The following is a 104,099-nucleotide window of genomic DNA, read 5'->3' as shown; positions in this document are numbered from 1 at the left end:
TTCTATGGAATTGAGCCGAGGGCCACAAGGAGACACGGCGAAGCGGAGTGAAACCGCGCACCGTGCAATTCGGGCCCGCAAGAAGCGGGCGGCCCTCGGCTCCATGAACGCCGGCAGAGGGCCGCCGCCCTTCCCGCCCTTTTCCTCCAGCTGACAACTGCCGGCATTGTCAGCCACTGGAATGCGGCCGCGCTGACCGGAGACCTGCATTGGGTGCCGGAAGAAAGGGCCCCTTGAGGTTACGTTCAGGGAAGTGGTGTACGGACTCCCACCTGATCCGGGCGTTTGTCGGGGCTTCAGGGTGAATACGCGGTGCTCGTTTCAGTCGCGGCGAGAGCGGCTGTCAGCGGTGGTTCCTACCTCGGTGGGAAGGGCGGCGAGCCGGGTGCGGCCGAGCCGTTTCTTCAGTACGAGGTTCTCGGCGTAGAGGTTGGCCGTGACGGTGGCGAGGGCATCGAGTTTCCCCTGGAGTTCGGTGGCGTGGGTGCGCACTTCCCTCACCTGCTTGCGTAGCTCGGCGATGGTCTCGTCGCGCCGGACCTCGCCAGGCGTGCGCAGCACGGGGCGGGCGACCTGGGCGTCCCATTCGGCGAGGATGTCCTCGGCGCGGTGCACCGTTGCGTGGCTGACCTGGGCCTCGCGCGCGAGGTTCTCCTTGGTGAGGGCGCCGTCGGTGTGCATGGGTTCACCGGCCAGCAGCCGGGACTTGGCTGCTCTCAGTTTCTCGGCGAACGCCGCGGATACCGGCATCAGGCGGTGCCTTCCTCGTCGAGTGCGCGGGTGATGCGCCGGACGTCGGCGAGGCGGATCAAGACCACCTCCCGGTTCGGCGGCGACAGTCGTTGGTCCTTGGACAGGGCTGTCAGGTCGTCCTCCTCCGCGACCCAGTACGGGGCGTGGGCGCGAGTGATGGTCGAGTTACGGCAGCGGGCGGGTTGGCAAGCACCGAGCAGCGGCGCTAGGCCGCGCTGGTGCCTGGAGGAGGTGACGGGCAAGCTCGGCACCCTCGGCTCGGTGACCACGAGCGTCGTGTACTCGTCACCGCTGCCCCGGCGTCCCATCGGCCACTGATCCCGCTGCCGTGCCATGTCATCGGTCGCGGCCCCCGTCACCGCACCGCCCGACCGATCACCGCCCCCTCTGCCGTACGACCGACCCCGACCGCCCCTTCACCACCTCCAGTTGGGCGTGGATGCGGCGCCGCAGATCCGGCACGTGGCTGACGATGCCGACGCTGCGGTCACGCTCCCTCAGCGAGTCGAGGACGTCGAGTACCTCGTCGAGTGTCTGGTCGTCGAGGCTGCCGAAGCCCTCGTCGATGAAGAGGGTGTCGAGGCGGACGCCGCCCGCCTCGTCGGTGACGACGTCCGCGAGGCCCAACGCCAGGGCGAGGGAGGCGAAGAAGGTCTCGCCGCCGGAGAGTGTCGCCGTGTCGCGTTCGCGGCCGGTCCAGGCGTCGACGACGTGCAGTCCCAGGCCGCTGCGGCCACGTCCGGCGCGGTCGTCGGAGTGAACGAGGGTGTACCGGCCGGAGGACATGCGCTGCAGGCGTGCGGTCGCGGCGGCGGCGACCTGTTCCAGGCGGGCGGCGAGGACGTAGGACTCCAGGCGCATCTTGCGTTCGTTGTCCGCGGAGGTGCCCGCGGCGAGGGTGGCGAGGCGGGCCACGCGGTCGTACTCCTCGCGCAGCGGACCGAGTCGGCGCACGGACGCGGTCGCCCGGTGGGTGAGCCGGTCGAGTTCGGTGCAGCGCCGGGCGGCGGCGTCGCGGGCGGAAGCGGCCTCGCGGGCCCGGCGGGCGGCGTCGGCGGCGGTCTGTTCCGCGGCGGCGAGGTCGGCGGGCGGCCGCTGGGCGGCCTCGGCGGTGTCGGCCTCGGCGAGTACGGCCCGTACGGCTGCCTCCTCCTGTTGCCAGGCGTCGAGCCGCCGTTGGAGATCGCGGTGAGCCGCGTCGTCGAGGAGCGCGGCTGCCGCGGCCTGCGGCGTGTCGAACCCGGCGCGGAAGGCCGCGTCGGCGAGTCGCGCGTCGGCGTCCTTGAGCCGCTGCGCGGTGTCCGCCGCGAGGCGCGCGGCGTCCGCGGCCTCGGTGAACTGCGCCGCCTGCCGCTCCAGTTGCGCGGCCCGCGCGGATACGCTGCCCGCGGCGCCCCTGGCCTGCGCCAACTCCTCCGCCAACCCTGCCCCTTCGCGGTCGAGGGTCTCCCTGCGCGCGGCGCGTGAGGCGGCGCGCAGCGCGGCTTCCTGATGGGCGGCGAGCCGCCGCTCATGCTCGCGCTCGGCCTGTCTCAGCGCCTCACTCGCCGCGTGCAGACCGGAGGCGGCTGCGCGCGCCTCGGCGTGTTGCCGCGCCAACTCCTCGGCCTGCTCGGCGAGTTGCACGGTGGGAGCGTCGCCGGCCTCGGCGGTCGCCGCGGCCAGCGCCTCGCGTACGACGCCGAGCCGCCGCTCGGCCTCGGCGCGCTGCTCGTCGGCCTCCTGATGGGCGACGAGCGCAGCCTCCTCGGCTTGCTGATCGATGTGTCCGGCGATCTTCCGGGCGGGCGCCGGATGTTCGGTGCCACCGCAGACTGCGCAGGGTTCGCCGTCCACGAGAGCGGCGGCGAGTTCCGCGGCGATGCCCTTCAGGCGCTGTTCCTTGAGGTCGAGCCAGTGGGCGCGGGCGTCGGCGGCGTGCTCCCGCGCGGCGAGCACGCGCGCGTGGGCGTCGTCCGTGTCGCCGGCGAGCTGGTCCCGCAGCCGCGCTGCCTCGAGCCGCGCCCGGGCGGGCTCGCGCTGTACGGCGAGTTGCTCGGCGCGAGTGGCTGCCTCCTGCGCCGATTCGATGCGCGCCTGGTGCCCGGCGCGGGTGGTCTCCCAGGAGGCGAGCCAGCTCTCCGCATCCTGGAGCACGTCCTCGTCGGCGCGCTCCTGGCGGTCCAACGCCTCGCGCTCGGTGGCGAGTTCGGCCAGCCGGTGCTCGGCCCGGCGGGCTGATTCCAGGCCGCCCAGCTCCTCGGCGGCCTTGCGTGCGGCAGCCGCGAGGCCACTGGCGCCGGCGTCGGCGAAGGTCTCCGGGATCAGCGCACGCGCGTGTGTCTCGTCGGCCGCGGCCCGCCGGTGCTCGGCCTCCGCGGCGTCGCGCAGGGACAGCGCGGGCGCCACGGCCTCGGCCTTGCGGGCACGCTCCATCCGCGCCCGGGCCTCCCTGTGCGCACCGGAGTGCTCCTCCAGGCGCGCGGCCCGCTCCCGCGCCTCGGTGAACCGCTGCTGCAACCGCGCCACTTCGCGTACGTCATCGAGAACGCGATCCGCCTCCGACTGCGCCGACTCGGCGGCTTTCTGGGCGCAGTGCGAGGCGGTGAACCGTTCGCGTGCGGTACTGCGGGCGATCGCGGCCCAGGACAGTACGGACTCGGCGAGCCCCGGGTCTCCGGGGGCCACGTCGGGCAGCGGCAGCTCCACGATGTCCCCGGCGGCCTGCTGCATACGGTGCGCGTCAGCGAGTAACTCCGCGTCTCCTTCGCGTACTTGGGCCTCCGCGGCGCGCCGCAGCTCGGCCAGGCGCTGCTCGACGGCCGCGAAACGGCGGGTGTCGAAGAGGCGGCCGAGGAGCTTGCCGCGGGCCTCGGCGTCGGCCCGCAGGAAGCGCGCGAAGTCGCCCTGCGGCAGCAGTACGACCTGGCAGAACTGCTCGCGGTTCATGCCGAGCAGCTGCTTGATCTCCTCACCGATCTCCTGGTGGGAGCGGCTGAGGTCCTTCCAGGAGCCCGCCGACGCGTCGTACTCGCGCAGCCAGCTCTGCGCCTTGTCGACGGTTGTGCCCGGCCGGTTCCCCTTCTTGGGACGCTCCCAGGGCGGCTGCCTGGTGATCTCCAACCTCCGCCCGGCGACGGTGAGTTCGAGCCGGATCTCGGTACGGGTGACGGGCGCGGCGTGGTCGCTGCGCAGCGTCATGCCCTGGCCGCTCTGCCGGGCGCCCGGCACCGACCCGTACAGGGCGTAGCAGACCGCGTCCAGCACCGAGGTCTTGCCTGCGCCGGTCGGCCCGTGCAGCAGGAAGAGCCCGGCGGCCGACAGCTCGTCGAAGTCGACCGCCTGGGCCCCGCCGAAGGGGCCGAACGCGGTCATGTGCAGCCGGTGCAGCCTCATCGGGCCACCTCGTGGACGGCCTCGTCCGCGCGTACGGAGTCGAACGCGTCACGGAGCACGGCCTGTTCGCGCGCGTCGGGTCCCGCGCCGCGCACATGGGCCACGAAGTCCTCCGCGATCTCCTGGTCGCTGCGTCCCGCCAGCCGCCGGGCGTACGAGACGTCCGGGTCGTCGGGCGCCCGCTCGGGATCGAAGACAAGGCTCAGCGTGTGCGGGAAGCGCTCGCTGAGCCGTGCCATGGGGTCGCCGGGGCGCACCGGGTCGGTGAGGGTCGCCTCGACCCACGCCTCTTCGTGCCGGGCCAGCTCCGGGTCGGCCAGAAGGTCCTCCAACTGCCCTCGGATACGGGCGAGAGCGCGCGGTACGGGGCAGTCGATCCGCTCGGCGTCGAGCGAACCGTCCGCTCCCAGATCGACCAGCCACATGCTCTTGCGATGGTCGGCCTCCGAGAAGGAGTACGGCAACGGGGAGCCGGAGTAGCGCACGCGCTCGGTGATGGTCTGGCTGCCGTGCAGATGACCGAGCGCCGCGTAGTCGACCCCGTCGAAGACCCCGGCCGGTACGGCGGCGACCCCGCCCACCGTGATGTCCCGCTCGCTGTCACTGGCCTCGCCGCCGGTGACGAAGGCATGCGCGAGGACGACGCAGCGGGTGCCCCCCGCTCGCGTGGCGAGGTCGGCGCGGACCCGCTCCATCGCCGCCGCGAGCACCGCCTCATGACCGGGCTTCTCGACCCCGAACTCGTCCTTCACCAGGGCTGGTTCGAGATACGGCAGCCCGTAGAAGGCCACGTCGCCGTGGGCGTCGGCCAGCACCACGGGCGTGCCGCACGCCGAAGGCTCGGTCCGCAGATGGATGCCCGCGCGGTCGATCAGCCCGGCTCCCACTCCCAGCCTGCGCGCCGAGTCATGGTTCCCGGAGATCATCACCGTCGGCACACCGAGGTCGGCCAGCCGGTGAAGGGCGTCGTCGAAGAGCTCGACCGCGGCCAGGGGCGGCACCGCCCGGTCGTACACGTCCCCCGACACGACCACCGCGTCCACCCCGCGCTCGCGCACGGTCGTGACCAGGTGGCCGATGAACTCGGCCTGGGCACCGAGCATGTTCACCCGGTGGAACGCCCGGCCGAGATGCCAGTCGGAAGTGTGCAGCAGCCTCATGATCCCCGAGACTAACGGCCGGGTCGGACATCACGGGCGGCTACTGCCGTATCGGCCCCGCGCCCAGAGCCGGACCGAAAGTGTCCGCCCCACCGGTAGCGGCGCACGTGCCTGCTGTACTCCTTCCTGAGCAGGCGGGCGGAGACGCCCTTGAGACTGTTGACCAGACGCCAAGTACGGCGGCACGCTGGCGGCGGCGATCGGCGGCGAGGAGGAGCTCACCCCGGAACCGTCACCGTCATGAGCCGGCGTCCCCATACGCCTCTCCCCCCAGCTCGAACCCCGCCGTTCCCGCCGTGGCATCGGCCAGCCACGCCCGGAACGCCTCCACGTCCGCGTCCGGGAGGGCGATCTCGAGGGTGACGGCCTCTCCGTAGCGGACGTCGCGTACCTCGCGCCCGGTAGACCGCAGGTCGTTCTGCACCTTGCCGGCCCGCTGGTGGTCAACGGTGACGGTGGCCAGACGGAAACGTTTACGTGTGATGGTGCCAAGGGCGTCCAAGGCCTCGCCCACCGCTCCCCCGTAAGCGCGGATGAGTCCGCCCGCGCCGAGCTTGACGCCGCCGTAATAGCGGGTGACGACGGCGACGACGTACCGCAGGTCGCGGCGCAGCAGCATCTGGAGCATCGGGACGCCGGCCGTGCCGCCCGGTTCGCCGTCGTCGCTCGCCTTCTGCACGGAGGCGTCGGCACCGATGACGTACGCGAAGCAGTTGTGCGTGGCGTCCGCGTGTTCCTTCCGTACGGCCGCGATGAACTCCTGGGCCTCCTTCTCGGTGGCCGCCGGGGCGAGCGCGCACAGGAAGCGGGAGCGGTTGACTTCGGTCTCGTGCACGCCTGCGCGGGGCACCGTGCGGTACTCGTCCTGCATCGGGCCAGCGTATGTGCCGCACGCGAAACGTTCCGCACGCGCGCGTGCGTCCCGTCGGGCCGCCCGGTGCGGAAGTCAGACGCAGAGGTCAGCCCTGCCTGCCCGGCTTGTCGCCGCGCGGCACGGTCATGTCGGTGAGCAACGCCATGCCGGGGCCGAGGGACCGCCAGGTGTCGCCGTACCAGGTGAGGACAGCGATCGCCGACGTCGGGAACTTCGTGCGGACCTCGTCCAGCGCGTCGTTGAGGCTGTCCCCGGCCAGGGTGAGCACCAGCTCCTCGAGGCCGGGGTTGTGCGCGATCAGCAGCAACGTCCTGACCTCGTCGGGCACCTCGCGCACCGCTGCCAGCAACTCGGGCACGTCGGCCGCGTACAGCCGCGGATCGTGGCGTACGGGAGGAGGTGTGGCCCATTCGGCCGCGGCCAGTTCCCAGGTCTGGCGGGCGCGTACGGCGGTGGAGCAGAGCGCGAGATCGGGCACCCAGTCGGCTGCGGCGAGCGCGCGCCCGGCAGCCGGGGCGTCACGGCGGCCACGCGGTGCGAGCGGTCTTTCGTGGTCGGCGACGCCGTCCGGCCAGGCCGACTTGGCGTGCCGCAGGACGACGAGGCGGCGCCGCGGGGGAGCTCCGACGGGCGCGTTCATGACGGGGTCCCGCGACCGATGTCACGGGTGAGTTCGAGCCCGAGGAGGCGGTCGGCGTAGGCGTACGTCTCGAAGCGGGCGCCGTCCGGAACGGTCTGGGACGTCGCCACCCGGCGCAGTACGTCGAGTACGGCGGGCACGTCCAGGTCGTCCTCCCAGGCGGCGCGCAGCTGCTGGCGTACGGGATCGGGGATGGGACTGGACGGATGCGTGGCCCAGGTGGCCACGGCTCCCCGCCAGTGGCTGAGGACCTTCTCGGCGTCGGCCAGGGCGGCCGGGCCGAGGCTGAGGTGTTCGTGGCGGGGCCGCGCGAGCAGGGCGAGACGCAGGGCGGAGGGGTCGGGCTCCGCGCGCCCCTCCCCCTCACTGGCCTCATGAACCGGACCGCTCTCGTCATCGGCCGGGGCCTCGTCGTGCACGGGGGCGACCTCGACTCGTACGCCGTCCGGCGCCTCGTCGTCCTCGCCGCCGCCCGGTTCCTCCGAAGCCGCGACAACACGGAGCACCTGTGCCTCGCCCAGCGCCGGTTCGCCGGCCCGGTGGTCCTCGAACGGCCGGATGCCGAGGGCCGAGGCGCGTTCCCGGAGTTCCGCGTGCCCTTCCGGGGCGGTCAGCACCGTCCAGACGGGCGTCCCGTTGAGTTCCAGGGCGCGTACGAGTATGTCGGCGACCAGGAGCACCCGCAGGCCGGTGGTGTCGGCGCGCGGCACATGGGCCTCGACGCGGGTCAGGCCCCGGCGGGCGGGGGCGGCGTCGGCGGGTTCGCCGGTTCGGGCGTCGGTGATACGGAGCACGGGGTGAGCGTAGGCCCGTGGGCGGCCTCGCGCAGGGGGACGTGCGTCATTCGGGAGCCGCGCGGTGGTGGACGTGGCCGCACGCGGTCGATCCGTGCCGCATCCGGTCGGCGGTGGCTCAGGAGGGAGTGTCCGGTCTGCGGCACTATGGTCCTGTGGTGGCGGTGCTCGAACAGCCGGCGCCCAGGGGGCATGTCGGCGGACAAAGGAGTTCGGGCGTGCGTGAGTTCATGGTCATCGAGGCGCCCTCCGTGCTCGGACTGCGGCCGTCCGGGGTGCAGGATCTGCCGGGGGCCCTGCGCGACGCCGGGCTGCTCGACCGCCTCGGGGCGGCGGTGGCCATGGGGGTCCCCCCGCTCGAGCGAAGCCGAGAGTGGGGGAGGGTCGAGGCGGCGGCGTACGACCCGAGGCGCGACGCCGATACCGGGGTGCTCAATCCGGTCGGTATCGCGCGGCACTCCGTCGCGCTGGCCGACGCCGTGGGCGGCGTACTGGACCGGGGCGGCTTCCCCGTGGTCCTCGGCGGTGACTGCAGCATCCTGCTCGGCAATCTCCTCGCCCTGCGCCGCCGGGGGCGTTACGGCCTGCTGTTCCTCGACGGCCACACCGATTTCTACCAGCCTTCCGCGGAGCCGACGGGCGAGGTGGCCTCGATGGAACTCGCCCTGGTCACGGGCCGCGGGCCCAGCCTGCTGACCGACCTGGAGGGCCGTGGTCCGCTGCTGAGGGACGAGGACGTCGTAGCCCTCGGCTTCCGCGACACCGAGGAGTCCACCGCGGCCGGGATGCAGCCGCTGCCGCCGGGGCTGCATGCGCTGGACCTCGATGCCGTACGGGCTCTCGGCGCCGACGCCGCCGCGCGTCAGGCCGTCGAACGGCTCAACGGGGGCGGCAGCGGCGGGTACTGGGTCCATCTCGACGTCGACGTACTGGACGACGCGGTGATGCCCGCCGTCGACTACCGCATCCCCGGCGGGCTGACCTGGACGGAACTCGAGAGCGTGCTGCGGACCGCGCTGGCCGGCGAGCGAGCCGCCGGTTTCGACGTCACGATCTTCAATCCCCGCCTCGATCCCGACGGCAGCATCGCCGCCCGCCTCACCGAGTGCCTGTGCCGGGGCCTGGGGGCGCGGCGCAGCGCTCACTGAAGCCGGCCGTCAGCCGACGGGCTTCTCCCAGACCGAGACATGCCGGCGGCTCTCGCTGGTGAACGGCGCCCGTGTCCAGTCCTCCCACCGGTCGCGCAGCCGCATTCCGGCAAGCCGCGCCATCAGATCCAGTTCCGACGGCCACACGTACCGGAACGGGTAGTACTCGTGCTCGGCACGCCCGTCGACGATCGTGACGTAGTTCGAACTCATCGACTGGGTGGCGACGTCGTAGATGTCGAACGCCCACTGTGTCGGGCTGATGTGGAAGGGCACGGCGTTCTGCCCGGGCGGCAGCCGGCGCAACTCCGGCACGCCCACCTCGATGACAAAGCAGCCACCGGGCCGCAGATGGGCGGCGGCGTTCTGGAAGCAGGCCACCTGGGCGTCCTGCGTCGTCAGATTGTTGATCGTGTTGAAGACGAGATAGGCGACCGCGAACGTGCCCTCCACCCGCGTCGTGGCGAAGTCGCCGATCGTCACCCCGACGCTGTCCCCGCCGGGCTTGGCGCGCAGCCGGGCCACCATGGCCCGCGACATGTCGATGCCATGGACCGGGATCCCGCGCCGGGCCAGCGGCAGTGCGATCCGGCCGGTGCCGACGCCGAGTTCGAGCGCCCGGCCGTCGCCGGCGAGCCCGGCCAGCAGGTCGACCGCCGGATCCACCGCCTCCGGGCGGAACATGTCCGCCGACGACTCGTCGTAGCCGGCCGCCACCTTTTCCCCGAAGTAGCCGTCCCCATCACGCATTTGGGGAACGTACCGCCTGCGGCCCGGCGGACGCTCGCGGTTTTCCAGCCCGGGGAAGGGTCGCGCGCCACGATTCGTACGCCGCATCCGTACCGCGATGGCCTGACGGTTCCCTTGGGCGCCGCCGCCGGGCTCACCGTGGCACTAACGTCCGCAACGTTGTGCCGCCGCCATTGGAGCTGCCTTCGTTCATGGACTCCGGCGATGGACAGAGCTTGCCGCGCTCGGCGACGTGCGTCACTTGGTTGCCCCTAGTTGCTGCGCCCAGGGGTAATACCAGTTCACGAAGGAAGCCGGCGGGCCCGTCACACTGTCGTTCAGGTAGAGGACATTGGCCACGTCCACCACGGGAATCCACGGCAGCCGGTCGAACAGTCGCTTGTCGGCTTGGGCGAGGAGTTCGTCACGCTTGCCCACATCCCCTTCCGCGCCCGCCTGCTGGATCAGCTTGCTCGCCCCGCCGTCCGTGAACTGCGAGTAGTTCGAAGGGTCTTCAGGGTTCGCCCACACCGAGAACTGTGCCTGTGGGTCGGCGACGGGAAGGTTCCACTGCGAGCCGAAGGCGTCAGCGCCGGTGCTGCGCCAGCCCTGCGGACCGGAGAAGAGGTCGTAGAACTGCCCGACGGTCACGGGCTTGTAGGTCGCGTCGAGGCCGATCTTCCGCGCCGCCTCAACGATGGCCTGCAGGGTCTGGGTGAGGGAGTCGCTGATGGCGGGAGCTCCCGCGAGGACGATCTTCCCCTTGGGGGATCCGGCTTCCTTCACCAGCTTCTTGGCCTGCGCGATCTCGTCCGCGCTTCCTCCGGTGCCGTCGCTCCTCGTCGCCTTGACCGGCCCGTACGCGTCGGCGGGAAGCATGCTGCGGGAGGCGACCGCGCCGCCGCCGAAGGCGGTGCGGGCGACCGCGGTCCTGTTCAGCGCCAGGAACAGGGCCTGCCGGATACGCGGGTCCCGCAACGGGCCGGCCTTCGCCGTGGGGACGAGGTAGAACGAGAGCAGGGACTTGCCGTAGTACACCTTGCCGTGATCGCCGAGCCTGCCAAGGGCGGAGGCCGGCGGCTGGTACATGCCCTGGATTCCGCCGCCGGTGAGCGCCCGGGTCTGCGAGCTGTCGCCCTGCAGGAAGCTGAACACCACCTGCCGGGTCTTGGCCGTGAGGCCGCGCCAGTAGTTCTCGTTGCGCTCGAGCGTCAGTCTGGACCCCGTCTTCCAGGACTTGAACGTGTACGGCCCGGAGCACATCGGCGGAACGCTCGGCTTCCCGTAGTCGGGATGAGCCTTGGAGTACCGCGCCTCGACCACGGAGCCGGCGAACGTCGCCATCATCTTCTGGAAGAGGAGGTCGGGGTGCTTCAGGTCGACGGTCACCTCACGGGGCCCGGTCGCCTCGATGCCGGTGACGGCGGCGAAGTACTGGCTGTAGACGGGCGCCTGCTGGGACGACGGGTGCCAGGCCCGGGTCAGGCTGAAGGCCGCGTCGGCGCCGGTGACCGGTTGTCCGTCCCAGAAGCGGGCCTTGGCGTCGATGGAGTACACCAGCCGCTTCCCGCCGTTCTCGACCTTCAGCGACGCGAGGCCGTCACTGATCGAGAAGTCGGGGTTCAGCGTCTGCAGGCTCTCGCACATGTTGGACAGGACCTCGTTGACCCCGTAGTTGCCCGCCTGCTGGGGGTCCAGCGTCGTGGGTTCCAGGATGAGGTTCCAGTTCACGGTGTCGAGGTTTCCGGCGGCCCGGGGGGTGGTGGTGGCCCAGCCCCGGCTGCTGGGTGCCTTCTTTGTGGACGCGGTCCCGCCACCGCAGGCGGTGACGAGGGCGAGGGCGGCCGCCACGGCTGCGACCTGAACGGTCCGCCGCCGCTGTGCGTCGGACGGCGTGCGGTGGCGGGCGCGGCGTGATGGACGGAACGGCAGCGACATGAAAGATCCCTTTCGAGGAGATCGGGCCGACGAGGGTGGGGCGCGGCTTCCGGCCCGGACGCGGTCGCCGAGGCGTCATATTCAGCCATCCCGCGTTCATGGTCATGGGTGACAGGGGGGGCGATTCTGCGGTGTGGAAGATGCGTCCGGAAGAACAGGGCGGCAGCGTGTGCTGCGGGGGTGGTCGGCGCGGCGACGGGCATCGCCGGGGACCGGCACGCGAGCGGACAGTGTGAGGAAGGACGTCGGCACGACGGTGAGGACGCGGCGGCGGACGGTCCGGCGGCGTCAGGCCGGGATCGTCGGGCTGTCATCCGCGGGACGGCGGGCCGGTTTCCAGCCCGGCCGGGGAACGGAGTCGCGCAGGAGACGGGTGTAGGGGTGCTCCGGGTGGTCCAGGACCTCCTCGGCACGCCCGTGCTCCACCACGCGCCCGGACCTCATGACCAGCACGTCGTCGGCGATCTGCCGCACGACCGCAAGGTCGTGGGTGACGAACAGGTAGCTGACGTTCGTCTGCTCCTGGACGTCCGCCAGCAGGTTGAGGACCTGCGCCTGGACGAGCACGTCGAGCGCGGCGACGGCCTCGTCCAGGACGATCGCGCGCGGGTTCGTGGCGAGCGCGCGGGCGATGCACACGCGCTGTCGCTGGCCGCCCGACAGTTCACGGGGCAGGGCGTCGAGCAGGGTGGGAGTCAGCCGCACCAGGTCGAACAGCTCGGCCGTCCGGGCTCTGCTGTCCTGGTGGCTGAGGCCGAAGTGGAGCCGCAGGACCTCGTCGACGGCGGCGCCCACGCTCTGACGGGGATCGAGAGAGCGGTACGGGTTCTGGAAGACCATCTGGATCACCCGGGCGTGGGCTCGCCGGTCGCGTGCCCGCATCCGCCGCGGCTGCGCCCTGCCGAAGAACTCGACGGACCCGCTCGTCGGTGCCTCCACCCCCATGATCATCTTGGCCAGGGTGGTCTTGCCGGACCCCGACTCACCGACGACGGCGAGCGTCGAACCGGACAACAGGGCGAAGGAGACCCCGTCCACCGCGACGACCGGCTGTCCGCCGTTCAGGAGACCACGGGGCTGGAAGGTCTTGCGGAGATCCCGGACCCGTACGACCGGAGTGGTCGCGTCCGCCGGGTCGGCGACTGATCCCTGTGATCCCTGTGATTCCTGACTGATCACTGGGCAGCCCAGCCTTCCTCGAACGCGCCGGCCGGGACCGCCGTCAGCCGGTGGTGGCGGCGCGTGATGTCCGGGCGGCAGGCGAGCAACGCTTCGGTGTACGGGTGTGAGATCTTGCCGCCGTGCAGTTGCGCCGGCGTCAGCTCCTCGACGATCCGGCCGTTGTACATCACCAGGATTCGGTCGCAGAGGGCCCCGACGAGCTCGATGTCATGGGTGATGAAGACCAGCGCCGTGTCGCGTTCGCGCCGCAGATCGGTGATCAGGGCGACGACCTCGGCCTGCGTCGTGACGTCGAGTGCTGTCGTGGGCTCGTCCGCGAGCAGCAGGCGCGGACCGCGCAGGAGAGCCGCGGCGATCATCACGCGCTGCAGCATGCCGCCGGAGAGTTCGTGCGGGAAACAGCCGAGGATTCGCGCCGGATCCTTGATGCGCACCTGGTCGAGCAGTTCCAGGGCGTGGGCGGTCGCGTTCCGCCGTTGCTTCCGGCCGTCCTTCCGGTAGGTCTCGGTGAGGAAGTCGCCGATGCGGTGGACCGGGTTGACCGCCGCGTGCGGATCCTGGAACACCATGCCGACGTGGTCGCGGCGCAGTCGCATCAGCTCGCGAGGCGACATCGCGGGGACGGACTGTCCGTCGAACCGTATGTCGCCGTCGATCCTCGCGCCCGGCGGGTGCAGTGCGGCGACCGCCCGGATCGTCAGGGTCTTGCCCGAGCCCGACTCACCGACGATGCCGACTGCTTCCCCGGCGCCCACGGTGAAAGAGACGCCGTGCAGGAGTTCCTGTTCCTGAGGATCCCGGCCGCCGATGGTCAGGCGGAGGTCGTCCACTTCGAGCAGCGGCGTCATCGGCGGCCTCCGTCGCGGCGTTCGGACAGGAGGTCACCGAGGCTGAGGAAGCACACGACGGCCAGGACGAGGACGATACCGGCGTAGAGGGATTCCTGGGGGAAGCCGCGGACGATGCTGCCCTGCCCCGTGTTGATCATCTGGCCCCAGTCGGCGGTGGGGTCCTGCACACCGAGACCGAGGAACGATATGCCCGCCAACTCGACCATCGCGTAGCCGAAGGACATGGTCACCTGCGCGACGATCACCGGCCACAGATTGGGCAGGACGTGACGGACACACAGCCTGACCGATCCGAATCCCTGGGTGTACAGGGCTTGTACGTACGGCTCGTTCACCTCACGCAGCGCGGTGGAGCGGACCAGTCGTCCGATGGCCGGGACGAAGGCGATGGAGACCGCGAGCGCGGCCGAGAACAGACCCGGGGACGTGACCGTGACGAACAGCAGCGCCAGCAGCATCGAAGGGAAGGAGAACACCAGGTCGAAGAGCCGGCCGATCAGGGAGTCGACCCATCCCCGGTTCCAGGCGGCGAGGATACCGAGGGCCGTTCCCAGGGACGTGGCGACCAGGACGACCACGAGCGGGCCGAGCAGTGTGGTCCGTGAGCCGAACACCAGGCGCGAGAACAGGTCACGGCCGGTTGCGTCGGTGCCGAGCCAGTGCTCCGACGACGAGGGCTGCAGGACTGAGAGGACGTCTCCCGTGTTCGGATCCTGGGGGGCGATCAGCGGTGCGCACACGGCGAGAAGAACCAGCAGCACGGCGAACGCGCCGGAGCACCGGATCGCCGTCGTCGCGCCGCGGCCGGAGCCGCGCAGGAGCCGCGGCCGGGCCGGCACGAGCGCGCTCACCGGGTTCCGCCCTTGCGCGTGCGCGGGTCGATGACGCCGTACAGGAGATCGACGACGGCGTTCACCACGAGGAACGCGGTGATGACCAGGATGCTTGTGCTCTGCACGACGGCGTAGTCCTTCCGAGTGATGGCCTGGACCAGTAGGGAGCCCACCCCGTCGAGACCGAAGGCGTTCTCGACGATCACCGTCCCGGCGATGAGGCCGGCGGCGACGATGCCGGCGATGGTCGTGATCGGCAGCAGCGCGTTGCGTATGACGTGCCGGCGCAGCACGGTACGCGGGTCGAGTCCTCGCGCGAGGGCGGTGGTCACGTGGTCCCGGTGTTCCTCGTCCTTGACGGCGGCCCGGGTCACCCGGGCGATCGCGGCGCTGCTCGACAGCGCGAGCGTGACGGCGGGCAGGGTCAGGTGGTGAAGGCGTCCGAGCAGGCCGTCCCCGCTGCCGAAGACGGGGAACCAGTCGAGGTAGAGCGAGAAGACCGTGATGAGGACGATCGCGATCACGTAGGTCGGTGTGGCCAGGGCCACGGACAACAGGACGGAGATTCCGGTGTCGACCGTCCGGCCCGCGCGGGCCGAGACAAGCCCCACCGCGAATCCGAGGACGAGGACCAGGAGGCCTCCATAGGCCACCAGCAGGGCGGTGGTGGGGATCCGTGCGGCGATCAGCGACGAGACGTCCTCCCGGAAGACGAACGAGGTGCCGAGGTCGCCGTGCAGGAGTCCGGTGAGCCAGTGCCCGTACTGGTCGAGGAGCGGCTGGTCGAAGTGGTACTGCGCGTTCAGGCGCCGGACCGCGTCCGCGTCTCCGGCTTTGCCGCCGAGCATGATCTCGACCGGGTTCCCCGGTGCGAGTTGCAGTGCCACGAAGATCAGGAAACTCGCCGCGAGGAGCGTGAGTGCCATCTGGGCGAGGTAGCCCGCCACTGCCACGAGCACCCCGGTCCACTGCCTGCCGGCGGAGCGCGGCAGGCTGTGTTCGACGATCGCCAAGACTCCTCCTCTCCGTTGACCCGTGAACGGTTGCTGCACCATAGGCGTTTTCCAGACATCGGACCGATGCGAAGACTGCGGATTCTGCGGCGTGGAAAGCGGCGTCGCCGCGCACCGGCGGCACCCCCGAGCGTCACTCGCGCCGGTACACACACCGGCCGCCGAGCCAGGTGCTGAGGACCACCGTCTCCGCGATCTCGTGCCGTGGGCCCAGGAACGGGTCACGGTCGAGGAGCACCAGGTCAGCCAGGTACCCCGGCTCGAGCCGGCCGGTCTGCCGCTCGCGGCTGTTGAGGTGGGCCACCCCGTGGGTGTAGGCGTCCCACGCCACGACCAGGGGGAGGCGCTGCCGCGGGATGAACGGCTCGGTGTCGGACGGCTCGTGCTCGGCCGTGCGGTTGACGGCGACATGCATGCCTTCCAGGGGACTGGCGCTGCTGACCGGCCAGTCGCTGCCGCCCGCCAGCATGGCCCCGGCGTGGTGCAGGTCCAGGAACGGGTACTGGCGGTCCACGAGGGACGGGTCCAGGAACGGAATGGTCAGCTCCGTCATCTGCGGGTCGTAACGGGCCCAGAGTGGCTGGATGTTGGCGACCGCCCCGAGCCGGGCGAAACGCGGCACGTCCTCGGGCCGCACGATCTGCAGATGGGCCACGTGGTGGCGGATGCCCGAGCTGCCGTTGACCCGCCGCGCGTGGGCCACCGCGTCCAGGGCGTCCGTCACCGCCTGGTCTCCGATCGCGTGGAAGTGCGCCTGGAAGCCGTGGGCGTCCACGGTCGCGACGACGTCCCCCAGCACGCCACGGTCGATGAAGCTGAGTCCGCGGTTGCCGGTCTCATGCCCGCAGCGATCCCGGTACGGCCGGCTCAGCGAGGCGGTGAAGTTCTCCGCGACCCCGTCAAGCATGATCTTGACCGCGTCGGCCCGGAAGAGGTCGTCATGGCCTCGGCCGTCATCGCCCCGGTCGTCGTGGCCCCGCGCACGTTCCCGGCGGGCGACGAGGTCGGCGATCTGGTCGGCGCCGCGGTCGCGGTCCCACCACAGGGCACCGGTGACCCGCGCCTTCAGCGCGCCGTCGGCCAGCGCGTCCACGTAGACGTCCATCGCGTCGAGGCCGGGGCCCATCACGCGCAGGAGGGCGTCCTGCCATTGTGTGATCCCCTGTGCCAGGCAGTGCTCCTGGCCGCGCAGCAGCCCCTGGCGGAGGTCGTGGCGTGTAGGTGGTGGCGCCACCTTCGTCACCAGGTGTGCCGCGCCTTCGTGCAGCGTTCCCGCGGGGCTGCCGTCCGGGTCCCTCTCGATGCGGCCGTCCCGCGGATCGGCCGTGGCCGCGTCGATGCCGGCGATTTCGAGCGCGCGGGAGTTGGCCCAGGCGCCGTGGTGGTCACGGTTGCGCAGGAACACGGGTCGGTCGGGCACGAGGCGGTCGAGGAGACCTTTGTGCGGGGTGCCCCCGGGGAAGTGCCCCATGGACCACCCGCCGCCGAGGATCCAGGCCTCGTCCGGGTGGTCCGCGGCATAGGCCGCGATGGCCTCCAGGCACTCCTCGGCGGACGTGCAGTGGTCCAGGTGGCACTGCCCGAGCTCCATTCCTCCCACGATCGGGTGCAGATGCGCGTCGCCGAAGGCCGGGCTGATGAGGCCGCCGCCGACGTCGACGATCTCGGCGGCCGGGCCCGCCGCGTCGGCGACGTCGCTGTCGGGCCCGACGGCGACGATTCGCCCGTCCCGTACGGCCACGCCACCGGGCCGGGTGCCGACTCCGGTGACGTAGCGGCGGCCGTTGACGAAGGCGATGCTCATGGGCTCTCCTCGGGCCGGCAGCGGGTGCCTGGTCGTGCGTTCATGCGGGTGACCCGCCGAGCGGCGGCGGGGTGAAGCCGCCGACGCTCTCGGAGGTCAGGCGGGCCGCGGCGATGGCGCTGCGGTCGTGACACGGGGCGGCGACGACCTGCATACCGACCGGTAGCCCGTGCCGGTCGAGCCCGACGGGCGTCGAGACGGCCGGAAGGCCGAGCACTCCCACCGCGCCGCACCAGCGTGTCAGTGCGGGGCGCCACGGATGGCGTTCGCCATTCAGCTCGAAGCGCCTGGCCCAGACCGGCTCGCTGTGGTCGTGCGGGAGAGCGGTCGTCATGACCGTGGGGGTGACGACGACGTCGTAGTCGTCGAACAACTCCCGCCACCCCTGAAGCAGCACCAGGCGCCGTCGGTGCAGGGACAGCCATTCCCGGTGTGTGAGGCCCAGCGCGCGGTGGTGCAGCTCGGCCATGGGCGACTCCGTGCGCAGCTGCCGCATTCCGCGGCGCAGCTCCTCGAAGCCCGCGTCGCCGGCGCCACCACCGACGTCCGCCATGAAGAGCAGCTCGAAAAGCTCCCCGAGTTGATCGAGGCCGCCCGGCGGCAGTACGCCGTACGTGACCTGGGCACCGTCGCCCTCAAGGGCGCGACAGGCCGTGTGCAGCACCTCGAGTGTCGCCGGGTCGACTCCTGTCACGGGGTCGTCGAACCAGGCGAGCACGCGCAGTTCCCGGTGTGCCGTGAACGGCGCCTTCGGCAGGTACGGTCTGAGCCCGCCGCGATCGTCCCGGGGTGTGGTGAGCACGGTCAGGGCGAGGTCCAGATCATCGGCGCCCCGGGCCAGCGGACCGCATACGGCGACGTCCGGCACGGTCAGGTCCGCGCCTTCGGCGTCGTCCGGATGCGGAACAGCACCTTGCATCGGCACGACGCCCCAGGTGGGCTTCAGGCCGTGGACGCCGCACCAGCCGGCCGGGATGCGGACGGAGCCGCCCATGTCGCTGCCGAGGTCGAGCGCCGTCATCCCGGCCGCCACCGCTGCGGCCGAGCCGCCCGACGAGCCGCCGGAGGTGCGCTCGCGGTCCCAGGGGTTACGGGTGGTGCCGTGCAGGGCGTTGTAGGCCTGCCCGTCGGCGGCGAACTCGGGCAGGTTCGAGCGGCCGAAGACGAGGGCGCCCGCGCTCCGCAACCTGGCGACCGTCTCGGCGTCATCCTCGGGTATGAAGTCCCTCAGGCTCTCGGATCCGTAGGTCGACGGGACGCCCCGGACCTTCTGGTCGTGCTTGACGGTGATCGGCAAACCGTGCAGAGGGCCCGTCGGGCCGCCCGCGCGGCGGGTCTCGTCGGCCAGACGGGCCTCGGTCAGTGCCCGGTCCGCGTCGAGGGTCACGATCGCGTTGACCCAGGGATGGGCCGCGATCCGGTCCAGGTACGCCCGGACCAGTTCGACGCTGGAGAACTCACCGCGTCGCAGGCCTGCAAGGGTCTGTGTCGCGGTCGCGAACTCGATCGGTCCCGTGTCCATGGATGGCGTCGCCTGCCTAATGATGGTCTCCGGGGGTGTCCCCGTGTCGGATGTCTCGGAACGGTATGCCTCAGAAACGGACGTGCCTGCGACGGATGTCTCAGAACGGACATATCGGAGTGGATGTCTCAGAACGGATAGGGGGCGATGTCGGCCCGGGCGGTGAGCCACTGCGTCTCCGTGAACGCCTCGATGTTGGCGGCCGCACCACCGAACCGGGCACCGGTCCCCGAGGCCGCGACGCCTCCGAAGGGCACATGGGCCTCGTCCGCGACCGTCTGCTCGTTGATGTGGACGATTCCGCTGGGTACCGCGTCCGCCACCCGCATCGCCGCCCCGATCTCGCCGAGGATCCCCAGCGACAGTCCGTACTCCGTCGCGGCGGCGGCGACGACGGCCTCGTCGACGTCGGAGAAGGAACGCACCGGGGCCACCGGACCGAAGATCTCCTCCGACCAGGCGCGGTGGCCGTCCTGGACGTCCGCCAGCACGGTCGGGCGGTAGAACAGGTCCTCGTACTGGCCGCCGGTGAGCAGTTCGGCCCCGGCGCAGACGCTGTCCTGCACCACTTCGTGCACGCGGGCCCGCTGTTCCGCGTCGATGAGGGGGCCGAGGGCCACCTCGGCCGTGTGGGGATCTCCCACCGGCAGCCGCGACGCCTTGTCGGCGAGCAGCGCGAGGTACTGCTCGTACAACGACTCGTGGACGAGGTGCCGCCCCGTGGTCATGCAGATCTGTCCCTGGTGCAGGAACGAGCCGAACGCTCCCGCCGAGGCCGCACGCTCCACGTCCGCACCCGGGAGCACGATGAGCGCGTTGTTCCCGCCCAGTTCGAGATGGGTCCTCTTGAGGTGCTGGGCGCTCAGCGCACCCACGCGCCGCCCGGCCGCGGTGGATCCGGTGAAGGAGACCACACGTACCGGCGCGGCGGTCACCGCCGCCTCACCGACATCCGCGCCGCCCGGGAGGACCTGGAGCACACCCGCCGGGAGGCCCGCCTCCTCGAAGATCCGCGCCAGGACCACACCGCCGCAGACGGCGGTACGGGGATCGGGCTTGAGCAGCACCGCGTTGCCCAGCGCGAGGGCGGGTGCGACCGAGCGGATCGAGAGGACGAGGGGGAAGTTGAAGGGGGAGATCACGGACACGACGCCCGCGGGCCGACGACGGGCGAGGCTCCACCGGCCGGACGCGGACGCCAGCACCTCGCCTGCGGGATGCGTGGGCAGCGCCGCCGCCTCGTAGCACTCCTGCGCTGCCGTATGCACTTCGAGGTCGGCCTTGAGACGTACCGAGCCGGCTTCGCGGACCAGCCACTCGGCCACCTCGGCGGCGTGTACGGTCCACAGGTCTCCGGCCCGGCGCAGGAGTGCGGCCCGCTCTTCGGGCGGCGTCGCCGCCCAGTCCCGCTGTGCCGCCGCAGCGATGACGGCGCCACGGTGCACGTCCTCCGGTGCGGCGAGACCTACGGTGCCGAGACTCTGTCCCGTGGCGGGCTCGATGACGGCGGCCTTGCCTCCCCGGCCCTCGCACCAGGTGTCCAGTCGAATGCGCGTGGACCACTGGCCGTCGTTGAGTAGTGATGCCATGCATGCTCCTTGTAGGGGATACCGCCCCTGGGGAGCGGTTGGACCGGGCTAGTGCCGCGACAGGCATCCTGTGCCGGTGGCCGGACGGTTGCGGTGGGCGTGCCCGGTAAGTTCTGCCCGGCAGAAATCCGTGCCTCGCCCGGCACCGGGCACCGCCTCACCACCGTTGACTGACGCCGGTCCCATACGTCGATCGCTTCGGAGGCAGCGGTGCGCAGTACGGCAGGTACGACATGGACGGCTCAGGTCGTCAGCGCCGGCCGGAAGTACGAGGCCGAGACCGCCCCGGTCGCCAACCCGGCGCGGACCGGCGAGATCGTCGGGACGTACGCACTGGCCGGCCCGCGGATCGTGAAGGACGTCGTGCACAACGCCCTGGCCGCAGCGGCCACCTGGGGCTCCTTGAGCGGAGCGGAGCGCGGACGGCTCCTGCACGCCGCCGCCGACGCGCTGGAGCAGAACACGGCGTCCCGGGCCGAGTTGCTCACCCGCGAGCAGGGCAAGGTGCTGTGGGAGTCGCAGCTCGACGTCGGCGGGGCACCCAGGTTGCTGCGCTACTACGCCGACATCGCACCGGCCGTGGACGAGGAGACCGTCGTGCGGGACGAACGCGGCACCACGGTGATCCGGCGCCTGCCCATGGGCCCCACGGTGGTGATCGTCCCCTGGAACTACCCCGTCTACCTGTGCATGATGGCGCTGGCCCCGGCGCTGGCGGCCGGCAATCCGGTGATCGTCAAACCGTCCGAGTTCGCCCCGCTCGCGCTGACCGAGACCCTGGCGATGCTCGCCTCGACGCTCCCGGACGGCGTCGTGAACGTGGTGCCCGGCCTGGGCAGCGAGGCCGGAGCCGCCCTGGTCTCCCACCCCGGAGTCCGCAAGGTCCTGTTCACCGGCGGTACCGAGACCGGTCGGGCCGTGCTGCGCGGTGCCGCCGAGAACATCACGAGCGTGAGTCTCGAACTCGGCGGCAACGACCCCGCGATCGTCCTCGGTACCGCCGGACTCGACGACCGGCTGATACGGGAGATCCGCCGCTCGGTGTACACGTGCACGGGCCAGGTCTGCTTCAACATCAAACGGCTGTACGTCCAGCGCGGTGTGTACGACGAGTTCGTCGACAAATTCCGGCAGGCCGTCGACGAGATCGTCGTCGGCGACGGTCTCGACCCGGCCAGCACGATCGGGCCGCTGAACAACGAGCGGCAGTTCGCATCGGTGACGGCTCTCCTGGAGTCCACCCGCAGGGCCGGCGCCCGGGTCGACATACTCGGACGCCCCCTGGATGACGCCGACTGGGACAACGGCTACTTCATGCTCCCGAGCGTCGTCACCGGCATCCCTCACGACTCGGCCCTCGTCTCCCGCGAGCAGTTCGGGCCGACCGTGCCGGTCGTCCCGTTCGACGACGTCGAGGACGCGGTGCGGATGGCCAACGACACCGAGTACGGCCTCGCGGCCTCGGTGTGGAGCGAGGACGCCGAGCACGCCCTGGCCGTGGGCCGCCGTATCGCTGCGGGTTCGGTGTTCGTCAACTCCCACCGCGTCGGCAGCTCGGACATGACGATGCCCTTCGGCGGGATGAAGCGCAGTGGCCTGGGACGCAACCATGGGATGTGGGCGATCGACGAGTGCAGTGAGCTGCAGGCGCTGAGTCACCGGCCCGACACGTCGGCCTTTCCCGGGCCCCTGATCCAGTAAGGCCCCCGTACCGGACCGGAACGCGTCCGGCCGTCACCCATCGGCGAACCTGGCCACCCGGGCGGTCACCTATCGCCGGGATAACCCGGAGAGACCAGCAGAGACCAGCAGAGACCAGCAGAGACCAGCAGAGACCAGGAGAGACACATGTCCCACACCGACCCGCACCAGCAGCCCGGCAGCGCCGCCCTGGAAGCCCTGGCCCGCCGGAACACCCTCCTGGAGAGCCGGATCCAGCGGCTGGAGGACATCGAGGAGATCAAGAACCTGCACCGGCGCTACATCCGCAAGCTCGCGGACCGGGACTGGGAGGGCATGGCCGACTTCTTCACCGAGGACGCAGTCACGGACATCCGGTGGCACGGGCGCACCGAGGGAAAGAAGCAACTGGTCGAGGAGGTCTTCGACGAGCTGCACAGCCTGGTGAAGAGCGCGGACGGCTACGTCCTGTCGTCACCGGTGATCGAGCTCGCCGCGGGCGCGGACCGGGCGTACGGCGAGTGGACCTGGCACCGTCACATCTGCGAGTTCCGCACCACGGGCGGTCTGATGCGCGTGTGGGGCCCCTGGCTGGAGGGCAGGTACAAGTGCCACTACGAGCGGGTGGACGGCCAGTGGAAGTTCAAGGACATGTGGTTCCGTGTCGTGCTGCCGGACGCGGACCCGGACCACGACGAGATGCAGGAACGCATCGCCGCGAGTGGAACGGAGCCGCACCGGACCGGCGCCGGCCTCATCCGGCGTGACCAGGGGTGAAGCCCGAGACCGGAGGCGACGTAGCCTTGGGCAGCGGCGCGAACAGCGCGGAGGTGATCATGACCGCCCACTATGTGAGTGTCGGGGGGCAGCCAGGGCCGGACGGCGGTGAACTGCCTGCCTACCACATAGCGTCGGTGGGGCGCGCGCTCACTCTGCTCACCGCGTTCATCGAGCGCCCCCAGCTGACCGTGTCGGAGGCGGCCGACCTCCTGGGCGTGGCCCCCTCGACCGCCCACCGGTTGCTGCAGATGCTGCTCCACCACCGCTTCGTCGAGCAGGGCGAGCGGCGGGTCTACGTGCGGGGGCCCGCCCTGGTGTCGCTGACCGAGGCCGCCGAGCGAGCGCCCGACGTCGAGTCCGTCGCGCTGCCCCACCTGCAGCGCATCAGGGACGAGCTGCGGGGCACCGCTCATCTGCTGGGGCTGGAAGGCAACGGCGCGCGTTTCGTGACGGGGGTCGAGTGGCGTGACGAGAACCGGATCGCGACTTCACGCGTGGGCTGGCTGTTGCCCGCGCACACCCTCGCCGGCGGCAAGGCCATGCTCGCGAAGCTGAGCCGTGCCCAGATCGAGTCACTCTTCCCGGACGGTCTGCCCGTCACCCGCTACGCACGGGTCCGGACGCTGGCGCAGCTCCAGGCCGAGCTGGCGGACGTCCGATCGCGGGGATACGCCCGCAGCCGGGAAGCCCACGAGAACGTCACCGCCATCGGCGTCGCGCTGCATCTGCCGCCGGGCACAAGACCCATGGCCCTGTCGGTCGCCTGGTCCGACACACGGTTCTCCAACAGGCAGGAGCACCACGTCGTGGATGCCCTGCAGGCAGCCGTCCACAAGATCTCTCTTGAGCTCGCCCAGTGGGGCAGCGGGTACGGGCAGGGAGACCCGTCCGGCCTACGGGGCTGAGCTTCGGCAGCCCTCTTTTCGGCACTGTCAGAAGCGCCCGGCGCAGCGGCAGAAGTCCTCGACCGCGTCGGCGACGTCCTCGGGCAGGTAACAGCCCTGGTCGGCCAGCCGCCACGCCCGCTCGCTCGCCAGCTGCCGCAGCCGTTGCGGGCTGGTATAGCGCCGTGTCAGTTCCGCGGGTTCGAAGGGCTCGCGGTGCCAGGTCCTGATGGTCATCGGCCCGTCGGGCGCGCGCAAGGATCGGGCGACGGGCAGGTCGACCTCGAGATGGCGCATGCCGCCCAGGGCAAGCCCGTCCGCATCGCTCAGTACGTACGTTCCGCCGTAGTCGAGGCCGTCGGCATCGAGCCGACTGCCGGGCCGGGCCATGACGGCGATGGGATCGATCCGGGGCGCCGCCACGCCGTCCGCCCAGCGCAGCAGGTTCTCCACGGCGGCCGGGAGAAGGTATTTGGAGGCCCCGTGACGGAGCGGTGGCGCCGCCTCGATGCCCTCGGGTACCTCGACGCCCCCGGGCGCGTCGGCACCACCGGACGGGTCGGTGCCTCCGTGCCCGTGCGCGCGAGCCTGTGCGTGATCGGAGGAACGGACCGAGTCGTCGAGCAGTCCGGACTCGTGGCCGCGCCCCGGCAGCTGGTAGCAGCGGTAGAGGTCGCCGGGGACGTCACTGTCGGGGCGCTGATGCCACAGGTGATGGAGCGCCTCGTCCTCGCTCATCAGCTCCATGACCGGTACACGAGAACCGCGTACGGTCCTGCGGGCGTCGTCCATCGGCAGCTGTACGAGTTGCCCTCCCACCGGCCGCAGATCGGCGTCGAAGGCCATCTCGCCGTGCCGGTCCACGTTGACGTAGCCCATCGGCCCGAAGCCACCGCTGGACACCCCGATGAGGAAGGCGTCCACGACGGTGCGGCCCGTCTCGCCGCAGTGCTGCTCGTGCAGCCCCTCGGACAGGTAGGTCCGCAGGAAGGATCCGGACTGCGACCAGCCGGTCGCCAGGATCCGGGCCGGCTCGCGCAGGCCGGGCAGCACGCCGCCACCGTGCGGCGACCGCAGCGTCGTCGCAACCGAGCCGAGCAGGTCCCACACGGCCCCGTCGTGCGGGAACGAGAGATCGCCGTACCGCTCCGGTGCCATGCGGCGCAGCGCCTCGGCCGTGACGTTCTTGCACGTCATGCCGACGTATGCGTCGCCGCTTCGGATCAGGTGGCCGGCCAGGTCCGGCCAGTACATCGGGAAGTCGTAGCCGGTCGACGGATTGAGCAGCTCGACGTGCACGCGGCCGCTGAAGGCCTCGTCGGTCACCGGCCGGACCACCAGCACCCGCGTCGTGCAGGAGACCGTGCCGGTCGTCGCCGGGGGCCGGGCCGCTCCGTCGGTGTACAGGCGGGCGACGCCGGAGACCGCGTACTCGAACACGTCGTATCCGTGGTCGCCGAGCCGGTTGTGCGGTTCGGCGGGCCAGCGCGCCGGGGACAGGAAGGCGGCGTCGCGGGCCCCGTCCAGCGCGACCGCCCGCAGCGTGCTCAGCGACATGGGTGTCACTCCTCCCGGCCGGTGTGGTGGCCGGCGATGTCCTCGCTGTGCAGCCAGGTGCCGTGCAGGCCGTTCCGCAGCCGCACGGGCAGCCGGACGGTGGCGAGAGGCTCGCCGTCCACGTTCTCGGCGTCCAGGATCAGCAGGTCCGACCGCATCTCCGCGTACCGGTTGACCAGGGCCATGATGTACCCCTCGCCCTCACCGGCGGCACCCCGGCGCGGGACGAACAGCGGTTCCTGCGTGGCGGACGTGTCGCCCACGTAGTGGGTGGTCGTCGTCCCGGTGGCGAGGTCCACCCTGCCGATCAGGTCGAACCGCATGCCGCTGGCGCTCGACGGCATCGTGGGGTCCGGAACACCGCTCTGCATGCTCATGTAGCCGTACCGGTACGGACGGATCGCGCGTCGCTCGTTGATGCGGGGGAACTCCCCCGGCACGTCCGACAGCCGTGTCTGGGTGAAGTCGTCGGTCGCGCGCCGCAGGTCGAGCGTCCAGCGGGAGATGTACGGTGTCGCGGCCTCGGGGTCGAACGGGGCTCCGTTGATCTCGGGGAAGAACGGGAAGACGACGCTGTCGCCGACCGACATGTCGATGTGGATGCGGCCGTCCTCCTCGAAGGCGTTCATGGTGTGCGAGGCGAAACGCGGATCCCCCACGAACCACCGCACGTCCGCGGCGGGATCCCGGCGCGGCAGCACGCCCAGGCAGACCGGCTTCGACGGGTCCCACGCGAAGTGAGGGAGGCCGTCCTTGAGCCGCTGGAGGTCGCTGACGAGCGGTACGACGGGGAACACCACGTGGTTCTCGGTGACCGCGAAGTCGTGGACCATGCTGCCGTAGGGCGCGGTCAGCCACCGCTCGAAGACGATCGTTCCCTCCGCGTCGGCCTCGTAGTACGCGATGTCCGGGGTCGTCTCCCCCTTGGCCGCGTAGCCGAAGAAGACCAGCGTGCCGGTGTCGGCGTCGACCTTCGGGTGCGCCGTCGCCGTGGCGCTCGTCAACGCGCCGTCGTAGTCCCAGGGACCGATGGTCCGAAGGGTCAGCGGGTCGATCTCGACGGGGTGGCTGTCCTCCTTCAACGCCAGCATGCGGCCCGCGTGCCAGAGGAGGTTGGTGTTCGCCGTACCGCGGCTGAGCCCGCGGACACTCGGATCGTCCGTGAAGGGATTCCGGTACGCCCCGAACAGCGCGCGCCCGGCCTCGCGCTCGGCCAGGAACTTCGGCGTGCGAACCCACCGGCACGTGAAGTCCACCCGGCCGTCCTCGAAGCGGAACATGCTGACCATGCCGTCGCCGTTGAGGAAGATGTCGTCACCGAGCAATGGGGGAAACTGCGGGTCGGGGCCGACGCGGTAGTAGGCGCCGTCGAGGTCGGCAGGAACCTCACCCTGCACCACCTCCAAGTCGCGGATGTCGGCTTCGAACCGCCCGGGGGCCTGGAAGCCACGGAACGTGGGCACGTCGGGGAATTTCATCGTCTCCGTCCTTCGGGTGACTGCGACCGCACCCTAGGCACGCCCCGGAGCGCCCCCGCCGGTCTTCCTCCGCCGTTCCGCAGGCCAGAAAGCCGCGCGCGGGGTGGCTGCGGGAACCCCGGGCCTGTGGCTGGATACGCGGCAGCACCGAAAGGGGCGCGGCGTTCGTTACCGGCGCCCTCACGAGCCGGACACCGCATGGCATGACGGTGCCCGGATCATCACCGACAGGAGAGAAGTGTCCAGTTCCTCGCCCTCGGCACCCTCACAGCCCTCGGACGACGGCCGCTACCTGCGGATCGCGACGGAGGAGGCGTACGCGCCCCAAGCGGTGATCGATGAGTACCGTCGGCTGCTCGACACCCAGGGAGGCGACGCCGGGTTCCGCAGCCTGTGGAGCTACTACCTGCTCAACCGGACGGCGCACACCGATCTCTTCCGCTCGCGCATCACCGACCTTGAGGATCGCCGGCTCTCCGACATGGCGGACCTGAGGATCGATCACCAGGTGCTCTCGCTCACCACCCCGGGCGTGGAACTGTTCGAGCTTCCGTTGGCGCGGGAACTCGCCGCCATGACCAATGAGTACATCGCGCAGGCATGCCGACGGTACCCGGCACACTTCAGTGGTCTCGCCGCCGTCGCCCTGCAGGATGTCGAGTTCTCCGTGAGAGAGCTCCGCCGAGCAGTCCAGGAACTCGGGCTGAGAGGCGTGATCGTCAACTCGCACACGCGGGGCGAGTACCTGGACGCGCCGAAGTTCGAGGAGTTCTGGGCGACGGCCGCGGAACTCGACGTGCCTGTGTATCTGCACCCCAACACGCCGAGCGACGGGCTGATCGGGCCGCTGCTGGACTCCGGACTCGACGGGGCGATCTTCGGCTTCGGAGTCGAGACCGGCATGCACCTGATCCGCATCATCTTCTCCGGGGTGTTCGACCGCCATCCGGGCCTCCGCCTGGTGGTGGGCCATCTCGGCGAGGCGCTGCCGTTCTGGGCGTTCCGGGTCGACCACTTCCACCACGTCCAGGACAAGACCGGACGTTACCCCTGGCGTCCGTCTCTGAAGCAGCCGCCGAGTCACTACCTGAAGACCAACATCTGGCTGACCACGAGCGGCATGGCCTGGGAACCGGCGATCATGTTCGCCCGCCAGGTGGTCGGAGCCGACCGGGTCCTCTACGCCATGGACTACCCGTTCCAGGCCGCATCCTCCGAGGTCGAGGTGCACGAGCGCCTGCCCATCGGGGACCACGAGAAGCAGATCCTTTTCGAGACGGCCGCCCGTAGCGTGTTCGGACTGCGGCCGGATCTGCGTCGTTCGTGATGAGCCCCGACCGGCTCGTCACCTTTGCGCATGGCGTAGGCGGCGCCGGCCGTCTTCGGTGATCGCGGCACGGTGGCGCTTGGCGTCCGCGCGGCGGGTGTGCCTGGCGGGGCGTCCGGTCCACGGTTGGCGTTCACCAGAGCTCGGAAGATCCACTCCACCGCAACAGGCGTGGTGCTGTCGCCGGATCGGGTGAGCTCATGCGGATGTCGTTGCAGCGCGGGTGCATAGGATCGCCGGCATGACACTGCGACCTGTCCTGGTGAACATAAAGGCGCTTGATGACTCGACGGTCGGCCGGTTCTGGGCGGAGGCGCTCGGCTGGCGTGTCACCAGCCAGGAACCCGGCGCGACCGCCGCTCAACCCGACGGCTTCGATTGGCTGGACCCGGTCACCGTCTGCGTCGACGTCATTGCGGTCCCGGAACCCAAGACGACAACAAAGAACCGTGTGCACCTCGATCTCGCCACCACCTCTGCGGCCCATCAGGCGGAGTTGGTCGCGCGCCTCAAGGCTCTCGGTGCGACGCCCGCCCACGTGGGCCAGGGCAAAGTGCCGTGGACGGTCCTCGCCGACCCGGAGGGCAACGAGTTCTGCGTGCTGGAGCCTCGGGAGATCTACCGGGACACCGGGCCGATCGCCGCGGTGGTGGTCGACTGCGCCGATCCGCGGGCCATGGCCCGGTTCTGGGACGAGGCGATGGACTGGACCCTGCACGAGGTGACCGACGATCACGCGGTGTGGCGCTCCGCCAAGGGTGTCGGCCCGTATCTCGAGTTCCTCCGCACGCCCGGCGTGAAGACCGTGCCGGACCGCGTCCATCTTGACCTGGTGCCGGACCCCGGTGACGACAAAGCAGCGGAGGTGGCCCGGCTGCGGGCCCTCGGCGCCACAGATCTGGACGTCGGCCAGGGCGACGTCCCGTGGACGTGCCTGGCCGACCCGGAGGGCCACGAGTTCTGCGTCCTCGCCCGGTCCTGACGCGGAACCTTGACGACACCCCGGCACCTGAGCCCTGTCTGCTCACCCGCCATGACCCCGGATGGGCTGCTCTCGGTCGATTCGGGCGGCGAGAGCTTCGGTTCCTGTCGTCTCAGTGCCTGTCGTCCACGGTGCCGGCCGGGCTCGGCTCACCCCTATACGTACCGAAGGACCACTTGTTGCCCTCGGGGTCGGCGATCGCGAAATCGCGGCTGCCGTACGGCTGGTCCTCGATCTCGCGGATGATCTTGGCTCCGGCTGCGCTCAGCCTCTCGTAGAGGTCGTCGACCCGGTCGGTGACGACGTAGGCGCCGAAGGTGCCCGGTTGCAGGGACCACGGCTTGCTGTCCGGGTTGTACGAGCCGAGCATGATGCCGCCGCCCTCGGGCCAGTCGAGCTGGGCGTGGGCCACGCGGTCGCCGTCCTCGTACACGGCGGTGCGCAGGAAGCCGACGGTGTCGACGAGGAAGTCGATCAGGCCCGGCGCGTCATGGGCTTGGAGCGTCGGCCAGACGCCGGGGGCACGTTGCTGGGTTGCTGTGGTGTTGGTGTTCATGCCTCTCACTGTTCGCCGCCCTGGTGGCCGCCCGCTTGGATATTCCGGCACTCTTCGGCGAGCCAGGCGGTGGGGCTGACGTCGGTGTACTGGCGGAAGTCCCGCACCAGGTGGGAGTGGTCGTAGTAGCCGCAGTCGGCCGCGATCTGCGCGAGGTTCGGCGAGGCTCCCGCGGTGAGCTCACGGACCACGGTGCTCTTGGCGTGCTCGAAGCGCATCAGCCGGGCGGCCTGCTTGGGGCTCAGGCCCGTCTCGGCCCGGAAGAGGGTGGTGAGCCGGCGGGGACTGAGCGCCACGTGCTCGGCGAGCCCGTTCAGGGTGCCGGCCCCGCGATGCCGGGCCAGCCAGGCCCAGGCCTCACCCACCTCGGGCCTCACCCGTCCGGCTCGGTCAGCCTGGGCCGCACGCCCTCGCAGATACGAGGCGAGCAGGGAGAACCGCGCCTCCCATTCCGTCTGCTCCTGCAGCCGCTCATGAATCTCCGCCACGCGACGGCCCAGCACATCCGTCCCCGATGCGACGATCTGGTCCGCGAGCTCACCGGCCGGCAGCCCCAGCAGCCTGCGCGCCGCCAGCGGATGCAGGGCCAGCTGGATGCCTGCCTCGTGCTCCGGCTGGATCACGTACGCCGGGCGCTGGTGCAACCCGCCCATCACGATGTCGGTGCGTACCGCATCGGCGCCGCGCGCCTGCTCGGGAGTGAGTCCGCTGGTCACGGGCCCGTCCAGCGAGAAGATCAAGGTCAGATACGGCGAGGGCAGCCCCCTGTGCAGGGCCGGAGTCACCCCACGGGTGCGGTAACCCACCGCGGACACGACCATGCCCGCAAGCCCGGTCGTTCCCCGCACGAACTCCCGCAACGCCTCACCGTCCCGCACCGACGCATGCGCCATACGGCCAGTATGCGACGTCCCGGCCGGGCCGCTTGCCCGGCTTCTCTCAGAGGTGGTGGCGGACTCCTTCACGAAGACGACGGGCACGAGCCCACACCCCCGTACGTTCGGACGGTGCGCCCACCGCCGTTGCCGGGGATTCTGGACCCATGACCATCGATGTGACGGCACAGCGGGTCCTCGCACTGCCTCCCGATCGCGTGGCCGGATACGCGACGGACTGGCGCCACGACGCCGAGTGGACCCGGGGCATCCGCACGGCGGAGCTGACCCGGGAGGCAGACGGGGGCGGGTTCGGTGTGGGCGCCGAGGTCACCCGTACCGCCCGTTTCCTGGGGCGGCGTATCGACTATGTCCTGCGGGTGGCCGCCCACGAGCCCGGCCGGCTGCTGGACATGGTCTCGGTGGCCGGTCCGTTCCCCATGCACGTCACCTACGCCTTCGAGCCCCACCCACGCGGAACCCTCGCCCGCATCCGCGTCCGGGGCGGCGAAGGCGGCTTCTACCGGCTGGCCGCACCGCTCCTGGCCCGCCAGGTTCGCTCTTCGATCACCAAGGACCTGCGTAGCCTCGAACACCGGCTCACCGAAAGGGAATGAGGGCCTTCCATGGCGTACGACGAAGGACTGGCCGAGCGGATTCATGAGCACCTGGGTGCGGATCCGGGCATCACGGAGAAGCGCATGTTCGGCGGCATCTCCTTCCTGTACCGCGGCAATATGGCCGTGGCCCTCCGCGGCGGCGACCTGATGGTCCGGGTCGGACCGGATGCCACCGAAGCGGCCCTCGCCCGACCGGGAGCGCAGGTCTGCGAGATGGGCGGCCGCCCGATGCGCGGCTGGATCCTGGTCGCCGCCTCCGCGCTCGCGGAGGACGAAGCGCTCAGTGCCTGGATCGACGAGGGGTACGCATTCGCGGCGGGCCTGCCGCCCAAGTGAAGCCGGACCCTGAGGCGGACTCAGACCTGCCGAGCGGGCGGGAATCACCGCTGCCCGCCCGCTGTTGCCTGCCAGAGCAGGCACCGCAGGAAGCCCCAAGGAGGCCGATCGTGCACGGCGACTCAGCAACGGTCCGCAAGATCCTCACCGAGCTCGGCGACACCTGGGCGGTCGTCGGGCTGTCGACGAACGAGCACCGGGCGGCCTACGGAGTCGCCAAGGTCCTCCAGCGCTACGGCAAGCGGGTCGTCCCGGTGCATCCGAAGGCCGAGACGGTGCACGGGGAGAAGGGGTACGCGTCGCTGTCGGACATCCCCTTCGACGTGGACGTCGTCGATGTGTTCGTCAACAGCGACCTGGCCGGTCCCGTCGCCGGCGAAGCCGCCGCCATCGGCGCGAAGGCCGTCTGGTTCCAGCTGGGCGTCATCGACGAGGCGGCGTACGAACGGACGCGTGCGGCGGGACTCGACATGGTCATGGACCGCTGCCCGGCCATCGAGATTCCGAAGCTCGGCTGAGTCCCGCGACCGCCGGCCACCCGTCCTCAGCGGTTCCTGCGCGACGTCACCGTGAACTGCGCCCCGTCGGGATCCCGGAGCACGGCCTCCGTCGGGGGCACCTCCGTGTGCGAGGTGCCGACCCGGACGACGGTGCCGCCGTGGGCGCGCGCGGCGGCGACGCAGGCCTCGACGTCGGGGACCGCGAAGTGGATCTGCCAGTGCGGCCGGATGGTGGGATCGGGCGCCGCCTCCACGGCGCCGGAGTGTATCCGGGCCACGATCTCGCTCTCGCTGCGCAGGACGACTTCGTCCGCCTCATAGTGGACCTCGCAGCAGCCTGGCCGTGCGGAGGCCCACTCGAGGACCTCGCCGTAGAACATGGCGGCGTCGAAGGCGTCGCGGGTGTGCAGTCGTACGAAGGCCGGGGCGGCCCGGCGCCAGGATTCCCAGCCCGAGATGAGCCGGCCCTCCCAGATGCCGAAGACCGCTCCGTCGCGGTCCGCGAGGAGAGCGGCCCGGCCCGGCGGGAACGCGATCGGGCCGACCGCAGTCGTCCCGCCGCGTTCCTGCCCCCGGGCCACGGCGTCGTCGGCGCTGGACACGGCGAAGTAGGGGGTCCAGGCGACCGCCATCTGCCACATGGAGGCCACGGCCGCGATGCCCGCGACCGGCACATCGTTGGCGTACGCGATCCGGAACCGGTCTCCCAGCGGGACCGAGCGGAACTTCCAGCCGAACACCGCGTGGTAGTAGTCCTCCGCGGCGGCTTCGTCGCGTGCCGTCAGGCTGACCCAGCATGGGGCGCCGAACACCGACTGACTGGAGATGACATCGTCTTGAACTGTGGTGTCACGGTTCATGGCAGTACCGTCCTGGCTTCCTGACCGGTGTGCTCAGCCGCCGGTGCCGAATCGCTCCCAGACGCGGTGCTCGCCCAGCAGCCGGGTGACCTGCTCCAGGGCGCTCGTGCCGCTGTTCGCGGTCACGACTCCCGCCGCACCGGCCGGGACGCCCGCGGCATCGAGGGCGGTTTCGGCACCCGCCCAGCCGCCGATGGCCTTCCCGTGCCGGTAGGCCTCCGACAGCATCAGAAGCACCCGCGGATCCGTGGTTGCTTCCCTACCAGCATCCCCCGCCTTGGCGTCCCGCGCTCCGTAGGCGTCGCTCCCGGGTCCCGGAGCGCCCGCCAGCAGGACGGCGTCGTACTCCACCGACCGGGCCGTGGCGAAGGTGCGCTGCACCTGGACAGGCTCGCCCTCCGCGTCGAGTTTGCCGCCGGCCGGGGCGATCACCAGCGGGACCATGCCCGCGTCCAGGACCGCCCGGCGCACGGTGCGTACGCCGTCGAGGTCGCCGCGCTCGTCGGTGACGATGCCGATGACGCGCCCGTCCAGCGGCCAGGTGTGACCCAGCTGTGAGAGGGCGGGGCTGGGGTCGACGGCTGTGAGGGGAACGGTGGCCTCGGGTGCGGGCAGGCCGAGACCGGTGGCGACCTGCTCGCACAGTTCGGGGTCGATGTTGGCGAGCACCTGGAGCCCTCGCTCCTTGACGGCCTGCTCGTAGCACTTGCCCAGCTCGAAGGTGTACGCCGCGATGACGTGCTCGCGCTCCACCGGGGACATGCTGCGCCAGAAGAGCCGGGGCTGGCTGAAGTGGTCCGAGAAGGAGGCCGGGGCCTCGCGCTGCTTCCTGGCCGTGGGCACCTCCACTGGCGTCTCGATGTACGCGCCGGTGTCGGCGCCCGCGAGGAACGGGCAGCCTCCGTCGAGGGAGTTGGGCCGGTAGGGCGCCGCTCCGGTGTGGACGGCCGTCTGGTGCATGCCGTCCCGGTGCATGTCGTTGACGGGGGCGTGGGTGCGGTTGACGGGGAGCTGCGCGAAGTTCGGCCCGCCCAGGCGGGAGATCTGGGTGTCCAGGTAGGAGAAGAGCCGGCCGGCCAGCAGCGGGTCGTCGGTGATGTCGATGCCGGGCACGAGGTGGCCGGGGTGGAAGGCCACCTGCTCGGTCTCGGCGAAGAAGTTCGACGGGTTGGCGTTCAGCGTCAGCAGGCCCACGGGCTGCACGGGCGCCAGTTCCTCCGGGACGATCTTCGTCGGGTCGAGCAGGTCGATGCCCTCGAAGCTCTGCTCGGCGTTGTCCGGGAAGGTCTGGATGCCCAGCTCCCACTGCGGGTAGGCGCCCGCCTCGATGGCGTCGGCGAGGTCGCGCCGGTGGAAGTCCGGGTCGATGCCGTTGATGAGCTGCGCCTCCTCCCACACCAGGGAGTGCACGCCGAGCTTCGGCTTCCAGTGGAACTTCACCAGCGTGGTGGCGCCCTCGGCGTTGACCAGCCGGAAGGTGTGGACGCCGAAGCCCTCCATCGTGCGGAACGAGCGCGGGATGGCCCGGTCGGACATGTTCCACAGCGTGTGGTGGGTGGCCTCGGTGTGCAGCGTGACGAAGTCCCAGAACGTGTCGTGGGCGCTCTGTGCCTGGGGGATCTCCCGGTCGGGGTGCGGCTTTCCGGCGTGGATGATGTCCGGGAACTTGACCGCGTCCTGGATGAAGAAGACCGGGATGTTGTTCCCGACCAGATCGAAGGTGCCCTCGCCGGTGTAGAACTTCGTCGCGAAGCCCCGCGTGTCACGCACCGTGTCCGAGGAGCCGCGCGAGCCGAGCACCGTGGAGAACCGTACGAACACCGGTGTCTCGGCCTCGCCGGTCAGGAAGGCCGCCTTGGTGACCTTCGCGGCGGTGCCATAGCTCCGGAAGACGCCGTGCGCGGCGGCACCGCGCGCGTGCACGACCCGCTCGGGGATGCGCTCGTGGTCGAAGTGGGTGATCTTCTCCCGCAGATGGTGGTCCTGCAGCAGAACCGGCCCACGCTCACCGGCCTTCAGCGAGTGGTCGGTGTCGTAGAGCCTGGCTCCCTGGGCCGTCGTCAGGTACGCGTCACCCTGGGCGTTGGTGGACTGGTCTGCGCCCGTGGGACGGCCCGTGGGGCTGACCGTCTCAGGTGCGGCCTGGTCAGGTTTGGGCGGGAGGGGTGCGTGGGGTTCGGTCGGTTCGGCGACCGACGGCGTCTGCGCCGCAGGCTTGCCGGGGACGCCGTCCGTCGGACCGTCCTCGCGCAGTACGTCGGCGGCCTTCTGCGCTGCGGCCTTCAGGGGGTTCTTCTCGGTCATCGCACTTCCAACTGTCGGGGAGTGGTCTGCGCCGCCTGGGTACCCCCGACCGGGCCCTTGAACCAGCCGGACCTCGGCTGACCCGTCCCGCGCGGAGCGATCAGTCCTCCCCCAGGATGATGTTGCTCTGCAGGTCCACGGGCGCCTGTTCACCCCGATCGTCCCTGCCGCCCCCGCGCGCGGAAGGAACAGCGCGCGCACCCTGTATGGGCCCGCGCTCCGTGGTCTCCGGCTTGACGCCGGACGACTCGATGTCTGTGCTGGTGCCGGTTTCCATGAGGGCACCTCCTACGTCATCCGTTCGTGACTGCGAGTACCCGGCACCGGCATTCGAAACGGGCGGTGCGTTCCGCACCCGGGCAGAGCTGACGCTTCGGCCCGCGGTTCGGGGGGACTCGGGGCCCATGACCGAGAAGGCAGACATCCGGGGTTCGTACTGGATCGACACGGCGCCCGGTGAGACGTATCCGCCGCTCGACGCGGATGTGACCGTCGACGTGGCCGTGGTCGGCGCGGGCATCGCCGGCCTCAGCACGGCCTGGGAGCTCGCCCGCGCCGGGCGCAGTGTCGCGATCCTGGAGGCCGACCGCGTCGCCGCGGGCGTCACCGGCCACACCACCGCGAAGCTGTCCGCCCAGCACACGCTGATCTACGACCGGCTGCGCCGGACCCGTGGCCCGGAGGCGGCGCACCTGTACGCACGCTCGCAGACCGAGGCGATCGAGCACGCCGCGGCCCTCGTCGACGAACTGCGCATCGACTGCGACTGGGAGCGCAGGAGCGCGTTCACATACACCCGGGACGAGCGCCGGGCCGACGAGTTCCGCGCCGAGGCAGAGGCCGCCCGCGAGGCCGGCCTGGACGCGGAGTTCGTGACCGAGACCGGTCTCCCGTACTCCGTGGCCGGCGCGGTCCGTGTCGCCCACCAGGCCCAGTTCCACCCGCGCAAGTACCTACTCGGCCTCGTCGAGGATCTACGGGCCCGGGGCGCCCTCATCCACGAGCGCACCCGAGTCGTCGGCCTCGAAACGGGCGACGCCTGCCGTCTGACGGCCGAAACCGGGGCGCGGGTGACCGCCGGCGCAGTCGTGATCGCCACGCACTATCCGGTCTTCGACCGGGCGCTGCTGTTCACCCGGCTCTCCCCGCGACGCGAACTCGTCGTGGCCGCACCGCTCGCGGCGGACCGGGACCCGGACGGCATGTACATCACGCCCGAGGAGGACACCCGCTCGGTCCGCACCGCCCCGTACGAGGACGGCCGGCGGCTGCTGATCGTCACCGGCGAGCACTTCACCCCCGGAACCGGCGACACCGACAAACGGTTCGCCCGCCTCACCGACTGGGCCGAGGAGCACTTCCCGGACATCACGCCCACCTACCGGTGGGCCACTCAGGACAACGACTCCACCGACACCGTGCCGCTCGTCGGCCCGCTGCCCCCGATGTCCCGCCACGCGTATGTGGCGACCGGGTTCGGCGGCTGGGGACTCAGCGGCGGCATCATGGCCGGCCGGCTGCTGTCCGGGCTCATCGTCGGCGACCGCCCGCCGTGGGCCGAACTGTACGATCCGCGGCGCCTGCGTTCCGTACTCCGTGAGGCCCCGGCCTTCCTCAAGCACCAGGCGAACGTGGCCCGGCACTTCGTGGGCGACCGCATTCCCCCGTCGCACGCCGACTCCCTGGCCGACATCGTGCCCGGTACCGGCGCCGTCGTCCGGCACGGCGGACAGCGCTGCGCGGTCTATCGCGACGAGGACGGGCGCCTGCACTCCGTGTCCGCGAGGTGTACGCACATGGGGTGCCTGGTCGCGTTCAACGCGGCGGAGCGCGCCTGGGAGTGCCCCTGCCACGGCTCACGCTTCGACACGGACGGCCGGGTGGTGCAGGGGCCGGCGACGCATGCCCTGGAGCAGCGCGATGTCCGCGATGAGGAGCCCCTGGAGGACTGACCAGCTGGGTTCAGTCGTGCGCGGGCCGGCCGCTGAGCCTGTGGTCGGCAAGGTTGAGCGCCTCGTCCACGACCCGGCGCAGATGGCCGTCCCGCAGGGAGTAGATCACCCGGCGGCCCTCCTTGCGGGTGTTCACCAGGCCCGCGAGACGCAGCCGCGCCAGATGCTGGCTGACCGCCGGGCGGGCGGCGCCGCACCGCTCCGTGAGCGTCGTGACGTCGGCCTCATCGTCGGCCAGGGCGTGCAGCAGCGCGAGCCGGGTGCGGTCGCCGAGGAGGGCCAGGACTTCGGCGGCGAGGGCGAACTGCTCCTCGCCGGGGGTACGCGGATGCGCATCCTGCGCAGGTGACAGGTGCATGCGTGCGCTCATACGCACATAATGACTCCGTGGGCCTTGCCGAGTCCACTCCCGCGTGGAGTTCCACTCCCGGGCACGGAAAGGGGTCGCTTGTGAGCGCCGAGCACCATGGACACGCCCACCACCAGAATGAGCACGGACACGAGCACGGACACAGCCACGAGCACGGTCACAGCCACGAGCACGGCCACCGTCACGACGGCGGCGGGCATCGCTCGCGCCTCTCCCGTCCGTTCCACCGGCTGAGCCACCTCCTCACACCCCACTCCCACGAGACCGCCGACAAGGTCGACGCCGCCCTGGAGTCCTCCGCCCGCGGCATCCGGGCCCTGTGGGTCTCCCTGTGCGTGCTCGGTGTGACCGCCGTGGCGCAGGCGGGCGTTGTCGTGGTCTCCGGTTCGGTCGCGCTGCTGGGCGACACGGTGCACAACGCCGCCGATGCGCTCACCGCCGTGCCCCTCGGGATCGCCTTCGTGCTGGGCCGGCGCGCGGCCACGCGGCGGTTCACGTACGGCTACGGGCGGGCCGAGGACCTGGCGGGCCTCGTGATCGTGCTGACGATCGCCGGGTCCGCGGTCTTCGCGGGCTGGACGGCGGTCGACCGGCTGCTCGATCCGCGCCCGGTCGAGCACATTCCGGTGGTCGCTGCCGCAGCCGTGATCGGCTTCGCGGGCAACGAGTGGGTGGCCCGCTACCGCATCCGCGTCGGCCGTGCGATCGGCTCGGCCGCGCTCGTCGCAGACGGTCTGCACGCGCGCACGGACGGCTTCACCTCGCTCGCCGTCCTGCTGGGCGCGGGCGGCGCGGCGCTCGGCTGGCAACTGGCCGACCCCATCGTCGGATTGGCCATCACCGCGGCCCTGCTGCTGGTACTGCGCGACGCCGCACGCGAAGTCTTCCGCCGAGTGCTGGACGCGATCGACCCGGCGCTGGTGGACCGGGCCGAGCGGGCCCTGCGTGAGGTGCCGGGCGTGCAGGCCATCGGCGAACTGCGGCTGCGCTGGATCGGCCACCGGCTGCGGGCCGAGGTGGCGGTGGTCGTGGACGGTGACGTGACCGTACGCCAGGCGCACCGCGTGGCCGTCGAGGCGGAGCACGCCCTGCTGCACGCCGTTCCCGGGCTCACCGCTGCCCTGGTCCACGCCGACCCGTCACCCGCGCCCGGCGAGACGGATCCCCACCTGGCCCTGGCCCACCACACGGGGTGACCGACGGGGTCAGGCGACGCCGAGCCCCTCCAGCACGACAGCGTTCGGCAGCTCCGCGAACGCCTTCCCCGGCACCAGCAGCTTCCCGCGCCGGCGGCCGCTGCCGACCAGGACGTACGGCAGATCGACGACCGCCGAGTCCACGAGCACCGGCCAGTCGGCGGGCAGCCCGATCGGCGTGATCCCGCCGTACTCCATCCCGGTCTCGCCGGTGGCCGTGTCCGTCGGGGCGAACGACGCCTTGCGCGCGCCGAGTTGGCGCCGGACCACGCCGTTCACATCGACCCGGGTGCCGGAGAGCACGACGCAGGCGGCGAGCGTGCTCTCCCCGCCTCGCTTGCCCGCGACGACCACGCAGTTGGCCGACTGGTCGAGGAGTTCCGGACCGTAGTGCTCGAGGAATGTGGCGGTGTCGGCCCACTCTGGCTCGGTGTCGACGTACACGATCTGCTCGGCGGGGACGTTGCCGCGCCAGTGGCGTACGGCGTCGGCGACCGGGCGGGTCAGTTCGTCAAGGCAGTCGGGCGCGGGCGTTGCGTTGTCGAAGTGTCCGATGGGTGCACGCATGACCGCACGCTAACAGGCGTACGGACGGCCTTCGACGGCTGTCTCAGTGCACGCCCGGGACCGACACCGTCATGACCATCTCCAGCGGTACGTCGCCCGAATTGGCGTACGTATGGGGGACGTTGGCCTCGAAGGAGGCGCTCGCGCCCGCGGGGACCCGGTGCTCCCTGCCGTCGACGGTGAGCGTCAGCTCGCCCGCCGTGACATGGATGAGTTCGACCGTGCCGGCCGGGTGCGCGTCCGAGGAGCTGCCCTCGCCCGGCATCAGCAGCCAGTCCCACATCTCCAGCGGGCCGGGCGCCTCCGTGCCCGCGAGAAGCCGGTTGTAGCTGCCGGCCTCGGTGTGCCAGAGCCGTACGGCCTGCTCGGCCGGGACGATCCGGACCTTCGGGCCCTGCTCGTAGTCGAGCAGCGTCGTGATGCTGATGCCGAGGGCGTCGCCGATCTTGACGACGGTGCCAAGGCTGGGGTTGGTGCGCGCCTGCTCGATCTGGATGAGCATGCCGCGGCTGACCCCGGCGCGAGCGGCGAGCGTCTCCAGGGTGAAGCCGCGCTCGCTGCGCCAGCGCTTGACGTTGCGCGCCAGGGACTGGGTCAGCAGTTCGAGGTCCGACACATCACGTCCAATACGTCCAATATCCGAGTTCAATATTCTGGATGACAGAGTTCAATGCTTTGCACTACGGTCTGGTGCACCCGTTCGTTCACTGCACTGTACTGCGAGGCACTCCGTGACAGCACTCTTCGCCCTGGCCACCAGCGTCCTGTGGGGGCTGGCCGACTTCGGCGGCGGGCTGCTGACCCGGCGTACGCCAGCGCTGACCGTGGTGGTCGTCTCGCAGTCGATCGCCACCGTCGTGCTCGGCGCGATCGTCGTGGCGACGGGTGCCTGGAGCGAGGCGGGTCCGCTGCTGTGGTTCGCGGTGACGGCGGGGCTCGTCGGGCCGGTCGCGATGTACGCCTTCTACAAGGCACTCGCCCTGGGCCCGATGGGGGTCGTCTCACCGCTCGGCTCCCTCGGCGTCGCCGTCCCGGTGGGGGCGGGCCTTGTCCTCGGCGAGCGCCCTGGGCTGCTGCAGTTCGCGGGGATCGCGGTCGCGGTCGCGGGCGTCGTGCTCGCCGGCGGCCCGCAGTTCAAGGGCGCACCCGTGCAGCGGCAGGCCGTCCTGCTCACCCTGCTGGCGGCGTTCGGCTTCGGAGCGGTGATGGCCCTGATCGCCGAGGCCTCGACCACTCTCACCGGCCTCTTCCTCGCCCTGTTCGTCCAGCGCGTCACGAACGTCGTCGCGGGCGCCACCGCCCTGTACGCCGCCGCCCGCCGCGGCACCGAGGCTCCCCCGAAGGTCTCGCCGGCCGCGCTCCCGGCCCTCGCCTTCGTCGGCCTCGCCGATGTCGCCGCCAACGCCACGTACTCGCTGGCCGCCCAGAACGGCCCGGTCACCGTGGCGGCCGTACTCGCCTCGCTCTACCCGGTGGTCACGGCCCTGGCTGCACGCGGCATCCTCGGCGAACGGCTACGCGGCGTCCAGGCGGCGGGTGCGGGCCTGGCCCTCGTCGGCACCGTACTGCTCGCGACCGGTTAGGAGTCGGCGCGTACGTCGTCGGCGGCACCCTCCGCGCCCAGCGCGGCGAGGCGGGCGGCGCCCTCCGCGTCGAGCTCGGTCAGGGCCAGCAGCTGGTCCGGTGTGACGCCTTCGGGGATCGGCACCGGCGCCGGCGTACGCAGGGGTGGCTGCCACCCGTCGCCCGGCGACCAGCGCCGTACCACACGCGCCGGGGCCCCGGCCACCACCGCGTGGTCGGGCACCACTCCGCGGACCACCGCACCGGCCGCCACCACGACGTTCCGCCCGATCCGCGCGCCGGGCAGGATCACCGCACCCGTCCCGATCCAGCACCCAGAGCCGATCTCCACCGCCTCCATCCGCGGCCACTGCTTGCCGATCGGCTCGTGGGGATCGTCGTACGAGTGGTTTGTAGAGGTCACATACACGTAGGGCCCGAAGTAGCAGTCGCTGCCGATCGTGACCGTCGTGTCGGCGATGACGTGGCTGCCGCGGCCGAGCACGACACCGTCGCCGATACGCAGAATGGGATCGGGGCCGAGGTCGAGATCGGGCATCAACCCGGCGGTCAGCGTGACCTGTTCGGCGACGATGCAGTGGGCACCGAGATGGATCCACGGCTCACCGAAGACCGTGCCGAGCGGGAAGGCGAGCCTGGTACCTGTTCCCATCGCGCCGAAGCGGAACCGTCCCGGGCTCTCGGCGCTCACGGACCCCGTGCGCTGCACCCAGGCCCAGCCCGCATGCACGGCGCGCTGGACTAGGCGGCGCCGCCATGACGAGAACGTGTTCTTGCTCCTGGGCACCCGCTCACCGTACTCAGCGGGCGCCGCGCCCAAGAACCCGTACGCCTGTGATCTTCGCCCCACCCGGCCATCCGGACCGATGGCTTACGGTGCCGGTAGCGACGAGACGAGGAGTTGACGATGACGCACAAGGCGCTGATCGCGAGCGTGGGCGGCAAAGATCCGAAGGTGGATCAGGAGGCGTTTGCCGCCCCCACGGCCGTGGTGCTCGGCGATGTGACGCTGCACGCGGGCGCGAGCGTCTGGTACGGCGCGGTGCTGCGCGCCGAGTTCGAGCCGATCGTCATCGGCACGGGCAGCAACGTCCAGGACAACTGCACGCTCCACGTCGACCCCGGCTTCCCCGTCACCATCGGCGAGCGCGTCTCGATCGGGCACAACGCCGTGGTGCACGGTGCCACGGTGGAGGACGACTGTCTGATCGGGATGGGTGCGACTGTGCTGAACGGCGCGGTGATCGGGACGGGGTCCTTGATCGCGGCGCAGGCCTTGGTGCCGCAGGGGATGCGGGTGCCGCCGGGGTCGCTGGTCGCGGGCGTACCGGCGAAGGTGCGGCGGGAGCTGACGGCGGAGGAGCGGGAGGGGATCTCGCTGAACAGCTCGGTGTACGTGGAGCTGGCCAAGACTCACCGGGAAGCGCACGAGGGCTGAGCGGACTTGCCGAAGTCCGGTGCGGTACCGCGCCCCTTTAAGGGGCGCGGGGCTGTGACATTGTGCGGCTCCGCCGCGATGAGGGTCCCCCCGCTCATGGGGGTCCCCCCGCTCGAGCGAAGTCGAGAGTGGGGGAGGAGCCGAGAGTGGGGGAGCGACCAGCCACAGCGGACCCGCAGGTGATTAGTCGACGGCAGCCACCGGCGCCGGCTCAGCTGCCGCAGGCGCCTCCGCCTCTGCTGACATCTGCTTGGCCTTGCGCTTGACGACCAGCATCGACACGAGGCCGATGAGCACCGCCACCACAAGCCCCAGCCAGGAGAACCGCTTGAGCCACGACTCGGCGACCACTCCGACGTAATAGATGACCGCCGTGGTGCCGCCCGCCCACAGGATGCCGCCGAAGACGTTGGCGATGAGGAACTTCCAGTACGGCATGTGCAGTACGCCCGCGAGGGGGCCCGCGAAGATCCGCAGCAGGGCGACGAAGCGGCCGAAGAAGACGGCCCACATACCCCACTTCTCGAAGGACCGTTCCGCGGTGGCGATATGGCCCTCGCTGAAGTGCTTGGGGAACTTGCCGCCGAGCCAGGCCAGCATCGGGCGTCCGCCCTTGCGGCCGATGGCATAGCCGATGGAGTCACCGATGATGGCGCCCGCAGTCGCACAGGCGCCGAGGATGAGCGGGTCGATCTCGCCGTGCTGGGAGGCGAGCAGCGCCGAGGAGACCAGGATGATCTCGCCGGGCAGCGGAATGCCCAAGCTTTCCAGACCGATGACCACGCCCACCAGGACGTAGATACTGACCGCCGGCACGGTCTCGAGCCATTCCTGGACGTGCAACGCCGCTTCCTCCCCTGGTCACTGAACACGCGTTCCCGGCGTGCGCTCCGGGATGAGCGCGCGCCGGGGCAGCGTACCTGCTGACGGGGACGGCAACGGCGTACCACTGCTCGCACCGCTGCTCACGAGTACCGGAGCAGGGGAGGTCAGCTCGACGGTCGCGGCGAGAGCGTCTCGGTGAAGGGAGTGACAGGGCGCTCGATGCGTTCGCCGTCCACGGTGATGTCCACCGCTTCGTTGTAGAAGGCGAGGAGTCCCTTGATGGCGGCCGCCGTCGGCAGCGGGTCCGGGTAGCTCCAGACGATGTTCCCGGGGACGTCGAGGTCGCCCCGCAATGACCAGTACTGGGCAGTGCCCTTGTACGGGCAGCCCGTGCTGTGGCCGGTGTGGTCGAAGAGGTCGAGGCGGACGTCCTCGCGCGGGATGTAGTACCGCACCGGCAGGCCGGTCTCGAAGAGCAGAACGGGGCGGCGGGTGTCGGCGACGACCGTGCCGTCGATCTCGACCTGGATGTGGCGGCTGCTGGCGAGGGCGTCCACCCGGTGGTGCGGGTCCTTGGGGTGGATGAAGATCTCTTCCTCTTCCTCGTACCAGTGGTCGAGCCCCCGGCCGCTCCGCTCGGACCACTCGAAGGCGATGTGGCCGGCCAGGTCGTCGGCGGGGTAGGTCCAGGCAGCGTTCTCCAGCAGTTCGCCGTCGACTTCGAGGTCGTAGAAGATCTGCGATCCGGAGTGTCTGCCCGTCCGGGGGTTCTTCGCCGGCCGGAGCAGGTCCTCGCGGACCTCGTCGCGGGGGAACGCGTACAGGGGGACGGGGAGGTCCGGCTCCCAGACGAGTACGGAGTGGCGGCTGTCGACGACGGTGACATCGCCCTTGCGGCCACGGACCCAGCGTTCGCTGGGCTCCCACAGGAAGCCCTCCGGGGTGGTCCGTACGGATCGCATGGTGAACAACACGCTCATTGACCCATGCTTACCGACGCCCCCGCCGAGGACAAGAAAACTGGTCATATGGAACCGAAGGGTTCCCCTGGGTCGTTGATCCGTTGGGTTGCGTCAAGTTGAAGATCATGTACCGGTCAGCCTTTATGCTGGCTGGGCGCAGCGCTTTCACGCGTGCAGAGTTGCGTTCACCGCAGGGAGCATGCCCATGGGCACCACAGAGGCCGTACATTCACCGTCCGACAGCGAATTCCTGGACGGCACGTCGGCCGGGTCGGCGGGGCCCATGGTGCCGCGCCTCGTACTGGGCGCACGTCTGCGCCGGCTGCGGGAGGAGCAGCACATCTCCCGTGAGACAGCGGGCCATGTCATCCGCGCCTCACAGTCCAAGATCAGCCGGCTGGAGACCGGCCGCCACGGCTGCAAACTGCGGGACGTGGCCGATCTCCTCACGCTGTACGGAGTCACGGACGAGGCCGAGCGCGCCACCTTGCTGGCTCTGGCCAAGGAGGCCAACACCCCTGGGTGGTGGCAGGCCTACAACGACGTGGTGCCCAGCTGGATGCAGGCCTACCTGGGAGTCGAGCAGGCAGCCACGCTCATCCGCTGCTTCGAGGTGCAGCGTGTTCCCGGCCTGCTCCAGACCCCCGACTACGCCCGCGCCGCCCTCCGCCTCGACCAACCGGACGCCTCCGCGGACGAGCTGGACCGGCGGGTCACCCTGCGGATGACCCGCCGGCGGATCCTGGGTCGACAGCAGCCCCCTCAGCTCTGGGCCGTGATCGACGAGGCGGCGCTGCGGCGTGCCGTGGGCGGCACCAGCACGATGCGCGCCCAGCTCCGGCACCTCATCGAGGTCTCCCAACTCCCGCGGGTCACCCTCCAGATCATGCCGTTCCGCGCCGGCGGGCATGCCGCGTCCGGCGGCCCGGTCACCATCCTGCGGCTGCCCGGCGGCCAGTTGCCCGACGTGGTCTACCTCGAGCAACTCGCCAGTGCCCTCTATCCCGACAAGCCGGCCGAGATCGAGTACTACTGGGGCGTCATGAACCGCCTGGTGGTGCAGGCCCAGTCACCGGAGGCGACTCCCACGATCCTGCACCGGATCCTCCAGGAGACCTGACCTGCGGACGGGCTTCGTCAGGCCGCGCAGCCGGTGGGCCTCAGCGCTTGAGGGCTACGCCGCCGTACTGGTGCACCTCCGCCGGGAGGCCCCAGGCGCTGGTGTCGGGGCGCCAGCGTGAGCATGACGCGACGCCGGGTTCGAGCAGTTCCAGACCGTCGAAGTAGCGCGCGATCTGCTCGGGGCTGCGCAGGATGTACGGGATCGAACCGCCCTCGTTGTACTGCTGGATGGCCGTGACGTACTCCTCACTGGTATTCGTGCTGTCGTACTGGACCAGATAACTGCCCGGGGGCAGTGCATCCACCAGTTGCCGCACGATCGAGCGGGCCTCGTCGTAGTCCTCGATGTGACCCAGGATGCCCATCAGCATGAGAGCGATCGGCTGGTCGAAGTCCAGCGTCTTCCCGGCCTCCCGCACGATGGTGGCCGGCTTGCGCAGGTCGGCGTCCACATAGTTGGTGACGCCCTCGGGGGTGCTGGTGAGCAGCGCGCGGGCGTGTGCGAGCACCAGGGGGTCGTTGTCGACGTAGACGATCTTGCATTCAGGGGCGACCCGTTGGGCGATCTCATGCGTGTTGTCCACGTTGGGCAGCCCGGTACCGATGTCCAGGAACTGCCGGATGCCCTCCTCTGCGGCCAGATGCCTGACGGCGCGGGCCAGGAAGTACCGGGCGGCACGGGCTCCGGTCTCGATCCCGGGGAAGATCTCGCGGAACGCGTCACCGGCTACGCGGTCGACCTCGTAGTTGTCCTTCCCGCCCAGCCAGTAGTTCCAGATCCGGGCCGACTGCGGCACAGTGGTGTCGATCTTGGAGAGCGCCTCCGGGTCGGAGATGTTCGGCTCATCAGTCATGGACGCTCCCGTGTGTAGTCGGTGCGGGGACCGCACCCCGTTGAATAGGCGAATAGGCGAATACCAGCCGTGGCGCCCACGTTATTCCTCACGGCTCGGCGCGGGTAAGTTCACGAGCCACCAACTGCCCATGTTCCGCTGCTCATTGGCTGGTTTCCCGCGCATACGCAGGGCGGGGGAACACGGGCCCGGCGTCCCGCAGGAGGGACCGTGCGGGGCGCCCCGGAGAGACCCCAGGGCGCCCGCCCAGCGCCGCGATGGCCGCTTTCTTACACCGCGGCGATGCCGGCCTCGTCGCCGGAGGGGCGAAAGAGGCAAGCCGGTGGCCCTGGCGACCTTCGCTCGCGAGCCGTCCCTACTGGCTCACGCCCGGTCCCGGGCCTCGCCGTCACCGATGGGCCGGTGACGTGAAGAACCATAGTGGCCTGTGTGACTGGTGAGGCAACAGCGCTGGTTGGGGCGTCAGTTCCTCGTAAGGAGTAGGGGGCGGCCACGGTGAGGGTGGGTCCCAATGATCCGGGAAGGGGGGACTTTTCTACTCATGCAAGTCCAGGCGGCTGATACCGCCGGCGCCGCCGATCCGGTCGAGTGCGCGGGCCCGGCGGCGGGCGTCGCGGATTCCCTGTGTGGCGGCCGACTCGATTCGGTGGGCGTCGGCGGTCGTTTCGGGGCGCCGCCGCTCCCGCCGAATCAGCACGGTCGTCGCCCAGGCGACGAGGCCGAGCAGCGCGGCCCCGACGATCACCACGAGCACCATCGCAACCTCCGCTCGCCACCGGCCTCGCGTTCCCGAGGCCCGGAAGCGCGAACCCTCCACGCTTCCCATTGTGCGGGCTCCTCCGGTACGAATCACCGCTCGCCGTCGGCAGTTTCGTACCCGGGCCTCTGCCAGGACTCGGCAACCAGGCCGCGAACGGGCTCAGTTGTTCGGGCGCAGCGTCCAGACCACCTTCATCTCACCGGTAACGGCGCCGTCCTCCCGCTGGATGGCGACAGCCACCGGGAACTCGGGGCGCTTGCCGTCGTCGAGCTCGGCGATGACGTCGGCGATGGGACGGCCGAGCGTCGCGGTGGCCGTGACGGTCCCGCGCGCAAGCTTCTTGTACGCGATCTCCGCGCTGACGGCGAGCGGTACGGCGCGCGAGAGCTGGTCCCCGAAGGCGGCGAGGACGACCGCCCCGCTCGCCGACTCCCCCAGCGTGAACATCGCTCCGGCGTGCGGCCCGCCGACATGGTTGTGGTACTCGCTCTGATCAGGCAGGGCGAGGACGGCCTTCTCCGGTGTGGTCTCGAGGTACTCGAGTTTCATGGTCCGGACCATCGGCACCGTGGCGGCGAGCATCTCGCCGATCGACATCTGGTCTGCGCTCATGACCGCCACGTTACCCGCGAGTAGCCTTCCCTGCCAGAGGCCGGCGAGGTGATCGCAGTATCGTTACCGCCCATGTGGCCAGGAGAGCAGCCGCCCGGGGGCGGGCAGCCCAACCCGTACCAACAGCCGGGCTATCAGCAGCCGAACCCGTACCAACAACCCGGCCCTCAGCAGCCGAACCCCTATCAGCAGGGCCACTACCAGCAGGGCCAGTGGACCGCCCCCACCGTCCCGCCGGGCGCTCCCGAGCCTCCACAGGGCGGCGGACGGACGAAGCTCATTGCCATCGTCGCCGCCGCGGCCGTCGTGGTCGCCGCGGGCGTGACCGGCTTCGTACTGCTCGGCGGCGACAAGGACAACCAGGCCGAGAAGGCTGAGCCGGAACCCACCGAGTCCAGTGCGCAGCCGACCAGTTCGGGCAACGCGCGCGGCTCGGACGGGGAACAGCCGACCGTCGCGGGCTGGAAGGCCGTGGTGAATCCCAAGACCGGCATCGCCTTCGACGTGCCGGGCGACTGGGCACTCGAGTCGCCCGACTGGGTCTCGTACGTCACCGAGGACGGCGATCCCGAGGAGAAGCCGCTGGCCGCCATGGCGGCTCCGGCATTCCTCAAGTCGAAGTGGTGCGGGACGGACGAGGACAAGGACGGCAGCGAGGACTACACGCCGCTGGCGGGCGTGGGCACCCGGGGCAACAACGGTGCCAAGAGCACCGAGGAGATCGCTCGCGCCGACTCGAACTCCTGGGTCTACGGGGCGTATACGCAACCGGAGAAGGCGAACATCGACTCCGACGCCGTGGAGTCGTACACGACGAAGTCCGGCATCACGGGCAGTCTGGGCACCGCGTGGTCGACGGGCGTGAAGAAGTCGGGGAAGTGTGACAGCGACGGCAAGTCGACCGTGTTCGGCTTCAAGAACGCCGACGGCGACTTCGTCTCCTGGTCGTTTCACGGCGCAAAGGGTGTATCCGGGGAAGTACCGGACGCGACGGTGAAGAAAATCCTCAACACCGTGCGGCTGTACACGGACTCGTCGGGCTCCTGACCGGTACACCGCTGACGAGAGTCAGTGACAAAAACGTGTCCCCACGCCGCTAGGGTGGGCGCCCATGTGGCCAGGACAGCAGCCGCCCGGGGGCGAGCAGAACCCGCAGGACCCGAATCAGAATCCGTATCAGCAGCCGGGGTACCAGCAGCCGGGATACCAGCAGCCGAATCCGTATCAGCAGCCCGGATATCCGCAGCAGCCCAACCCCTATGCACAGCAGCCCGGTCAGCCGGGCTGGGGTACGCCCGTGGATCCGCTGGGCGCTCCCCAGCCGCCGCAGGGCGGCGGTGGCAACAACAAGACGAAGGTCGTCGCGATCGTCGCGGCCGCCGCCGTCGTCGTCGCGGCCGGCGTCACCGGATTTCTGGTCCTGGGCGGCGACAAGGACGACACGGCGAACGGCCCCGACAAGAAGGGCCCGGCCACTACGGCCCCCGCGTCGAAGAAGCCGAGCGCGTCCGCATCGGGCGGTGGGGACAATCCGCGCGGCACCGAGAGCGAGAAGCCGACGATTCCCGGCTGGAAGGTCGTGGTGAACCCGCGGTTCGGCACCGAGTTCGACGTGCCCGCCAACTGGGAGCTCGACAGTGCGGGCACCAGCGTCGGCTTCGAATGGGAGGAGAAGGGCAAGCTGGACCGGACCACCGTCACGGCCCCGGCCTACCTCAAGTCCAAGTGGTGCTCGGACGACTCCGACAAGGACGGCCGCGAGGAGGACACCGCACTCGCCACCGCGGGAACGCGTGGGGAGAACGGCGCCACGAGCACGGCTCAGGCGGCCGAGACGCGAGTTCCCTGGTGGATCTTCGGCGGCTTCACGCAGCCCGACAAGAAGAGCATCAAGTTCACCAAGCCGAAGTCGTTCAGGACGGCTTCGGGCCTTGAGGGCAGCGTCGCCACGGCGTATTCGCAGAACACTCCGCAGAAGGGAAAGTGCACCTCCGACGGCAAGGCCATCACCTTCGCGTTCAAGAACGGCGCGGGCGATTTCGTGACCTGGAATCTGTACGGCGCCAAGGGCGTCGACGAGGAGATTCCGGAGGCGACGATTCAGAAGATCCTCACGACGGTTCGTCTCACGGATGACGCTCCCACGGATTCGTAACGTGCCGGGCTTGCTGGGTTTGCCAGGCTTTGTAGGGGTTCCCGGATTTCGGCGCTAAACGCGATTGGCAACTCGGGGCGGTGAAGCGATAGTTCACCAGTGACCAGTCCCACCGCCGCCCCGAGACGTCTGCGCCGCCGCCCCGACTGGGCCGGCCGGAACTACACGCTGCTGACCGCCGCCTCGGTCGTGACGAGTCTCGGCAGCCAGGGCGCGCTGATCGCGGCGGCGTTCGCGGTGCTCGACGCGGGCGGTGACGGCGGCGACGTGGGCCTGGTGGCAGCGGCCCGTACGCTCCCGCTGGTGTTGTTCCTGCTGATCGGCGGCGCGGTCGCGGACCGGCTGCCGCGGCATCGGGTGATGGTGGCGGCCAACGCCCTCAACTGCCTTTCGCAGGCGGCCTTCGCGGTCCTCGTGCTCGCCGGGGAGCCGCGACTCTGGCAGATGATGCTCCTGACCGCGCTCGGCGGCACGGGCCAGGCGTTCTTCGGTCCCGCGGCCGAGGGCATGCTGATGTCCTCCGTCAGCGGCGAACAGGTCGGCCGCGCCTTCGCGTTGTTCCGGCTGGCGACGCAGGGGTCCGGTCTCGGCGGTGCGGCCGTCGGTGGGGCGATGGTGGCGGCGATCGGCCCCGGCTGGGTGCTCGCGGTGGACGCGGTGGCGTTCGCGGTCGCCGGGTCGCTCCGGGCCTTCCTCGACGTGAGCCACGTACCGCCGCGCGAGCCGGGCGAGGGCCTGCTCGCCGATCTCCGGGACGGCTGGCGCGAGGTCGTCGGCCGGCCCTGGCTGTGGTCGATCGTCGCGCAGTTCTCCGTCGTGGTCGCCGTGGTCGCCGCCGCCGAGTCGGTGTACGGACCACTGGTCGCCCGGGACAGCCTCGGCGGGGCGGCGCCGTGGGGGCTGGCTCTCGGCGCGTTCGGCGCCGGGAATGTCGGCGGCGCGATCCTGATGATGCGCTGGAAACCACGCCGCATGCTCCTCGCGGGCACCCTCTGCGTCTTCCCGCTGGCCGCGCCGTCGGCCGCGCTCGCGGTGCCCCTGTCGGTGGCCGGGCTCTGTGCGGTGATGTTCGTGAGCGGTGTGGCCCTCGAGGTCTTCGGGGTTTCCTGGATGACCGCGCTGCACCAGGAGATCCCCGAGGACCGGCTCTCCCGCGTCTCGGCGTACGACTGGTTCGGCTCCGTCTCGATGGTCCCCCTGGCCACGGCCCTCGCGGGCCCGGCGGAGGAGGCCTTCGGGCGTACGGCGGCCCTGTGGGGGTGCACCGTGCTGGTGGTCGTGGTGACGGCGGCAGTGTTGTGCGTGTCCGACGTGCGGAACATGACGCGCCGTACGAAGGAAGTGGTCGTGGGAGTGCCGACGACGAGTGAGCCGGCGGGCTGGAAGGGCCCGGCCGAGAGCTCATGAAGGGCGCGGTGGAGGCTGCGTCAGCCGATGCTGAACGCGCCGTCCGGTGGTTCGGGCGACGGCACCGCGTTCTCGTCCCGTACGGGCTGGGCGTCCCCCATGAAGTCGCGCAGCGCGGCCCCGTGTTCGATACGGGCCGGGAATGCGTCGGAGGCGGTACGGCGGGCCAGGGTGGCCGTGTCGACGGGGTGTTGGGCGGCGACGAGGATCGCGTTGCCGAACCGGCGACCGCGCAGCACGCCCGGCTCGGCGATCAACGCCAGTTCCTCGAACACCGTGGAGAACGTGGCGAGTTGGGAGCGCAGGAAGGCGAAGGGCGCGGTGTCGGCGAGGTTCGCCAGATAGACCCCGTCGCCGCGCAGGACCCGCTCGGCCTCTCGGGCGTACGCCACCGATGTCAGGTGCGCCGGCACGCGGGAGCCGCCGAAGACGTCGGCGATCAGTACGTCGACGGAGTCGGCGGCGGCGCTTTCGCTTTGCAGCCAGGCGCGGGCGTCTGCGGCGTGCAGTCTGACGCCGGCATCGTCGGGGACGGGGACGTGCTCGTTGATCAGGTCGATCAGCCCTCGGTCGGCCTCGACGACGTCCTGGCGGGAGCCGGGCCGGGTCGCCGCGAGATACCGGGGCATGGTCAGTGCGCCGCCGCCGAGGTGCAGTACGTCGAGCGGGCGCCCGGGCTCCGCGAGGGTGTCGAGGACGTGCCCGAGCCGTCGGGCGTACTCGAACTCCAGGTGCGTTGGTGCGTCGAGGTCGACGTACGACTGCGGGGCGTCGTTCACCGTCAGCAGCCAGGCGCCCTTCCGGTCGATGTCCGGGAGCAGCTTGGCGGTTCCGTGGGCCACGGGGCGGGTCACAGGTATCCGTTCGTCCACGGTTGCCTCCGGCGGTTGGGCGGGTGGGTTCGTTGTCGGGTGCGGGTGCGTTGTGGCTGGTCGCGCCCCGCGGCGGAGCCGCTGATGTCATAGCCCCGCGCCCCTGGGGTGGGTGGTGGGTGCGGGGCCGTGCGCCGGTGCGTCAGCCCGTAGCAGGGTGGGCATACGGCCCTCCGGCTTCCACAGGGCGCGGGTGACCTGAGACAGAACCTACGCGACGGGCATACGACGCACCGACCCACGTCCCCTCCCGCCGGTGGGAGGGTGCGGGTAGTCGGGGGTACTGGCTTGCTCGGGGCGCGGGGAGTCGCAGGCTTTTGCTTTTAGGGGCGCGGGGAACTGCGCGACAAGCCACGACGCACCCGCAGCCGCGACACGACTGTCACCCCCACCCCCTGGCGGGGGGCCTGGGGGCGGCAGCCCCCAGTTTCGGGAAGGGGTGGGCTTGGGGAAAGGAAAACCCTGCCCCAGCCCACCCGCACGGTCAGCCGACCGACGTCACCGTGCCCGCTCCGACCGTCCGGCCACCTTCGCGGATCGCGAAGCCGAGGCCCGGCTCCAGCGGGACGTCGCGGCCCAACGAGACCGTCATGGTGACGGTCTCGCCGGGCCGGGCAACAGCCTGCTCGCCGAGGTCGACGTCACCGACCACATCCGCGGTGCGGATGTAGAACTGCGGCCGGTACCCGGTGGACACCGGCGTCGTACGGCCGCCCTCGCGCGTCGACAGGACGTACACCTGTGCCGAGAAATGGCGACTGGGTACGACGCTGCCGGGCGCAGCGACGACATGGCCGCGGCGCACCGCGTCGCGTCCGACACCGCGCAGCAGCAACGCCACGTTGTCCCCTGCCTGCGCCTCCTCCATCGGCTTGCCGAAGGTCTCCAGGCCGGTGACGACGGTGTCCACGGCAGCACCGAGCACTTCGACACGGTCGCCCACGCGAATCGTGCCGCGCTCGACCGCGCCCGTCACGACCGTGCCGCGTCCGGTGATGGTGAGCACGTTCTCGACGGGCAGCAGGAACGGCGCGTCGAGATACCGCTCGGGCATCGGCACGTATGTGTCCACGGCGTCCAGCAGCGCGTCGATCGCCGCGGTCCAACGCGGGTCCCCCTCAAGGGCCTTGAGCCCGGAGACCCGTACGACCGGTACGGAGTCGCCGCCGTAGCCGTGCGCGGAGAGCAGCTCGCGGACCTCCAGTTCGACGAGGTCGGTGAGCACAGCGTCCTCGCCGTCGGCGACGGCGTCGGCCTTGTTGAGGGCGACGACGATGTGGTTGACGCCCACCTGCCGGGCGAGCAGCACGTGTTCGGCGGTCTGCGGCATGATCCCGTCGAGCGCGGAGACGACGAGGATCGCGCCGTCGAGTTGCGCGGCCCCGGTGACCATGTTCTTGACGTAGTCGGCGTGGCCCGGCATGTCGACGTGCGCGTAGTGCCGGGTGTCGGTCTCGTACTCGACGTGCGCGATGTTGATGGTGATGCCGCGCGCGGCCTCCTCCGGCGCCCGGTCGATCCGGTCGAACGGAATGAAGGTGCCGGAGCCGCGCTCGGCGAGGACTTTGGTGATGGCGGCGGTCAGGGTGGTCTTGCCGTGGTCGACATGGCCCATCGTGCCGATGTTCAGATGCGGTTTCGTGCGGACGTAAGCCGTTTTGGACATGGCGGTACCTCGAAGCCTCTCAGTGGAACCGAGTGATGGTCCCGGCGATGCGGGACGGGGACCCCAAGGAACTTGCCGACCCTCCCCCTGCGGGGTCCGCCGGACGATCCGGAGAGGGTCAGCTTCGGGCGCCGTCGACGGCGGCCACTGTGGTCAGGACGGCAGCCTTCGGGGCATCCGCGAGTGCGGATGCTGCGAGGAGGAAGGCGTGCCGGAACATGGGGAGATCATTGCCGACGTATCAGCCGACGTCGAATGAATTTCGGCGGCCGGGAGGCGGGCGTGAACCTGGGGCTCACCAGTGGTTCTGCTGGTCCGTCAGGGGCCGATGTTCTTGAGCGCCTCACGCGCAGAGAGTGGTGAGAGCCGTTCCCGGGCCACGAACGCGCGTACCGCCTCCGGGTCCGTCTTGGCGTACTCGCGCAGGCACCAGCCGATCGCCTTGCGGATGAAGAAGTCGGGGTGACCGGACTGGCGGACGCAGTACGCGAAGAGGCGTTCGGTGTCGGTGGCGTCCTTGTAGCCGAGCTGGTGGAGGAGGGCCGTGCGGGCGATCCACAGGTCGTCGTCCTCGATCCACGCGTCCATGTCGGCCCGCAGCTTCGGGTCGGCGGCCACCAGGCCTCCCACCACATGGCAGGCGAGCAGGTCGACGGTGTCCCACCAGGAGACCGTGGAGACGAGATGGCGTGCCACCGGCAGGAAGCCGGACGAGAGACGCGTCACATGGCGGCGCAGGTAGTCGACTGCGAAGTAGTGGTACTCGCGTTGCGGCAAACGCCAGCAGCGCAGCGCCACCGCCGTGCAGTCCGCCTCGTCGGGGCGTGGCGTGCCTGCCAGCACGGTGCGTGAGAGCGCGCGGCGATCCGGCGTGGTCAGGCCGAGGAAGGGCGCGATGTCCTTCATGTACGCGCGCATCGACTCGGCCCGGTCGGGATCGGCCGCCGCCGCGTATGTGGATGTGAGCCGCTCCAGCAGAGTGTCCGCGACGGCGCTGCGGGGCGGCTCCGAACGGCCATCTGACGTTCCCGTGGCTGTGACACCCATGAGACGAACCATACGGCGATCACACACATGGGTCAGTTAGTGTCGCCGAATGCTCGATGCCACCACCCGCTCTGGGGGCACCGCCACGGCCGCTCCCCCGGCCGCCGCCACGGAGCTCGGCTCCGCCGAGTTCGCCGCCCCCGAGTTCGCCGCCACGCCGACGGGTCTTGCCGCGCGCTGCACGAGAGCGCTGCTCTCGCCCTGGTCCCGGCTGGCCCTGCTCGTGACGCTCCTCATGGCCGCCGCCGCGACCGTGCTGCTCTTCCAGCCGCAGAAGCTGCTCGCCGACGGCTGGCCCCCACAGCTGAACGGTGCCGCGGCGGCCGTGGTGTTCGCGGTGGCGTACGGGCTGTGCACGGTCGCCTTCGTGCCCCGGCCGCTCCTCAATCTCGCGGCGGGCGCCCTCTTCGGCTCGCAGCTGGGGCTCGGTGCCGCGCTCACCGGCACGGTACTCGGGGCAGGGATCGCATTCGGACTCGGCCGGATCCTCGGACAGGACGCGCTACGGCCCCTGCTGCGCGGACGCTGGCTGAAGCTCGCCGACGGCCAGCTCAGCCGACACGGCTTCCGCTCGATGATGGCCGCGCGGCTGTTCCCCGGAGTGCCGTTCTGGGCGGCGAACTACTGCGCGTCCTTCTCCCGTATGGGCTACCTTCCCTTCCTCCTCGCCACGGCGCTCGGCTCGATCCCGAACACCGCGGCATACGTCGTCGCCGGCGCCCGCGCCTCGACGCCGACGTCCCCCGCCTTCCTGATCGCCATGGCCTGCATCGCCCTCCCGGCCCTGGTGGGAGCGGCCATCGCCTGGCGTAAACGCCACCATTTCACCTCGAAGAGGCCATGACTCAGTGGGTTGGACAAACCAACCCACCCCTACACTGGCCGTATGAAGGACGCCCGCCCCTGCTCGATCGCCGACACCCTCGCTCTCGTCGGCGAGAAGTACTCCCTGCTCGTCCTGCGCGAGGTGTCCCTGGGCGCCACGCGGTTCGACCAGTTGGTGCGCAACATCGGCGCTCCACGCGACGTACTCACGACCCGCCTCAAGCGGCTGGTCGGCGCCGGGATTCTGGAAAAGGTCGAGTACAGCGAGAAGCCGCGGCGCTTCGAGTACCGGCCCACGCAGGCCGGCCTGGAGCTGGAGCCGGTGCTCCTGACGCTCATGGCATGGGGCGACCGCCATCTCAACGACGGCGATCGCCCCATGGTGCTCGAACACGTCGGTGACAACGGATCCGTGGGCGGCCACGAACTGGTGCCGGTCGTCGTCTGCTCGGAGTGTGGCGAGGAGGTCCGGCACGACGACCTGGCGCCCCACCCGCAGGCCCCGGGATGGACGGTGACGGGGCCCGCGGTGGCATAGAGCCGCGCTTACGTTCCTTTACGTTCCCTGATACACGTCGAGCCGCCCGCACATCCCGAACCTGCCGTACGCCGACGGCTGCTCGGCGCGTACGGCGGCGTCGGCGAGGTGGGACACGTCACCCTTCTCCAACCGGTCGAGCTGATCCCCCGTGGCCGCGGCAGCCGCCTGCGCCCCACGTTCCCATCGCTCGCGCCACTCGGTGAGCCGGGGCCGTACGAGCGCGGCGGCGGCCCTGTGGAACGCGGCCAGCGCCTCGGGCCCGTCCGCGTCACGCAGCGCCCGGTAGCCCTCGAGGGCGAGGTCACGCCGGGCGCGGGCGATGCGCTCCCGCTCCTCCTCGGGTGCGTCCGCCGGGATGACGGTGGCGGCGGCGTAGGTCTCCGGGTCGGTCAGGTACTTCGGGGGCAGCGTGAGCACCGCGTCGCCCGCCTCCGGCAGGCCGTTGTTCTGCATGAGGACGGTGATGCGCAGGTCGTCCTCGTTGACGAGCCGGTGGATGGTGCCGGGCGTGAACCAGGCGACCGTGCCGGGTGCGAGGGGCGTCACCTCGTATCCGGACGTCGTCAGGGTCTGCACCGCGCCCCGCCCGCCGGTGACGACGTACGCCTCCGAACAGGTCAGGTGCAGATGGGGAGTGCCGCCGCACACCCCGTCCGCGGCGGGCCAGTCGTAGACGGACAGATGCGAGACGGCGACGGCTCCGGGAAGTCCGGCGAAGCCGGGGGCGGCGCTCACCACGGGTGCTCCTCCAGGTACTTGGCGATCTCCTCGCGCTCCCAGGCGCCGTCGGCGACGACGACGCGGTAGCGGCGGGTGAGGGTGTCGCCGGGCGCGAGCTCCAGTTCGTCGAAGAAGGCGAAGGACGGGGCGACGGCCGCGAACGGCTCGTTGCGGACGAACCAGTGGGCCGGGTGGGCGCCGCCCGCGCCGGTGTGATCGTTCTCCGGGGCGTGCGCGAAGACGAGGGTCGCATGCCCGTCGGTGACGTCGTGCTCGCCGGAGTACGCGAGCCAGGGCGCCTGCTGCCCCATCATCTCGGGCCCTTCGCTGTCGGGCCCGATGATGCGCCCGTCCCGGAAGGCGCGAGGGCCGCGCCAGAAGAGGCCCGTGTAACCGGCCATCTCCCGCCCGGCCGTCGTGGGACTGCCGAACCGCAGGGGCTCGTCCCGCCGGTTGGTGACAGCGGTCGTCCAGGTCAGCGCCCAGGACCCGGACGACGGGTCCACGTCATGCACCTCGATACGGCGCTCTTCGTCCGCCCAGAGCGTGCCGTCGTACGGATGCCAGGTGAGCCGCTCGGCGATGACAAAACGGCCACTGTCCGAGCCGACGGCGTCAAACTTGGCGTGCGCCATCGACCCGACGCGCTCCGGGAGTTCGAGATACCCCTGCCCGTGCACGTACGAGTTGCCGCCCCACAGGTTCGCCCCCGACAGATGCGAGGCGGTCATCTGGAGGCCCTTGTGCCAGCGGTGGTCGTTGGGCCGGTAGTCGGTGACAACGTTGCCCGCCAGGGTCCTGAGCGGATGCACGTACGGCTTCGGGGCCTCCCAGGCCGCCTCGGGGCCGTACACATAGCTGAACAGCTCGACGCCGGTGGTGGGTTCGGTGATCGTTATGCGGTCGCCGTGGGCATGGACGATGCGCAGTCCGTCCTGTGCGGTCATGCCGGTACCTCCTTCTCGTGCGTCGCCGGTGCCCAGCCGGGGGCGCCGCCGTGCAGGGCGGTGTAGTAGGGGTCGCCGGGGCCGATCTCGCCGGCCCGAACGGTCGTGTCCGTGAACGCCGACTTGTAGAGCGCGGTGATCAGCTCCAGGCTGGTGCGACCGTCGGCGCCGCTGCTGCGCGGACGCTCGCCCGCGCGCATGCTCGCGACCAGCTCCCGCAGCTGGGCCAGGTGTGAACTGGGCACGTCCGCGCCGAAGTTCTGCCAGGCGGCCACGTCCTCGGCCGGTGCGTCCGGCACCGGGATGACGCGCCAGTTGTCGTTGCTGTGGCCGTAGAGGTGGGTGAGTTCTACCGTCGCCCGCTCGCAGTCGATGCGGATGCGACTGACCTCGTCCGGGCTGAGCACGCTGTTGACCACAGTCGCGAGAGCACCGCTCTCGAAGCGTACGAGCGCGGTCGAGACATCCTCCGTCTGCACATCGTGCACCAGGCGTCCGGCCATGGCCCGTACCTCGGTCCACGGGCCGAGCAGGTCGAGCAGCAGATCCATCTGGTGGATGCCGTGCCCCATGGCGGGCCCGCCGCCTTCGGTCTGCCACTTTCCGCGCCAGGGCACCGCGTAGTAGGCGGCGTTGCGGTACCAGGTGGTCTGGCAGTGCGCCACGAGGGGCCGCCCCATCGCCTCTTCGGCGATCAGGCGTCGTACGTGTCTCGCGCCGGAGCCGAAGCGGTGCTGGAAGACGATCGAGGCGTACGGGCCGCCGTCGACCCCTTCCTCGGCCTCCACGGCGTCGAAGTCGGCGAGCGACGGCACGGGCGGCTTCTCGCACCACACCCAGGCACCGGCCCGCAGCGCGGCGACGGTCTGCGCACGGTGCAGGGTCGGCGGGGTGCACACGGAGACGAGGTCCGGGCGCTGTTCGGCCAGCATCCGGTCGAGATCGGTGTACGCGTGTGGGACGCCGCCCTCCGTGCAGAAACGCTTGACCGCTTCGGCGTCGATGTCGACCGCCGCGACGATCTCCACCTCGCCCTCGGCGGCGAGGGCGGCGAGGGCGGGCAGGTGACTGCCGGCGATGGCTCCGGTGCCGACGATCGCGGCCTTGATGCGGCGGCCGTCGAACGGGGCCGCGGGGCGCTTCTCGGACGAGGTCTGGTGCGGGATCGTCTTGCTGGGGGTTGCGTCGCGGGGGGTACGCATCTACGTGATCAGCACTCCATCGGACGTGACGTTCGGCTCTGGCGGACGCCCGCCGACCCCGGTTGGCCACCGATTGCAGCAAGCGCTTTCACTCCTCGCGGAAACGTAAGCGCCGAGGTCGGGGCGGGTCAACACCCTGTCCAGCGTTGCAGAGCGTGCACCGCTGTGCACCCGCGCGGGGCGTGCGCCGGTGCGCGCTGGGCAGGGCCCGGCCGCCCGCCCTTCCGCCGCGGGACGCTACGCTGCCCCGGTCGCGTCTGATCACCTCATACGGCAACACGGCGCGTACGTCCGCTTATTCGCTCCGCACCCGCCCTCGGCACTTGGATCACGTAACTTCATGTCTTGGTTTGAATCCCTCATCCTCGGACTCGTCCAGGGGCTGACCGAGTTCCTGCCCATCTCCTCCAGCGCACATCTGCGGCTGACCGCGGCGTTCGCGAGCTGGGACGACCCGGGGGCGGCTTTCACCGCGATCACCCAGATCGGCACGGAGACCGCGGTGCTGATCTACTTCCGCAAGGACATCGCGCGGATCATCTCGGCGTGGTCCCGCTCACTGGTCGACAAGACGATGCGAGGGGATCACGACGCGCGGATGGGCTGGCTGGTGATCATCGGCTCGATTCCGATCGGCGTGCTGGGCGTCACGTTCAAGGACCAGATCGAGGGACCGTTCCGCGATCTGCGGATCACCGCGACAACACTGATCGTGATGGGCATCATCCTCGGCGTCGCGGACCGTCTCGCCGCACGCGAGGAAGCCGGCGGCAAGCACCGGGTGCCGAAGGAGCGCAAGTCGCTCCAGGAGCTGACCGTCAGGGACGGCCTCGTCTACGGCCTCTGCCAGGCGATGGCCCTCATCCCCGGCGTCTCCCGCTCCGGCGCCACCATCAGCGGCGGCCTGCTCATGAGCTACAGCCGCGAGGCCGCGGCCCGCTACTCCTTCCTGCTCGCCATCCCGGCGGTGCTCGCCTCCGGCCTCTTCGAGCTCAAGGACGCCAGCGAGGGCGGGCATGTGTCGTGGGGGCCGACGATTTTCGCGACGATCATTGCTTTCTTCGTGGGTTACGTGGTCATCGCCTGGTTCATGAAGTTCATCTCGACCAAGTCCTTCATGCCCTTCGTCTACTACCGCGTCCTGCTCGGCATCGTGATCATCGTGCTGGTCAGCACGGGCGCCCTGAGCCCGCATGCGGCGGAGTCTGCGGGATGACAGCCGCCGGGCGACTGTCATCGTGACCAACCGCATACGTCTTGGGTAGTCGTTTGGTAGCGGGCTGTCAGCCCATGGGCCTACGCTTGTGCGCATGTCCCCCAATTCCGTGCCCCCTGGTTCCGTGCGGTCCGCTGCCGCGCTGAATGAGCAGATCCGCGCCTTATGGATACGTTCGGGCGGCTCCTTGTCACCTCAGGAGCGGGCGGAGTATGAGCTGCTGGTGGTGCAGTGGGCCGCCGCGGTTCGCGGTGAGGTCATCGAAGCGGCTTAGCTCCGCTGGTTTCGCAGTTCGGAAAGCCCGGGGGTTGCGGAGTTCTACGGCTGCGGGTCCGTTGTGGCTTGTCGCGCCCCGCGGCGGAGCCGCATATGTCACAGCCCCGCGCCCCTGAATGCGGCTGCGCCGCTCAACGGGCGCAGCCCGCGTTCAGCGGCCCCCCGCCACCCGTAGCACCGTCCCTGTCGCGTACGACGCCTCCGGGGACAGGAGCCACGCAATGGCCGCGGCGATCTCCTCGGGGGTGCCGGCTCGGCGGAGGGGAATCGTCGGGATCAGGCGGGACGGGCGGTCCGGATCGCCCATTGCGGCGTGCATGTCGGTGTCCACCAGGCCCGGCGCCACCCCGTTGACTCGGATGCCGTCCGGGCCCAGTTCCTTCGAGAGGCCCATGGTCAGGGTGTCGATCGCCGCCTTGGTCGCCGCGTAGTGGACGTACTCTCCGGGGCTGCCGAGTGTGGCCGCCCCCGACGAGACGTTGACGATGGCGCCGGTGCCACGGGGCACCATGTCCCGGGCAGCCCGGCGTGAACAGAGCAGCGTGCCGAGGAGGTTGACCTCCATGACGCGGCGCAGGTCCGCGGTCTTCGTGTCGATGAGGCGGCCGAGCCTGCCGGTCACCCCTGCGTTGTTCACCAGGCCCGTCACCGGGCCCAGCCGCTCCGCCGCGCTGTCGAAGAGCCCTTCTACGTCTCTCTCGTCGGAGACGTCGACGCGTACGGTGACGCAGCGCGCGCCCGTCTCGCGTACGGCGGTGGCGGTGTACTCGGCAGCAGCGTCGTCGTGCGCGTACCCCACCACCAGGTCGTGTCCGTCCGCCGCCAGCCGCAGGCAGGTTGCGGCGCCGATTCCGCGGCTGCCGCCTGTGACGACCGTGACGGGACGAGACATCCGGGCTCCCTCATGATCCATGTGTGTGTGCTGCCAACCATCGCAGGTCCGCCGGTACGTCAGTCCATGGGGTCCGTGCGTACCGGTTCGACCGTACGGACGGCACACGGCCGGTGAATATCGGGGCACACCCCTTGGCTCGGCCCGCCCCGTGGCCAACACTGAGCCGATGACGCAGCGTGTGGAACTGGCGACGGTGATGGACCGGCTCGCGGTCGACGGACTGATCACCGAGTACGCGGTGGCGGTCGACGACGGGGACTGGGAGGCGTACCGGGGCCTGTTCACCTCGGACGGGCGCGCGGACTATCGGTCCGCGGGCGGAATTGAGGGCGATGCCGGGCAGGTCGCCGAGTGGCTGGCGCAGACGATGGAGCTGTTCCCGATGCGGCAGCATCTGATCGTCAACCGCCAGGTGCGGTTCGGGCCGCTGGAGCATGACATCGGTGACACGGCCCAGGTGCGGGCGGACTATGTGAACCCGATGCGGTTCGCCGGTCACGACGGCGGATCCACGGCGCCGGACTTCGTGTGCGGCGGCCGTTACGACTTCGCGCTGCTGCGTACGGACGGTGGCTGGCGGCTGCGCGCGGTGGTCGTCAACGAGAAGTGGCGCCGGGCCCCGCAGAGCCGTCCTCAGCCCGCAGCGACCTGATCGGATACGCCCTTACGGAGATCGTCACCGTCGCGCACACTGGAGGTAGGCAACAGAGGTACGCACCGGGCGTCGGGGGACCGAGGGAGGCGCTGCATGCAACTGTCCGCCACTGACTGGCGCCGACGCCTGGAGTCCCCTCGGTGGCGCGGCGCCGCTGCCGCATTCGCCGGGGCACTGCCCATGCTGAGCTTCCCGCAGCCGTCCCTGTGGTGGTTCGCGTATGTCGCCCTGGTGCCGTGGATGCTGCTCGCGCGCTCGGCGCCGACGGCGCGGCGGGCGGCGTACGACGGCTGGCTGGGCGGGTTCGGTTTCATGCTGGCCGTGCACCACTGGCTGCTGCCGAGTCTGCATGTCTTCACGTTTGTCATAGCCGCCCTGCTTGGCGCTCTGTGGGCCCCTTGGGGCTGGCTGGTCCGCCGGTTCCTGGGGGGATTGCCCTCCCCCGGCAAGGTCGTTGCCGCGCTGTTCGTGCTGCCCTCGGGCTGGTTGATGGCCGAACTCGTGCGCTCCTGGGAGGGCTTGGGCGGGCCGTGGGGCATGATCGGCTCGAGCCAGTGGGAGGTGGAGCCGGCGCTGCGGCTCGCCTCGGTCGGCGGGGTGTGGCTGCTCAGCTTCCTGATCGTTGCCATGAATGTCGCGGTGGCCGTCCTCATCGCGATACGCCGGTCACGCCTCCCGGCCCTCGCCGCACTGGTGGCGACGGCCGTTGCCACCTCGGCCGCCTGGGTGTGGTCGCCACGCCCCGACGCCGACGGCCAGGTGCGGATCGCCCTGGTGCAGCCCGGACCGATCAACGGCGTTGCCGGCGCCGAGAAGCGGTTCGCGCGTGAGGAGGCGCTCACCCGGCAGCTGGCCGGGCAGGATGTGGATCTCGTCGTCTGGGGCGAGAGCAGCGTCGGCTTCGACCTCTCCGACCGGCCCGACCTCGCGAACCGGATCGCCGCGCTCTCCCGCGAGGTGGGCGCCGACATCATCGTGAACGTGGACGCGCGCCGCGCCGACCGGCCCGGCATCTACAAGAGCTCGGTGGTCGTCGGTCCCGAGGGTCCGACCGGCGACCGCTACGACAAGATGCGGCTGGTCCCCTTCGGTGAGTACGTTCCGTTCCGTTCCGTTCTCGGCTGGGCCACCTCCGTCGGCAAGGCCGCGGGCGAGGACCGCAGGCGTGGCACGGAGCAGGTGGTGATGAGCGTCGGCGACGGGATACGGGTGGGCCCGATGGTGTGCTTCGAGTCGGCGTTCCCCGACATGAGCCGCAATCTCACGCGGAACGGCGCCGACGTGCTGCTGGCGCAGTCGTCGACCTCGACGTTCCAGAACAGCTGGGCGCCGGAGCAGCACGCCTCGCTGGCGGCGCTGCGGGCCGCCGAGACGGGCCGGCCGATGGTGCACTCGACCCTCACCGGCGCCTCCGCCGTCTACGGCCCGAGCGGTGAGCGGGTCGGCGACTGGCTCGGCACGAGCGCGAGTGCCTGGGAGGTGTACGACGTACCGCTGGCCGGCGGTGTCACGCCGTACGCACGCTTCGGCGAGTGGCCGGTGTACGCGGCGTTGCTGATCCTCGCGGCCCTCGGCGCCACGCAGGGCATACGGTCGCTGCGGATCAGGCGGGCCGCTCCTGAACCGCACGTACCACCCGCTCGCACAGCTCATGGGTCGCCAGCGCATCCCGGGCGCTGAGCAGCTTCCCCGCCCGTACGGCGTCCAGGAAGGCGAGCACGGCCTGCTCGATACCGCGCTGCCGGGCCACCGGCACCCAGTCACCACGCCGCCGCACGGTCGGCTGGCCCTTGTGGTCGATGACCTCGGCGAGGTTGACGACCTGCCGCTTGGTGTCCTGACCCGACACCTCGAGTATCTCCTCGTTCGAACCGCTCAGCCGGTTCATCACACCGAGCGCTGTGAACCCCTCCCCCGCGAGCACCAGCACCACGTGGTGCAGCAGCCCGGCCTCGACCCGGGCCCGCACGGTCACGTCGTCGACCGGGCCTGGCACCAGGAACCGCAACGTGTCCACGACATGGATGAAGTCGTCGAGGATCATCGTGCGGGGATGCTCCGGCAGGCCGACGCGGTTCTTCTGCATCAGGATCAGCTCGCGCGGGTGGTCGGCGCACTGGGCGTACCCGGGTGCGTAGCGCCGGTTGAAGCCGACGGCCAGGCTGGTGTTCCGCTCCTCCGCGAGCCGCACCAGGCGCTCGCTGTCGGCAAGTTCGTACGCGATCGGCTTGTCGACATACGTCGCGACGCCGGCCTGAAGCAGTCGTCCCACGATCTCGGGATGCGCGAGGGTGGGCGCGTGTACGAACGCCGCGTCGAGGTCCTGGGCCAGCAGGTCCGAGAGGTCGGTGTGGCGACGCTCGGCCGGGATGTGGAGGCTGTCGGCGACCCTGGTGAGGGTTGCGGGCGTCTGTGTGTGCAGATGCAGTTCGAGGCCCGGCTGAGTGGTGAGTACCGGCAGATACGCCTTCAGCGCGATGTCACCGAGTCCGATGCAGCCGACCTTCACAGGGGTCTCCTCAGGGTCCGCAGGGGCGCCTTTGCGGGTCTCACGGGTGTGTGCCCGGTCCGAAGCATACGGCGGCTGTGGTGGCCGCCAGTCGGCGATGGAGTCGAAACTCCGCAGGAAGAGGCCCGGACCGGCCTTGGAGACCACCGCGACCGTGGCATTGCGCAGGACGATGCCCGGACGGCTGCGCATCGTGTTGAGGCGGGCGACGCCGACGGCCTTGCGGCCGATGGCCGTGGTACGCGGCTTGCGGTCCGCCGTGCAAGCGGCCAGGTCGGGCCCTTCGGAGTCGCTGCGGTCGGCCAGTACGACGGCGTCCTCGATCGCCTGGTTCCCGCCCTGTCCCAGCGTCGGCGGCATGGCGTGGGCGGCGTCGACGAGCAGGGCGACCCGGCCGCGGTGGAAGGCGGGCAGCGGCTCGACGAGGTGCGGGAGGGGCTGCGGGAGCGGATGGCCGGGATGCTGGGTGGCTGATCCGGGCGGGGCCCGGCGAAATCCCCTGGCGCTGCGTCAACGGGCGGGCGAGGATGCGCACATGACGACTGAACGCCGTGAGCCCGCCACCACCGCCGACGAGCGCACGATGCTGGAGGGCTGGCTGGACTACCACCGGCAGACCCTCGCATGGAAGTGCGAAGGCCTCACCGATGCCCAGCTCAGGACCGCCTCCGCGGAACCGTCCGAGCTGACCCTGATGGGGCTGGTGCGGCACATGGCGGAGGTGGAGCGAAGCTGGTTCCGCAGGGTACTGGCAGCTGAGGACGCCGGCCCGATCTACTTCACCGAGGAGGACCGCGACGGCGACTTCCACCTCTCCGAGACGGACACCTGGGAGGAGGCCTACGCCACCTGGCAGGCCGAGATCGAGAGCGCCCGGCGCAACGCGGCCCGTTTCGGCCTCGACGACATCTCCGAGGGCAAGCACCTGCGGACCGGCCAGCGGTTCAACCTGCGCTGGATCTACACCCACATGATCGAGGAGTACGCCCGCCACAACGGCCACGCCGATCTGATCCGTGAGCGCATCGACGGGGCCATCGGCGACTGAGGCACCCGTGCGGGCCGAGGCACCCCCGCGAGCCGTTCACCCGTGCGGGGCATCCTCCGCTTCGCGGCTCCCCAAGACCGGCCGGACACACCAGAGTTGCGCGGGTGCACCGATCCACGACCACCGCAACGCTCCTGGTCACCGTGGCCGTCTCGGCCGTCTCCGGCTGCGTGACCGTCCAGCACCCGCCCTCCCCCGGCGTACCGGCGCCTGCGAGCCGCCCGCCGGCACAACGGCCCGAGGTCAGGTCCGACCCGCACCTCGTGCAGGCCCCGGCCCACGAGGCCCTGGAACGCGTCGGCCCGCCCAGCCGCCCTTCCCCGTCGGCGGCGACACCTCGGACGACAGGACCACCGCCTCCCACGGCCGCCTCGCGCCGGACCCCTAGGCAACCGCCGAGGACCGCTGAGCCCGAGAGCCGCGAACGGCCTGCCGCGCGGCGCAGCGACCCACACGTCCCGCCCCGGCCGCGCCCGGCGAATCCGGGCGTGTGCGACCTGGGCCGAACGTACGGCGGCTGGCAGCCGGACAGCCCACAGGCGACCATCTGCGAGGAAACGTACGGGAGTTGAGCCCCGGCCCCCGGGGTCAGCCGGTCAGCCGGTCAGCCCAGCTTCGGGATCCGCCAGTCGACCGGGGTGTGGCCCTGCCGGGCGACCGCCTCATTGATCTGGTTGAACGGGCGCGAGCCGAAGAACTTCTTGGCGGACAGGGGCGAGGGGTGCGCGCCCTTCACCACGGCGTGCCGTTCCTCATCGATCAGGGGCAGCTTCTTCTGGGCGTAGTTACCCCACAGCACGAAGACCGCCGGGTCGGGCCGCGCGGCCACCGCCCGGATCACCGCGTCCGTGAACTTCTCCCAGCCCTTGCCCTTGTGCGAGTTGGCCTCGCCGCCACGCACCGTAAGCACCGCGTTGAGCAGCAGAACGCCCTGCTCGGCCCACGGCATCAGAAAGCCGTTGTCCGGGATCGGGGTGCCCAGCTCCTCGTGCATCTCCTTGTAGATGTTGCGCAGCGACGGCGGGACCTTGACACCCGGCCGGACGGAGAAGCACAGACCATGCCCCTGGCCCTCGCCGTGGTACGGATCCTGGCCGAGGATCAGTACCTTCACCCGCTCGTACGGCGTCGCGTCGAGCGCGGCGAAGACCTGCTCGCGCGGAGGATGGACGGGACCCTTTCCGCGCTCCTCCTCGACGAACTCGGTGAGCTCCTTGAAGTAGGGCTTCTGCAGCTCTTCGCCCAGGACGCCGCGCCAGGACTCGGGCAGCATGGCGATGTCGGTCACGTGAACTTCCTCCGTTGTGCGCTGACTCACGGCCGCAGTGTGCGTACGGCCAGGACGGCCGCGCTGGGCGCGGCCCGTCCTCAGAGCACAGAACCTACAGGCGCCCACTGACAATCGGGCCCGAGGGCGGAGCGGGCGGAGCTACCAGCTGGTCTTCCAGTACAGCTCCCACATCGCCATCATCGTCGCCGGGTCGATGGAGTTCTCGGCACCGGCGATTTCTTCGTTCGCGGCCACATACGACTTGCCCTGCCACAGCGGAATCAGCCGCGCGTCGTCGACGAGGATCGCCTGAGCCCTCTCGAACTGGGCGCCCACGGCGCCCCGGTCGCTCTCGCGGCGGGACGCGGGAATCAGTTCGTTCGTGATCTCGGGTGTCTCGTACGGGGTACCGAGCGCGTTCTGCTTGCCCACGAAGGGCGCGATGAAGTTGTCGGCGTCGGGGAAGTCCGGGTTCCAGCCGCGCCCGAACACCGGGTACTCGCCGTTCTGGTAGCCCGGCGCGTAGGTCTTCCAGGGGCGGCCCTTCAGCTTGACGGTGAACAGCTTGGAGGCCTCCAGCTGCCGCTTCAGCTCCTCGAAGGCCGGCTTGGTCTGCGAACCGTAGCGGTCGGTCGTGTACCAGAGGGTGATCGGGACGCGCTCGGTGATGCCGTCATCCGCGAGGATCTGCTTCGCCTTGGCGGAGCTGGGTTCGCCGAAGTTGTCGAAGAAGCCCGTGGTGTGGCCGACCAGGCCCTTGGGGATCATGGAGTACAGGGGCTCGACGGTGTCCTTGTAGATGTTGTGGACGAGCGCCGGACGATCGATGACCTGGGCGATCGCCTTGCGGACGGCGGGCTTCTTGGCCCACGGGTCCTTGGGGTTGAACACCAGGTAGCTGATCTCGGTGGTGGGGTTCTCGACGAGCTGGAGCCCCGTGTCGTCGCCGTTCTCCTGGATGTCCACGACGTCGGTGGCACCGAGACCTCGGTAGATGACATCGATCTGCTTCTTCTTGAGAGCGTCGACCACCTGGGACGACCCCGAGAAGTAGCGGATGGTGACAGCGTTGTTCTTGAGTTTCGCGATGCCCTTGTAGCTGTCGTTCTTGACGAGCTGGGCCTCCTTGCCGTCCTCGTAGGACTCCACGCGATACGGCCCCGCGCCGGTGACGTCGCCGTCCTCGCGGAGCTTGTCGGCGGGGTAGTGCTCGGGATCCACGATCGCCATGGCGGGCGTGGAGAGCACGAAGGGGAACGTCGCGTCGGGCTGGTTCAGATGGAAGACGACCTCGAGGTCGCCCTTGACCTCAACTCGCTCGAGGGTGGTCAGCAGACCGGCGGGGCCACCGTTGACGTTGATCTTCTTGATCCGGTCGATCGAGTGCTTGACGGCCTTCGAGTCCAACTTGTGTCCGTCGGAGAACGTCAGACCCTCGCGCAACTTGCAGCTGTACACCGAGCTGGAGCTGTCGGTGAACTTGCAGCTCTCGGCGGCGTCGGGCTCGGGCTTGGACGCACCGGCGGGGAAATTCAGCAGGGTCTGGTGGACATTGCGGAACAGCTCCCAGGAGCTGTCCCAGGCGGCCGCCGGATCAAGGGTGCTGGGCTGACTGGTCGTCCCCACGACGATCGGCTTCCCGTCGTCGGAAGAACCCGAGGAGAAGACACCGCATCCGGCGACCAGGGCTATGGACGTGATCGCCCCCAGCTGACGCAGGTACCTGTCCCGCTTGAACACGCGCACGCTCCTCGATCGGCCATACCACAAGGGTGGCCAGACGATACCGCAGCGCCGGGCCAGTTGGCGCGCCGCCCTGGCAGCGCGCTTGATCAGCGGGTATGCCCGCACGGTGTGAGAATGGTGTCACTCCTGTGCGCGACCCTAACCGGTGGGCGCCCGGGCGGCTTCGGCCGGGCCACCCGGGCGCCCTTCGCCTTCGTCAGCCGACCCCCGCGTTGAGGAAGATCCCGCCGTCGACGACGAGCGTCTGTCCGGTGATCCAGTCCGACTGCTCCGAGGTGAGGAACGCGGCGGTGCCCCCGATGTCCGACGGCATGCCGAGCCGGCCGAGCGGGTAGGCCGCGGCAGCTTCCTCCTCGCGGCCCTCGTACAAAGCCTTGGCGAACTGCGTCTTGACCACGGCCGGGGCGATCGCGTTGACGCGCACCTTGGGCGCGAACTCGTGCGCCAGCTGGACAGTCAGGTTGATCATGGCCGCTTTGCTGATGCCGTACGCGGCGATGAAAGGCGAGGGCGAGACGCCGGCCACGGAGGAGATGTTGACGATCGCACCGCCGTTCTCCCTCTGCCAGGCCTTCCACGTCTGCTGGGCGAACCCGAGGGCCGAGATGACGTTGGTCTCGAACACCTTGCGCGCGACATTGAGGTCCAGCTCGGCGATCGGCCCGAAAACCGGGTTCGTGCCCGCGTTGTTGACCAGGAAGTCGACGCGGCCGAACGCCTCCATGGTGCGCGCGACGGCAGCTGCCTGGTGGTCCTCATCGTGGGCCTTGCCCGCGACGCCGATGACGCGGTCGGCGCCGAGCTTCTCCACGGCCTCCTTGAGCGCATCCTCGTTGCGCCCGGTGATGCACACCCGATCACCGCGGGCGACCAGCGCCTCGGCGACGCCGTAGCCGATACCGCGGCTCGCGCCGGTGATGAGCGCGACCTTTCCCGAGAGTTCCACAGCGGTCATGTCTCTTTTCTCCGGCCCTAGTTGAGCGGTCCGCCGGCAACGTACAGCACCTGTCCGGAGACGAATCCGGTGTCGTCGCCCGTGAAGAAGGCGATCGCGCCCGCGACGTCGTCCGGCCTGCCGACACGCTGTACGGGGATCTGAGTGGCGGCCGCGGCCTGGAACTCCTCGAAGCCCATGCCGACGCGCTCGGCGGTGGCGGCGGTCATGTCGGTCACGATGAAGCCGGGCGCGACGGCGTTCGCGGTGACCCCGAACTTGCCGAGCTCGTGCGCGAGCGTCTTGGTGAAGCCCTGCAGACCGGCTTTGGCGGCGGAGTAGTTGGCCTGGCCGCGGTTGCCGAGCGCCGAGGAGGAGGAGAGGTTGACGACGCGGCCGAACTTGGCGTCCACCATGTACTTCTGGACGGCCCGCGTCATCAGGAAGGCGCCGCGCAGGTGCACGCTCATGACCGTGTCCCAGTCGGACGCGCTCATCTTGAAGAGGAGGTTGTCGCGGAGCACGCCCGCGTTGTTCACGAGGATGGTCGGCGCACCGAGCTCCTCGGCGATCCGCGTCACGGCGGCCTCGACCTGGGCCTCGTCGGAGACGTCGCAGCCGACGGCGATCGCCTTGCCGCCGGCGGAGGTGATCTTCTCCACGGTGTCCTTGCACGCGGCCTCGTCGAGATCGATCACCGCGACGGCACGCCCCTCGGCGGCCAGGCGTACGGCGGTCGCGGCGCCGATACCGCGCGCGGCACCGGTGACTACGGCGACCCGCTGCTCAGTGGTGGACATTGCTGTTTCTCCTCGCCTTTGAAAAGCCTGCTGCTCACACGGTTCGCCCCTCTGGTGAGCGACCGCTTAGTACCCCTCAGCGCAAGTGACGCTAGAAGCCCTGGCACTCGGTGTCAACGGAACACCACGCACATGTGATCCATCACCTCACCAGCAGGTCGAGAAGCCGCTCGACCTCGGCCTCTGGATCCACGGTGAGACCGGTGTGCACGGGACCCGGCTGGACGACGGTCGAGCGGGGCGCGATCAGCCAGCGGAAGCGCCGGCCCGCGTCGTCGCGCGCGGCCTGCCCCGCCGCCGCACCTCCGGCGCAGACACCCTCGACGGCGCGCAGCGCGGCGCGCACTCCCGACACGTCCGCCGCCGGGTCGAGCGCCCGCAGCTTGCCCTCGTCGAGATGCGTGCGCGCCGCCACGTACGACTTCGCGCGGCAGTAGACCAGCACGCCCGCGTTGAAGTACTCTCCCCGCTCGACGCGCGGCACCACGCGCAGCAGCGCGTACTCGTAGACGTCACGGCCGTCGCGCCCGCTCACTTCTCCCCCACCTCGCCGATCTCGATGCGTTCGTGAATCGTGGCGGCGCGCGCCAGCAGCGGCTCCGCGTACGCGCGCCTGAGCGCGTCAGCCGAGTCGAACCCCGGCTCGTCCGTCAGCCAGACCTCGGGGATCTCGGCGGTCACCTCGGCGAGCAGCTCCTCGGTGACGAGCGGCGCCAACTGAGCGGCCGCTGAAGCGATTTCGGGGCCGAAGGGCGCGAGCGCGTGGTCGGAGGCGTCGTACGGCCGGGCCGCGGAGGTGGGTGCGCCGGGCCAGTTGTGCTGCCAGATCATCGTGGCACCGTGGTCGATGAGCCACAGTTCGCCTTGCCACACAAGCAAATTGGGGTTACGCCATGATCGGTCCACGTTGTTGACCAGCGCGTCGAACCAGATGATCTTCCCGGCTTCCTCGGGGCTCACCCGGTGCGCGAGGGCGTCGAAGCCGATCGCGCGGGAGAGAAAGTCCATTCCGAGGTTCTGTCCACCGCTCGACTTGAGCAGCTCCTGTACCTCCTCGTCCGGTTCACCGAGTCCGATGACCGGATCGAGCCCGATCGTGACCAGTCCCGGCACGCGCAGACCCAGACGACGGGCGAGTTCACCGCAGACGACCTCCGCGACGAGGGTCTTCCGCCCCTGCCCGGCACCGGTGAACTTCATGACGTACGTTCCGAGATCATCGGCCTCGACGAGCCCCGGCAGCGAGCCGCCCTCACGCAGAGGCGTGATGTAGCGGGTCGCGCTGACTTCCTTGAGCATCGTCCCAGGTTACTGGGGTGCTGACGCTCCGCGGTCGATGAGGGACGCTCAGCGCCAGTGGTGGTGCATCACGTGCTTGGTCCGCGCGTAGTCGTCGAGGGTGTACGGGGACAGGTCCCGCCCGCAGCCGGGTGCGCTTGCAGCCATCCAGAAGTGGATCGACCGGGGACACTGATCCGGAACGGCCGTCGTCTGCCGGAAGGATCACTGTGACCACCCCGCACGAAGACCTGCCCCTCCAACTTGCCCGCACGAAACGCTTCTCGCTCGGCGTGCCCCGCGCTTTCACCGTCTCCCCCGACGGCGACCGCGTGCTCTTCCTGCGCACCGCGAGCGGTCGCTCCACGACCGGCTGCCTGTGGCTGTACGAGGACGGCGAGGAACGTCTGCTCGCGGACCCGCGCGGGCTCGGCGACGGCGGCGAGGTCCCGGAGGCCGAGCGGATCCGCCGGGAGCGGGCACGCGAGACAACGGGCGGGATCGTCTCGTACGCCACCGACGAGGCCGTACACCTGATCGTGTTCGCCCTCTCCGGCGACCTCTGGACAGTGCGCACGGACGGAAGCACGCCGCGCCGGATCCCCACGCCGGGCCCGGTCGTCGCCCCGCGCCCCAGCCCCGACGGCACCCGCATCGCGTACGTGAGTGACGGCGCCCTCCGCGTCGTACGCACCGACGGCACGGCCGACCGCGCGCTCGCCAGGCCGGAGCACCCGGAAGTGACGTACGGGCTTTCCGACCATGTCTCCGCCGAGTCGCTGGGCCGGACGCGGAGCTTCTGGTGGTCGCCGGACGGGGAGGCACTGCTGGTCGTACGCGTCGACAACTCCCCGGTCCAGCGCTGGTACATCAGCGACCCGGCGCACCCCACGCGCCCGCCGCGCGCCGTCCCGTATCCGGCCGCGGGCACCGCCAACGCGGAGCTGTCGCTGCAGGTGGTCGGGCTCGACGGAGACCGGGTCGAGGCGCGGCTTCCCAAGGAGGCCGAGGAGCATCCGGCGGGCGAGTGGACGGACGCGGCCTTCGAGTACGTCGTGGAAGCAGGCTGGGGCGACGGCGGCCCCTTCGCCGTCGTGCAGACCAGGGACCAGCGCTCGGCGTACCTGCTCCGCATCAACGCCTCGACCGGTGCGACCAGGACGCTGCACCATCAACGCGACGCTGCCTGGCTGGAGTTCGTCCCCGGAACTCCGGTCCACACCGCCGCCGGTCCCGTCCTCACCACGCAGGACGGGATCCGCGGACTGTGGATGCCGGCGACCGGAGTGCGTACGCCCGAGGACATGTACGTCCATGATCTGCTCGGCGTGGTCGGCGAACGGATCTTCTTCGTCGCCGGCCAGGAGCCGACCGAGTTCCACGTCTGGTCGTACGACCCGGCCGGCGGCTTCGTCCGGCTGACCGACGAGCCGGGCGTGCACAGCGCCGCCGTCGGGGGCGGCACGGTCGTCCTGGACAGCAGGACGCTCGACGGGCAGACGGTGACGGTGCTGCGGGACGGCAAACAGACCGGGCGGATCCGAGTGCTGTCCGAGCGGCCCGTGACCGAGCCGCGGCCCCGTTTCCTGACGCTCGGCGAGCGGGAACTGCGAGCGGCGCTCTACCTGCCGGAATCGTACGAACCGGAGTCGTACGAACCGGGGGCGCGTCGTCTGCCCGTGATCGTGCACTCGTACTCGGGGCCAGGCCTGCAGACCGTCGTGAAGGCAACGGCCTGGTGGCACGCGGTGAACCAGTGGTTCGCCGAGCAGGGCTTCGCCGTGCTGTCCGTCGACGGGCGGGGTACGCCAGGGCGTGACCGGGCATGGGAAACGGCCATCCACGGCGACCAGTTGACGCCCGTGATCGAGGACCAGGCGGACGCCGTGCGCGCGGCTGCGGACCTCTTCCCGGAGCTGGACACGAGCCGCGTGGCGATCCGCGGCTGGTCCTTCGGCGGCTACCTCGCGGCGGGTGCCGTACTGCACCGGCCCGATGTCTTCCACGCGGCCGTCGCGGGCGCGGCGCCGACCGATCTGCGCCTGTACGACACACACTGGAAGGAGCGCTTCCTCGGCCACCCGGACGTCCAGCCGGAGAACTACGAGCGCTGCTCCCTGGTGGCGCACGCGCACAAGCTCACGCGCCCCCTGATGCTCGTCCACGGAATGGCCGACGACAACGTGGCACCCGCGCACCTGCTGCGCTTCTCGGCGGCGCTGCTTGCGGCGGGCCGTCCGCACACGGTGCTGCCGCTGCCCGGTTCGACCCATTTGGTCACACAGGAAGGCGTGATAGATACGCTGCTCCGGCTTGATCTCGATTTCATCAAGACCGCGAGCACTCTGTGAACGACCCTCGTGACGTGCGCGTACACCTTGATGTGGATCAGCGCGCTCCGCGTTGGTCCGAAGCACATCTGTACATCTGTGGAAGGGACCGCCACATGTCCAGCGAATCGCTTCAGCCTGCGCCGGCAATCTGTCGCCGCACCATCCTTGCGGCACTCGGCGCGGCCGGTGCCGCCGCCGCGTTGACCGCGTGCGGAGGCTCCGACGACAGCCCGTCCGGCTCATCCGGCTCGTCCGAATCATCCAGCTCCGCCGGCCACGGCGGCGGCGAGGCGCTGGCCAAGACCAGCGAGATCCCCGAAGGCGGCGGCAAGGTTTTCGCCGACCAGGGTGTGGTCGTCACGCAGCCGACGGCCGGCGAGTTCAAGGCCTACTCGACGGTGTGCCCGCACCAGAAGCAGCGCGTGAACAGCGTTGACAACGGCGTCATCACATGTCCCGCCCACGGCAGCCAGTTCAGCGTCACGGACGGCGGCGTCAAGAAGGGGCCCGCGACCAGTGGGCTGACCGAGGAGAAAGTCATGGTCGACGGCGACTCGATCATGCTCATGTGATCCTGCGCGGACGCTTGAAACAGGCCAGCACCTCATCCGTGGTGGTGATCGTGGCCACCAGGGCGAGCGTGTTGCGGACCATCGCGGGGGTGTAGTCGGAGGGCACCCCCGCGATGGCGTCCCTGGGCACGACGGTGGTGTAACCGCGGTTGACGGCGTCGAACACGGCGTTGGGTATGGCCACATTGGCCGATACGCCGGTCACGATCAGTGCGCGGCAGCCCAGGTTGCGCAGCAGCGGGTCGACGTCGGTGCCCGCGATCGGCGACAGCCCGTGCAGCCGGCGCACGACGAGATCCTCGTCCGCGACCTCGATGGTCGCCGCGACGCGCACCGCCGTAGTCCCCGACAACTGCTGCACCGGCAACCGCTCCGCGGCGCGGAACAACCGGGCATTGTGATTGGCACCACGCCCGTCCGGCCGACGCTCGGCAATCGCATGGACCACCTGCACCCCACTCTCGTGCGCCCCCGCGACCAGCTGCGCGATCCGGGCCAGAACACCCGACGCACGCGCCTCCTCGGCCAGTTCGGGCAGCGCGCTTTCCGGCCCGACGACACCGTTCTGGCACTCGACGGTCAGCAGGACAGTGGTCGCTGGGTCGAGGAGTTCGCTGAGCTCTTCGTACGACGGCATGGCTCCCCCTGTCGCGGAAGACGGCTGGCGCTACGGTGGCGGGCGAGCGTAGCGGCCATTGCGTGAGGGCGGAAGACACCGCATGATTTCCTGACGCCCAGTCAGAAAGAGGGACCCACATGACCACCACGCAACGCCGGGGCCGAAAGATCATGATGACCCCCGAAGAACTGGACGAGTTCCTGACCACCCAACGCACCTGCCGGGTGGCAACCGTCTCGGCAGACGGCGCCCCTCACCTCAGCGCCCTCTGGTTCGCCTGGGACGGCACCTCCCTCTGGCTGTACTCGATCACCCGCAGCAAACGCTGGTCCGACCTGCGTAGGGACCCCCGCATCGCGGTGGTCGTAGACGCGGGCGACGAGTACGGGGAGCTGCGGGGCGTGGAGCTGTCGGGCACCGTCGAGTTCGTGGGCGAGGCACCGCGCACGGGCGAGCCGTATCCCGAACTCGACGCCGTGGAGCGCTTGTTCGCACGAAAGAACTTCACCCTGGACGAGATGCCCCACGACGGCAGACACGCATGGCTCCGCCTGACCCCGGAAGCAATCAAGTCATGGGACTTCCGCAAAATGGCTTCACTTTGAACACGGGCGTCCCGGTAGCGCCCTTTAAGGGGCGCGGGGCTGTATCAATCTGCGGCTCCGCCGCGGGGGCGCGACACGCCACAACGAACCCGCACTCGGCATAAATCCCTGCTTGTGGGGGGCCTGGGGGCGCAGCCCCCAGTTCCGGGAAGGGGCGGCTTGGGGAAAGAAGAAACCCCTACGAATCCCCCGCCACCCGCAACGCCTCCACCGCTGCCCGGACAGACGGCCGCCGATCCCCATCAGCACGCCAGACCGCGTACACGTGCCGGGTGACGCGCTGACGAACCGGCACCGTACGCACACCATCCGGCACCGCCCCCCGCCCAAGGCGAGGTGCAACGCACACGCCAAGCCCCGCAGCAACCAGCGCAAGCTGCGTTTGGTGCTCCTCCGCACGATGCGCGACAACAGGCTCTATCCCCTTGGCGCGAAGCGTGAAGAACAGCCACTCGTGGCAGAACTCCCCCTCGGGCCAGGCGATCCACTCGTCGTCGGCGAACTCCTCCAGGTCCACCTCGTCCCGCCCGGCAAGCGGATGCCCGGCAGGCATCGCCACATCGGCGGCGTCGTCAAGAAGCGAGGCCTTGACCAGCCCCTCCGGCACAGGCAACGGCTTGTTGTACCAGTCGAGCACGACCGCCATGTCGACATCGCCCCGGACCACGGCGAAAACGCCTTCTTCAGGCTCCAACTCCCGCGTCCGAACCCGCAGCCCAGGATGCTCGGCCCGCAGCGAGGCAAGCGCCGCAGGAAACAGCCCACGCGCGGCCGTCGGGAACGCGCAAAGCCGCAACTCCCCCACCACCTGCCCCCGCTGCGCCTCCAGATCGGACTGGGCGAGCTCGACCTGGGACAGAATCCGCGCGGCGTGATCGGCGAGCAACCGCCCCGCGTCAGTGAGTCGCACCCCCCGCCCGTTCTTGGCGACGAGCCGCTGCCCCACCTCCCGCTCCAGCTTGGCCATCTGCTGGGAAACGGCTGAGGTAGTGACATGCAGCCCTTCGGCCGCACGGCTGACCGAGCCATGCCGCGCAAGGGCGTCAAGAGTACGCAAGCGCTCCAGGTTCAACACGTAAGTGATGCTACGAGGTACCGCGAAAAAAGTCTCGCTTGTACTACGAGATAGCCCAGACCATCGTGGTCGACATGAGCGCCTCCACCCCTAGTCGCCCGCACTCCGGGACCCTTTCTCCCACCCGAGCCCGAACCCCCGCCCACAGCCCCACTTCTCCACCCAACACCACCGCACCGAAGCCCCGCCGAGCCCTCGACTGGCGCGTCCGCTTCGGCATCCTCTCCCTCATCTGGGGCTTCAGCTTCCTGCTGATCAAGGTCGGCACGGAAGGGTACGCACCCTTCCAAGTGACCCTCGGACGGCTGGTGTTCGGCACCCTGGTGCTCGCGACCGCGCTGGCCTGGAAGCGAGAGCGGCTACCGCGCGGGACGCGCACCTGGGCGCATCTGGCAGTCGTGGCGTTCTTCCTCAACGCACTCCCCTTCTCCCTGTTCGCGTACGCCGAGCTGACGATCCCGTCCACGCTCGCGGGGATATGCAACGCGACGTCGCCCCTGTGGGGCATGACCCTGTCGCTGGTCGCCCTCTCCGAGGACCGGCCCACCCGCCACCGGGTCGCCGGTCTCGGCATCGGCTTCCTCGGCGTACTCACGGTGCTCGGTGCCTGGCAGGGCTTCCACGGTCTCGACGCCACGGGCACGGCGCTGGCCCTGCTGGCCTCGCTCAGCTACCCGATCGGCTGGATCTACCTCCGGCGCACGCTGGCCGGCTCCAGCAACTCCAACCTCTCACTGACCGGCGCCCAATTACTGCTGGCGACAGCCCAGTTGGCCGTGGTCACGCCGCTGTTCACCACCTTGCCGAACCGGTTCGCGGTCCTGCCCCTGCTCGCGATCGTCGCACTGGGCGCGCTGGGCACGGGCGTCGCCATGCTGGTCCAGTACGGCCTGGTCGCCGAGGTCGGCCCGACGACGGCCCAGATGGTCACGTACTTCATCCCGGTCATTGCCACGGCCGCGGGCGTCGCGATCCTCGGCGAGTCGCTGACCTGGTCGACACCGGTGGGCGCGGCCATCGTGCTCGCGGGCGCGGCACTCACGCAGTCCCGGCCCAAGTCACAAGCGTAGGGGGCGAGTTCAGACGTAACGACGCGCAGGCGCCGGGTCGATGGCGGAGGCGACCGCGTCCGCCAACGGCCCGATGTCGTGCGCGGCGAGCGTCGAGACGGTGATCCGCAGGCCGGGCGGCGAGCTCACCCGGAAGCCGGCGCCCGGCGCGACGGCCCAGCCGGAGTGCAGCAGCCGTGCGACGGGCCCGGTCTCGTCCGGCACGGGTACCCACACGTTCATCCCGCTGCGTCCGTACGCCTCGATGCCGCGCTCCGCGAGCGCGGCGATCAGCGCGTCCCGCCGCCGCCCGTACGCCGCCGCCACCTCCCGTACGTCCACCGCACCGCTCACCCACAGCCGCACGACGGCCCGTTGCAGCAGATGACTCACCCACCCCGGCCCCAGCCTCTGCCGCCCCTGGACGCGGTCGGCGGTGACGGGATCACCGGTGAACACGGCGAGCCGCAGGTCAGGACCGTATGCCTTGGCGGCCGAGCGCACGAAGGCCCAGTGGTGGGTGACTCCGGCCAGCGGGTGCAGGGGCAGGTCGACGATGCGATGGCCGTGGTCGTCCTCGATGAGCAGGGTCTGAGGGTGCTCCTCGATCACGGAACGCAGGGCACGCGCGCGCGTGGCGCTCACGGCGGCGCCGGTCGGGTTCTGCGCGCGGTCGGTCACGATCAGCGCACGGGCACCCGAGCGCAGCGCGCGCCGTACGTCGTCGGGCAGCGGCCCTTCGTCGTCGACACCGACCGGGAGCGTACGCAGCCCGAGCGCCGGGGCCAGGTCGAGGACGCTGCGCCAGCCGGGATCCTCGACGGCGACCGCGTCCCCGGGCCTGAGGTGGGCGGCCAGCACGCGCTCGATGGCGTCGAGCGCTCCGGAGGTGACGGTGACGGGCCCGTCCGGCACCCCGTCCGCGTCCAGGTCCGCGCGCGCGAGCCGCGCCAACTCCGGTTCCACGGCGGCCTCTCCGTAGAGCTCCGGCTCACGGTCCGCGTGCGCCGCTGCCGCCGCGAACGCCTCGGTGAGTGCGGGCAGCAGGGCGGGATCCGGGTTTCCGTCGGACAGGTTCCGTACCCCGGGCGGCACCTCCAGGCGGGAGAGCTCACGGGCCGTCGTGACCGGCTTGGGGCGTACGCGGCTGCCGCGCCGGCCCGCGGTCTCGATGACCCCACGCTCCCGCAGCGTGCGATACGCGGCCGCGACGGTATTGGGATTCACGCCAAGATCGGCCGCCAACTCCCGCATGGGCGGAAGCAGTTGACCGGGCTCAAGGCCTCCCGTGCCCACCGCGCGCTCGACGCTGGCCGCAATCTCGGCTGCGCGCCTTCCCTCGATCCGATACTCTCCTAGCACAAAGCACATTATGCACTAGTGCAATACATTCAAGCAAGCGTGCACGACGAGCACACGAACGACCGAGCACACGCAACAACACGGAGAGCTGGAGACCCCGATGACGCAGACGACCCCGCGGCCCGCCGCCTACACCCCGACCGACCGCACCGTCCCCACCCGCTCCCGCAAGCGTGCCGCGTACGACCACGAGACGGTGCACTCGATACTCGACGAGGGGTACGTCTGCCATCTGGGCTTCGTCCGAGACGGAGCGCCGGTCGTGCTGCCCACGTTGTACGGCCGGATCGGTGAGCGGCTCTATGTGCACGGCTCGACAGGTTCGCGTCCGCTGCGGATGGCGGGCCAGGCCGAGCCGGGGCTCCCGGTCTGCCTCACCGTCACGCACGTCGACGGTCTGGTGCTGGCCCGCTCGGCCTTCCACCATTCGCTCAACTACCGCTCCGCGGTGGTGCACGGCATCGCCCACCAGGTGACGGATGCCGACGAGAAGCGCGAAGCCCTCGACGCCCTGGTGGACCAGGTGGTCCCGGGCCGCTCGCAGGACTCCCGGCCCGCCAACGACAAGGAGCTGGCCGCCACCGCCGTACTGCGACTCGACCTGGGCGAGGTCTCAGCCAAGCTCCGTACGGGCGGCCCCAACGACGAGCCCGAGGACCTGGGCCTGCCGCACTGGACCGGAGTGGTGCCGCTCCACAAGGGATACGGCACCCCCGTCCCGGCCGACGACCTGGCCCCCGGCGTCGAACTGCCCGACTACCTGACGACGCTCTGAGGCTCCTCCTCGAGTGCCTCCCGCATACGCTCCGCGCCGTCTCGCGCCTCCGCGACCGCGAGTCCCGCGACCGACCCGAGCATCAGCAACGTACCCCCGAGCGTCGCCGCGGTGAGCCGCTCGCCGAGCAGCCCCACGGCCAGTACCGCCGCACTCACCGGCTCCAGGAGCATGATCACGGAGACGGTGGCCGAGCGGACGACGGCGGCCCCCGCGAAGTACAGGGCGTACGCGAGGGCGGTCGGGATGGCGGCGACATACGCCAACAGGGCCAGAACAAGGGCGAGTTCGGTGGTGTGCGGCACCAGGCCCGCGGTCAGGCCGAAGGGCAGCAGGCACAGCGTCGTGACGGCGAACGCGCCCACGGTGGTGGAGGACGCGTCGGCCCCGCCGTCACGCCCCCACCACCGGGTCAGCAGCGTCATCACGGAGTACCCGGCGGCGGACGCGAGCGCGAGCGCGACACCCCAGGGCCGTACCGTCGCACCTTCGCCGCCCAGCACCAGCACCGCGAGCCCGGCGAGCGCACCGATGACGGCGGCGGTGCCGCCCCGCCCGAGCCGCTCGCCCATGGTCAGCCGCGCCCCGAGCGCGATGAGCACGGGACCGGCGCCGAGGGTGACGACGGTGGCCACGGCGAGTCCGGTCGCCTCGACGGCGGCGAAGTAAGCGGTCTGGAAGACGGCAAGACCGAGCCCGGTGATCCCGATCCGCAGCAGGGTCGTACGAGGACGAAGGCGCGGCCGTGCGGTGCGACGCGGCCGGGGCCGCAGCAGCCGGGCGGCGAGGAGCAGGAGGAGTCCGCCCGCGCAGCGCCAGAACGACAGGGCGATGGGGCCCATGTCGCTCGCCCGGTAGATGAGCGAGGCGGCCGCGCCCGCGGTGCCCCAGGCGGCACCGGCGACGGTCAGATAGAGGAGGCCTCGCCCGATGGGCAGGCCGGAAGCAGCATTCGACACGTGTTCTCTCCGCAGATACGCAGTTCGGAAAGGACCACGTCACGCGCAGAGCAGAGCGGCGCGTGGAAGGTCCTCGGACTTCGTCTGCGGGCAGCACCGTTCCGCCCGACCGCCGGTCGGGCGTGGATTCCGGAGGGCCCGCCTCAGGCGGCGGGGGGAGGAAGAACGAGTGCGTCCGAATGCATGATCAGCACCCTAGGCGGCGCTGCCGCGCGCCGACAACTCCTTATCGGCGTCGCCCCCGGCACTGGCCACCGGCCCCTCCGAGCCCTTGGCGGGCGTTGACGACTGCGCGATGAACGCGCCGAGCAGCACCACCGCGCCGCCCACGAGCTGCGGCGCGGAGAGGTGTTCGCCTAGCAGGATCCAGGCGAGGACGGTCGCGATGACCGCTTCGAGGCAGGCCACGACGCCCGCGACCTGCGGGGAGAGCCGGCGCACGGCCAGCACGCCGGTGACGTACGCGAGGACGGTGGCGATGAGCACGATCCAGACCAGCAGGTACCCGGCGGCGACCGTCGTGCCGTTCATGTTCGCGCCGCCGCCGAGGACCGACCAGTCCATGCCCCACGGGCGCGCGACGAGCGTCAGCACGATCGCGCCGACGAGCAGGCCGTACGCGATGACGCCCAGCGGGTCCGGGGCCTGGTCGCCCGCGTCGCCGCCCTGGTCGGACAGGACGAAGTAGCCGACCTGGCAGCAGGCCGCGCCGAGCGCGAGCAGCAGTCCGAGGAGGTCGAAGCTCAGCCCCGACCACACCTCGACGACACAGGCGAGCCCGCCGACGGCGAGTACGACTCCGAGGGCGGCGGCACGGGTCACCGGCCGCCGCTGCACGAACCGCACCCAACCGAGAACCAGCGCCGGCGCGAGGTACTCGACGAGCAGCGCGACACCGACGGGGATCCGGGAGATCGCCGCGAAGTAGCAGGCCTGGACGCCGGCCACGGCGAGCAGCCCGAACCCGGCGAGCAGCGCGGGGCGCTCGCGCAGCAACCCCCGGTGACGTACGGCGAGCGGCAGCATCACCACGGCGGCGCCCGCGACGCGCAGCCACACCACATGGAGCGGGTCGAGGCCCGCGTCGATCAAGGGCTTGGCCGCGACACCGGATCCCCCGAAGGCGACCGCAGACACCAGCGCAAGGCTCAGCCCCACGCCTCTTTGCCGGTTGCCGTGACTGCTCTCAGATGTACGCATCGGCACATGATGACAGGCGATGACAGGAGCGTCATCCCCAATGACACCTGTCTCGACGGCTGGACGGCTGGAAGGCTGGCGGTACGCACGACTGCGGACGTCCCCCCGGAAACCGCCCGCAGCACAACTGGGGAGCGTCAGCCGTGACAGCTCAGGCTCGTGACAGCTCAGGCTCGTGGCCGCTCAGGCTTCGACGCCGGGCTCCACCGCGGCGTCAAGACGGGCCCGTAGCGTCGCCACGTCGACTCCCGCCCGCTCCAGCACCTCCACGGCCCGGGACTCGGGATCCGCGACGATCGCCGCGAGCAGGTCGATCCCGTCCGCCGGTTCGCCACCTCGCCGCGCGGCGAGCGCGCACGCGTACTCCATGGCGCCGGCCGCCACCGGGGACCAGCCGTCCTCGCGCACGGTCGGCACGGCACCGGAATCCTCCACGCCGCTCTGCCAGCGCAGGCCGTAGCCGATGCTGCGCTGCACGAGATAGCCGAGCAGCCGCGGGATCCGAGGCCCGTCGTCGACGACCGCACGCACCTCCGGGTCGGACTCGAGGAGCGTATGCAGCAGATGAGCCGTGTCGATCTGCCGGTCCCCGTCCCGCAGCGCCCTTCTGCGCGCACCGGCGACCACCGCCGCAAGCTCCTTACTGAGCCCGGCCTCGATGTCCATACGGTTCAGGCCACGATCGGCGGCCTGCTGCCGGGGGATACGCGGTTGCACACCCCTTACCCCATCAGCCCCTTCGAGCCGAGTCATCCCCGGCGGGAAGCATTTTCGCGTCCGACACAAGTTGGGCAGGCGTAGGCGGATTCTCCTCCTTACGGATGACATCACGCCCTTGTCCCTGACGGAGCGCGCGCCGCCTTGCCTCGCGCCGCAAGCGCAACCACCCTGCCCCGGCACACGCTCACAGGGACCCCAATTTTCTGACGGTTCATCAGTATTGAATGTTGCGGGCCCTCCGGCTACGTTCCGCGACACCGGAGCTGCGCCCGGCGCAGCGCCTGACACGAAGGGGTGGTCGCATGGCCGAAGTCAGCGCGGAAGCACGGATCGAGGCGCCGGCCGAGAAGGTCTGGGCGCAGCTCACGGACTTCTCCTCCTACGGGGAGTGGAACTCCACGCACACCAGCTTCCCCAAGGGCGGCCCTCAGACCCTCGAAGTCGGCGGCACCTTCGAGGAGCACATGAAGCTGATGGGTTTCCCCGCTGAAATCGACTGGACCATCGAGCAGTTGGAGCCCGCCCGCACGCTGGCCATCCGCGGCAAGGGACCGATGTCCGTGACCGTCGCGACGCGCTACACACTCACACCGGAGGGCGAGGCCGCCACTCAGGTCCGTATCGACGGGGAGTTCACGGGCGCCGCCGTCTCACTGATGGCGGGCAAGCTCAAGGACTCGGCGACTGCGGCCCTCAACGAATCGCTGCGCAAACTGGGCGGGTTGGTCACCTAGAACACCCAGAACCCCGTCACCACAGAGCCGGCCACCCCATGCCGAAGGGGGTACTTCGCTGCCGAAGTACCCCCTGTGCGGGCCATCGGACCGTGAATACCGGCCCTCATCCCGTCAGTCCTCGTCGGCGAGGATCAGGTACAGCTTCTTCCGGGCTTCGTTGATGACGGACAGCGCCTTCTCGCGCTGCTCCTTGCTGCCGGTCTTCCAGACCTGGCCGAACGCCTCCATCAGACCGAAACCGGCCTGCCGGATGTCGCTCAGCGCCTCCCAGTCGACCCCGCGCCCGGCCTCTTCCCAGGGCGCCTCGGGGCCCTCGTCGGCCGCGGTGCGGCCCGCCTCGGTGAGCGAGAACAGCTTCTTGCCACCCTCGGTCGCGCTGGTGATCAGGCCTTCGTCCTCCAGCAGTTGGAGGGTGGGGTACACCGAGCCGGGGCTGGGCTTCCATGCCCCGCCGCTGCGCTCGGCGATCTCCTGGATCATCTCGTAACCGTGCATGGGCCGGTCCTTCAGCAGAGCCAGGATCGACGCGCGTACGTCGCCGCGCCGCGCCCTGCCGCGCGGCCCGCCCCGTCCGCCACGGCCACCCCAGGGTCCCGGACCGAAGCCCGGCCCAAAGGGACCGAAGGCGGCGCGGCGCCCTTCGAAGCCTCCCCGGCCATGCGGGCCGGGTCCGCCGTGTCCCCGTCCAGGACCGGGGCCAAAGCCCGGTCCGAATTCCTCTCCATGGGAACGCATCGCAATCACTCCATTCCATCGTTGATCGGTCGCGATGCGTCAACGATATATCGTGATGGCTCGCCTGGCAAGCCCCCTCCTGACAGCGCACACGTCCGCACCCAACCCCCGAAACAGCCCACCTCCGGTCCACGCACCCCGAATTGGCCTTGGCCTGCGACTGCGGCCCCGGCTTAGCGTCAGCTCATGCGGATTCGAATCGTCGACGCCTTCACCGACCGCCCCTTCGCCGGCAACCCGGCCGGGGTCCTCCTCCTCGACGCCTTCCCCGACGACGCCTGGCTCCAGAGCGTGGCCCTGGAGGTCAACCACGCGGAGACGGCGTTCGCCCACCCCCTCCCCGAGGGCGGCGAAGCCGACTGGGCACTGCGCTGGTTCACGCCCGTCACCGAGGTCGCCTTGTGCGGCCACGCGACACTCGCCACCGCACACGTGCTGGCCACCACGGACGCCGAACGGGGCCCCGTACGGTTCGCGACCAGAAGCGGCGTACTCATCGCCACCACGAACGACGACGGGTCCATCACGCTGGACTTCCCGACCGCACCACTCACTCAGGTCGAAGTCCCGGCGGGCCTGGCCGAGGCCCTGGGCGCCGAGCCGCTCACCGCGCACGACACGGGCCCGAACGTCGGCGACCTCCTGGTCGAACTGGCCGACGAGAAGACCGTTCTGGGCCTCACCCCCGACCACAGGGCCCTCGTCCGGCACTCCGAGCGCGGCATCATCGCCACCGCCGTCGCCGAAGACCCTTCACAGGGCCATGACTTCGTCTCGCGCTGCTTCTTCCCGAGGATGGGCATCGACGAGGACCCGGTCACCGGCAGCGCCCACACGGCGCTCGCCCCCTACTGGTCCGAGCGCCTCGGCCGCCCCGACCTCACCGGCCTCCAGGCATCCCCCCGCTCAGGCCTGGTCCACACCCGCCTCCACGGCGACCGCACCCTGCTCACGGGCCGCGCGGTCACCGTCATCGAGGGCGAACTCCACACCTGAACAGCACAGAAGGGGCGTACGACGTGCTCGTACGCCCCTTCCAGATCCGTAACGTTCACGCAGTGGGCAGCCACCCCACCTTGCCCGCCAGCAGCGCGTACCCCACGAACGCCCCGATGTCGAGCAGTGAGTGGGCGACCACCAACGGTCCGACGCGGCCCCAGCGGCGGTACAGGTAGACGAAGACGACGCCCATGACCATGTTCCCGATGAACCCACCGATGCCCTGATACAGGTGATACGAGCCGCGCAGCACGGAGCTGGCCATCAGCGCGGTACCCGGCGTCCACCCCAACTGCCCGAGCCGGCGCAGCAGATACCCGACGACGATCACCTCCTCCAGGACAGCGTTCTGCACCGCGGAGAGGATCAGCACCGGGTACTTCCACCACACGTCGGGCAGCGATTCCGGAACCACCGTGAGGTTGAACCCGAGGCCACGGGACGCCAGATAGAAGGCGATCCCCGTACTGCCGATCACCGCTGCGATCGCCGCACCCCGGCCCAGATCCGGCCACGGACGAGTGCGGTCGAAGCCGATGGTGCGCAACCCCGCCCCCTCGCGGAGCAGCAGGTGCGCGACGAGCAAAACCGGGACCAACGCCGACGTGATCCCGAACAACTGCCAGGCCAGATCAAGCCATGGACGCCCCGGTGCCGCCGAGGCGTTCAGATTGGCCGCCTGATCCTTCAGGCCGCCCGGCTTCGTCACCGACCCGACAAAACTGATCAGCGCGGAAACCCCGCTCGCACCGAGCGACACCCCCAGCACGAGCAGCAACTCATCGCGAAAAATTCGTCGCGCCGGCTGCTCCGCTGGAAAAGCATCGGCCACCGACCCCGCCTCCGCCTGCACACGTGCCTCCAATTGTGTAATCCCGTCTCATCCCCATCCTGGCCCCCGCCAAGGTGTCGAAAGGAGCTACGAAGATCGTGCGCGACAGGCCATCGGGGGACGGACGCCGTACGGGGCGTACCTCCCTTTCACGCCTCGTCATGCGGCCGCCGTACGGCTCACGGCTCAAGCAGGGGAGGGGCACCACCGCATGGGACGTCACAGCTTGCCTGACCGGGGCGGGAGGAGCACAGCCGACCCCCGTCCACGCGCGCGACGCCGCAGGGTGGCGATCGCGACCGCGCTCGTTCTCTCCGTCGCCGGGGGCAGCGTGGCGGCAATCGAGGGCGGGCTGCTGCCCCTCCGGCCGACCTGCCAGGACAGCGCCGTACGCCTGACCGACTGGGTCGACGAGGACCCGGGCAGCATCTCGCGCTCCGAGCTCATCGCCGAGCTCCAGAGGCTCACCGATCCGGAGCGCCCGGTGCCACTGATCGCGATCGCGGGGCCCGGACGCCGACCAGGACGAGGTCGACCAGATCGCGAAGACGACGGGCGGCTCGGGCCATCTGGTCACCGACCCGTCCGAGATCCACTCGGTGATCCTCAAAACCATCGTGCGGGCGGGCAGCCGGAGTTGATCGCCGCAGCGGGATCCCGGGCTCGCCGAGCCGGATCGCGGGGTCACGCCAGCGGGATCGCCGGCTCCGGCAGCCCCACCGGCCAGGTGTGTACCGGCTCACCGAGGTGCATCAGCTCGCAATAACGTTTCGTCATGGCGGCCAGCGCCGCCCCCCGGTCCATGCCGGTGTCCAGCGCCCGGTGGAATGTACTGGCTTGCCAGGACGCCCCGTTCACCCGGCTTCTGCACCGCTCCTCGATCACCCCGAGGTAGAGCTCCCGATCGGCCGGCTCGACACCCCACGCGTCCAGACCCGCCTCCGCGAGCGGCAGCAGCTCGTCCAGCACCAGCTGCACCGCGGGCACCCGCGTCGTCCCGCCGTACCGGCCGCGCCGCGGCCACTGTAGGTGTGCCTCGATGCCATACCGGCACGCGTGGTCGAAGTTGGCGGCGGCGGCCTCGAAGGGCAGCCGCGTCCACACGGGCCGGGCGTCCTCGGCGAGGGCGCGTATGAGCCCGTAGTAGAAGGCCGTGTTGGCGATGACGTCGGTGACGGTCGGACCGGCGGGCAGTACGCGGTTCTCGACGCGCAGATGCGGAACGCCGTCGTCGATGCCGTACACCGGGCGGTTCCAGCGGTAGATGGTGCCATTGTGCAGCACGAGTTCGCCGAGCCGGGGGATGCCGCCGCCGTCCAGGACGCGCTGTGGATCCTCGTCGTCGCAGATCGGCAGCAGGGCCGGGAAGTAGCGCAGATTCTCCTCGAAGAGGTCGTACGCCGACGAGATCCACCGCTCTCCGAACCAGGTGCGCGGACGCACCCCCTGGGCCTGCAACTCGGGCGGACGCGTGTCGGTGGACTGCAGGAACAGCGGCGGCCTGGACTCGCGCCACAGCTCACGGCCGAACAGGAACGGGGAGTTGGCGCCGACCGCGACCTGCACGGCGGCGATCGCCTGCGCCGCGTTCCACACGTCGGCGAAGCGGCCCGGCGTGACCTGAAGGTGCAGCTGCACGGAGGTGCAGGCGGCTTCGGGCGCTATGGAAGCGGATGTGCAGCTGAGCCGCTCGACGCCGTCGATGTCGAGTGTGAAGTCCTCGCCGCGGGCCGCCACGATCTGGTCGTTGAGCAGGGTGTAGCGGTCCACGTCGGAGAGGTTCGCGGAGACCAGGTCGTCGCGTGCGAGCGTGGGCAGAATGCCGACCATCACGACGCCCGCGTCGACCTCGTTCGCTTTGCGATCGGCATATGCGAGCGAGGTGCGCAACTCCTCGGCGAGGCGGTCGAATACCCGGCCGCCCAGTCGATGTGGGGCAATGTTGACTTCCAGATTGAACATGGCGAGTTCTGTTTGGAAATCACGGCTGGCGATACGTTCAAGTACTTGAGCGTTCATCATGCGCGGCATACCGTCCGACCCCGCGAGATTGAGCTCGATCTCCAGGCCCATGAGGTTCTTCGGGCGGTCGAACCGCTCCTCCGCCAACAGCCGCTCAAGCCCCGCCAGGCACTGCCGGAGCTTGCCTCGGTAGCGCTGCCGATCGGACAGGCCGAACGACGCTGCCTCGACCTTCTCCCCCATCGAAGCGTCCCTCCTCGACTGGGCAGCCCGACAAACCGGCCGCTGACGTCCCGGGTCACGGGGGATGATGCCCAGGCAATGCGATCAATAACGTCCTGGACAGTCCTGTCGGCCGCTACTCTGGACGCAGGATCTCCAGGCACATTCACGCGGCATGAGGCAGGGCGCGGTTTTCGGCCGGGCGATGACCTCTTCTCCGACGAGTTGCGGTCTCGTGAAAAACGCCGACGACATTTGGCCGACCGTTTCGGTGAGGTATCCCGAGGTCATCGCGGGACGCTCATCGAGAATCGGGATCAAAGGCACTTATCGACGACCGAATTGTGCCTAGCCCTTAATCTGCGCAACGGCTAGACGAAACACCGCCTGAACACGGGTCGTATAAACTTCTCGAACGAGGCAGAGAGTCGGCGCTCGTGGTCGCCGGACCTGTCGTCACAGTGACGTCATTCACCGAGAGGTGAGCCGCGCAGCGTCTGATGCGTGCGATCGCAAAGCGACAGAAGAACATTTGATGCGAGCGTACGCGCCAGACGCCGCGCGACAGGCAGCACGGTGGCCCCACAGGCCGGGAACCCCCGCCCCTCTGCCCCAAAGTGCTGACAGCGTCGTCCGCCACCGCCCTCGCGCCACCTGTGCCTGTCGAAGAGAGGCGACTCACCATGCCGCTGCATGTCCCTCCGGCTCCCGCGCCCGCTGTACGTACCGTCCTCACGGCCCTCGGTTCTCCCACCGCCGTCCGCGAGGCACCCACCCCGTCCCTGCGCAACGCCCAGGGCCCCGCGACCCCCGACCTCCCACTGCCCGTCCACGTGCTCGACCGGATCACCCCGGCCGGCGCCTCGGCCACCCGTCTCGCAGGGTGGCGCTTCCTCATCCGCTGCGGTGGGTCTGCCGTGGCGGCTGCCGAGACCAGGCTGACCCCCGACGGATGGGCTTTCTCCCACTTCTTCGAGGGGCCGTACGTCGCCGCCACGGAGCACGCGCTGCGCCAGGCGGAGACCATGACGCAGTCCTACCAGGCCCGCCTGCTCTCCGTACCCGAGCTCTACATGCTCACGCTCTGGCTGCACGGCGACTGCACCGCCGACGGCGCCGAAGGCCACCCCGCCGCCACCGACCTCCTGGTGCCCCTCGCTCCCGCGCCGCCCGGCATCGCCGCGCACCGCCCGCACCGCGTGGCCGAACTGCTGCCCGTCCTGACCAACCGGCTCACCCCCGCCTCCACTCCCCCGCTGCTCGGCTCACCGGCCTGAGCACACCTCGGCTTCCGTGCCCCGCGGCCCCACTCCGGTCGCGGGGCACGCTGCTGCGCGCAGTGACGATGGGGGTCCCCCCGCTCGAGCGAAGCCGAGAGTGGCAGAGGGGACGCAGCGCACGCCCGGCCCATTCTGACTAGACGTATCCGACCATTCCGAACCACCCGAACAGGCGGCCCAGTTGGAATGAACCATCCGCACGAGTGGTGCGTCATCAACCTGTGAGAAGCGCCACTGTGAAATCCCTGCGGATTGACGTTTATAGGGCAACACTGGGTTCCGTACCGACTGACAAACGGGGGGCGGCCATGAACACCTCATCGAGCCGCAGCACAGACCACAAGACGATCACCGACCTCACTACACAGGGAAAGATCCCGCCAATGTGCCAGCACCAGCCACCGTGTCCGACAGCCGACTCCGCCGACCGGGAAGCAGCGCACCTCGTGGCGCACCACCCGGAGCAGGGATGGAGCCTGCTGTGCAACGGCGTCCTGCTCTTCGAGGACACCGGTGAGCTCCTGCCGGACGGCCGGATCATCGCCCCGCACCGACCGCCGGCCGGCGCGCAGGTGATGACCGCCGCCTGAGCCGCACGGGCGCACCACAGGCGACGCCAGGCACGTTGCTCAGACATATGAGGGGCCGGCCCCGGGACATCCCGGAACCGGCCCCGACGTATGCCCGGATGCGATTACGCGGCTACTCGTCGTAAGCGTCCAGCGGCGGGCAGGAGCAGACCAGGTTCCGGTCGCCGTACGCCTGGTCGATCCGCCGCACCGGCGGCCAGTACTTGTCCGCGGCCGACACCCCTGCCGGGAAGACGGCCTCCTCACGGCTGTACGCGTGCTCCCATGCGCCGCCGAGCACGGCCGCCGTGTGCGGAGCGTTCCGCAGCGGGTTGTCGTCCGCCGGCCACTCCCCGGAGCCGACCCGCTCGATCTCCGTACGAATGGCGATCATCGCCTCGCAGAACCGGTCGAGTTCGGCCAGATCCTCGCTCTCGGTCGGCTCGATCATCAGCGTCCCGGCCACCGGGAAGGACATCGTCGGCGCGTGGAACCCATAGTCGATCAGTCGCTTGGCGATGTCGTCGACGCTCACGCCGGTCGCCTTGTTCAGCGGCCGCAGATCGATGATGCACTCGTGTGCCACAAGCCCGCCGGGACCGGTGTACAGCACGGGATAGTGCGGTTCCAGCCGCTTGGCCACGTAGTTCGCGCTCAGCACGGCGACCTGCGTGGCCCGCTTGAGCCCCTCGCCGCCCATGAGGCGTACGTACGCCCAGGAGATCGGCAGGATCCCGGCCGAACCCCAGGGAGCGGCAGAGATCGGACCGACGCCCGTCTCCGGGCCCGCGGCGGGCTGCAGGGGGTGGTTCGGCAGGTACGGCGCAAGATGCGCGCGTACACCGACCGGGCCGACGCCCGGACCGCCACCGCCGTGCGGGATGCAGAACGTCTTGTGCAGGTTGAGGTGCGAGACGTCACCGCCGAAGCGGCCCGGCTTGGCGAGGCCCACCAGCGCGTTCAGGTTGGCGCCGTCCACATACACCTGACCGCCCGCGTCGTGCACCTGCGCGCAGATGTCGGCGACGTGCTCCTCGAAGACGCCGTGCGTCGAGGGGTACGTGATCATCAGCACCGCCAGCTCGTCACGGTGTTGCTCGATCTTGGCGCGCAGGTCCTCGACGTCGATCTCGCCGTCCTCGGCGGTGTTCACGACGACGACCTTCATGCCGGCCATGACGGCGCTCGCCGCGTTCGTGCCGTGCGCGGAGGACGGGATGAGGCAGACGGTGCGCTGCTTGTCGCCGTTCGCGCGGTGATATCCGCGTACGGCGAGCAGGCCGGCCAGCTCTCCCTGCGAACCGGCGTTGGGCTGGAGTGACACCTTGTCGTAGCCCGTGACCTCGGCAAGCTGCTCCTCCAGCTCACGGATGAGCGTGAGGTAGCCCTGCGCCTGCTCGGCGGGCGCGAAGGGGTGCAGCTGCCCGAACTCCGGCCAGGTGACCGGCTCCATCTCGGTGGTGCCGTTGAGCTTCATGGTGCAGGAGCCGAGCGGGATCATGCCGCGGTCGAGCGCGTAGTCACGGTCGGCGAGGCGGCGCAGATAACGCAGCATCGCGGTCTCGGAGCGGTGCTGGTGGAACACCGGGTGCGTGAGGTACTCGTCGGCGCGCAGCAGCGCGGTGGGCAGCGTGTCCTCGGCGGAGGCGTCCAGCGCCTCGATCTCACCCTCGACGCCGAACGCGGTCCACACGGCGCCCAGTTGGGTCCGCGTGGTGGTCTCGTCGCAGGCGATGGACAGCTGGTCGGCGTCGACGAGACGCAGGTTGACCCCACCCTCACGGGCGGCCGCGACGATCTCGGCGGCCCTGCCCGGCACCCGAACGGTGAGCGTGTCGAAGTACGCCGCGTGGACGACCTCGACTCCGCCCGCCTTCAGCCCCGCGGCGAGGATCGTGGCGTACCGGTGGGTGCGCTGCGCGATCGACCTGAGGCCCTCCGGACCGTGATAGACGGCGTACATACCGGCCATCACGGCGAGCAGCACCTGAGCCGTACAGATGTTGCTGGTCGCCTTCTGCCGGCGGATGTGCTGCTCCCGCGTCTGAAGGGCGAGCCGGTACGCCTGGTCGCCGTCCGCGTCCAGCGAGACACCGACGAGACGGCCCGGCAGGTTGCGGGCGAACTTCTCGTGCACCGCCATGTACCCGGCGTGCGGCCCGCCGAAGCCCATCGGGACCCCGAAGCGCTGCGTCGTGCCGACCGCGATGTCGGCGCCGAGCTCGCCCGGCGAGGCAAGCAGCGTCAGCGCCAGCAGATCGGCGGCGACGGTGACGATCGCGCCCAGCTCATGCGCCTGCTCGATGACGGGCTTGATGTCCCGTACGGCACCGGAGGCGCCCGGGTACTGGATGAGCACGCCGGTCACGCCGCGCTCGGCGACATCGGCCGGAATGCCCTCGCTGAGATCCGCGACGACCACCTCGACGCCGATCGGCTCGGCGCGCGTCTCGATGACGGCGATGGTCTGCGGCAGCGCGTCGGCGTCGACGAGGAAGACGCCGTTCTTGACCTTGCCCACGCGTCGCGACAGCGCCATGGCCTCGGCCGCGGCGGTGCCCTCGTCGAGCAGCGAGGCTCCCGACGTCGGCAGGCCCGTGAGGTCGGCGACCATGGTCTGGAAGTTCAGCAGCGCCTCGAGGCGGCCCTGCGAGATCTCCGGCTGATACGGGGTGTACGCGGTGTACCAGGCCGGGTTCTCCATGACGTTGCGCAGGATCACCGGCGGCGTGAACGTGCCGTAGTAGCCGAGCCCGATCATCGAGTCGAGGACCTCGTTACGGTCCGCGAGGGAGCGCAGCTCGGCGAGGACCTCGGCCTCGGAACGCGCGGCCGGCAGCGCGAGCGCCTCGGCGTCCTTGATCACATCCGGCACCGCGGCGGACGTCAGCTCCTCGAGCGAGCCGTACCCCACCTGCGCGAGCATCTTGGCCCGGGCCTCGGTGTCGGGTCCGATGTGGCGCTGCTCGAAGGGGATTCCCCGTTCGAGCTCGGAGAGCGGAATGCGATGGGCGGTCATTTGCGGAGGCCTCCTGGTCTGACACGACCTTCGAGGGCACCACGGCGCGGGTGCCCGGACGGCCTCCCCCTCTGTCATCTCAACCTGAGAGCTTCACCGGTCCGCCGACTGTACGGCGTCCCGGCTTTCACCGTCGGTGAGAGCGGAAGCCGTCAAACACCCGCTCTGCTTTCCAGAGTGGCCTCGTCCGCGCGGTACGTGGGCCTGAGAGATTCCGGGGAGGATTTGCTCCTTCGGCGCCTCCGATGAAGCCTTGGAGGACTCTCCCGCACGGGATCAGCGGCCGTTGACAGCGTACCAGCGGGCATCCCCCGAGTGGCCGCCCACCGCAAAGTGCCCTTTCGTAGTGCTTATGGATGCGTAGTGCTGACGGATGAGTTGTGACCAGATGGAGGGCCCGTGCAGACCGACATCGATCCGCGCAACCTGATCGGCCGCAAGGCGTTCGACCGCGACGGCCACAAGATCGGCACTGTCGACGAGGTATATCTCGACGACGCGACCGGTACTCCGGAGTGGGCGGCCATACGCACCGGCCTGTTCGGCAGAGACGCCTTCGTGCCCCTGGAGCCCAGCGAACTCGTCGAGGGCACCTTGCGGATCCCCTTCGACCGCGCCCTCATCAAGGACGCCCCCGACTTCGGCGTCGGCCGGCACCTCTCCCCGGAACAAGAACTCCAGCTCTACCACCACTACGGCCTCGACGTAACACCCCCGCCTCCGCCCCCGGACCGCGACTTCGGCCACCTCGCAGGCTCGGACGAGCCCTAGGCGGGCTTGCCGAAGTCCGGTGCGGTATTCCCAGCGGAGCGCTGTCGCCGAGGCCTACGGTCTTCGCGACACCAGCGGCAGCGGGTCCGCCGGCTCCAGCTCCGGATCGTCGATCCGAAAGGTGCGTACGCGCCCGGGTTCGGAGTCGGGCGTCTCGAACCGCACCGTGACCCGCCCGATGCCACTGCCCTGCACCCACCCGTGCCCGAACTCGGCATGCCGTACGTCATGCCCCGCGGCCCACCGCCGCACGGCAGGCGCCTCCTGCTCATCGGCCGGCTCCTGCGCCTTGTCCTGCGCCGAAAGCTCCGGCTCACCCGCGTGAGCCCGTGCCTCGGCCTGCGCCCGAACCTGCGCGAAGAGATCCTCCTGTGTGTAGTCGGCGAGCCCAGAGACCCCGACTCCCAGCAGCCGTACGCCTCCGGTGGTGTCCACGGACTCCAGCAGCCGTGCGGCCGCCTCCCGCACCACCGCGGCGTCGTCCGTGGGACCCCGCAGAGTCTCGGAACGGGTCAGCGTCGAGAAGTCGTACCGCCGCACCTTGAGGACGATGGTCCGCCCCGACAGATGCGCGCCGCGCAGCCGCCGCACACACCGGTCGGCGAGCCGCTGCACCTCCATCCGCACCCGCACCCGGTCATGGATGTCCACGTCGTACGTGTCCTCGACGGACACCGACTTTGTGTCCCGCTCGGCCACCACGGGCCGCTCGTCGTGCGCGAGCGCCATGGCGTACAGCGCGATTCCGTGGGCCTTTCCGAGGAGCCGTACGACCTCGTCCTCACCCGCCTCGGCGATCTCCCCGACCGTCGTGATCCCGGCCCGCCGCAGATGGTCCCCGGTGGCCGGCCCCACCCCGGGCAATGTGCGCACCGACATGGGAGCGAGCAGTTCGCGCTCCGTCCCCGGATCTATCACCACCAGCCCGTCGGGCTTGGCCTGCTCTGAGGCGATCTTCGCGAGCATCTTGGAGGCCGCCAGCCCCACCGACCCGGTCAGCCCGGTGACGGCCCGGATGTCCGCGCGCAGCTTCGCCCCCGCCAGCCGGGCCGAAGCCTCGTCCCAGGCCGCTTCCCCGGCCTCCAGATCGACAAAAGCCTCGTCCAGGCTCAGCGGCTCCACCAGCGGCGACAGCTCGCGCAGCAGCCCCATCACCTGCTCACTGATCTCCCGGTAGAACCCGAACCGGGGCACCAGATACGCGGCGTTCGGCGCCAGCCGTCTCGCCTGCGCCATGGGCATCGCGGAATGGACTCCGAAGACCCGGGCCTCGTACGAGCACGTCGCGACCACACCCCGTGGCCCGAGCCCACCCACGATGACCGCTTTCCCGCGCAGGCTCGGCTTGGCCGCCTGCTCCGCCGAAGCGAAGAAGGCATCCATGTCGAGATGCAGGATCGTGGGCGCGGTTCTCACATCTCCGATGCTGCCCTACGCCACTGACAATGCGCCCGTACGCAGCAGCCTTCGCCCCTCGGTGCGCAAGCCCTGCCCCCTCGATGTGCGGGGCCCTCCGGTAACCGCTCGCTCAGACCGCGCGGTTGCGACGCCGCGCCAGCTCGTCCGCGGGATGGTGCCCGACGAGCGTCTCGCCCGTGTCGACGCGCTCCCCGTGCAATTGCGAGAGCGCGCTCTCCACGTCCCGCCAGACCACCCCCACGGCGATCCCGAAGATGCCCTGCCCACCCTGGAGCAGCGCGTGGACCTCGTCGGGCGAGGAGCACTCGTAGACCGTCGCCCCGTCGCTCATCAGCGTCATGCGCTCGAGGTCACGGAATCCGCGCTCCCGCAGGTGCTGGACCGCGGTACGGATGTTCTGCAACGACACACCCGTGTCGAGAAACCGCTTGACGATCTTCAGGACGACAACGTCCCGGAAGCTGTACAGCCGCTGTGTCCCCGACCCGTAGGCAGGTCGCACACTCGGCTCGACGAGGCCTGTGCGGGCCCAGTAGTCCAGTTGCCGGTAGGTGATGCCCGCGGCAGCGCAGGCCGTGGGACCGCGATAGCCGATCTCCTCGGACGCCACCCCGCCACCGTCCGGCGCCGGCGTCGGCCGCTGCTGTGGAGCGTGGTCGGCCGCGCCGCCATGCTGGGGATACCCCATGCCCGAGCGGAGCCGAGAGCTTGGGGGAGGGTACGGGCCGCTCTCCACCGGACTGCGTCCGGGGGCGCCCCCAGCCGTACCGTCGCCGCTGTTTCTCACGCCGACCTCCGTCCCCTTGACCTGCCTTCTCGACGGTAGGCAGTCACGGGGGGTGCGTCAACGACCACCGCACTCGGCACGCCGAGTGATAATCACCCTAAGAGTGGTTTCCCGTGCCCCACCGCGGGGAAAGGCTAGCCGAATGCTCCCCGCCCGACCCTCGCACGCCCTGTCGTCCGGTGGTCCCGGAGGGTCACTGGATATTCGTCCCGCAGCCCCAGCTCGGTTGTGGGCGTCAGGCCGGGTCACTGGCTGTTGGTGCCGAAGTCCTCGGGCGAGATCTGGTCGAGGAACTCGCGGAACTTCTCCACCTCGTCCTCCTGCTCGTCCGGAATCGCGATCCCCGCGTCGTCCAGCACCCCGTCGCTGCCGTAGATCGGCGTCCCGGTGCGCAGCGCCAGCGCTATGGCGTCGGACGGCCGGGCGCTGACCTCGACCCCGCTGGCGAACACGAGCTCCGCGTAGAACACACCGTCCCGCAGGTCCGTGATGCGCACCTCTGTGAGTTCCTGGCCGACGGCCTCCAACACGTCCTTGAACAGGTCGTGCGTCAGCGGTCGCGCGGGAGCCATGCCCTGCTGTGCGAAGGCGATCGCCGTCGCCTCCCCCGGCCCGATCCAGATGGGGAGGTAACGGTCGCCTCCCACTTCACGCAGGAGCACGATCGGTTGGTTGGAGGGCATTTCGACCCGGACACCTACGACGTCGAGCTCGTTCACACAGCAACCCTAGGCCGTGCTCGGCATCTTTGGGTAGTCGAGCACGGAACGGGCGGCGGATCCGGGCTCGGTCACATGCCTCGGGTTCAATGCAGCCGTACTCCGAGCGCGGACTGCACCAGCGCGGCATGCAGCTTCACCGCGAGTCCCGCCAGCTCCCTGGTCCGCGCCTCTGCGTGTGCCCTGGTCTGCGGATTGCGGTGCAGACGGAGCGGGGCGACGACCTGGTCGACGAGTCCGGCGTCACGGTCGGCGGCGGCCTTCACGGCGCGCAGATGCCGCGGCTCGATCCCGAAGCGCCCGAGTTCCACGACAAGGCCGGCCACGGTCACCGCCTCGGCGTCGTAACCCCCGTCCGGCAGCGGCGTGATGAGGCCGTACGACTCCCACTCGTCGAGCTCCTGCTCACCGATCTCGGCGGTGGCCAACAGCTCGGCCCGCCCGATTCGCGCCGCGGTGGGTCCCTCCGGCTCGTCGGTGGCCTCGCCGTCACGCTGCCGTCCCAGCGACGGCAGCTGCACCGCCTCACCGCGCTCCATGGCGTCCAGGTGTTCGCGGATCACCTTCAGGGGCAGATAGTGGTCCCGCTGCATCCTCAGTACGTGGCCCAGGCGCTCGACGTCTTCCGGGCTGAACTTCCGGTACCCCGACGGGGTCCGCTGCGGCTCGATGAGCCCTTCCGACTCCAGGAAGCGGATCTTGGAAATGGTGACTTCGGGGAACTCCTCGCGCAGCACGTTCAGCACCGTGCCGATACTCATCAGCCCACGGGCGGCGGCGCCGTTCCCGGCACCGCCGCTCGGTGTTCGAAGCATGGCCCTTCCCTGGGGTCCCCTGACGGATTCTGGGGAGGGTCAGATTCCCCGCTGGCTCGCGTAGAAGACCAGCCGGTACTTGCCGATCTGCACCTCGTCGCCGTTCGACAGCGGGACGGAGTCGATCCGCTCCCGGTTGACGTACGTGCCGTTCAGGCTGCCGACGTCCGCCACGGTGAACGTGCCGTCCGGCTGCCGACGGAATTCCACATGGCGACGCGACACCGTCACGTCGTCCAGGAAGATGTCGCTCTGCGGATGACGGCCCGCCGTGGTCAGGTCGCTGTCCAGCAGGAAGCGGCTGCCCGAGTTGGGGCCGCGGCGCACCACCAGGAGCGCTGAGCCGAGCGGCAGCGCGTCCACAGCCGCCTGCGCCTCGGGCGACAGCATCGGCATCTGTGTCTGGCCGGTGGCTTCGGCGTCATAAGCCTCGAGGCCCGAGATGGAGATCGTCGAGGTGGTCTCCGACGGACGCTCGGCAGCCGCTCCGGCGCGCAGCGGCGCGCCGCAGTTGGAGCAGAAGCGGCTGTTCTGCGCGTTGCGATTCCCGCACCTCGTGCACACCAGGGCCGACATGGACGGATCCTCCTGCCGCGGCTGTCCTGCCTGGGCATTGGACGCGTACGGATCGGGGGAGAACCCTCCACCCGCACTTGAGGTTGACGGATCCCCGAAACCTATGCGCCCTGACTGGGCAGGGTCAACAGACGACGCGCCCTGACCACCGGAAATGTCACCACCCGGGCCACCGAGTTGATCTCGGAACAGCGGGCGCTCCCCCTGCCCTTCGGCATCTTCATGGCGCGACGCGCGATGGCGGGCAGTGGCACTGTCGCTGCCCTCTTTCGCGCTCTTGCCAAACCACTTCGCAAACAACTTCACGGGCGATTCCCCTTGACCGAAACAGACCCGCCCGTGGGGCAGGACGAACCCTGATTACACACACCGGTCGAGCCGGACATCCTCACAACGTCGGCATCCACCGAACAGTTTCCACCACGCACCACCCATTCGGTGCGTCGACCCCCCGCAACGTCATGCCCGCGACGAGCGGCACGCATGCGCCCCCGCCTCACTGGGAGGACGACCGAGCGTAGTCAGGCTGCTTCGCTGGTCGCAAGGCATCAACGATGATCTTGTCGGAGCGCTCCACCGTGACAGTGGCCTGCTCCTTCTCCAGAGTCTGCACCACTCCACCGGGGATGTTGAGCGCCGGTTCGAGGTCCTGCGGCTTGCCGATGACCTTGAAACGATAAGGCGCGCTGATCTTGTTCCCGTCGACACTCACTCCACCCCCGCTCGGGTCCGTCAGGTACGTGCTGGCGACCACCCGTACGCCATTGACCTGGATCGCCTCCGATCCGGCTGCGCGCAGCTCCTGGATCGCGTCGAGCAGCATGTCGGCCTCGACCGCCCCCTTCGTGTCGCCGATGGTCAGCGTGATGCCGGGCCCCTGCGCCGCCACCGTGCCCGCAAGTATCCCGAGCTGCTTCTCCTTCTCGACCGTCTGCTTGCGGGCCTCCTCGGCCTGGTCCGAGCTGTTCTCCAGCTCGGTGCGCTGATCTTCGAGACCTTGTTTCTCTTCTTCCAGACGCTGAGTACGGTCATCCAGTTCATCGAGGATGCGTACGAGATCTTCCTGACGCGCTCCACGCAGCGCGCCGTCGCCGTCGCTGTTGGACGCCACCTGAACGGCCAGGCCGAAGCCGAGACCGAACAGCAGAAGGGCGACGATGAACTGCGCACGCGACAGGCGTGGCGGCCACAGACCGTTCACCAGCCGCTGACGACCGGACAGGGTCGGCTCGGCCTGCTCCGGATCGGTCTCCGGTGGCTCCGATGCTTCGGTTTTCGGCGTCTGAGAAGCCTCGGTTTTCGGCGTCTTCGGCCCCTCAGCCTGCACCTCTTCGGGCAGCTTCTTGCTCAGCCGGTTCTCAGGGGCGGCCTTGGGGGCCTGCTCAGGGGTCTCTTCCTGGTTGCTCATCGGCCTCACGCCCGGAACACGTGCCGGCGGATCGCCGCGGCATTGGAGAAGATGCGGATGCCGAGGACGACGACGACGCCCGTGGACAGCTGAGCGCCGACGCCGAGCTTGTCGCCCAGGAAGACGATCAACGCGGCCACCACGACATTGGAGAGGAAGGACACCACGAAGACCTTGTCGTCGAAGATGCCGTCCAGCATCGCGCGCAGCCCGCCGAACACGGCGTCGAGCGCCGCGACCACGGCGATCGGGAGGTATGGCTCGACCACCGCCGGAACTTCGGGCCGAACCAGCAATCCAGCCACGACTCCCACGACGAGGCCCAGTACGGCGATCACGATGTGCCCTTCTCTGTGCTCGGTTCTGCTGTTCGTACGATCACACTCGGCGCGGCGGGCAGCCGGACGTCGTCCTCGACGGAAAGGCCGGTCTGGATTCCGTAGTTCTCGTGCAGCGCCTGCAGATACAGCCCGTCGGCACTGCTCTCGAATTCGCTGCTCAGCCCCTTGCCGTCCCCCACCGCGAGCACGGTGTACGGCGGCACCAGCGGCTTGTTGTCGACCAGTATCGCGTCGCCCGCCGCCCTGATCGCGGACAGCGACGTCAGCCGCTGCCCGTTGATCGAGACGGCTTCGGCGCCCGATGCCCACAGCCCGTTGACGACCCGCTGCAGATCGCGATCCCGTACTCGCCCGGTGTCGGAGAAGCCCGACGTCTCGCGCGCGTCTCCGTCACCGCTCTGATCGGCTTCCTTCGCGTCGTCGACGACCAGCTTCACGCCGGGACCGTGCACTTCGACCGCTCCCGACAGGATTCCGACCAGTTCGCCCCGGTCACCGCCGTGCTTCTTCAGCGCCTCGCGCTGCCGAGCGCTCACGTCGTCACGCAACTCGTCGACACTGTCCTCGAGCTTGTCGGCCACCGCGTTCTCACTGTCGATGCGGTCGATGAGTTCCTCGCGCTCCTTCGCGACGACCGGAGCCTCGATCCGTGCCTGTGCCGCGCCCACGGTGACCACGAGGGCCGCCAGTACCAGTCCGACCGCGAGACCAACCTTTGCCCGCACCGTCTTCGGCATGCCGCCGGCGTTCTCGGCCTTCTTACGGGCGGCCGCCTCCGCATACCCCTCGTCCAGACTGTGGTCCATGACGTTGGTGAGCAGCGACATGGAGGCGTCCAGCCGCGGAGGGCGCGTGGGGGTGCTCCGAACGAGGGGGTGCTGCGGCATGCCGCACATCGTCGCACGTCGCGACCGCCACCTCCGAATGGCCCCACCGACGTGCCGAACGGGCCCCGGCGGGGGCACCGTTCGGCACGCGCGCTTGCTCAGCGCCCGGCGCTGTCCACCACAGACGACCACTCGTCGAGCAACGCCTGGGCGGACGCGTCGTCGGGCCCCTCGGCCCACAGATGCGTGACGGCCTCCGCAGGATCGGGCAGCACCATCACCCAACGCCCGTCGGTCTCCACGACCCGTACGCCGTCGGTTGTGTCGACAAAGCGATCCCCAGCGGCCTCCACAACCCGCCGCATCACCAGGCCCTTCACTGCCCAGGGAGTCGCAAGATCGCGCTTGAGGACATGCGCCCGCGGAATCCGCGCATCGATCTGGCTGAGCGTGAGCTGAGTGCGCGCCACCAGACCGATGAGCCTTACGAAGGCCGCCGTACCATCGAAGACGCTGCTGAACTCCGGCACGATGAACCCGCCGCGCCCATCGCCTCCGAAGATCGTCGAGTCGTCGCGCCCGACCCGTGTCAGATCGTCCGGCGAGGTGGTCGTCCAGTCGACCTGAGTGCCGTGGTACGCCGCTACCTGCTCGGCGATCCTCGTAGTGGTCACCGGCAGTGCCACCCGCCCGCTGCGCCGCTCGGCGGCCACCAGGTCGAGCATCACCAACAGCGCCCGGTCGTCCTCGACGATCCGCCCCTTCTCATCGACGAGCGAGAGCCGCTCACCGACCGGGTCGAACCGCACTCCGAACGCGGCCCGCGCCGAGGCCACGATCTCCCCGAGCCGCACCAACCCCGACCTGCGCGCATCCGCCGTCTCGGTAGGCCTCCGCTCGTCCAGACCGGGATTGATGGTCAACGAGTCGACACCGAGCTTGCCCAACAGGCTGGGTAGAACCAGTCCGGCGCTTCCGTTGGAGGCATCCACGACCACCTTCAGCCCGGATTCAGCAACCCCGGTGGTGTCGACATTCCTGAGCAGAGAGCCGGTGTACGAGTCGAAGACACTGGCCGGAAAGTGCAAGTCCCCGATCTCGCCCGGGAACGCACGCCGGTACTCCTGCCGCGCGAAAACGCGGTCGAGCTTGCGCTGACTCGCCTGCGACAGATCCGCCCCACGCCCGTCGAAGAACATGATGTCGACCGAGTCCGGGACCCCTGGAGTCGTCCGGATCATGATCCCGCCGGCACTGCCCCGAGCGGTCTGCTGCCGCGCCACCGGCAGCGGTACGTTCTCCAGGTCCCGTACGTCGATGGCGCTTGCCTGCAGCGCGGAAATGACCGCACGCTTCAGCGCACGAGCACCCCTGGAGTGATCGCGAGCCGTCGTGACCGTGGAGCCCTTCTTGAGCGTCGTCGCATATGCCCCCGCGAGGCGCACGGCGAGCTCCGGAGTGATCTCCACATTGAGAATCCCGGACACCCCGCGGGCACCGAAGAGATGTGCCTGTCCGCGGGACTCCCAGATGACCGAGGTGTTGACGAAGGCGCCGGCCTCGATGGTCTTGAACGGGTAGACGCGTACGTTCCCCTGCACGATCGATTCTTCGCCGACAAGACACTCATCGCCGATGACCGCGCCGTCCTCGATACGCGCGGCCCGCATGATGTCCGTGTTCTTTCCGACGACACAGCCGCGCAGATTGCTGTGCTGGCCGATGTACACGTTGTCGTGAAGAACGGCCTTGTGGAGAAAGGCCCCGCTCTTCACCACAACGTTCGAGCCGACAACGGTGTGCTCACGGATTTCGACATGCGCCTCGACCTTGGCGTAGTCCCCGATGTACAGCGGCCCTCGAAGCACTGCATCGGGATGCACCTCGGCGCCCTCTGCCACCCAGACGCCCGGCGAGATCTCGAAGCCGTCGAGCTCGACATCGACCTTGCCCTCCAGGACGTCGGCCTGCGCCTTCACATAACTCTCGTGTGTACCGACGTCCTCCCAGTAGCCCTCAGCGATATAGCCGTAAACCGGCTTGCCCTCCTTCATCAGCTGCGGGAAGACATCACCGGACCAGTCGACGGAAACATCAGCCTCAACATAGTCGAAGACTTCGGGTTCCATGACATAGATGCCCGTATTCACGGTGTCCGAGAAAACCTGGCCCCAGGTCGGCTTCTCCAGGAAGCGCTCGACCTTGCCCTCATCATCGACAATGGTGATGCCGAATTCCAGCGGATTGGGAACCCTCGTAAGGCAGACAGTGACGAGTGCACCCTTTTCCTTGTGGAAATTGATCAAATCGGTGAGATCGAAATCAGTCAGAGCATCACCGGAGATCACAAGGAAAGCGTCGTCCTTCAACGCCTCCTCGGCGTTCTTGACGCTGCCGGCAGTACCGAGTGGCTTCTCCTCATTGGCATAGGTGAGCTCCATTCCGAGCTCTTCACCGTCGCCGAAGTAGTTCTTGACGAGCGAAGCCAGGAACTGGACAGTTACGACGGTCTCATTGAGCCCATGCCGCTTCAGCAGCCGCAGCACATGCTCCATGATTGGGCGATTGGCCACGGGCAGGAGCGGCTTGGGCATGCTTGAGGTCATAGGGCGAAGGCGTGTGCCTTCGCCTCCGGCCATCACAACGGCCTTCATGTCGGAAGCGTCCTCCTTGAAGAGATGACGGTCTAGCCGACTTCACCCGTCCAGATTGTCCCGCACATTCGGTCTGCGGGCCATCAGAGGCCACTACGACTGCCCATTCGGCGAGCTCAATCGGCCATGGCGTCCGCGCGGACAAGGCGGCGGACCTGAACCACGTAGAGGATCCCTGCCCACCAGTAGAGCGTTGTACCCCATCCTGCGAACGCCCATCCGAAAATAGCAGCGAGTGACGCGATCCATCCACTTCCGTCGCTGAGCAACAGCAACGGGAAGGCATACATCAAGTTGAACGTAGCTGCCTTCCCAAGGAAGTTCACCTGCGGCGGCGGATAGCCATGGCGCCTGAGGATGCCCACCATCACCAGCAGAACCAGCTCTCGCGCCAACAGGGCGGCCGTCAACCAGAGTGGCAGAATCTCGCGCCAGGTGAGACCGACCAATGTCGACAGAATGTAGAGCCGGTCGGCCGCGGGGTCCAGGAGCCGGCCGAGACTGCTGATCTGGTTCCAGCGCCGGGCAAGCTTGCCGTCCAAATAGTCACTGATGCCGCTCAGCATGAGCACCAGAAGCGCCCAGCCGTCGCTCTTGGGCCCGCCGAACTCAGGCCACAGGATCAGCCACAGGAAGACAGGTACGCCGACAAGACGCGCCATGCTGAGGATGTTCGGGATGGTGAGGACCCGGTCTGTCTGGACGCGGGTCTCTTGGACCTCCACCCGGGGGCCTCCTGTGGGAGCGTGCCAACGTTGCCACCTGACCTTACCTGCAGGCATCTCCCTGCGGCGCGGAGGGGTTCGGGTAGCACAGTGGAAACAAGAAAGCTCCGGCCCTCGGACTTATCGTCCAAGGACCGGAGCTCTACATTTAGTTCGGCGGTGTCCTACTCTCCCACAGGGTCCCCCCTGCAGTACCATCGGCGCTGTAAGGCTTAGCTTCCGGGTTCGGAATGTAACC

100 protein-coding genes, 1 rRNA gene, 2 pseudogenes and 1 riboswitch are annotated in these 104,099 nt (G+C 70.0%); of the genes and pseudogenes, 36 read left to right on the top strand and 67 right to left on the bottom strand.

Translation table 11 applies throughout. The annotated features are described in order from the left end of the window. Positions 1 to 321: 321 nt before the first annotated feature. Positions 322 to 750 (bottom strand): hypothetical protein, encoded by a 429-nt coding sequence (locus ACGFNK_RS42350; protein WP_393425667.1) that lies wholly within the window; start codon positions 748 to 750, stop codon positions 322 to 324. Between the two features lie 207 nt (positions 751 to 957). On the opposite strand from ACGFNK_RS42350, the pseudogene ACGFNK_RS42345 reads away from it, so the two are divergent. Beyond that, positions 958 to 1,071, top strand: a pseudogene (locus tag ACGFNK_RS42345) (Lrp/AsnC family transcriptional regulator); the annotation flags it as partial. A gap of 57 nt (positions 1,072 to 1,128) precedes the next feature. Here the strand turns inward: ACGFNK_RS42345 and ACGFNK_RS42340 are convergent. From ACGFNK_RS42340 to ACGFNK_RS42320, 5 genes are all read right to left on the bottom strand, one after another. Then, positions 1,129 to 4,128, bottom strand: a complete 3,000-nt coding sequence (locus ACGFNK_RS42340; RefSeq protein WP_393425664.1) for an AAA family ATPase — start codon at positions 4,126 to 4,128, stop codon at positions 1,129 to 1,131. After that, positions 4,125 to 5,288, bottom strand: coding sequence for an exonuclease SbcCD subunit D (locus ACGFNK_RS42335; RefSeq protein WP_393425661.1), 1,164 nt, complete (start codon positions 5,286 to 5,288; stop codon positions 4,125 to 4,127). Before ACGFNK_RS42335 ends, ACGFNK_RS42340 begins: the two co-directional genes overlap by 4 nt. 238 nt (positions 5,289 to 5,526) lie before the next feature. After that, positions 5,527 to 6,159: a YigZ family protein gene (locus ACGFNK_RS42330; protein WP_386343433.1), complete on the bottom strand. Its 633-nt coding sequence runs from the start codon at positions 6,157 to 6,159 to the stop codon at positions 5,527 to 5,529. 88 nt (positions 6,160 to 6,247) lie between these two features. Next, positions 6,248 to 6,802 (bottom strand): SixA phosphatase family protein, encoded by a 555-nt coding sequence (locus ACGFNK_RS42325; RefSeq protein ID WP_393425658.1) that lies wholly within the window; start codon positions 6,800 to 6,802, stop codon positions 6,248 to 6,250. Then, on the bottom strand, positions 6,799 to 7,596 hold the full coding sequence (locus ACGFNK_RS42320; protein WP_393425655.1) for a hypothetical protein: 798 nt from the start codon (positions 7,594 to 7,596) through the stop codon (positions 6,799 to 6,801). Before ACGFNK_RS42320 ends, ACGFNK_RS42325 begins: the two co-directional genes overlap by 4 nt. Before the next feature lie 218 nt (positions 7,597 to 7,814). Between ACGFNK_RS42320 and ACGFNK_RS42315 the strand changes: the two genes are divergently transcribed. Beyond that, complete coding sequence (locus tag ACGFNK_RS42315) at positions 7,815 to 8,744, top strand: arginase family protein (RefSeq protein WP_393425652.1); 930 nt, start codon at positions 7,815 to 7,817, stop codon at positions 8,742 to 8,744. A gap of 9 nt (positions 8,745 to 8,753) precedes the next feature. Here the strand turns inward: ACGFNK_RS42315 and ACGFNK_RS42310 are convergent, their stop codons facing one another. From ACGFNK_RS42310 to ACGFNK_RS42270, 9 genes are all read right to left on the bottom strand, one after another. Next, positions 8,754 to 9,494 carry a class I SAM-dependent DNA methyltransferase gene (locus ACGFNK_RS42310; protein ID WP_393425649.1) on the bottom strand — a complete coding sequence of 247 codons (741 nt, stop codon included), beginning with the start codon at positions 9,492 to 9,494 and terminating at the stop codon, positions 8,754 to 8,756. 237 nt (positions 9,495 to 9,731) lie between these two features. Further along, positions 9,732 to 11,411, bottom strand: a complete 1,680-nt coding sequence (locus ACGFNK_RS42305; RefSeq protein WP_393425646.1) for an ABC transporter substrate-binding protein — start codon at positions 11,409 to 11,411, stop codon at positions 9,732 to 9,734. A 288-nt stretch (positions 11,412 to 11,699) separates the two neighbouring features. Further along, positions 11,700 to 12,590, bottom strand: coding sequence for an ABC transporter ATP-binding protein (locus ACGFNK_RS42300; RefSeq protein WP_393425643.1), 891 nt, complete (start codon positions 12,588 to 12,590; stop codon positions 11,700 to 11,702). Then, positions 12,587 to 13,441 (bottom strand): ABC transporter ATP-binding protein, encoded by an 855-nt coding sequence (locus ACGFNK_RS42295; protein ID WP_393425640.1) that lies wholly within the window; start codon positions 13,439 to 13,441, stop codon positions 12,587 to 12,589. Before ACGFNK_RS42295 ends, ACGFNK_RS42300 begins: the two co-directional genes overlap by 4 nt. After that, complete coding sequence (locus ACGFNK_RS42290) at positions 13,438 to 14,295, bottom strand: ABC transporter permease (RefSeq protein WP_393425637.1); 858 nt, start codon at positions 14,293 to 14,295, stop codon at positions 13,438 to 13,440. Before ACGFNK_RS42290 ends, ACGFNK_RS42295 begins: the two co-directional genes overlap by 4 nt. Then, the gene (locus ACGFNK_RS42285) at positions 14,292 to 15,290 is read right to left on the bottom strand and encodes an ABC transporter permease (RefSeq protein ID WP_393425634.1); all 999 of its coding nucleotides are present in this window, start codon (positions 15,288 to 15,290) and stop codon (positions 14,292 to 14,294) included. Before ACGFNK_RS42285 ends, ACGFNK_RS42290 begins: the two co-directional genes overlap by 4 nt. Before the next feature lie 133 nt (positions 15,291 to 15,423). Next, positions 15,424 to 17,094, bottom strand: coding sequence for an amidohydrolase (locus ACGFNK_RS42280; protein WP_393425631.1), 1,671 nt, complete (start codon positions 17,092 to 17,094; stop codon positions 15,424 to 15,426). A gap of 40 nt (positions 17,095 to 17,134) precedes the next feature. Next, positions 17,135 to 18,616 (bottom strand): amidase family protein, encoded by a 1,482-nt coding sequence (locus ACGFNK_RS42275; RefSeq protein WP_393425628.1) that lies wholly within the window; start codon positions 18,614 to 18,616, stop codon positions 17,135 to 17,137. A 128-nt stretch (positions 18,617 to 18,744) separates the two neighbouring features. Continuing rightward, positions 18,745 to 20,205, bottom strand: coding sequence for a benzaldehyde dehydrogenase (locus ACGFNK_RS42270; RefSeq protein ID WP_393425625.1), 1,461 nt, complete (start codon positions 20,203 to 20,205; stop codon positions 18,745 to 18,747). A gap of 210 nt (positions 20,206 to 20,415) precedes the next feature. Here ACGFNK_RS42270 and ACGFNK_RS42265 point away from each other — a divergent pair, with 210 nt between their 5' ends. The 3 genes from ACGFNK_RS42265 (at position 20,416) to ACGFNK_RS42255 (ending at position 23,570) form a co-directional block, all read left to right on the top strand. Continuing rightward, positions 20,416 to 21,906, top strand: coding sequence for an aldehyde dehydrogenase family protein (locus ACGFNK_RS42265; RefSeq protein WP_393425622.1), 1,491 nt, complete (start codon positions 20,416 to 20,418; stop codon positions 21,904 to 21,906). Positions 21,907 to 22,053: 147 nt separating this feature from the next. Then, the gene (locus ACGFNK_RS42260) at positions 22,054 to 22,662 is read left to right on the top strand and encodes a nuclear transport factor 2 family protein (RefSeq protein WP_393425619.1); all 609 of its coding nucleotides are present in this window, start codon (positions 22,054 to 22,056) and stop codon (positions 22,660 to 22,662) included. 59 nt (positions 22,663 to 22,721) lie between these two features. Beyond that, a complete protein-coding gene (locus tag ACGFNK_RS42255; RefSeq protein WP_393425616.1) occupies positions 22,722 to 23,570 on the top strand; it encodes an IclR family transcriptional regulator in 849 nt (282 codons plus the stop codon). A 27-nt stretch (positions 23,571 to 23,597) separates the two neighbouring features. Here the strand turns inward: ACGFNK_RS42255 and ACGFNK_RS42250 are convergent, their stop codons facing one another. Together ACGFNK_RS42250 and ACGFNK_RS42245 are read right to left on the bottom strand one after the other, a co-directional pair. Next, positions 23,598 to 25,106, bottom strand: coding sequence for an alpha/beta hydrolase domain-containing protein (locus ACGFNK_RS42250; RefSeq protein ID WP_393425613.1), 1,509 nt, complete (start codon positions 25,104 to 25,106; stop codon positions 23,598 to 23,600). Between the two features lie 5 nt (positions 25,107 to 25,111). Beyond that, on the bottom strand, positions 25,112 to 26,584 hold the full coding sequence (locus tag ACGFNK_RS42245) for a carotenoid oxygenase family protein (RefSeq protein ID WP_393425610.1): 1,473 nt from the start codon (positions 26,582 to 26,584) through the stop codon (positions 25,112 to 25,114). Between the two features lie 238 nt (positions 26,585 to 26,822). Between ACGFNK_RS42245 and ACGFNK_RS42240 the strand changes: the two genes are divergently transcribed. Further along, positions 26,823 to 27,911, top strand: coding sequence for an amidohydrolase family protein (locus tag ACGFNK_RS42240; protein ID WP_393425607.1), 1,089 nt, complete (start codon positions 26,823 to 26,825; stop codon positions 27,909 to 27,911). Positions 27,912 to 28,152: 241 nt separating this feature from the next. Further along, a complete protein-coding gene (locus ACGFNK_RS42235) occupies positions 28,153 to 28,893 on the top strand; it encodes a VOC family protein (protein ID WP_393425604.1) in 741 nt (246 codons plus the stop codon). Positions 28,894 to 29,005: 112 nt separating this feature from the next. Here ACGFNK_RS42235 and ACGFNK_RS42230 read toward each other — a convergent pair whose 3' ends face one another. Both ACGFNK_RS42230 and ACGFNK_RS42225 read right to left on the bottom strand, forming a co-directional pair. Then, a complete protein-coding gene (locus ACGFNK_RS42230; RefSeq protein ID WP_386343443.1) occupies positions 29,006 to 29,449 on the bottom strand; it encodes a VOC family protein in 444 nt (147 codons plus the stop codon). A 5-nt stretch (positions 29,450 to 29,454) separates the two neighbouring features. Then, positions 29,455 to 30,342, bottom strand: a complete 888-nt coding sequence (locus tag ACGFNK_RS42225; RefSeq protein ID WP_393425600.1) for a helix-turn-helix domain-containing protein — start codon at positions 30,340 to 30,342, stop codon at positions 29,455 to 29,457. Between the two features lie 149 nt (positions 30,343 to 30,491). Here ACGFNK_RS42225 and ACGFNK_RS42220 point away from each other — a divergent pair, with 149 nt between their 5' ends. From ACGFNK_RS42220 to ACGFNK_RS42210, 3 genes are all read left to right on the top strand, one after another. Beyond that, positions 30,492 to 30,941: an SRPBCC family protein gene (locus tag ACGFNK_RS42220; RefSeq protein WP_393425597.1), complete on the top strand. Its 450-nt coding sequence runs from the start codon at positions 30,492 to 30,494 to the stop codon at positions 30,939 to 30,941. Positions 30,942 to 30,950: 9 nt separating this feature from the next. Next, positions 30,951 to 31,280 carry a TfoX/Sxy family protein gene (locus tag ACGFNK_RS42215; protein ID WP_393425594.1) on the top strand — a complete coding sequence of 110 codons (330 nt, stop codon included), beginning with the start codon at positions 30,951 to 30,953 and terminating at the stop codon, positions 31,278 to 31,280. A 110-nt stretch (positions 31,281 to 31,390) separates the two neighbouring features. Beyond that, a complete protein-coding gene (locus tag ACGFNK_RS42210) occupies positions 31,391 to 31,798 on the top strand; it encodes a CoA-binding protein (protein ID WP_393425591.1) in 408 nt (135 codons plus the stop codon). Positions 31,799 to 31,824: 26 nt separating this feature from the next. Here ACGFNK_RS42210 and ACGFNK_RS42205 read toward each other — a convergent pair whose 3' ends face one another. The 3 genes from ACGFNK_RS42205 to ACGFNK_RS42195 all read right to left on the bottom strand — a co-directional run bounded on the left by ACGFNK_RS42205 (position 31,825) and on the right by ACGFNK_RS42195 (position 35,221). After that, entirely contained in the window at positions 31,825 to 32,640 is an 816-nt protein-coding gene (locus ACGFNK_RS42205) for a VOC family protein (protein ID WP_393425589.1), read from the bottom strand. Positions 32,641 to 32,673: 33 nt separating this feature from the next. Further along, the gene (locus ACGFNK_RS42200; protein WP_393425586.1) at positions 32,674 to 34,944 is read right to left on the bottom strand and encodes a catalase; all 2,271 of its coding nucleotides are present in this window, start codon (positions 34,942 to 34,944) and stop codon (positions 32,674 to 32,676) included. A gap of 100 nt (positions 34,945 to 35,044) precedes the next feature. Continuing rightward, positions 35,045 to 35,221, bottom strand: a complete 177-nt coding sequence (locus ACGFNK_RS42195; protein ID WP_393425583.1) for a hypothetical protein — start codon at positions 35,219 to 35,221, stop codon at positions 35,045 to 35,047. Between the two features lie 127 nt (positions 35,222 to 35,348). Between ACGFNK_RS42195 and ACGFNK_RS42190 the strand changes: the two genes are divergently transcribed. Further along, positions 35,349 to 36,896: an FAD-dependent oxidoreductase gene (locus tag ACGFNK_RS42190; protein ID WP_393425580.1), complete on the top strand. Its 1,548-nt coding sequence runs from the start codon at positions 35,349 to 35,351 to the stop codon at positions 36,894 to 36,896. Positions 36,897 to 36,906: 10 nt separating this feature from the next. Here ACGFNK_RS42190 and ACGFNK_RS42185 read toward each other — a convergent pair whose 3' ends face one another. After that, the gene (locus tag ACGFNK_RS42185) at positions 36,907 to 37,266 is read right to left on the bottom strand and encodes a metalloregulator ArsR/SmtB family transcription factor (protein ID WP_033327360.1); all 360 of its coding nucleotides are present in this window, start codon (positions 37,264 to 37,266) and stop codon (positions 36,907 to 36,909) included. 80 nt (positions 37,267 to 37,346) lie between these two features. On the opposite strand from ACGFNK_RS42185, the gene ACGFNK_RS42180 reads away from it, so the two are divergent. Further along, positions 37,347 to 38,462 (top strand): cation diffusion facilitator family transporter, encoded by a 1,116-nt coding sequence (locus ACGFNK_RS42180; protein ID WP_393425576.1) that lies wholly within the window; start codon positions 37,347 to 37,349, stop codon positions 38,460 to 38,462. Between the two features lie 9 nt (positions 38,463 to 38,471). Here ACGFNK_RS42180 and ACGFNK_RS42175 read toward each other — a convergent pair whose 3' ends face one another. Together ACGFNK_RS42175 and ACGFNK_RS42170 are read right to left on the bottom strand one after the other, a co-directional pair. Continuing rightward, positions 38,472 to 39,029: a YbaK/EbsC family protein gene (locus tag ACGFNK_RS42175; RefSeq protein ID WP_393425573.1), complete on the bottom strand. Its 558-nt coding sequence runs from the start codon at positions 39,027 to 39,029 to the stop codon at positions 38,472 to 38,474. 43 nt (positions 39,030 to 39,072) lie between these two features. Continuing rightward, positions 39,073 to 39,645: a helix-turn-helix domain-containing protein gene (locus ACGFNK_RS42170; RefSeq protein WP_388668231.1), complete on the bottom strand. Its 573-nt coding sequence runs from the start codon at positions 39,643 to 39,645 to the stop codon at positions 39,073 to 39,075. A 115-nt stretch (positions 39,646 to 39,760) separates the two neighbouring features. Here ACGFNK_RS42170 and ACGFNK_RS42165 point away from each other — a divergent pair, with 115 nt between their 5' ends. Continuing rightward, the gene (locus tag ACGFNK_RS42165) at positions 39,761 to 40,612 is read left to right on the top strand and encodes an EamA family transporter (RefSeq protein WP_393425570.1); all 852 of its coding nucleotides are present in this window, start codon (positions 39,761 to 39,763) and stop codon (positions 40,610 to 40,612) included. Here the strand turns inward: ACGFNK_RS42165 and ACGFNK_RS42160 are convergent. Then, entirely contained in the window at positions 40,609 to 41,400 is a 792-nt protein-coding gene (locus ACGFNK_RS42160) for an acyltransferase (RefSeq protein WP_393425567.1), read from the bottom strand. The two genes, ACGFNK_RS42165 and ACGFNK_RS42160, sit on opposite strands and share 4 nt — an antisense overlap. A 120-nt stretch (positions 41,401 to 41,520) precedes the next feature. Between ACGFNK_RS42160 and ACGFNK_RS42155 the strand changes: the two genes are divergently transcribed. After that, positions 41,521 to 42,051, top strand: coding sequence for a gamma carbonic anhydrase family protein (locus ACGFNK_RS42155; RefSeq protein ID WP_393425564.1), 531 nt, complete (start codon positions 41,521 to 41,523; stop codon positions 42,049 to 42,051). A 183-nt stretch (positions 42,052 to 42,234) separates the two neighbouring features. On the opposite strand, the gene ACGFNK_RS42150 is transcribed toward ACGFNK_RS42155, so the two are convergent. Further along, a complete protein-coding gene (locus tag ACGFNK_RS42150; RefSeq protein WP_393425561.1) occupies positions 42,235 to 42,894 on the bottom strand; it encodes a DedA family protein in 660 nt (219 codons plus the stop codon). 146 nt (positions 42,895 to 43,040) lie between these two features. After that, positions 43,041 to 43,856, bottom strand: a complete 816-nt coding sequence (locus ACGFNK_RS42145; protein WP_393425558.1) for a DUF427 domain-containing protein — start codon at positions 43,854 to 43,856, stop codon at positions 43,041 to 43,043. Positions 43,857 to 44,043: 187 nt separating this feature from the next. Between ACGFNK_RS42145 and ACGFNK_RS42140 the strand changes: the two genes are divergently transcribed. Next, on the top strand, positions 44,044 to 44,958 hold the full coding sequence (locus tag ACGFNK_RS42140; RefSeq protein ID WP_393425555.1) for a helix-turn-helix domain-containing protein: 915 nt from the start codon (positions 44,044 to 44,046) through the stop codon (positions 44,956 to 44,958). A gap of 40 nt (positions 44,959 to 44,998) precedes the next feature. On the opposite strand, the gene ACGFNK_RS42135 is transcribed toward ACGFNK_RS42140, so the two are convergent. The 3 genes from ACGFNK_RS42135 to ACGFNK_RS42125 form a co-directional block, all read right to left on the bottom strand. Then, positions 44,999 to 45,814, bottom strand: a complete 816-nt coding sequence (locus ACGFNK_RS42135; RefSeq protein ID WP_386343480.1) for an SAM-dependent methyltransferase — start codon at positions 45,812 to 45,814, stop codon at positions 44,999 to 45,001. Between the two features lie 535 nt (positions 45,815 to 46,349). Beyond that, positions 46,350 to 46,571: a hypothetical protein gene (locus ACGFNK_RS42130; protein WP_393425552.1), complete on the bottom strand. Its 222-nt coding sequence runs from the start codon at positions 46,569 to 46,571 to the stop codon at positions 46,350 to 46,352. 162 nt (positions 46,572 to 46,733) lie between these two features. Next, positions 46,734 to 47,171, bottom strand: a complete 438-nt coding sequence (locus tag ACGFNK_RS42125) for a DUF4442 domain-containing protein (RefSeq protein ID WP_393425671.1) — start codon at positions 47,169 to 47,171, stop codon at positions 46,734 to 46,736. 87 nt (positions 47,172 to 47,258) lie between these two features. Here ACGFNK_RS42125 and ACGFNK_RS42120 point away from each other — a divergent pair, with 87 nt between their 5' ends. The 3 genes from ACGFNK_RS42120 (at position 47,259) to ACGFNK_RS42110 (ending at position 50,748) form a co-directional block, all read left to right on the top strand. After that, the gene (locus ACGFNK_RS42120) at positions 47,259 to 48,233 is read left to right on the top strand and encodes a hypothetical protein (RefSeq protein WP_393425549.1); all 975 of its coding nucleotides are present in this window, start codon (positions 47,259 to 47,261) and stop codon (positions 48,231 to 48,233) included. A gap of 64 nt (positions 48,234 to 48,297) precedes the next feature. Next, positions 48,298 to 49,341, top strand: a complete 1,044-nt coding sequence (locus tag ACGFNK_RS42115; protein WP_393425546.1) for a hypothetical protein — start codon at positions 48,298 to 48,300, stop codon at positions 49,339 to 49,341. Positions 49,342 to 49,440: 99 nt separating this feature from the next. After that, positions 49,441 to 50,748, top strand: coding sequence for an MFS transporter (locus ACGFNK_RS42110; protein ID WP_393425543.1), 1,308 nt, complete (start codon positions 49,441 to 49,443; stop codon positions 50,746 to 50,748). A gap of 20 nt (positions 50,749 to 50,768) precedes the next feature. Here ACGFNK_RS42110 and ACGFNK_RS42105 read toward each other — a convergent pair whose 3' ends face one another. The 3 genes from ACGFNK_RS42105 to ACGFNK_RS42095 form a co-directional block, all read right to left on the bottom strand. After that, complete coding sequence (locus tag ACGFNK_RS42105) at positions 50,769 to 51,620, bottom strand: spermidine synthase (RefSeq protein ID WP_393425540.1); 852 nt, start codon at positions 51,618 to 51,620, stop codon at positions 50,769 to 50,771. 484 nt (positions 51,621 to 52,104) lie between these two features. Next, positions 52,105 to 53,286 carry an elongation factor Tu gene (gene tuf, locus ACGFNK_RS42100; RefSeq protein WP_393425537.1) on the bottom strand — a complete coding sequence of 394 codons (1,182 nt, stop codon included), beginning with the start codon at positions 53,284 to 53,286 and terminating at the stop codon, positions 52,105 to 52,107. 318 nt (positions 53,287 to 53,604) lie between these two features. Beyond that, positions 53,605 to 54,333 carry a DNA alkylation repair protein gene (locus ACGFNK_RS42095; RefSeq protein ID WP_393425534.1) on the bottom strand — a complete coding sequence of 243 codons (729 nt, stop codon included), beginning with the start codon at positions 54,331 to 54,333 and terminating at the stop codon, positions 53,605 to 53,607. 49 nt (positions 54,334 to 54,382) lie between these two features. On the opposite strand from ACGFNK_RS42095, the gene ACGFNK_RS42090 reads away from it, so the two are divergent. Further along, the gene (locus ACGFNK_RS42090; RefSeq protein WP_393425531.1) at positions 54,383 to 55,177 is read left to right on the top strand and encodes a TVP38/TMEM64 family protein; all 795 of its coding nucleotides are present in this window, start codon (positions 54,383 to 54,385) and stop codon (positions 55,175 to 55,177) included. Positions 55,178 to 55,219: 42 nt separating this feature from the next. Further along, positions 55,220 to 55,696 (top strand): winged helix-turn-helix transcriptional regulator, encoded by a 477-nt coding sequence (locus ACGFNK_RS42085; RefSeq protein WP_393425528.1) that lies wholly within the window; start codon positions 55,220 to 55,222, stop codon positions 55,694 to 55,696. 18 nt (positions 55,697 to 55,714) lie between these two features. Here ACGFNK_RS42085 and ACGFNK_RS42080 read toward each other — a convergent pair whose 3' ends face one another. The 3 genes from ACGFNK_RS42080 to ACGFNK_RS42070 are packed head-to-tail and all read right to left on the bottom strand — an operon-like array spanning position 55,715 to position 58,568. Beyond that, the gene (locus tag ACGFNK_RS42080) at positions 55,715 to 56,437 is read right to left on the bottom strand and encodes a cupin domain-containing protein (RefSeq protein WP_386343498.1); all 723 of its coding nucleotides are present in this window, start codon (positions 56,435 to 56,437) and stop codon (positions 55,715 to 55,717) included. Continuing rightward, positions 56,431 to 57,366, bottom strand: coding sequence for a PmoA family protein (locus ACGFNK_RS42075; protein ID WP_393425524.1), 936 nt, complete (start codon positions 57,364 to 57,366; stop codon positions 56,431 to 56,433). The genes ACGFNK_RS42080 and ACGFNK_RS42075 overlap by 7 nt, the downstream gene beginning before the upstream one ends. Further along, positions 57,363 to 58,568 carry a Gfo/Idh/MocA family protein gene (locus ACGFNK_RS42070; RefSeq protein WP_393425521.1) on the bottom strand — a complete coding sequence of 402 codons (1,206 nt, stop codon included), beginning with the start codon at positions 58,566 to 58,568 and terminating at the stop codon, positions 57,363 to 57,365. Before ACGFNK_RS42070 ends, ACGFNK_RS42075 begins: the two co-directional genes overlap by 4 nt. 340 nt (positions 58,569 to 58,908) lie before the next feature. On the opposite strand from ACGFNK_RS42070, the gene ACGFNK_RS42065 reads away from it, so the two are divergent. Next, a complete protein-coding gene (locus tag ACGFNK_RS42065; protein ID WP_393425518.1) occupies positions 58,909 to 59,784 on the top strand; it encodes an undecaprenyl-diphosphate phosphatase in 876 nt (291 codons plus the stop codon). Between the two features lie 94 nt (positions 59,785 to 59,878). Next, the gene (locus tag ACGFNK_RS42060) at positions 59,879 to 60,058 is read left to right on the top strand and encodes a hypothetical protein (protein WP_393425515.1); all 180 of its coding nucleotides are present in this window, start codon (positions 59,879 to 59,881) and stop codon (positions 60,056 to 60,058) included. Positions 60,059 to 60,211: 153 nt separating this feature from the next. On the opposite strand, the gene ACGFNK_RS42055 is transcribed toward ACGFNK_RS42060, so the two are convergent. Continuing rightward, on the bottom strand, positions 60,212 to 60,952 hold the full coding sequence (locus ACGFNK_RS42055) for an SDR family NAD(P)-dependent oxidoreductase (protein ID WP_393425512.1): 741 nt from the start codon (positions 60,950 to 60,952) through the stop codon (positions 60,212 to 60,214). Positions 60,953 to 61,121: 169 nt separating this feature from the next. On the opposite strand from ACGFNK_RS42055, the gene ACGFNK_RS42050 reads away from it, so the two are divergent. Further along, entirely contained in the window at positions 61,122 to 61,607 is a 486-nt protein-coding gene (locus ACGFNK_RS42050; RefSeq protein ID WP_393425509.1) for a nuclear transport factor 2 family protein, read from the top strand. 96 nt (positions 61,608 to 61,703) lie between these two features. Further along, the gene (gene lnt / locus ACGFNK_RS42045) at positions 61,704 to 63,290 is read left to right on the top strand and encodes an apolipoprotein N-acyltransferase (RefSeq protein WP_393425506.1); all 1,587 of its coding nucleotides are present in this window, start codon (positions 61,704 to 61,706) and stop codon (positions 63,288 to 63,290) included. Here the strand turns inward: lnt and ACGFNK_RS42040 are convergent. Next, complete coding sequence (locus ACGFNK_RS42040; protein WP_386343511.1) at positions 63,214 to 64,119, bottom strand: Gfo/Idh/MocA family protein; 906 nt, start codon at positions 64,117 to 64,119, stop codon at positions 63,214 to 63,216. The two genes, lnt and ACGFNK_RS42040, sit on opposite strands and share 77 nt — an antisense overlap. A gap of 535 nt (positions 64,120 to 64,654) precedes the next feature. On the opposite strand from ACGFNK_RS42040, the gene ACGFNK_RS42035 reads away from it, so the two are divergent. After that, entirely contained in the window at positions 64,655 to 65,167 is a 513-nt protein-coding gene (locus tag ACGFNK_RS42035) for a DinB family protein (RefSeq protein WP_393425503.1), read from the top strand. A gap of 604 nt (positions 65,168 to 65,771) precedes the next feature. Here ACGFNK_RS42035 and ACGFNK_RS42030 read toward each other — a convergent pair. The 6 genes from ACGFNK_RS42030 to ACGFNK_RS42005 form a co-directional block, all read right to left on the bottom strand. Next, complete coding sequence (locus tag ACGFNK_RS42030; RefSeq protein WP_393425500.1) at positions 65,772 to 66,455, bottom strand: uracil-DNA glycosylase; 684 nt, start codon at positions 66,453 to 66,455, stop codon at positions 65,772 to 65,774. Between the two features lie 141 nt (positions 66,456 to 66,596). Beyond that, positions 66,597 to 68,177, bottom strand: coding sequence for an ABC transporter substrate-binding protein (locus ACGFNK_RS42025; RefSeq protein ID WP_393425497.1), 1,581 nt, complete (start codon positions 68,175 to 68,177; stop codon positions 66,597 to 66,599). A gap of 202 nt (positions 68,178 to 68,379) precedes the next feature. After that, positions 68,380 to 69,138: an SDR family oxidoreductase gene (locus ACGFNK_RS42020; RefSeq protein WP_386357150.1), complete on the bottom strand. Its 759-nt coding sequence runs from the start codon at positions 69,136 to 69,138 to the stop codon at positions 68,380 to 68,382. Positions 69,139 to 69,155: 17 nt separating this feature from the next. After that, a complete protein-coding gene (gene fabG / locus ACGFNK_RS42015) occupies positions 69,156 to 69,917 on the bottom strand; it encodes a 3-oxoacyl-ACP reductase FabG (RefSeq protein ID WP_393425495.1) in 762 nt (253 codons plus the stop codon). A 142-nt stretch (positions 69,918 to 70,059) separates the two neighbouring features. After that, positions 70,060 to 70,452 carry a DUF3037 domain-containing protein gene (locus ACGFNK_RS42010; protein ID WP_393425492.1) on the bottom strand — a complete coding sequence of 131 codons (393 nt, stop codon included), beginning with the start codon at positions 70,450 to 70,452 and terminating at the stop codon, positions 70,060 to 70,062. After that, entirely contained in the window at positions 70,449 to 71,216 is a 768-nt protein-coding gene (locus ACGFNK_RS42005) for a HipA family kinase (protein ID WP_393425489.1), read from the bottom strand. The genes ACGFNK_RS42010 and ACGFNK_RS42005 overlap by 4 nt, the downstream gene beginning before the upstream one ends. A 209-nt stretch (positions 71,217 to 71,425) precedes the next feature. Between ACGFNK_RS42005 and ACGFNK_RS42000 the strand changes: the two genes are divergently transcribed. Together ACGFNK_RS42000 and ACGFNK_RS41995 are read left to right on the top strand one after the other, a co-directional pair. Further along, entirely contained in the window at positions 71,426 to 73,546 is a 2,121-nt protein-coding gene (locus ACGFNK_RS42000) for a prolyl oligopeptidase family serine peptidase (RefSeq protein WP_393425486.1), read from the top strand. 95 nt (positions 73,547 to 73,641) lie between these two features. Continuing rightward, complete coding sequence (locus ACGFNK_RS41995; protein ID WP_393425483.1) at positions 73,642 to 74,100, top strand: Rieske (2Fe-2S) protein; 459 nt, start codon at positions 73,642 to 73,644, stop codon at positions 74,098 to 74,100. On the opposite strand, the gene ACGFNK_RS41990 is transcribed toward ACGFNK_RS41995, so the two are convergent. After that, entirely contained in the window at positions 74,093 to 74,737 is a 645-nt protein-coding gene (locus tag ACGFNK_RS41990) for a cysteine hydrolase family protein (protein ID WP_393425480.1), read from the bottom strand. The genes ACGFNK_RS41995 and ACGFNK_RS41990 overlap by 8 nt on opposite strands. A 119-nt stretch (positions 74,738 to 74,856) precedes the next feature. On the opposite strand from ACGFNK_RS41990, the gene ACGFNK_RS41985 reads away from it, so the two are divergent. Next, entirely contained in the window at positions 74,857 to 75,324 is a 468-nt protein-coding gene (locus ACGFNK_RS41985) for a pyridoxamine 5'-phosphate oxidase family protein (RefSeq protein WP_393425477.1), read from the top strand. A 178-nt stretch (positions 75,325 to 75,502) separates the two neighbouring features. On the opposite strand, the gene ACGFNK_RS41980 is transcribed toward ACGFNK_RS41985, so the two are convergent. Then, a complete protein-coding gene (locus tag ACGFNK_RS41980) occupies positions 75,503 to 76,399 on the bottom strand; it encodes a LysR family transcriptional regulator (RefSeq protein WP_393425474.1) in 897 nt (298 codons plus the stop codon). Positions 76,400 to 76,437: 38 nt separating this feature from the next. On the opposite strand from ACGFNK_RS41980, the gene ACGFNK_RS41975 reads away from it, so the two are divergent. Next, positions 76,438 to 77,469, top strand: coding sequence for a DMT family transporter (locus ACGFNK_RS41975; RefSeq protein WP_393425471.1), 1,032 nt, complete (start codon positions 76,438 to 76,440; stop codon positions 77,467 to 77,469). A gap of 9 nt (positions 77,470 to 77,478) precedes the next feature. Here the strand turns inward: ACGFNK_RS41975 and ACGFNK_RS41970 are convergent, their stop codons facing one another. Further along, positions 77,479 to 78,810 (bottom strand): aminotransferase class I/II-fold pyridoxal phosphate-dependent enzyme, encoded by a 1,332-nt coding sequence (locus ACGFNK_RS41970; protein ID WP_393425468.1) that lies wholly within the window; start codon positions 78,808 to 78,810, stop codon positions 77,479 to 77,481. Positions 78,811 to 78,910: 100 nt separating this feature from the next. Here ACGFNK_RS41970 and ACGFNK_RS41965 point away from each other — a divergent pair, with 100 nt between their 5' ends. Continuing rightward, on the top strand, positions 78,911 to 79,585 hold the full coding sequence (locus tag ACGFNK_RS41965; RefSeq protein ID WP_393425465.1) for a pyridoxamine 5'-phosphate oxidase family protein: 675 nt from the start codon (positions 78,911 to 78,913) through the stop codon (positions 79,583 to 79,585). Here ACGFNK_RS41965 and ACGFNK_RS41960 read toward each other — a convergent pair. From ACGFNK_RS41960 to ACGFNK_RS41950, 3 genes are all read right to left on the bottom strand, one after another. Continuing rightward, on the bottom strand, positions 79,567 to 80,544 hold the full coding sequence (locus tag ACGFNK_RS41960; RefSeq protein WP_393425462.1) for a DMT family transporter: 978 nt from the start codon (positions 80,542 to 80,544) through the stop codon (positions 79,567 to 79,569). The two genes, ACGFNK_RS41965 and ACGFNK_RS41960, sit on opposite strands and share 19 nt — an antisense overlap. 195 nt (positions 80,545 to 80,739) lie before the next feature. Then, positions 80,740 to 81,750 carry a DMT family transporter gene (locus tag ACGFNK_RS41955; RefSeq protein WP_393425459.1) on the bottom strand — a complete coding sequence of 337 codons (1,011 nt, stop codon included), beginning with the start codon at positions 81,748 to 81,750 and terminating at the stop codon, positions 80,740 to 80,742. A 177-nt stretch (positions 81,751 to 81,927) separates the two neighbouring features. Next, entirely contained in the window at positions 81,928 to 82,461 is a 534-nt protein-coding gene (locus tag ACGFNK_RS41950; RefSeq protein ID WP_386357181.1) for a Clp protease N-terminal domain-containing protein, read from the bottom strand. A 305-nt stretch (positions 82,462 to 82,766) separates the two neighbouring features. Here ACGFNK_RS41950 and ACGFNK_RS41945 point away from each other — a divergent pair, with 305 nt between their 5' ends. After that, the gene (locus tag ACGFNK_RS41945) at positions 82,767 to 83,198 is read left to right on the top strand and encodes an SRPBCC family protein (protein WP_386357183.1); all 432 of its coding nucleotides are present in this window, start codon (positions 82,767 to 82,769) and stop codon (positions 83,196 to 83,198) included. Between the two features lie 114 nt (positions 83,199 to 83,312). Here ACGFNK_RS41945 and ACGFNK_RS41940 read toward each other — a convergent pair whose 3' ends face one another. Next, the gene (locus tag ACGFNK_RS41940; protein ID WP_393425455.1) at positions 83,313 to 83,936 is read right to left on the bottom strand and encodes a PadR family transcriptional regulator; all 624 of its coding nucleotides are present in this window, start codon (positions 83,934 to 83,936) and stop codon (positions 83,313 to 83,315) included. 186 nt (positions 83,937 to 84,122) lie between these two features. On the opposite strand from ACGFNK_RS41940, the gene ACGFNK_RS41935 reads away from it, so the two are divergent. Further along, positions 84,123 to 84,932 (top strand): PhzF family phenazine biosynthesis protein, encoded by an 810-nt coding sequence (locus tag ACGFNK_RS41935; RefSeq protein WP_393425452.1) that lies wholly within the window; start codon positions 84,123 to 84,125, stop codon positions 84,930 to 84,932. Between the two features lie 55 nt (positions 84,933 to 84,987). On the opposite strand, the gene ACGFNK_RS41930 is transcribed toward ACGFNK_RS41935, so the two are convergent. Both ACGFNK_RS41930 and ACGFNK_RS41925 read right to left on the bottom strand, forming a co-directional pair. Then, the gene (locus tag ACGFNK_RS41930) at positions 84,988 to 85,788 is read right to left on the bottom strand and encodes a CPBP family intramembrane glutamic endopeptidase (protein WP_393425449.1); all 801 of its coding nucleotides are present in this window, start codon (positions 85,786 to 85,788) and stop codon (positions 84,988 to 84,990) included. A 198-nt stretch (positions 85,789 to 85,986) separates the two neighbouring features. Beyond that, positions 85,987 to 86,214 carry a hypothetical protein gene (locus ACGFNK_RS41925; protein ID WP_393425674.1) on the bottom strand — a complete coding sequence of 76 codons (228 nt, stop codon included), beginning with the start codon at positions 86,212 to 86,214 and terminating at the stop codon, positions 85,987 to 85,989. Here ACGFNK_RS41925 and ACGFNK_RS41920 point away from each other — a divergent pair. Next, positions 86,159 to 86,408: pseudogene (locus tag ACGFNK_RS41920) on the top strand (hypothetical protein); the annotation flags it as partial. The gene ACGFNK_RS41925 and the pseudogene ACGFNK_RS41920 sit on opposite strands and share 56 nt — an antisense overlap. A gap of 43 nt (positions 86,409 to 86,451) precedes the next feature. Here the strand turns inward: ACGFNK_RS41920 and ACGFNK_RS41915 are convergent. Beyond that, positions 86,452 to 87,972, bottom strand: a complete 1,521-nt coding sequence (locus ACGFNK_RS41915; RefSeq protein WP_393425446.1) for a glutamate--cysteine ligase — start codon at positions 87,970 to 87,972, stop codon at positions 86,452 to 86,454. 662 nt (positions 87,973 to 88,634) lie between these two features. On the opposite strand from ACGFNK_RS41915, the gene ACGFNK_RS41910 reads away from it, so the two are divergent. After that, entirely contained in the window at positions 88,635 to 89,228 is a 594-nt protein-coding gene (locus ACGFNK_RS41910) for a hypothetical protein (protein WP_393425443.1), read from the top strand. A gap of 386 nt (positions 89,229 to 89,614) precedes the next feature. Further along, complete coding sequence (locus tag ACGFNK_RS41905) at positions 89,615 to 89,821, top strand: DUF5999 family protein (protein WP_386357200.1); 207 nt, start codon at positions 89,615 to 89,617, stop codon at positions 89,819 to 89,821. A 112-nt stretch (positions 89,822 to 89,933) separates the two neighbouring features. Here ACGFNK_RS41905 and gcvP read toward each other — a convergent pair whose 3' ends face one another. Beyond that, on the bottom strand, positions 89,934 to 92,819 hold the full coding sequence (gene gcvP, locus ACGFNK_RS41900) for an aminomethyl-transferring glycine dehydrogenase (protein ID WP_393425440.1): 2,886 nt from the start codon (positions 92,817 to 92,819) through the stop codon (positions 89,934 to 89,936). Between the two features lie 182 nt (positions 92,820 to 93,001). After that, positions 93,002 to 93,098, bottom strand: a riboswitch (glycine riboswitch). Between the two features lie 120 nt (positions 93,099 to 93,218). Between gcvP and ACGFNK_RS41895 the strand changes: the two genes are divergently transcribed. Then, entirely contained in the window at positions 93,219 to 93,590 is a 372-nt protein-coding gene (locus ACGFNK_RS41895) for a PRC-barrel domain-containing protein (RefSeq protein ID WP_388668089.1), read from the top strand. Positions 93,591 to 93,644: 54 nt separating this feature from the next. On the opposite strand, the gene ACGFNK_RS41890 is transcribed toward ACGFNK_RS41895, so the two are convergent. The 11 genes from ACGFNK_RS41890 to rrf all read right to left on the bottom strand — a co-directional run. Continuing rightward, positions 93,645 to 95,006: a DNA polymerase IV gene (locus tag ACGFNK_RS41890; protein ID WP_393425436.1), complete on the bottom strand. Its 1,362-nt coding sequence runs from the start codon at positions 95,004 to 95,006 to the stop codon at positions 93,645 to 93,647. Between the two features lie 112 nt (positions 95,007 to 95,118). Then, on the bottom strand, positions 95,119 to 95,796 hold the full coding sequence (locus tag ACGFNK_RS41885; RefSeq protein WP_386357209.1) for a MerR family transcriptional regulator: 678 nt from the start codon (positions 95,794 to 95,796) through the stop codon (positions 95,119 to 95,121). A gap of 245 nt (positions 95,797 to 96,041) precedes the next feature. After that, the gene (locus ACGFNK_RS41880) at positions 96,042 to 96,515 is read right to left on the bottom strand and encodes a bifunctional nuclease family protein (RefSeq protein ID WP_033327106.1); all 474 of its coding nucleotides are present in this window, start codon (positions 96,513 to 96,515) and stop codon (positions 96,042 to 96,044) included. An 86-nt stretch (positions 96,516 to 96,601) separates the two neighbouring features. Next, positions 96,602 to 97,330: a MerR family transcriptional regulator gene (locus ACGFNK_RS41875; RefSeq protein ID WP_393425431.1), complete on the bottom strand. Its 729-nt coding sequence runs from the start codon at positions 97,328 to 97,330 to the stop codon at positions 96,602 to 96,604. Positions 97,331 to 97,369: 39 nt separating this feature from the next. Then, positions 97,370 to 98,212 carry an FHA domain-containing protein gene (locus ACGFNK_RS41870; protein ID WP_393425428.1) on the bottom strand — a complete coding sequence of 281 codons (843 nt, stop codon included), beginning with the start codon at positions 98,210 to 98,212 and terminating at the stop codon, positions 97,370 to 97,372. A 190-nt stretch (positions 98,213 to 98,402) separates the two neighbouring features. Beyond that, a complete protein-coding gene (locus tag ACGFNK_RS41865) occupies positions 98,403 to 99,314 on the bottom strand; it encodes a DUF881 domain-containing protein (protein WP_393425425.1) in 912 nt (303 codons plus the stop codon). A gap of 5 nt (positions 99,315 to 99,319) precedes the next feature. Further along, on the bottom strand, positions 99,320 to 99,652 hold the full coding sequence (locus ACGFNK_RS41860; protein ID WP_003988855.1) for a small basic family protein: 333 nt from the start codon (positions 99,650 to 99,652) through the stop codon (positions 99,320 to 99,322). After that, a complete protein-coding gene (locus ACGFNK_RS41855; RefSeq protein ID WP_393425422.1) occupies positions 99,649 to 100,551 on the bottom strand; it encodes a DUF881 domain-containing protein in 903 nt (300 codons plus the stop codon). The genes ACGFNK_RS41860 and ACGFNK_RS41855 overlap by 4 nt, the downstream gene beginning before the upstream one ends. Before the next feature lie 89 nt (positions 100,552 to 100,640). After that, positions 100,641 to 103,136 (bottom strand): sugar phosphate nucleotidyltransferase, encoded by a 2,496-nt coding sequence (locus tag ACGFNK_RS41850; RefSeq protein ID WP_393425419.1) that lies wholly within the window; start codon positions 103,134 to 103,136, stop codon positions 100,641 to 100,643. 116 nt (positions 103,137 to 103,252) lie between these two features. Continuing rightward, positions 103,253 to 103,861 (bottom strand): CDP-alcohol phosphatidyltransferase family protein, encoded by a 609-nt coding sequence (locus ACGFNK_RS41845; protein WP_386357225.1) that lies wholly within the window; start codon positions 103,859 to 103,861, stop codon positions 103,253 to 103,255. Positions 103,862 to 104,012: 151 nt separating this feature from the next. After that, positions 104,013 to 104,099: ribosomal RNA gene (rrf, locus tag ACGFNK_RS41840) — 5S ribosomal RNA — on the bottom strand; the annotation flags it as partial.

The sequence above is a fragment of the Streptomyces sp. NPDC048825 genome (assembly GCF_043198355.1).
GTDB classification, from domain to species: domain Bacteria; phylum Actinomycetota; class Actinomycetes; order Streptomycetales; family Streptomycetaceae; genus Streptomyces; species Streptomyces xiangluensis.
This window is presented reverse-complemented; position numbering and strand designations above follow the sequence as displayed.

Bases quoted from the DNA above. Each gene is read 5' to 3' on its own strand.
- ACGFNK_RS42230 (WP_386343443.1), bottom strand. From the start codon at position 29,449: ATGAACACCAACACCACAGCAACCCAGCAACGTGCCCCCGGCGTCTGG.
- ACGFNK_RS41945 (WP_386357183.1), top strand. From the start codon at position 82,767: ATGGCCGAAGTCAGCGCGGAAGCACGGATCGAGGCGCCGGCCGAGAAG.
- ACGFNK_RS42275 (WP_393425628.1), bottom strand. From the start codon at position 18,616: ATGGACACGGGACCGATCGAGTTCGCGACCGCGACACAGACCCTTGCA.
- ACGFNK_RS42190 (WP_393425580.1), top strand. From the start codon at position 35,349: ATGACCGAGAAGGCAGACATCCGGGGTTCGTACTGGATCGACACGGCG.
- ACGFNK_RS42065 (WP_393425518.1), top strand. From the start codon at position 58,909: ATGTCTTGGTTTGAATCCCTCATCCTCGGACTCGTCCAGGGGCTGACC.
- ACGFNK_RS42260 (WP_393425619.1), top strand. From the start codon at position 22,054: ATGTCCCACACCGACCCGCACCAGCAGCCCGGCAGCGCCGCCCTGGAA.
- ACGFNK_RS42085 (WP_393425528.1), top strand. From the start codon at position 55,220: ATGAAGGACGCCCGCCCCTGCTCGATCGCCGACACCCTCGCTCTCGTC.
- ACGFNK_RS42245 (WP_393425610.1), bottom strand. From the start codon at position 26,584: ATGAAATTCCCCGACGTGCCCACGTTCCGTGGCTTCCAGGCCCCCGGG.
- ACGFNK_RS42215 (WP_393425594.1), top strand. From the start codon at position 30,951: ATGGCGTACGACGAAGGACTGGCCGAGCGGATTCATGAGCACCTGGGT.
- ACGFNK_RS42070 (WP_393425521.1), bottom strand. From the start codon at position 58,568: ATGCGTACCCCCCGCGACGCAACCCCCAGCAAGACGATCCCGCACCAG.
- gcvP (WP_393425440.1), bottom strand. From the start codon at position 92,819: ATGACCGCCCATCGCATTCCGCTCTCCGAGCTCGAACGGGGAATCCCC.
- ACGFNK_RS42135 (WP_386343480.1), bottom strand. From the start codon at position 45,814: ATGACTGATGAGCCGAACATCTCCGACCCGGAGGCGCTCTCCAAGATC.
- ACGFNK_RS42255 (WP_393425616.1), top strand. From the start codon at position 22,722: ATGACCGCCCACTATGTGAGTGTCGGGGGGCAGCCAGGGCCGGACGGC.
- ACGFNK_RS41865 (WP_393425425.1), bottom strand. From the start codon at position 99,314: ATGAGCAACCAGGAAGAGACCCCTGAGCAGGCCCCCAAGGCCGCCCCT.
- ACGFNK_RS42130 (WP_393425552.1), bottom strand. From the start codon at position 46,571: ATGGTGCTCGTGGTGATCGTCGGGGCCGCGCTGCTCGGCCTCGTCGCC.
- ACGFNK_RS42055 (WP_393425512.1), bottom strand. From the start codon at position 60,952: ATGTCTCGTCCCGTCACGGTCGTCACAGGCGGCAGCCGCGGAATCGGC.
- ACGFNK_RS41925 (WP_393425674.1), bottom strand. From the start codon at position 86,214: ATGAGCTCGGAGCGCGAGATGCTGCCCGGGTCCTCGTCGACCCAGTCG.
- ACGFNK_RS42295 (WP_393425640.1), bottom strand. From the start codon at position 13,441: ATGACGCCGCTGCTCGAAGTGGACGACCTCCGCCTGACCATCGGCGGC.
- ACGFNK_RS42175 (WP_393425573.1), bottom strand. From the start codon at position 39,029: ATGCGTGCACCCATCGGACACTTCGACAACGCAACGCCCGCGCCCGAC.
- ACGFNK_RS41910 (WP_393425443.1), top strand. From the start codon at position 88,635: ATGCCGCTGCATGTCCCTCCGGCTCCCGCGCCCGCTGTACGTACCGTC.
- ACGFNK_RS42330 (WP_386343433.1), bottom strand. From the start codon at position 6,159: ATGCAGGACGAGTACCGCACGGTGCCCCGCGCAGGCGTGCACGAGACC.
- ACGFNK_RS42035 (WP_393425503.1), top strand. From the start codon at position 64,655: ATGACGACTGAACGCCGTGAGCCCGCCACCACCGCCGACGAGCGCACG.
- ACGFNK_RS42235 (WP_393425604.1), top strand. From the start codon at position 28,153: ATGACACTGCGACCTGTCCTGGTGAACATAAAGGCGCTTGATGACTCG.
- ACGFNK_RS42220 (WP_393425597.1), top strand. From the start codon at position 30,492: ATGACCATCGATGTGACGGCACAGCGGGTCCTCGCACTGCCTCCCGAT.
- ACGFNK_RS42060 (WP_393425515.1), top strand. From the start codon at position 59,879: ATGTCCCCCAATTCCGTGCCCCCTGGTTCCGTGCGGTCCGCTGCCGCG.
- lnt (WP_393425506.1), top strand. From the start codon at position 61,704: ATGCAACTGTCCGCCACTGACTGGCGCCGACGCCTGGAGTCCCCTCGG.
- ACGFNK_RS42250 (WP_393425613.1), bottom strand. From the start codon at position 25,106: ATGTCGCTGAGCACGCTGCGGGCGGTCGCGCTGGACGGGGCCCGCGAC.
- ACGFNK_RS42270 (WP_393425625.1), bottom strand. From the start codon at position 20,205: ATGGCATCACTACTCAACGACGGCCAGTGGTCCACGCGCATTCGACTG.
- ACGFNK_RS41905 (WP_386357200.1), top strand. From the start codon at position 89,615: ATGTGCCAGCACCAGCCACCGTGTCCGACAGCCGACTCCGCCGACCGG.
- fabG (WP_393425495.1), bottom strand. From the start codon at position 69,917: ATGTCCACCACTGAGCAGCGGGTCGCCGTAGTCACCGGTGCCGCGCGC.
- ACGFNK_RS42075 (WP_393425524.1), bottom strand. From the start codon at position 57,366: ATGACCGCACAGGACGGACTGCGCATCGTCCATGCCCACGGCGACCGC.
- ACGFNK_RS42050 (WP_393425509.1), top strand. From the start codon at position 61,122: ATGACGCAGCGTGTGGAACTGGCGACGGTGATGGACCGGCTCGCGGTC.
- ACGFNK_RS42305 (WP_393425646.1), bottom strand. From the start codon at position 11,411: ATGTCGCTGCCGTTCCGTCCATCACGCCGCGCCCGCCACCGCACGCCG.
- ACGFNK_RS42090 (WP_393425531.1), top strand. From the start codon at position 54,383: ATGCTCGATGCCACCACCCGCTCTGGGGGCACCGCCACGGCCGCTCCC.
- ACGFNK_RS42020 (WP_386357150.1), bottom strand. From the start codon at position 69,138: ATGACCGCTGTGGAACTCTCGGGAAAGGTCGCGCTCATCACCGGCGCG.
- ACGFNK_RS42120 (WP_393425549.1), top strand. From the start codon at position 47,259: ATGTGGCCAGGAGAGCAGCCGCCCGGGGGCGGGCAGCCCAACCCGTAC.
- ACGFNK_RS41965 (WP_393425465.1), top strand. From the start codon at position 78,911: ATGACGCAGACGACCCCGCGGCCCGCCGCCTACACCCCGACCGACCGC.
- ACGFNK_RS42145 (WP_393425558.1), bottom strand. From the start codon at position 43,856: ATGAGCGTGTTGTTCACCATGCGATCCGTACGGACCACCCCGGAGGGC.
- ACGFNK_RS42185 (WP_033327360.1), bottom strand. From the start codon at position 37,266: ATGAGCGCACGCATGCACCTGTCACCTGCGCAGGATGCGCATCCGCGT.
- ACGFNK_RS41855 (WP_393425422.1), bottom strand. From the start codon at position 100,551: ATGTGCGGCATGCCGCAGCACCCCCTCGTTCGGAGCACCCCCACGCGC.
- ACGFNK_RS41875 (WP_393425431.1), bottom strand. From the start codon at position 97,330: ATGCTTCGAACACCGAGCGGCGGTGCCGGGAACGGCGCCGCCGCCCGT.
- ACGFNK_RS41990 (WP_393425480.1), bottom strand. From the start codon at position 74,737: ATGCCGTCGTACGAAGAGCTCAGCGAACTCCTCGACCCAGCGACCACT.
- ACGFNK_RS42095 (WP_393425534.1), bottom strand. From the start codon at position 54,333: ATGGGTGTCACAGCCACGGGAACGTCAGATGGCCGTTCGGAGCCGCCC.
- tuf (WP_393425537.1), bottom strand. From the start codon at position 53,286: ATGTCCAAAACGGCTTACGTCCGCACGAAACCGCATCTGAACATCGGC.
- ACGFNK_RS41985 (WP_393425477.1), top strand. From the start codon at position 74,857: ATGACCACCACGCAACGCCGGGGCCGAAAGATCATGATGACCCCCGAA.
- ACGFNK_RS42325 (WP_393425658.1), bottom strand. From the start codon at position 6,802: ATGAACGCGCCCGTCGGAGCTCCCCCGCGGCGCCGCCTCGTCGTCCTG.
- ACGFNK_RS42310 (WP_393425649.1), bottom strand. From the start codon at position 9,494: ATGCGTGATGGGGACGGCTACTTCGGGGAAAAGGTGGCGGCCGGCTAC.
- ACGFNK_RS41850 (WP_393425419.1), bottom strand. From the start codon at position 103,136: ATGAAGGCCGTTGTGATGGCCGGAGGCGAAGGCACACGCCTTCGCCCT.
- ACGFNK_RS42155 (WP_393425564.1), top strand. From the start codon at position 41,521: ATGACGCACAAGGCGCTGATCGCGAGCGTGGGCGGCAAAGATCCGAAG.
- ACGFNK_RS41940 (WP_393425455.1), bottom strand. From the start codon at position 83,936: ATGCGTTCCCATGGAGAGGAATTCGGACCGGGCTTTGGCCCCGGTCCT.
- ACGFNK_RS42350 (WP_393425667.1), bottom strand. From the start codon at position 750: ATGCCGGTATCCGCGGCGTTCGCCGAGAAACTGAGAGCAGCCAAGTCC.
- ACGFNK_RS42125 (WP_393425671.1), bottom strand. From the start codon at position 47,171: ATGTCGATCGGCGAGATGCTCGCCGCCACGGTGCCGATGGTCCGGACC.
- ACGFNK_RS42115 (WP_393425546.1), top strand. From the start codon at position 48,298: ATGTGGCCAGGACAGCAGCCGCCCGGGGGCGAGCAGAACCCGCAGGAC.
- ACGFNK_RS42005 (WP_393425489.1), bottom strand. From the start codon at position 71,216: ATGCTCAAGGAAGTCAGCGCGACCCGCTACATCACGCCTCTGCGTGAG.
- ACGFNK_RS41995 (WP_393425483.1), top strand. From the start codon at position 73,642: ATGTCCAGCGAATCGCTTCAGCCTGCGCCGGCAATCTGTCGCCGCACC.
- ACGFNK_RS42195 (WP_393425583.1), bottom strand. From the start codon at position 35,221: ATGGAAACCGGCACCAGCACAGACATCGAGTCGTCCGGCGTCAAGCCG.
- ACGFNK_RS42335 (WP_393425661.1), bottom strand. From the start codon at position 5,288: ATGAGGCTGCTGCACACTTCCGACTGGCATCTCGGCCGGGCGTTCCAC.
- ACGFNK_RS42140 (WP_393425555.1), top strand. From the start codon at position 44,044: ATGGGCACCACAGAGGCCGTACATTCACCGTCCGACAGCGAATTCCTG.
- ACGFNK_RS42280 (WP_393425631.1), bottom strand. From the start codon at position 17,094: ATGAGCATCGCCTTCGTCAACGGCCGCCGCTACGTCACCGGAGTCGGC.
- ACGFNK_RS42205 (WP_393425589.1), bottom strand. From the start codon at position 32,640: ATGAACCGTGACACCACAGTTCAAGACGATGTCATCTCCAGTCAGTCG.
- ACGFNK_RS41915 (WP_393425446.1), bottom strand. From the start codon at position 87,972: ATGGGGGAGAAGGTCGAGGCAGCGTCGTTCGGCCTGTCCGATCGGCAG.
- ACGFNK_RS41935 (WP_393425452.1), top strand. From the start codon at position 84,123: ATGCGGATTCGAATCGTCGACGCCTTCACCGACCGCCCCTTCGCCGGC.
- ACGFNK_RS42200 (WP_393425586.1), bottom strand. From the start codon at position 34,944: ATGACCGAGAAGAACCCCCTGAAGGCCGCAGCGCAGAAGGCCGCCGAC.
- ACGFNK_RS42340 (WP_393425664.1), bottom strand. From the start codon at position 4,128: ATGAGGCTGCACCGGCTGCACATGACCGCGTTCGGCCCCTTCGGCGGG.
- ACGFNK_RS42225 (WP_393425600.1), bottom strand. From the start codon at position 30,342: ATGGCGCATGCGTCGGTGCGGGACGGTGAGGCGTTGCGGGAGTTCGTG.